The 115,343-nt window shown below is 38.3% G+C and carries 99 protein-coding genes and 1 other annotated feature (1 of these 100 running past the window's edge); of the genes, 80 read left to right on the forward strand and 19 right to left on the reverse strand.

Annotation, left to right across the window (positions count from 1 at the left end):
- The 14 genes from dnaA (at window position 1) to IGK03_RS00070 (ending at window position 17,272) form a co-directional block, all read left to right on the forward strand.
- Complete coding sequence (gene dnaA, locus IGK03_RS00005) at window positions 1–1,344, forward strand: chromosomal replication initiator protein DnaA (RefSeq protein ID WP_010707915.1); 1,344 nt, start codon at window positions 1–3, stop codon at window positions 1,342–1,344.
- A gap of 201 nt (window positions 1,345–1,545) precedes the next feature.
- Complete coding sequence (dnaN, locus tag IGK03_RS00010) at window positions 1,546–2,676, forward strand: DNA polymerase III subunit beta (protein WP_002356014.1); 1,131 nt, start codon at window positions 1,546–1,548, stop codon at window positions 2,674–2,676.
- A gap of 578 nt (window positions 2,677–3,254) precedes the next feature.
- Complete coding sequence (yaaA, locus tag IGK03_RS00015; protein WP_002356015.1) at window positions 3,255–3,500, forward strand: S4 domain-containing protein YaaA; 246 nt, start codon at window positions 3,255–3,257, stop codon at window positions 3,498–3,500.
- On the forward strand, window positions 3,487–4,614 hold the full coding sequence (gene recF, locus IGK03_RS00020; protein ID WP_002356016.1) for a DNA replication/repair protein RecF: 1,128 nt from the start codon (window positions 3,487–3,489) through the stop codon (window positions 4,612–4,614). The genes yaaA and recF overlap by 14 nt, the downstream gene beginning before the upstream one ends.
- The gene (gyrB, locus tag IGK03_RS00025; protein WP_002359210.1) at window positions 4,611–6,560 is read left to right on the forward strand and encodes a DNA topoisomerase (ATP-hydrolyzing) subunit B; all 1,950 of its coding nucleotides are present in this window, start codon (window positions 4,611–4,613) and stop codon (window positions 6,558–6,560) included. Before recF ends, gyrB begins: the two co-directional genes overlap by 4 nt.
- A gap of 55 nt (window positions 6,561–6,615) precedes the next feature.
- Window positions 6,616–9,117, forward strand: coding sequence for a DNA gyrase subunit A (gyrA, locus tag IGK03_RS00030; protein ID WP_202334724.1), 2,502 nt, complete (start codon window positions 6,616–6,618; stop codon window positions 9,115–9,117).
- Between the two features lie 174 nt (window positions 9,118–9,291).
- Window positions 9,292–9,594 (forward strand): 30S ribosomal protein S6, encoded by a 303-nt coding sequence (rpsF, locus tag IGK03_RS00035; RefSeq protein ID WP_002356019.1) that lies wholly within the window; start codon window positions 9,292–9,294, stop codon window positions 9,592–9,594.
- A 44-nt stretch (window positions 9,595–9,638) separates the two neighbouring features.
- Window positions 9,639–10,205: a single-stranded DNA-binding protein gene (ssb, locus tag IGK03_RS00040; RefSeq protein ID WP_002364599.1), complete on the forward strand. Its 567-nt coding sequence runs from the start codon at window positions 9,639–9,641 to the stop codon at window positions 10,203–10,205.
- A gap of 25 nt (window positions 10,206–10,230) precedes the next feature.
- On the forward strand, window positions 10,231–10,470 hold the full coding sequence (rpsR, locus tag IGK03_RS00045; RefSeq protein WP_002356021.1) for a 30S ribosomal protein S18: 240 nt from the start codon (window positions 10,231–10,233) through the stop codon (window positions 10,468–10,470).
- Window positions 10,471–10,626: 156 nt separating this feature from the next.
- Window positions 10,627–12,651: a DHH family phosphoesterase gene (locus IGK03_RS00050; RefSeq protein WP_002363542.1), complete on the forward strand. Its 2,025-nt coding sequence runs from the start codon at window positions 10,627–10,629 to the stop codon at window positions 12,649–12,651.
- Between the two features lie 5 nt (window positions 12,652–12,656).
- Complete coding sequence (gene rplI, locus IGK03_RS00055) at window positions 12,657–13,109, forward strand: 50S ribosomal protein L9 (protein WP_002356023.1); 453 nt, start codon at window positions 12,657–12,659, stop codon at window positions 13,107–13,109.
- A gap of 272 nt (window positions 13,110–13,381) precedes the next feature.
- Window positions 13,382–14,749: a replicative DNA helicase gene (gene dnaB, locus IGK03_RS00060; RefSeq protein WP_002381331.1), complete on the forward strand. Its 1,368-nt coding sequence runs from the start codon at window positions 13,382–13,384 to the stop codon at window positions 14,747–14,749.
- Window positions 14,750–14,985: 236 nt separating this feature from the next.
- Window positions 14,986–16,278, forward strand: coding sequence for an adenylosuccinate synthase (locus IGK03_RS00065; protein WP_002359213.1), 1,293 nt, complete (start codon window positions 14,986–14,988; stop codon window positions 16,276–16,278).
- Window positions 16,279–16,402: 124 nt separating this feature from the next.
- A complete protein-coding gene (locus tag IGK03_RS00070) occupies window positions 16,403–17,272 on the forward strand; it encodes a DegV family protein (RefSeq protein WP_002359214.1) in 870 nt (289 codons plus the stop codon).
- Window positions 17,273–17,311: 39 nt separating this feature from the next.
- On the opposite strand, the gene IGK03_RS00075 is transcribed toward IGK03_RS00070, so the two are convergent.
- On the reverse strand, window positions 17,312–18,943 hold the full coding sequence (locus IGK03_RS00075) for an ABC-F family ATP-binding cassette domain-containing protein (protein WP_002359215.1): 1,632 nt from the start codon (window positions 18,941–18,943) through the stop codon (window positions 17,312–17,314).
- A 252-nt stretch (window positions 18,944–19,195) separates the two neighbouring features.
- On the opposite strand from IGK03_RS00075, the gene IGK03_RS00080 reads away from it, so the two are divergent.
- From IGK03_RS00080 to IGK03_RS00110, 7 genes are all read left to right on the forward strand, one after another.
- Window positions 19,196–22,081 carry a sigma 54-interacting transcriptional regulator gene (locus tag IGK03_RS00080; protein WP_010713659.1) on the forward strand — a complete coding sequence of 962 codons (2,886 nt, stop codon included), beginning with the start codon at window positions 19,196–19,198 and terminating at the stop codon, window positions 22,079–22,081.
- Between the two features lie 202 nt (window positions 22,082–22,283).
- Window positions 22,284–22,796 (forward strand): mannose/fructose/sorbose PTS transporter subunit IIB, encoded by a 513-nt coding sequence (locus tag IGK03_RS00085; protein WP_002385473.1) that lies wholly within the window; start codon window positions 22,284–22,286, stop codon window positions 22,794–22,796.
- 234 nt (window positions 22,797–23,030) lie between these two features.
- On the forward strand, window positions 23,031–24,023 hold the full coding sequence (locus IGK03_RS00090) for a mannose/fructose/sorbose PTS transporter subunit IIA (protein WP_002356030.1): 993 nt from the start codon (window positions 23,031–23,033) through the stop codon (window positions 24,021–24,023).
- A 34-nt stretch (window positions 24,024–24,057) separates the two neighbouring features.
- Entirely contained in the window at window positions 24,058–24,861 is an 804-nt protein-coding gene (locus IGK03_RS00095) for a PTS mannose/fructose/sorbose transporter subunit IIC (RefSeq protein WP_002356031.1), read from the forward strand.
- 22 nt (window positions 24,862–24,883) lie between these two features.
- Entirely contained in the window at window positions 24,884–25,795 is a 912-nt protein-coding gene (locus tag IGK03_RS00100) for a PTS system mannose/fructose/sorbose family transporter subunit IID (RefSeq protein ID WP_002356032.1), read from the forward strand.
- 161 nt (window positions 25,796–25,956) lie between these two features.
- Entirely contained in the window at window positions 25,957–26,334 is a 378-nt protein-coding gene (locus tag IGK03_RS00105) for a DUF956 family protein (protein WP_002356033.1), read from the forward strand.
- A gap of 247 nt (window positions 26,335–26,581) precedes the next feature.
- The gene (locus IGK03_RS00110) at window positions 26,582–27,109 is read left to right on the forward strand and encodes an HdeD family acid-resistance protein (RefSeq protein ID WP_002356034.1); all 528 of its coding nucleotides are present in this window, start codon (window positions 26,582–26,584) and stop codon (window positions 27,107–27,109) included.
- A 46-nt stretch (window positions 27,110–27,155) separates the two neighbouring features.
- Here the strand turns inward: IGK03_RS00110 and IGK03_RS00115 are convergent, their stop codons facing one another.
- On the reverse strand, window positions 27,156–27,359 hold the full coding sequence (locus tag IGK03_RS00115) for a hypothetical protein (protein ID WP_002381332.1): 204 nt from the start codon (window positions 27,357–27,359) through the stop codon (window positions 27,156–27,158).
- Window positions 27,360–27,556: 197 nt separating this feature from the next.
- On the opposite strand from IGK03_RS00115, the gene IGK03_RS00120 reads away from it, so the two are divergent.
- The 5 genes from IGK03_RS00120 (at window position 27,557) to mprF (ending at window position 34,537) form a co-directional block, all read left to right on the forward strand.
- Window positions 27,557–28,327 (forward strand): MurR/RpiR family transcriptional regulator, encoded by a 771-nt coding sequence (locus tag IGK03_RS00120; RefSeq protein WP_430602393.1) that lies wholly within the window; start codon window positions 27,557–27,559, stop codon window positions 28,325–28,327.
- Window positions 28,328–28,475: 148 nt separating this feature from the next.
- On the forward strand, window positions 28,476–30,044 hold the full coding sequence (malX, locus tag IGK03_RS00125) for a maltose/glucose-specific PTS transporter subunit IIBC (protein WP_002378674.1): 1,569 nt from the start codon (window positions 28,476–28,478) through the stop codon (window positions 30,042–30,044).
- 14 nt (window positions 30,045–30,058) lie between these two features.
- Complete coding sequence (locus IGK03_RS00130) at window positions 30,059–31,273, forward strand: MalY/PatB family protein (RefSeq protein ID WP_033625233.1); 1,215 nt, start codon at window positions 30,059–30,061, stop codon at window positions 31,271–31,273.
- Between the two features lie 99 nt (window positions 31,274–31,372).
- Complete coding sequence (locus tag IGK03_RS00135) at window positions 31,373–31,753, forward strand: RidA family protein (protein WP_002356039.1); 381 nt, start codon at window positions 31,373–31,375, stop codon at window positions 31,751–31,753.
- Between the two features lie 192 nt (window positions 31,754–31,945).
- The gene (gene mprF / locus IGK03_RS00140; RefSeq protein WP_002370602.1) at window positions 31,946–34,537 is read left to right on the forward strand and encodes a bifunctional lysylphosphatidylglycerol flippase/synthetase MprF; all 2,592 of its coding nucleotides are present in this window, start codon (window positions 31,946–31,948) and stop codon (window positions 34,535–34,537) included.
- A gap of 36 nt (window positions 34,538–34,573) precedes the next feature.
- Here mprF and IGK03_RS00145 read toward each other — a convergent pair whose 3' ends face one another.
- The 3 genes from IGK03_RS00145 to IGK03_RS00155 all read right to left on the reverse strand — a co-directional run bounded on the left by IGK03_RS00145 (window position 34,574) and on the right by IGK03_RS00155 (window position 38,717).
- Window positions 34,574–37,189, reverse strand: a complete 2,616-nt coding sequence (locus IGK03_RS00145) for a YfhO family protein (RefSeq protein ID WP_002370603.1) — start codon at window positions 37,187–37,189, stop codon at window positions 34,574–34,576.
- Window positions 37,190–37,732: 543 nt separating this feature from the next.
- On the reverse strand, window positions 37,733–38,242 hold the full coding sequence (locus IGK03_RS00150; RefSeq protein WP_002408152.1) for a ClbS/DfsB family four-helix bundle protein: 510 nt from the start codon (window positions 38,240–38,242) through the stop codon (window positions 37,733–37,735).
- A gap of 7 nt (window positions 38,243–38,249) precedes the next feature.
- On the reverse strand, window positions 38,250–38,717 hold the full coding sequence (locus tag IGK03_RS00155; RefSeq protein ID WP_002364587.1) for a VOC family protein: 468 nt from the start codon (window positions 38,715–38,717) through the stop codon (window positions 38,250–38,252).
- Between the two features lie 64 nt (window positions 38,718–38,781).
- Between IGK03_RS00155 and IGK03_RS00160 the strand changes: the two genes are divergently transcribed.
- A complete protein-coding gene (locus IGK03_RS00160; RefSeq protein ID WP_002419440.1) occupies window positions 38,782–39,729 on the forward strand; it encodes a helix-turn-helix transcriptional regulator in 948 nt (315 codons plus the stop codon).
- A gap of 91 nt (window positions 39,730–39,820) precedes the next feature.
- Here the strand turns inward: IGK03_RS00160 and IGK03_RS00165 are convergent, their stop codons facing one another.
- Together IGK03_RS00165 and proB are read right to left on the reverse strand one after the other, a co-directional pair.
- Entirely contained in the window at window positions 39,821–41,074 is a 1,254-nt protein-coding gene (locus IGK03_RS00165; protein WP_430602396.1) for a glutamate-5-semialdehyde dehydrogenase, read from the reverse strand.
- The gene (gene proB / locus IGK03_RS00170) at window positions 41,061–41,876 is read right to left on the reverse strand and encodes a glutamate 5-kinase (RefSeq protein WP_002389550.1); all 816 of its coding nucleotides are present in this window, start codon (window positions 41,874–41,876) and stop codon (window positions 41,061–41,063) included. Before proB ends, IGK03_RS00165 begins: the two co-directional genes overlap by 14 nt.
- A 319-nt stretch (window positions 41,877–42,195) precedes the next feature.
- On the opposite strand from proB, the gene IGK03_RS00175 reads away from it, so the two are divergent.
- The 20 genes from IGK03_RS00175 to IGK03_RS00270 all read left to right on the forward strand — a co-directional run bounded on the left by IGK03_RS00175 (window position 42,196) and on the right by IGK03_RS00270 (window position 65,032).
- Entirely contained in the window at window positions 42,196–42,681 is a 486-nt protein-coding gene (locus tag IGK03_RS00175) for a dUTP diphosphatase (protein WP_002361472.1), read from the forward strand.
- Between the two features lie 78 nt (window positions 42,682–42,759).
- Entirely contained in the window at window positions 42,760–44,130 is a 1,371-nt protein-coding gene (radA, locus tag IGK03_RS00180; protein ID WP_002356050.1) for a DNA repair protein RadA, read from the forward strand.
- A gap of 100 nt (window positions 44,131–44,230) precedes the next feature.
- Window positions 44,231–45,376, forward strand: a complete 1,146-nt coding sequence (locus IGK03_RS00185) for a PIN/TRAM domain-containing protein (RefSeq protein ID WP_002368622.1) — start codon at window positions 44,231–44,233, stop codon at window positions 45,374–45,376.
- Window positions 45,377–45,394: 18 nt separating this feature from the next.
- Entirely contained in the window at window positions 45,395–45,868 is a 474-nt protein-coding gene (gene ispF, locus IGK03_RS00190) for a 2-C-methyl-D-erythritol 2,4-cyclodiphosphate synthase (protein WP_049096116.1), read from the forward strand.
- A 52-nt stretch (window positions 45,869–45,920) separates the two neighbouring features.
- Complete coding sequence (gene gltX / locus IGK03_RS00195) at window positions 45,921–47,378, forward strand: glutamate--tRNA ligase (RefSeq protein WP_010706819.1); 1,458 nt, start codon at window positions 45,921–45,923, stop codon at window positions 47,376–47,378.
- Window positions 47,377–47,583: a binding site (T-box leader), on the forward strand. (Overlaps the previous gene by 2 nt.)
- 64 nt (window positions 47,584–47,647) lie before the next feature.
- Window positions 47,648–48,187, forward strand: a complete 540-nt coding sequence (gene epsC, locus IGK03_RS00200) for a serine O-acetyltransferase EpsC (protein WP_002356054.1) — start codon at window positions 47,648–47,650, stop codon at window positions 48,185–48,187.
- On the forward strand, window positions 48,180–49,592 hold the full coding sequence (cysS, locus tag IGK03_RS00205) for a cysteine--tRNA ligase (RefSeq protein ID WP_010816231.1): 1,413 nt from the start codon (window positions 48,180–48,182) through the stop codon (window positions 49,590–49,592). The genes epsC and cysS overlap by 8 nt, the downstream gene beginning before the upstream one ends.
- Window positions 49,589–49,987, forward strand: coding sequence for a Mini-ribonuclease 3 (locus IGK03_RS00210; RefSeq protein WP_002356056.1), 399 nt, complete (start codon window positions 49,589–49,591; stop codon window positions 49,985–49,987). The genes cysS and IGK03_RS00210 overlap by 4 nt, the downstream gene beginning before the upstream one ends.
- Window positions 49,977–50,834 carry a 23S rRNA (guanosine(2251)-2'-O)-methyltransferase RlmB gene (gene rlmB / locus IGK03_RS00215; RefSeq protein ID WP_002378685.1) on the forward strand — a complete coding sequence of 286 codons (858 nt, stop codon included), beginning with the start codon at window positions 49,977–49,979 and terminating at the stop codon, window positions 50,832–50,834. Before IGK03_RS00210 ends, rlmB begins: the two co-directional genes overlap by 11 nt.
- Window positions 50,835–50,848: 14 nt before the next feature.
- Window positions 50,849–51,379, forward strand: a complete 531-nt coding sequence (locus tag IGK03_RS00220) for an NYN domain-containing protein (protein ID WP_002383499.1) — start codon at window positions 50,849–50,851, stop codon at window positions 51,377–51,379.
- Between the two features lie 85 nt (window positions 51,380–51,464).
- The gene (locus tag IGK03_RS00225) at window positions 51,465–52,031 is read left to right on the forward strand and encodes a sigma-70 family RNA polymerase sigma factor (RefSeq protein WP_002383498.1); all 567 of its coding nucleotides are present in this window, start codon (window positions 51,465–51,467) and stop codon (window positions 52,029–52,031) included.
- Between the two features lie 57 nt (window positions 52,032–52,088).
- A complete protein-coding gene (locus IGK03_RS00230; RefSeq protein WP_002383497.1) occupies window positions 52,089–52,391 on the forward strand; it encodes a Veg family protein in 303 nt (100 codons plus the stop codon).
- 180 nt (window positions 52,392–52,571) lie between these two features.
- On the forward strand, window positions 52,572–53,423 hold the full coding sequence (ispE, locus tag IGK03_RS00235) for a 4-(cytidine 5'-diphospho)-2-C-methyl-D-erythritol kinase (RefSeq protein ID WP_002356061.1): 852 nt from the start codon (window positions 52,572–52,574) through the stop codon (window positions 53,421–53,423).
- A gap of 163 nt (window positions 53,424–53,586) precedes the next feature.
- The gene (locus tag IGK03_RS00240) at window positions 53,587–54,540 is read left to right on the forward strand and encodes a metal ABC transporter substrate-binding protein (RefSeq protein ID WP_002367576.1); all 954 of its coding nucleotides are present in this window, start codon (window positions 53,587–53,589) and stop codon (window positions 54,538–54,540) included.
- A gap of 25 nt (window positions 54,541–54,565) precedes the next feature.
- Window positions 54,566–55,258, forward strand: coding sequence for a metal ABC transporter ATP-binding protein (locus tag IGK03_RS00245; RefSeq protein ID WP_002356064.1), 693 nt, complete (start codon window positions 54,566–54,568; stop codon window positions 55,256–55,258).
- Between the two features lie 161 nt (window positions 55,259–55,419).
- A complete protein-coding gene (locus IGK03_RS00250; RefSeq protein WP_104845334.1) occupies window positions 55,420–56,259 on the forward strand; it encodes a metal ABC transporter permease in 840 nt (279 codons plus the stop codon).
- A gap of 143 nt (window positions 56,260–56,402) precedes the next feature.
- Window positions 56,403–57,224 (forward strand): pur operon repressor, encoded by an 822-nt coding sequence (gene purR / locus IGK03_RS00255; RefSeq protein ID WP_002381336.1) that lies wholly within the window; start codon window positions 56,403–56,405, stop codon window positions 57,222–57,224.
- Window positions 57,225–57,425: 201 nt separating this feature from the next.
- The gene (glmU, locus tag IGK03_RS00260) at window positions 57,426–58,811 is read left to right on the forward strand and encodes a bifunctional UDP-N-acetylglucosamine diphosphorylase/glucosamine-1-phosphate N-acetyltransferase GlmU (protein WP_002356067.1); all 1,386 of its coding nucleotides are present in this window, start codon (window positions 57,426–57,428) and stop codon (window positions 58,809–58,811) included.
- 440 nt (window positions 58,812–59,251) lie between these two features.
- Entirely contained in the window at window positions 59,252–63,217 is a 3,966-nt protein-coding gene (locus IGK03_RS00265) for a 5'-nucleotidase C-terminal domain-containing protein (RefSeq protein ID WP_202334725.1), read from the forward strand.
- 135 nt (window positions 63,218–63,352) lie between these two features.
- Entirely contained in the window at window positions 63,353–65,032 is a 1,680-nt protein-coding gene (locus tag IGK03_RS00270) for a peptide ABC transporter substrate-binding protein (protein ID WP_002361487.1), read from the forward strand.
- 46 nt (window positions 65,033–65,078) lie between these two features.
- Here the strand turns inward: IGK03_RS00270 and IGK03_RS00275 are convergent, their stop codons facing one another.
- Window positions 65,079–65,303, reverse strand: a complete 225-nt coding sequence (locus IGK03_RS00275) for a DUF896 domain-containing protein (protein ID WP_002373729.1) — start codon at window positions 65,301–65,303, stop codon at window positions 65,079–65,081.
- Window positions 65,304–65,317: 14 nt separating this feature from the next.
- Window positions 65,318–66,304, reverse strand: a complete 987-nt coding sequence (locus tag IGK03_RS00280) for an LLM class flavin-dependent oxidoreductase (protein WP_002356071.1) — start codon at window positions 66,302–66,304, stop codon at window positions 65,318–65,320.
- A gap of 399 nt (window positions 66,305–66,703) precedes the next feature.
- Between IGK03_RS00280 and IGK03_RS00285 the strand changes: the two genes are divergently transcribed.
- From IGK03_RS00285 to IGK03_RS00310, 6 genes are all read left to right on the forward strand, one after another.
- A complete protein-coding gene (locus IGK03_RS00285) occupies window positions 66,704–67,678 on the forward strand; it encodes an Abi family protein (RefSeq protein ID WP_002407578.1) in 975 nt (324 codons plus the stop codon).
- Between the two features lie 246 nt (window positions 67,679–67,924).
- Entirely contained in the window at window positions 67,925–68,539 is a 615-nt protein-coding gene (ruvA, locus tag IGK03_RS00290) for a Holliday junction branch migration protein RuvA (protein WP_002359241.1), read from the forward strand.
- 12 nt (window positions 68,540–68,551) lie between these two features.
- Window positions 68,552–69,568 (forward strand): Holliday junction branch migration DNA helicase RuvB, encoded by a 1,017-nt coding sequence (gene ruvB, locus IGK03_RS00295; RefSeq protein WP_002383488.1) that lies wholly within the window; start codon window positions 68,552–68,554, stop codon window positions 69,566–69,568.
- A gap of 141 nt (window positions 69,569–69,709) precedes the next feature.
- Window positions 69,710–70,408 (forward strand): N-acetylmannosamine-6-phosphate 2-epimerase, encoded by a 699-nt coding sequence (locus IGK03_RS00300; RefSeq protein WP_002370615.1) that lies wholly within the window; start codon window positions 69,710–69,712, stop codon window positions 70,406–70,408.
- A gap of 177 nt (window positions 70,409–70,585) precedes the next feature.
- On the forward strand, window positions 70,586–72,925 hold the full coding sequence (gene ygjK, locus IGK03_RS00305; protein WP_430602399.1) for an alpha-glucosidase: 2,340 nt from the start codon (window positions 70,586–70,588) through the stop codon (window positions 72,923–72,925).
- Between the two features lie 546 nt (window positions 72,926–73,471).
- The gene (locus IGK03_RS00310; RefSeq protein WP_010713649.1) at window positions 73,472–74,389 is read left to right on the forward strand and encodes a helix-turn-helix domain-containing protein; all 918 of its coding nucleotides are present in this window, start codon (window positions 73,472–73,474) and stop codon (window positions 74,387–74,389) included.
- 45 nt (window positions 74,390–74,434) lie between these two features.
- Here IGK03_RS00310 and IGK03_RS00315 read toward each other — a convergent pair whose 3' ends face one another.
- The 3 genes from IGK03_RS00315 to IGK03_RS00325 form a co-directional block, all read right to left on the reverse strand.
- The gene (locus IGK03_RS00315) at window positions 74,435–74,872 is read right to left on the reverse strand and encodes a type II toxin-antitoxin system HicB family antitoxin (RefSeq protein ID WP_010707936.1); all 438 of its coding nucleotides are present in this window, start codon (window positions 74,870–74,872) and stop codon (window positions 74,435–74,437) included.
- 33 nt (window positions 74,873–74,905) lie between these two features.
- The gene (locus IGK03_RS00320; protein ID WP_002367585.1) at window positions 74,906–75,088 is read right to left on the reverse strand and encodes a type II toxin-antitoxin system HicA family toxin; all 183 of its coding nucleotides are present in this window, start codon (window positions 75,086–75,088) and stop codon (window positions 74,906–74,908) included.
- A 104-nt stretch (window positions 75,089–75,192) separates the two neighbouring features.
- Window positions 75,193–75,846, reverse strand: coding sequence for a Crp/Fnr family transcriptional regulator (locus IGK03_RS00325; RefSeq protein ID WP_002356081.1), 654 nt, complete (start codon window positions 75,844–75,846; stop codon window positions 75,193–75,195).
- A 273-nt stretch (window positions 75,847–76,119) separates the two neighbouring features.
- Between IGK03_RS00325 and IGK03_RS00330 the strand changes: the two genes are divergently transcribed.
- From IGK03_RS00330 to IGK03_RS00365, 8 genes are all read left to right on the forward strand, one after another.
- Window positions 76,120–77,013 (forward strand): SDR family oxidoreductase, encoded by an 894-nt coding sequence (locus IGK03_RS00330; protein WP_010775474.1) that lies wholly within the window; start codon window positions 76,120–76,122, stop codon window positions 77,011–77,013.
- Window positions 77,014–77,025: 12 nt separating this feature from the next.
- Window positions 77,026–77,598, forward strand: coding sequence for an alkaline shock response membrane anchor protein AmaP (amaP, locus tag IGK03_RS00335; protein ID WP_002381343.1), 573 nt, complete (start codon window positions 77,026–77,028; stop codon window positions 77,596–77,598).
- 12 nt (window positions 77,599–77,610) lie between these two features.
- The gene (locus tag IGK03_RS00340; RefSeq protein ID WP_002356087.1) at window positions 77,611–77,802 is read left to right on the forward strand and encodes a DUF2273 domain-containing protein; all 192 of its coding nucleotides are present in this window, start codon (window positions 77,611–77,613) and stop codon (window positions 77,800–77,802) included.
- Between the two features lie 12 nt (window positions 77,803–77,814).
- Window positions 77,815–78,327, forward strand: a complete 513-nt coding sequence (locus IGK03_RS00345) for an Asp23/Gls24 family envelope stress response protein (RefSeq protein ID WP_002383483.1) — start codon at window positions 77,815–77,817, stop codon at window positions 78,325–78,327.
- Window positions 78,328–78,385: 58 nt separating this feature from the next.
- On the forward strand, window positions 78,386–78,946 hold the full coding sequence (locus IGK03_RS00350) for an Asp23/Gls24 family envelope stress response protein (RefSeq protein WP_002356090.1): 561 nt from the start codon (window positions 78,386–78,388) through the stop codon (window positions 78,944–78,946).
- A 23-nt stretch (window positions 78,947–78,969) separates the two neighbouring features.
- Window positions 78,970–79,212 (forward strand): GlsB/YeaQ/YmgE family stress response membrane protein, encoded by a 243-nt coding sequence (locus IGK03_RS00355; protein WP_002356092.1) that lies wholly within the window; start codon window positions 78,970–78,972, stop codon window positions 79,210–79,212.
- Window positions 79,213–79,578: 366 nt separating this feature from the next.
- Window positions 79,579–80,814 carry an MFS transporter gene (locus IGK03_RS00360; RefSeq protein ID WP_002356101.1) on the forward strand — a complete coding sequence of 412 codons (1,236 nt, stop codon included), beginning with the start codon at window positions 79,579–79,581 and terminating at the stop codon, window positions 80,812–80,814.
- A 20-nt stretch (window positions 80,815–80,834) separates the two neighbouring features.
- Window positions 80,835–81,014 carry a hypothetical protein gene (locus IGK03_RS00365; protein ID WP_002381345.1) on the forward strand — a complete coding sequence of 60 codons (180 nt, stop codon included), beginning with the start codon at window positions 80,835–80,837 and terminating at the stop codon, window positions 81,012–81,014.
- 155 nt (window positions 81,015–81,169) lie between these two features.
- Here IGK03_RS00365 and IGK03_RS00370 read toward each other — a convergent pair whose 3' ends face one another.
- Both IGK03_RS00370 and IGK03_RS00375 read right to left on the reverse strand, forming a co-directional pair.
- Window positions 81,170–82,654 carry a helix-turn-helix domain-containing protein gene (locus IGK03_RS00370; RefSeq protein WP_002373754.1) on the reverse strand — a complete coding sequence of 495 codons (1,485 nt, stop codon included), beginning with the start codon at window positions 82,652–82,654 and terminating at the stop codon, window positions 81,170–81,172.
- Entirely contained in the window at window positions 82,648–84,135 is a 1,488-nt protein-coding gene (locus tag IGK03_RS00375; RefSeq protein ID WP_033921965.1) for a helix-turn-helix domain-containing protein, read from the reverse strand. The genes IGK03_RS00370 and IGK03_RS00375 overlap by 7 nt, the downstream gene beginning before the upstream one ends.
- A 710-nt stretch (window positions 84,136–84,845) precedes the next feature.
- Between IGK03_RS00375 and fss1 the strand changes: the two genes are divergently transcribed.
- From fss1 to IGK03_RS00410, 7 genes are all read left to right on the forward strand, one after another.
- Complete coding sequence (fss1, locus tag IGK03_RS00380) at window positions 84,846–90,944, forward strand: fibrinogen-binding MSCRAMM adhesin Fss1 (RefSeq protein WP_152681320.1); 6,099 nt, start codon at window positions 84,846–84,848, stop codon at window positions 90,942–90,944.
- Window positions 90,945–91,217: 273 nt separating this feature from the next.
- Window positions 91,218–92,132: a diacylglycerol/lipid kinase family protein gene (locus IGK03_RS00385; RefSeq protein WP_010707947.1), complete on the forward strand. Its 915-nt coding sequence runs from the start codon at window positions 91,218–91,220 to the stop codon at window positions 92,130–92,132.
- Between the two features lie 81 nt (window positions 92,133–92,213).
- The gene (locus tag IGK03_RS00390; RefSeq protein ID WP_010707948.1) at window positions 92,214–93,719 is read left to right on the forward strand and encodes a helix-turn-helix domain-containing protein; all 1,506 of its coding nucleotides are present in this window, start codon (window positions 92,214–92,216) and stop codon (window positions 93,717–93,719) included.
- A gap of 344 nt (window positions 93,720–94,063) precedes the next feature.
- Entirely contained in the window at window positions 94,064–94,303 is a 240-nt protein-coding gene (locus IGK03_RS00395) for a hypothetical protein (RefSeq protein ID WP_002356115.1), read from the forward strand.
- Window positions 94,300–97,215, forward strand: a complete 2,916-nt coding sequence (locus tag IGK03_RS00400) for a glycosyl hydrolase family 28-related protein (RefSeq protein WP_179141071.1) — start codon at window positions 94,300–94,302, stop codon at window positions 97,213–97,215. The genes IGK03_RS00395 and IGK03_RS00400 overlap by 4 nt, the downstream gene beginning before the upstream one ends.
- A 176-nt stretch (window positions 97,216–97,391) precedes the next feature.
- On the forward strand, window positions 97,392–98,153 hold the full coding sequence (locus IGK03_RS00405) for a formate/nitrite transporter family protein (RefSeq protein ID WP_002389593.1): 762 nt from the start codon (window positions 97,392–97,394) through the stop codon (window positions 98,151–98,153).
- 155 nt (window positions 98,154–98,308) lie between these two features.
- Window positions 98,309–99,094 (forward strand): lipoprotein, encoded by a 786-nt coding sequence (locus IGK03_RS00410; RefSeq protein ID WP_010713639.1) that lies wholly within the window; start codon window positions 98,309–98,311, stop codon window positions 99,092–99,094.
- Between the two features lie 58 nt (window positions 99,095–99,152).
- On the opposite strand, the gene IGK03_RS00415 is transcribed toward IGK03_RS00410, so the two are convergent.
- Window positions 99,153–99,773: a helix-turn-helix transcriptional regulator gene (locus tag IGK03_RS00415; RefSeq protein WP_002383467.1), complete on the reverse strand. Its 621-nt coding sequence runs from the start codon at window positions 99,771–99,773 to the stop codon at window positions 99,153–99,155.
- Window positions 99,774–100,089: 316 nt separating this feature from the next.
- Here IGK03_RS00415 and IGK03_RS00420 point away from each other — a divergent pair, with 316 nt between their 5' ends.
- Genes IGK03_RS00420 through serS form a run of 4 tightly spaced genes read left to right on the forward strand, consistent with a single transcriptional unit; the run spans window position 100,090 to window position 104,084 of the window.
- Complete coding sequence (locus IGK03_RS00420; RefSeq protein WP_002383466.1) at window positions 100,090–101,196, forward strand: PTS sugar transporter subunit IIC; 1,107 nt, start codon at window positions 100,090–100,092, stop codon at window positions 101,194–101,196.
- Complete coding sequence (sdaAB, locus tag IGK03_RS00425) at window positions 101,183–101,878, forward strand: L-serine ammonia-lyase, iron-sulfur-dependent subunit beta (protein WP_002392236.1); 696 nt, start codon at window positions 101,183–101,185, stop codon at window positions 101,876–101,878. Before IGK03_RS00420 ends, sdaAB begins: the two co-directional genes overlap by 14 nt.
- 14 nt (window positions 101,879–101,892) lie before the next feature.
- The gene (gene sdaAA / locus IGK03_RS00430; protein WP_002356122.1) at window positions 101,893–102,786 is read left to right on the forward strand and encodes an L-serine ammonia-lyase, iron-sulfur-dependent, subunit alpha; all 894 of its coding nucleotides are present in this window, start codon (window positions 101,893–101,895) and stop codon (window positions 102,784–102,786) included.
- Between the two features lie 26 nt (window positions 102,787–102,812).
- Window positions 102,813–104,084: a serine--tRNA ligase gene (serS, locus tag IGK03_RS00435; RefSeq protein WP_202334728.1), complete on the forward strand. Its 1,272-nt coding sequence runs from the start codon at window positions 102,813–102,815 to the stop codon at window positions 104,082–104,084.
- A 36-nt stretch (window positions 104,085–104,120) separates the two neighbouring features.
- Here serS and IGK03_RS00440 read toward each other — a convergent pair whose 3' ends face one another.
- Both IGK03_RS00440 and IGK03_RS00445 read right to left on the reverse strand, forming a co-directional pair.
- Window positions 104,121–105,071, reverse strand: a complete 951-nt coding sequence (locus IGK03_RS00440; protein ID WP_016614437.1) for an alpha/beta hydrolase — start codon at window positions 105,069–105,071, stop codon at window positions 104,121–104,123.
- Window positions 105,072–105,201: 130 nt separating this feature from the next.
- Window positions 105,202–105,681: an arginine repressor gene (locus tag IGK03_RS00445; protein WP_002356125.1), complete on the reverse strand. Its 480-nt coding sequence runs from the start codon at window positions 105,679–105,681 to the stop codon at window positions 105,202–105,204.
- Between the two features lie 218 nt (window positions 105,682–105,899).
- Here IGK03_RS00445 and IGK03_RS00450 point away from each other — a divergent pair, with 218 nt between their 5' ends.
- The 6 genes from IGK03_RS00450 to IGK03_RS00475 all read left to right on the forward strand — a co-directional run bounded on the left by IGK03_RS00450 (window position 105,900) and on the right by IGK03_RS00475 (window position 112,237).
- Entirely contained in the window at window positions 105,900–106,412 is a 513-nt protein-coding gene (locus tag IGK03_RS00450) for an arginine repressor (RefSeq protein WP_002383454.1), read from the forward strand.
- A gap of 296 nt (window positions 106,413–106,708) precedes the next feature.
- Window positions 106,709–107,935 (forward strand): arginine deiminase, encoded by a 1,227-nt coding sequence (gene arcA, locus IGK03_RS00455; RefSeq protein ID WP_002356129.1) that lies wholly within the window; start codon window positions 106,709–106,711, stop codon window positions 107,933–107,935.
- A gap of 25 nt (window positions 107,936–107,960) precedes the next feature.
- Entirely contained in the window at window positions 107,961–108,983 is a 1,023-nt protein-coding gene (gene argF, locus IGK03_RS00460; protein ID WP_160747730.1) for an ornithine carbamoyltransferase, read from the forward strand.
- Window positions 108,984–109,088: 105 nt separating this feature from the next.
- Window positions 109,089–110,021 (forward strand): carbamate kinase, encoded by a 933-nt coding sequence (gene arcC, locus IGK03_RS00465; protein ID WP_002356132.1) that lies wholly within the window; start codon window positions 109,089–109,091, stop codon window positions 110,019–110,021.
- Between the two features lie 24 nt (window positions 110,022–110,045).
- Window positions 110,046–110,738 carry a Crp/Fnr family transcriptional regulator gene (locus IGK03_RS00470; RefSeq protein WP_002363490.1) on the forward strand — a complete coding sequence of 231 codons (693 nt, stop codon included), beginning with the start codon at window positions 110,046–110,048 and terminating at the stop codon, window positions 110,736–110,738.
- A gap of 47 nt (window positions 110,739–110,785) precedes the next feature.
- The gene (locus IGK03_RS00475) at window positions 110,786–112,237 is read left to right on the forward strand and encodes a YfcC family protein (RefSeq protein ID WP_002356134.1); all 1,452 of its coding nucleotides are present in this window, start codon (window positions 110,786–110,788) and stop codon (window positions 112,235–112,237) included.
- A 90-nt stretch (window positions 112,238–112,327) separates the two neighbouring features.
- On the opposite strand, the gene IGK03_RS00480 is transcribed toward IGK03_RS00475, so the two are convergent.
- Both IGK03_RS00480 and IGK03_RS00485 read right to left on the reverse strand, forming a co-directional pair.
- Window positions 112,328–113,008 (reverse strand): type 1 glutamine amidotransferase domain-containing protein, encoded by a 681-nt coding sequence (locus IGK03_RS00480; RefSeq protein WP_010707958.1) that lies wholly within the window; start codon window positions 113,006–113,008, stop codon window positions 112,328–112,330.
- A complete protein-coding gene (locus tag IGK03_RS00485; protein ID WP_002359261.1) occupies window positions 113,005–113,340 on the reverse strand; it encodes an ArsR/SmtB family transcription factor in 336 nt (111 codons plus the stop codon). Before IGK03_RS00485 ends, IGK03_RS00480 begins: the two co-directional genes overlap by 4 nt.
- Before the next feature lie 180 nt (window positions 113,341–113,520).
- Here IGK03_RS00485 and IGK03_RS00490 point away from each other — a divergent pair, with 180 nt between their 5' ends.
- Entirely contained in the window at window positions 113,521–114,537 is a 1,017-nt protein-coding gene (locus IGK03_RS00490) for an NADP-dependent oxidoreductase (protein ID WP_430602402.1), read from the forward strand.
- A 209-nt stretch (window positions 114,538–114,746) separates the two neighbouring features.
- Window positions 114,747–115,343, forward strand: partial view of an EndoS/ChiA family endoglycosidase gene (locus IGK03_RS00495; RefSeq protein WP_010823365.1) — the 5' portion only. The gene runs 1,911 nt beyond the window's last position; only the first 597 of its 2,508 coding nucleotides appear in the window; its start codon is at window positions 114,747–114,749; the stop codon falls past the right edge of the window.

Genomic DNA, 115,343 nt, shown 5'->3' on the forward strand with positions numbered 1-115,343 from the left:
ATGCCCGACGTGGAAAGTTTTTGGCATAGCCTTGAAGAAGCCTATCAAGCGATTTTGTCGGCGCCAAGTTTTGATGCTTGGATTAAAACCACACGCCCTTTGAAATTAGACAACAATCAATTGTGGCTAGAAGTCCCTTCTGCAGTTCATCGTGATTACTGGGAAAAAAATCTTTCGGCAAAAATTGTCGAAACTGGATTTAAATTGACCGGTGCAGAAGTGATGCCCCATTTTGTTGTTGCCGATGAAAAAGACGCAGCATTGGCACAAGAACTCGAAGAACCTGCCGAAGAAGAAATTGTTTTTAGTGAACAAAGTAAAAAAGCGATGCTTAATCCTAAGTACACTTTCGACACCTTCGTTATTGGTAAAGGAAACCAAATGGCTCACGCTGCAGCGCTTGTTGTTGCGGAGGATCCGGGTTCGATTTACAATCCCCTTTTCTTCTATGGTGGTGTAGGGTTAGGGAAAACCCATTTGATGCATGCCATTGGTCATCAAATGTTAGTGAATCAACCAGATGCCAAAGTCAAATATGTTAGTAGCGAAACGTTTACGAATGAATTTATCAACTCAATTCAAACAAAGACATCCGAACAATTTCGGAAAGAATATCGCAATGTTGACTTATTATTAGTCGATGATATTCAATTTTTGGCGGAAAAAGAAGCAACATTGGAAGAATTTTTCCATACCTTCAACGATCTTTACAATGAAAATAAACAAATTGTTTTAACAAGTGATCGCCCGCCGAATGATATTCCAAAATTACCTGAACGATTAGTTTCTCGCTTTGCTTGGGGTTTGTCTGTTGATATCACCCCGCCTGATTTAGAAACACGGATTGCAATTTTGCGCAAAAAAGCAGATGCCGAGCGTTTAGAAATTCCGGATGATACACTAAGTTATATCGCTGGTCAAATTGATTCCAACATCCGTGAATTAGAGGGTGCTTTGGTCCGCGTTCAAGCCTTTGCAACTATTAATGGAGAAGATATTACCACTAGTTTAGCGGCGGACGCCTTGAAATCTCTAAAATCAGTTGGTAGTAAAAATCAATTGTCCATCTTACAAATTCAAGAAGAAGTATCCAAATATTATCATGTGCCTCTTAAAGATTTAAAAGGGAAAAAACGGGTGAAAACAATTGTAGTTCCTCGTCAAATCTCAATGTATCTTGCTAGAGAAATGACCGACAATTCCTTGCCAAAAATTGGTGCCGAATTTGGCGGCAAAGATCATACAACGGTAATTCATGCGCACGAAAAGATTCAGCAATTATTGGAAAAAGATCCAGCGATTCAAAAAGAAGTCAGTGAAATTAAAAATTTATTGAACTCTTAGGATGTGGAAAACTAAACAAAAAAGAATAAAGTTATCCACAACTTATACACAAGTGGATAACTTAGTAAAATCAATGCTCTTTTGACTTTTCCACAGAATCAACATGCCCTATTACTTTTATTATTTATTTATATATAATATACAAAACAGTGGCGTACAAAATTAGAACGTATTGAAAATACTTAAAAAGGAGTTTACATTATGAAATTAACGGTCAAACGAAGTGTCTTTTTACAAGAATTACAAACTGTTCAACGAGCAATTTCTTCTAAAACAACGATTCCAATCTTAACGGGTGTTAAAATTGTGTTATCAGAAGATGGCTTATCACTTACTGGGAGTAACGCGGATATTTCAATTGAAAGTTTTTTAAGTAAAGATGATGAAAAAGCTCAAATGACGATTGAACGCACAGGTAGCATCGTTTTACAATCTCGTTTCTTTGGCGAAATTATTCGTAAATTACCAGAAGATATGTTCACAATGGAAGTTCTAGATAACAATCAAGTTGCAATTACTTCAGGAAAAGCTGATTTTACGGTCAATGGATTAGATGCTGACAATTATCCGCACTTACCAGTAATTGATACTCAAAACCAAATGAAATTACCTGTTCATTTATTGACAAAAATTATTAGTGAAACAGGTTTTGCTGTATCGATGCACGAAAGTCGTCCAATTTTAACTGGGGTTCACTTTATTTTAGAAAATCAAAAATTACTTGCCGTTGCGACAGATTCACATCGTTTAAGTCAACGTGTGATCCCGACAGAACAAGCAGTAGAAGACTTTAACATTGTAATTCCAGGAAAAAGTTTAACTGAACTTTCTCGTTCATTAACCAATGAAGAAGAAATGGTTGAAATCAGCATTATGGAAAATCAAGTGCTATTTAAAACAGAAACAATGTACTTCTATTCTCGTTTGTTAGAAGGAAATTATCCTGATACCAACCGTTTAATTCCAACTAGCCATAACACGCAAATTGAATTTTATGTACCAGAACTGCTTTCAGCAATCGAACGTGCCTCTTTACTTTCTCATGAAGGACGTAACAATATTGTTCGCCTTTCAATTTCACCAGATTCTGTTGTTTTATATGGAAATTCACCTGAAATTGGAAAAGTCGAAGAAGCGTTAAACTATGAAAATGTTTCTGGTGAAGCGTTGGATATTTCTTTCAACCCAGATTATATGAAAGATGCGTTGCGAGCGTTTGGCGATATGAATATTACCGTGAAATTCCTTTCTCCAATTCGTCCGTTTACATTGGAGCCAACCGAAACAGAACTAGATTTCATTCAACTAATTACACCGGTTCGTACAAATTAATCATGTTTAAAAAAGACCTTCGGAAAATCACTATGATCGCCGAAGGTTCTTTTTTGTCGTCTGTTTAAAGCCGATAAACGCTGCTAGATAAGCTTTTTAAAACTAGAATAGCTTTTACGCTAATATGATTGTGAATGTTTGAACTATCGTTTGACGAATAAATTCTGCCTTTTTTTCGTGGATAAAGAAAAAAGCCCTTTAATTTTTCGTTTAAGAGCTGTTCATTTTTTTATGAACATTTCCTAGTGAAAGAAGTTTACGTTGCTTAAAACGACGCTCAGACCTCTACAAGCTACTTTTCTTCATTGCGCGCCCTCTTCGTTTGTCTTTGAGTTACCCCTAATTGTTTTTTAGTTAAACGCTACTCGTCATTTCTGCCAAATCAGGCCCCTTTTTTCTCAAGAAAATATCAATTTCCGTTTTAAAATGCTTTTTAAGAGTTTTTTTATCCTAATAATATTTTCGGTCATTTAGAATTAAAATTGCTTAGAATGAAAATTAGACAGATAAATTTGTTTTCTCTTATGAAAAAGGGTATAATATATATGAGAACGTATTAGAAAAAAGAGGGATGCACATTGAAAAAAACGTTTGTTTTAGCAACTGAGTATATAACGCTTGGTCAGTTTCTTAAAGAAATCAACGTCATTGGTAGTGGCGGCCAAGCCAAATGGTATTTGGCAGACAATAGCGTGTTTGTTGATGGCGAGTTGGAAAATCGTCGCGGACGGAAACTTTATGCGGGCATGATGATTGAGATACCTGAAGAAGGTACTTTTTTTATGGTGAAAAACGGAAACGAGTCCGACGATGCGGCTGAATGAGCTGACACTTCAGCATTATCGTAATTATGAAACAGTCAGTTTAGATTTTCCAAAAACGTTAAATCTTTTTTTAGGCGAAAACGCCCAAGGAAAAACCAACTTGTTAGAAAGCATTTATGTTCTAGCAATGACACGAAGTCATCGAACCAGCAATGAAAAAGAATTAATTGGCTGGGAACAAGCAGCAGCTAAAATTAGCGGTGTGGTTGAAAAAAAGACAGGCACCGTGCCGTTGGAAATTTTAATTTCCAACAAAGGACGTAAAACCAAGGTTAATCACATTGAGCAAAAAAGGCTCAGTGCGTACATTGGGCAACTGAATGTTATTTTATTTGCCCCAGAAGATTTATCTTTGGTGAAAGGCTCACCTCAAGTCCGCCGGAAATTTATTGACATGGAACTCGGACAAGTGAGTCCTATTTATCTTTATGATCTTGTCCAATATCAGTCTGTTTTAAAGCAACGGAACCAATACCTAAAACAACTAGCTGAAAAGAAACAAACAGATACTGTTTATCTGGATATTTTGACAGAGCAGCTAGCTGAATTTGGCGGGAAAGTTCTATACGCTCGGTTAGGTTTTCTTAAAAAATTAGAACACTGGGCAAACTTACTCCATCAAAAAATTAGTCATGGACGCGAAACGCTCACCATTGACTACGCATCAAGCATCCCAATTGACAACACGGATCTTTCCTTAGAAGCACTTCAAAATCAATTGCTCCAACAATTAATGAACAATCGTAAGCGTGAATTGTTTAAAGCGAATACTTTTTTAGGCCCTCATCGTGACGATTTGCTATTTATTGTCAATGGTCAAAATGTTCAAACGTATGGCTCACAAGGCCAACAGCGGACGACAGCTTTAAGTATTAAATTGGCAGAGATTGATTTGATGCATTCAGAAACAGGAGAATATCCTGTGTTATTACTAGATGATGTCATGAGTGAATTAGATAATGAACGTCAAATTCACTTGTTAGAAACGATTGAAGGCAAAGTTCAAACGTTCTTAACGACAACTAGTTTAGATCACATAAAAGACAAGCTAACAGTTGAACCAGATATTTTTTATGTTCAACAAGGCAAGATAGAAAGGAATTCAGCGACATGACAGAAGAAGAAAAAAACATGAGAGAACGTGCGCAAGAATATGACGCTAGTCAGATTCAAGTTTTGGAGGGCTTAGAAGCTGTCCGGAAACGTCCTGGTATGTACATAGGTTCTACTAGTGGCGAAGGGTTACACCACTTAGTATGGGAAATCGTTGACAACTCTATCGACGAAGCCTTAGCAGGATTTGCTAAATCAATTCAAGTAATTATCGAACCAGACGATAGTATTACTGTTATCGATGATGGTCGTGGAATTCCAGTCGGGATTCAAGCCAAAACTGGTCGCCCAGCTGTGGAAACAGTGTTTACAGTGCTACATGCCGGCGGGAAATTTGGCGGTGGCGGCTATAAAGTATCAGGTGGCTTGCACGGTGTTGGTTCCTCTGTTGTTAATGCTTTATCGACCAGTTTAGATGTTCGTGTTTATAAAGATGGCAAAGTGTATTACCAAGAATATCGTCGTGGTGCGGTTGTTGATGACCTAAAAGTTATCGAAGAAACGGATCGTCACGGAACCACTGTTCACTTTATTCCAGATCCTGAAATTTTTACAGAAACAACCGTTTATGATTTTGATAAATTAGCAACACGGGTTCGTGAATTAGCCTTTTTAAATCGAGGCTTACACATTTCAATTGAAGACCGTCGTGAAGGACAAGAAGATAAAAAAGAGTATCACTATGAAGGCGGGATTAAGAGTTATGTTGAGCATTTAAATGCCAATAAAGACGTTATTTTCCCAGAGCCAATCTTCATTGAAGGAGAGCAACAAGATATTACAGTGGAAGTGTCAATGCAGTATACAGATGGCTACCACTCAAATATTTTAAGTTTTGCCAACAATATTCATACTTATGAAGGCGGAACGCATGAATCTGGTTTTAAAACTTCTTTAACACGTGTGATTAATGACTATGCACGTAAACAAAAATTGATGAAAGAAAACGATGAAAAATTAACTGGGGAAGATGTTCGTGAAGGTTTAACCGCAGTGGTTTCCATCAAACATCCCGATCCTCAATTTGAAGGACAAACGAAAACGAAATTAGGGAACTCAGAAGTACGGACCGTTACGGATCGTTTATTCTCAGAATACTTTACAAAATTCTTGATGGAAAATCCAACAGTCGGTAAACAAATTGTCGAAAAAGGTATGTTGGCCTCAAAAGCTCGTTTAGCCGCTAAAAGAGCCCGTGAAGTCACCCGTCGTAAAGGCGCGTTAGAAATTAGCAACTTGCCAGGGAAGCTGGCTGATTGCTCAAGTAAAGATCCGGAAAAATGCGAATTATTTATCGTCGAAGGAGACTCGGCCGGCGGTTCAGCAAAACAAGGACGTAGCCGTGAATTCCAAGCCATTTTACCAATTCGTGGGAAAATCTTGAATGTTGAGAAAGCCAGCATGGATAAAATTTTAGCCAATGAAGAAATTCGGTCATTATTTACAGCTATGGGAACAGGCTTCGGCGAAGATTTCGATGTTTCTAAAGCACGTTATCACAAACTAGTGATTATGACCGATGCCGATGTCGATGGTGCGCATATTCGAACGTTGTTATTAACCTTGTTCTATCGCTTCATGCGGCCAATTGTTGAAGCTGGTTATGTGTATATTGCCCAACCACCACTATATGGTGTGAAACAAGGGAAAAACATCACCTACGTTCAACCGGGCAAACATGCTGAAGAGGAACTAGCAAAAGTGTTAGAAGAATTACCTGCTTCACCAAAACCAAGTGTTCAACGTTACAAAGGGTTGGGTGAAATGGATGATCACCAACTTTGGGAAACAACAATGGACCCAGAAAAACGATTAATGGCGCGAGTGAGTGTCGATGATGCCATTGAAGCTGACCAAATTTTTGAAATGCTAATGGGCGATCGTGTGGAACCACGTCGTGCGTTTATCGAAGAAAATGCCCATTACGTGAAAAACTTGGATATTTAATGTGTCGCAACGTTGTAAGAGACGCTAGAACATATATTTAGAGGGGAAAAAATTCATGAGTGAAGAAATTAAAGAAAACATTCAAGACGTCAATCTGACCAGCGAAATGAAAGAATCTTTCATTGACTACGCAATGAGTGTTATCGTAGCCCGCGCGTTACCTGACGTTCGTGACGGTTTAAAACCTGTTCATCGCCGAATCTTATATGGAATGAACGAATTAGGGGTAACCCCTGATAAACCACACAAAAAATCAGCCCGGATTGTTGGGGATGTTATGGGTAAATATCACCCCCATGGGGACAGTGCGATTTACGAATCAATGGTGCGGATGGCACAACCTTTTAGTTATCGGGCTATGTTAGTTGACGGCCACGGAAACTTCGGTTCCGTCGATGGTGACGGCGCTGCCGCTATGCGTTATACCGAAGCACGTATGAGTAAAATTGCTTTAGAAATGCTACGAGATATTAACAAAAATACAGTCGATTTCCAAGGAAACTATGATGATTCAGAACAAGAACCAGTAGTTTTACCTGCTCGTTTTCCAAACTTACTAGTTAACGGAACAACGGGGATTGCGGTGGGGATGGCAACAAATATTCCACCACACAATTTAAGTGAAGTGATTGATGCAACAAGTTTATTGATGGACAATCCTGATGTAACGACGAATGAATTGATGGAAGTGTTACCTGGACCAGATTTTCCAACAGGCGGTTTAGTGATGGGGAAATCAGGGATTCGCCGAGCATATGAAACGGGGAAAGGTTCGATTACAGTTCGTGCAAAAGTTGAATTGACTGAAATGCCGAATGGAAAAGAACGTATTTTAGTAACTGAATTGCCTTATATGGTGAATAAAGCCAAATTAATCGAACGAATTTCTGAATTACACAGAGATAAACGAATTGAAGGAATTACTGATTTGCGGGATGAATCTTCTCGTGAAGGCATGCGGATCGTCATCGATGTTCGTCGAGATGTGAGTGCCTCTGTTGTATTAAACAACTTATACAAAATGACTGCCTTACAAACATCTTTTGGTTTTAACATGTTAGCCATCGAAAAAGGCGTACCGAAAATTTTAAGCTTGAAACGTATTTTAGAAAATTACGTCGAGCATCAAAAAGAAGTCATTACTCGCCGGACGATTTTTGACAAAAACAAAGCAGAAGCACGGGCGCATATTTTAGAAGGTCTACGAATTGCCTTAGATCATATCGATGAAATCATTGCCATTATCCGTGGATCACAATCAGATGACGAAGCAAAAGCAACGTTAATTGAACGCTTTGAATTTTCAGATCGTCAAGCGCAAGCGATTTTAGATATGCGTTTACGCCGTTTAACAGGCTTAGAACGCGACAAAATTGAAAATGAATATCAAGAGCTATTGAAATTCATTGCGGACTTAGAGGACATTTTAGCCCGCCCAGAACGCGTCATTGAAATCATTAAAACAGAGTTAAATGACGTTCGCACAAAATTTGGTGATGCACGACGCACAGAATTATTAGTAGGTGAAGTCTTAAGTCTTGAAGATGAAGATTTAATCGAAGAAGAAGAAGTCGTGATTACATTAACCAATAACGGCTACATTAAGCGGATGGCAAACTCTGAATTCCGGGCGCAACGCCGTGGCGGACGTGGTGTCCAAGGCATGGGCGTTCATGATGATGATTTCGTGAAAAACCTAGTTTCTTGTTCAACACACGACACATTATTATTCTTTACGAACACTGGGAAAGTTTACCGAGCAAAAGGTTACGAAATCCCTGAATACGGTAGAACAGCAAAAGGAATTCCAGTGATTAACTTACTGGGAATTGATTCTGCAGAAAAAATTCAAGCGATTATTTCTGTTGGGGGCAAAGCGGAAGCCGGTAAATACTTGTTCTTCACAACCTTAAAAGGAACCGTCAAACGGACAGCCGTAACAGCCTTTTCTAATATCCGTAGTAATGGATTAATCGCCATTAGCTTAAAAGAAGATGATGAGTTAGTTAACGTAGTAACGACTAATGGCAATCAGAAGATGATTATCGGAACACATGCAGGATACTCTGTCACATTTGATGAAAATACTGTACGTGATATGGGCCGGACAGCATCAGGTGTTCGGGGAATCCGTCTCCGCGAAAATGATTATGTGGTCGGTGCAGCGATTCTGGATGAAAATAAAGAAGTCCTAGTCATTACTGAAAATGGTTATGGTAAGCGTACAAAAGCTTCTGAATATCCAGTTAAAGGACGTGGCGGTAAAGGGATTAAGACAGCAAATATCACTGAGAAAAATGGTCCATTAGCTGGTTTAACCACGGTCAATGGGGATGAAGATATCTTGTTGATTACGAACAAAGGCGTCATTATCCGCTTTAACGTAGATTCTGTTTCTCAAACAGGACGCGCAACATTAGGGGTTCGTTTAATGAGAATGGAAGATGGTGCCAAAGTGGTAACAATGGCTGTTGTAGAACCAGAAGAAGTGGAAGAAGAAATCGTTGAAGTTGTAGAAACAACAGAAAACGAAACAACATCAGAAACAGAAGAATAACATAAAAAAGTTTCGCCAGTTGGCGAAACTTTTTTATTGGGGCTTTTCAAAACTATTTCTTGCTTTTGTCCATCAATTAGCATATAATTAGAGATTGTGAACTACCTTTTTAGGTATGTTCTCCTTGCTCTTAGCCAACTAAGAGCCTTGAAGTCCATAGGGAGGTGAAAATCAATGAGTCAAGATACGAAGTACGAAATCATGTACATTATTCGTCCGAACATTGATGAAGAAGCAAAAACTGCTTTAGTAGAACGTTTCGACACAATCTTAAAAGATAACGGAGCAGAAGTTATCGAATCTAAAGATTGGGAAAAACGCCGCTTAGCATATGAAATGAACGGATTCCGTGAAGGCATCTATCATATCGTTAATGTTACTTCTCCATCAACAGCTGGCGCAATCAACGAGTTTGATCGTTTAGCAAAAATCAATGACGATATTATCCGTCATATGATCGTGAAGGTAGAAGCATAATTTGTTTCACATGAAACATTTATTGACGAAAGGAGATGTTTTGAATGATTAATAACGTTGTATTAGTCGGAAGATTGACAAAAGATCCTGACTTACGTTACACCGCTAGTGGTTCAGCTGTTGCGACCTTTACACTTGCTGTAAACCGTAACTTTACGAATCAAAATGGTGACCGTGAAGCAGACTTTATCAACTGTGTGATTTGGCGTAAACCCGCAGAAACAATGGCTAATTATGCCCGTAAAGGTACATTATTAGGTGTTGTCGGAAGAATTCAAACTCGTAACTACGAGAACCAACAAGGTCAACGTGTCTACGTAACTGAAGTGGTTTGTGAAAACTTCCAATTGTTAGAATCTCGTTCTGCTTCAGAACAAAGAGGAACTGGCGGCGGTAGCTTTAATAACAACGAAAATGGTTATCAATCACAAAATCGTAGCTTTGGTAATAACAATGCCGGTTCTGGATTTAATAACAACAACAATAGTTTCAATCCATCATCTTCTCAGTCGCAAAACAATAACGGTATGCCTGATTTCGATAAAGATTCTGATCCATTTGGTGGCTCAGGTTCATCTATCGACATTTCAGATGATGATTTACCATTCTAAACGAATTTGATAGGAGGGAACAAGAATGGCACAACAAAGAAGAGGCGGACGTAAACGTCGTAAAGTCGACTACATCGCAGCAAACCACATCGAATACATCGATTATAAAGATACTGAATTGTTAAAACGATTCATTTCAGAACGTGGCAAAATTTTACCACGTCGTGTTACAGGTACTGGCGCTAAAAACCAACGTAAATTAACGATTGCTATTAAACGCGCACGTATCATGGGATTATTACCATTCGTTAGTGACGAACAATAATTTTATGACAATTTCCAGAACCAAAGAGCTTGCTCTTTGGTTCTTTTTTATCTTGACTAGTGTTTCACGTGAAACATAACAAGGTTCGCAGAATGAAGTGTTTTGTGATAAAATAAAGGATGAAATAACTAGTGAATCACCAGAGCAATATGCTCGTTGGAACAAGTCGCCTCAAAGGTCTGCAGAAAGATTGGAGGCAAAAAAATGCAAAAGAAGAGAATTCAAAAAAACGGTTTCTTAATTGTTGTGGGTCTTCTCTTAGTAGAATTTCTCCTCTATTTCTTACTAACAAATAAATGGCTGCTATTGGCGGTAATTATCGCATTAGATATCTTTCTCTTAGTGGTTATTCGGCTGTTGATTAGAGATGTAGAAATTACAAACGTAGAAAAGATTCAAGAAGCAAGTTCCATTGCTGAACAATCGTTGGATTATGTTGTAAATGAAGTACCTGTGGGAATTATTACGTATAACGGGGAAACACGCGCGGTAGAATGGCTTAATCCTTATGCTGCTTCTATTTTTAATAAAGATAATCAGCTAACGTTAACCGCTAGCCAAGTTACGTCTTATTTAGAATTAGCAGAACGAAACCAAGATATTTTTACGATTGACGAAAATACCTATCGCTTTAGCGTCAATAAAGAACAACATACAATTACTTTTGAAGATATCACTAAAGAAAGTAATTTGTATCAAGAAAAAGTCGAAATGCAAACGGCTATTGGCATTGTGTCTGTTGATAATTATGATGATGTCACCGATACAATGGATGAGAAAGAAATTTCTTATTTGAATAGTTTCATTACGACGATGGTTTCTGATTGGATGGACCAATACAAAGTTTTTTATAAGCGAATCAACGCAGAACGTTATTTTTTCATTGCCCAATGGGAAGATATTCAAAAAATGATGGACGAAAAATTTTCTATTTTGGATACGATCCGTAAGGAATCAGCTAACCATGAAGTAGCCATTACGTTAAGTATGGGGATTGCTTATGGGGGGCCAACCTTAGATCAAACCGGGACCACGGCTCAAACGAACCTAGATACAGCTTTAGTTCGTGGTGGTGATCAAGTGGTTGTAAAAGAAGCCAAAGATGAAGCGAAGCCGTTATTTTTTGGTGGAAAAACGGCAGTAACGACGAAACGTTCCCAAGTACGTTCTCGTGCAATGAGCATGGCAATTAAGGGAATTATTGCGGAATCTGCTGACATCTATATTATGGGCCATCGTTATCCAGATATGGATGCGTTAGGTTCAGCATTTGGTGTTGCTCGTTTAGCTTCGTTTAATAATCGAAAAGCGTGGATTGTTTTAGATGAAAATGAAATCATTCCCGATGTCAAAAGAGTGTTAGAGGCGATTAAAGAGTACCCAGAATTAGAAGAGCGCATTATTAGTCCTAAAGAGGCAATGAAGCGCAAGAAAGAAAGTAGCTTATTAGTTATGGTAGATTACCATAAACCGTCTCTATCGATCTCACAAGAGCTCTATGAGCGTTTTGATAAAGTGGTAATCATTGATCACCATCGACGAGGAGACGAATTTCCAGCAAAACCCTTGCTTTCTTATATTGAATCTTCTGCCTCTTCTGCTTCAGAATTAGTCACAGAATTGATCGAATACCAAAGTAATAGCGCAAATAAACTGCAGGCCTTTGAAGCAACCATGATGTTGGCGGGAATTGTGGTTGATACGAAAAGTTTCAATACACGAACGACAGCGCGAACATTTGATGTGGCTAGTTATTTACGAACTTGTGGAGCAGACTCATCTTTAGTACAATATCTATTAAGTTCTGATCTTACAAGCTATCTGGAAATGAACAACTTAATCTCTAAAAGCGAATATGTCACAAAAGATACCGTCGTTGTTGCCGGGAGTGAAGACAAAGAATATGATAGTGTCACAGCTGCCAAAACAGCGGACACATTACTTTCTATGGCAGGGATTAATGCAGCATTTGTCATTACCAAGCGGACGGATCAACAGATTGGCATTAGTGCTCGGAGTAATGGTTCAATTAATGTCCAAATTATTATGGAAAATTTAGGTGGTGGCGGTCACTTTACTAATGCGGCAGTACAATTATCAAACGTAACAGTAGCAGAAGTAAAAGAGCAACTACTTGATGTAATTCGTCAAAATATTAATGAAATGTATGAACAGGAGTGAAGGAAATGAAAGTCATTTTTTTACAAGACGTTAAAGGAAAAGGAAAAAAAGGGGACGTAAAAGAAGTGCCAACTGGTTACGCCCAAAACTTTTTAATTAAAAATGGTTATGCGAAAGAAGCCAATAAAGGGAGCATGAGTGCGTTAGCGGGTCAAAAGAAAGCCCAAGAAAAACATGAAGCAGAAGTTTTAGCACAAGCAAAAGAAATGCAAGCCTTTTTAGAAGATGAAAAGACTGTTGTAGAGATTAAGGCAAAAGCTGGAGAAGACAGCCGTTTATTTGGCTCAATTCCTTCAAAACAAATTGCAGAAGCCTTAAACAAACAATACAATGTAAAATTGGATAAACGCAAAATCGAATTAGCCAACCCAATTCGTTCTCTAGGTTACACTAACGTACCAGTCAAACTACATCATGAAGTTACAGCGAAAATTAAGGTTCATGTCGTAGCGGAATAATACAATCGATAAAAAAGAAGCCGATTTCTCCGGCTTCTTTTTTATGCAAAATAAATTACTCAAATTATTTTTATAATATTTAAAAATCAAATACACAACAATTTAAATTAACGAAAGTATTATATTTTTATTAATTGTATATTTTTAAAAATTGGAAAGTGAACTAAAAATAGAGAAATCAGCAGAGAAAAAATGTACTTTTTTTAATGAAATTGTGTTAAAATGGATAGACTAAATGAACCAGAAAGTAAGACATCGTGGGAGAGAACAAAATGAATGAATTATTGCAAGATAGGGTACCGCCACAAAATATTGAAGCGGAACAAGCCGTTTTAGGTTCTATTTTCTTAGATGCAGATGTGCTAATAGAAGCGATGGAATATGTGGAACCTAAAGATTTCTATCGTCGTAGTCATCAGTTGATTTTCCAAACGATGATGACCTTAAGCGACCGAAATGAAGCGATTGATGTGGTAACAATCAAAGATCGCCTAGAACAAGAGAATTTGTTAGAAGATGTTGGCGGACTAAGTTATCTGTCAGATTTAGCTTTAGCTGTACCGACAGCTGCCAATGTCATTTATTATGCAAAAATTGTTGAACAAAAATCGTTGCTGCGCAACTTAATCCAAACCGCTACAGAGATTGTAACTAAAGGCTTTGAGCAAGGTGAAGATGTTGAATCTATTTTGGATGATGCAGAACGAAGCATTTTAGAAGTCTCTGAAAAGCGGAATCGCAGTGGCTTTTTATCAATTTCAGATGTTCTAAATACAACTATTGCGAATATTGACCAATTATACCAAAATGATGAAGAGATTACTGGTTTACCTACAGGCTATCAAGCATTGGATAAAATGACTGCTGGCTTGCAAGCGGAAGAGCTAATCATTCTAGCGGCCCGTCCAGCGGTAGGGAAAACCGCTTTTGCATTAAATATTGCCCAAAATGTCGGCACCAAAACAGATAAAGCTGTCGCTATTTTTAGTTTAGAAATGGGGGCAGAGTCATTAGTGAACCGGATGCTTTGTGCAGAAGGATCCATTGAGGCCAGCCATTTAAGAACAGGGCAATTATCTGAAGAAGAATGGCAAAACTTAATTATTGCGATGGGTAGTTTGTCCCGTGCGAATATCTATATTGATGACACACCAGGGATTAAAATTACCGAAATTCGTGCGAAATGTCGTAAATTAGCACAAGAAAAAGGCAACTTAGGTCTAATTTTGATCGACTACCTACAATTGATTGAAGGAACTGGAAAAGAGAACCGCCAACAGGAGGTTTCTGATATTTCACGTCAATTAAAAAAATTAGCGAAAGAATTAAAAGTCCCGGTTATCGCTTTGTCACAGCTTTCTCGTGGCGTGGAACAACGTCAAGATAAACGTCCTGTGTTAAGTGATATTCGTGAATCAGGTTCCATTGAGCAAGATGCCGATATCGTTGCCTTTCTTTATCGTGATGATTACTACGATCGTGGTGAAGGAGAAGACGGCGATCATGAGCCACCAGAAGTTGACAATGTTGTAGAAGTCATCATTGAGAAAAACCGTAGTGGTGCGCGTGGAACGGTCGAATTACTTTTCATTAAAGAATATAATAAATTTTCTTCGCTTTCGCCGAGGACAGAATTTTAAAAAACGAACTCATTTTTTGAGTTCGTTTTTTTGCTTATTAAGGGATTAAAATCAGAGAGTAAAACACGAACAATATTCGTATATTTTATTATTTTACAAAAACATAACTAAAAATGTTCGTATTTTTGACAGAAACGCTTTTGATTGTGAAAGAATATTCGATTTTTACCCTTGAAAGGGACTGGTTTTACTGGTACAATGATTCAGGACAAAAAAATTATGAACGAGGTGTTCGAATGTCATCAGTAGTAGTTGTTGGAACGCAATGGGGCGACGAAGGTAAAGGAAAAATTACAGACTTTCTAAGTGAAAACGCAGAAGTGATCGCTCGTTACCAAGGCGGAGATAACGCCGGACATACCATTAAATTCGACGGCGTAACGTATAAATTACATTTAATTCCTTCAGGGATTTTCTATAAAGAAAAAATTAGTGTAATTGGTAACGGCGTAGTTGTGAATCCAAAATCTTTAGTAAAAGAATTAGCTTATTTAAAAGAAAATAATGTTGCCACTGATAATTTACGTATTTCAGATCGTGCCCATGTCATCTTGCCGTATCATATTAAATTGGATCAATTGCAAGAAGATGCGAAAGGTGAAAACAAGATTGGGACAACGATTAAAGGAATTGGCCCAGCCTACATGGATAAAGCAGCACGGGTGGGAATCCGTATCGCTGATTTATTGGATAAAGAAATTTTTGCGGAACGTTTGCAAATTAACTTAGAAGAAAAAAATCGTCAATTCGTTAAAATGTTTGATAGCGAAGCCATTGAATTTGATGATATTTTTGAAGAATACTATGAATACGGACAACAAATTAAACAATATGTTACAGATACTTCGGTTATTTTAAACGATGCATTAGATGCTGGAAAACGGGTTTTATTTGAAGGGGCACAAGGTGTCATGTTGGATATCGATCAAGGAACCTATCCATTTGTTACTTCCTCTAATCCAGTAGCTGGTGGCGTAACTATCGGTAGTGGCGTTGGTCCATCAAAAATTAATAAAGTGGTTGGTGTCTGCAAAGCGTACACTTCACGTGTCGGTGACGGCCCATTCCCAACAGAATTATTTGATGAAACAGGAGAAACCATTCGTCGTGTCGGTAAAGAATACGGAACAACAACAGGACGTCCGCGTCGTGTCGGTTGGTTTGATTCAGTAGTTATGCGTCATTCAAAACGTGTATCAGGGATTACAAACTTGTCATTAAACTCGATTGACGTGTTAAGTGGTTTAGAAACGGTGAAAATTTGTACAGCTTATGAACTTGATGGTGAATTAATTTATCATTATCCAGCAAGCTTGAAAGAATTAAGCCGCTGTAAACCAGTTTATGAAGAATTACCAGGTTGGTCTGAAGATATCACTGGTTGCAAAACTTTAGCCGATTTACCAGCTAATGCTCGTAACTACGTGCATCGGATTTCAGAATTAGTTGGTGTGCGCATTTCAACATTCTCTGTAGGTCCAGACCGTAACCAAACGAACGTTTTAGAAAGCGTTTGGGCACAAATTTAAGCAGATTTTTAAGGGAACGTAAAGGATGGCTTATGCCAGTTCAGCCTTTACGTTCTTTTTTAATTTTATATAAAAATGAAAAACTATGGTAAAATAAAAGAAAACATGAAGGGGGCAATTGTCCGTGAATTATCAATTAGTGACAGATTCTTGTTGTGACTTGCCGTATACATACTTAAAAGAAAACCAAGTACCTTTTATTAGCATGAATATTCAAATTGACGGGAAAGAATATCGCGATGATTTAGGTGAAACGTTTGATTATCAGAACTTCTTAACGGCTATTAAAAATGGAAGTATGCCCACTACCTCTCAAGTTAATGTAGGACGCTACAATGAATTTTTCCGTCCTTTTGTGGAGCAAGGGTTACCGGTGATTTATTTAGCTTTTTCATCTGGGTTAAGTGGCTCTTATCAAAGTGCGTTGCAATCAGTAGAGATGTTAAAAGAAGAATATGATAATGTAGAAATTCATATTATTGACACAAAAGCAGCTAGCTTAGGTCAAGGGATGTTAGTCCGAGAAGCCATTCGATTACAAACAGATGGTCATTCATTAGGAGAAGTTGTTGCCTATCTTGAAGAGCAAAAAATGAAACTTCACTCGTGGGTAACGGTAGATGATTTAAAACATTTAGAACGTGGCGGACGGATTTCTAAAACAGCGGCTGCACTTGGTGGCTTAATGAACATTAAACCAATTATTCGCGTGGATGCGGCAGGCAAACTAGCATCCGTTGGTAAAACTCGTGGACGAAACAAGTCCTTGCAAAAGATTGCGCAAGAAACGATTCAAGGCATTGTAGAGCCAATGAAACAAACACTATTGATTGCATATGCAGGAACGAAAGATGACGCGGAAAAAGTCAAAGAATTAATTGAAAAAGAAATAGAAGTTAATGAGATACTGATTTATCCTCTAGGACCCACCATTACTAGTCATACCGGAATAGGTTGTATTGCTGTGTTTTCTTTTGGTGAAAAAAGAAAATAAAAAATAGAGAAGTCATTTTTTAATGACTTCTCTATTTTTTTAATAATCTGAACTGAATAAAACGTCCATTTGTTTTTGAATTTCTGGGTTTTCCAAGAATTCATCATAGGTTGTTTCTGCCCGATCAATAACCCCTTTATCAGAAACAGCAATAATTCGGTTCGCTAATGTTTGGATAAATTGGTGGTCATGTGAAGCAAAAAGAATTGAACCAGTGAAAGCCATCAACCCATCATTTAACGCAGTAATTGATTCTAAGTCTAAGTGGTTCGTTGGATCATCTAAAACTAAGACATTGGCTTTGGAAAGCATTAATTTTGAAAGCATGACACGCACTTTTTCGCCTCCGGAAAGAACATTGACTGGTTTTAGTACCTCTTCACCAGAGAATAACATCCGACCTAAGAAACTACGTAAGAACGTATTGTCATCTTCTTCTTTACCAGCAAATTGACGTAACCAATCTAAAATGGTTAATGGCTCTTCAAAGTCTTTGCTGTTGTCTTTTGGTAAATAAGCTTGGCTAGTTGTAACGCCCCAACGAACAGAACCTGTATCGGGAGTAATTTCGCCCATAATCACTTTGAATAACGTAGTCGTTGTAATATCTGAGTCAGCGATGAATGCCACTTTATCATCTTTTGTTAAGTTGAACGAGATATTATCTAAGATTTTTTTGCCATCAATCGTTACAGAGACATTTTCAACTTGTAATAAGTCATTGCCGATTTCACGTTCTGGTGTAAAACCAACGAATGGATAACGACGAGAGGAAGGTTGAATGTCATCTAAGGTAATTTTATCTAACATTTTTTTACGAGACGTTGCTTGTTTTGATTTTGAGGCATTGGCGCTAAAACGAGCGATAAAGTCTTGTAATTCTTTGATTTGTTCTTCTTTTTTGGCATTAGATTGTGCTTGCAATTTTGTCGCTAGTTGGCTTGATTCCAACCAGAAATCATAGTTACCCACGTAAAGTTTGATTTTACTAAAGTCTAAATCTGCCATGTGAGTGCAGACTTTGTTTAGGAAATGACGGTCATGGGAAACCACGATAACGGTATTTTCAAAGTTGATTAAAAATTCTTCTAACCAATTGATTGAGCGGGTATCTAAACCATTTGTCGGCTCGTCTAATAGTAAGACATCTGGTTTACCAAAAAGAGATTGAGCTAATAATACTTTGACTTTTTGACCAGCTGTTAATTCGCTCATTTTTTGATCATGTAATTCTTCTGGAATGTTTAGCCCTTGGAGTAAAACAGCTGCTTCAGGTTCTGCTTCCCAACCGTCAAGTTCAGCAAATTCGCCTTCTAGTTCTGCGGCACGAATCCCATCTTCATCTGAAAAATCTTCTTTCATATAGATAGCATCTTTTTCTTTCATTACTTCGTAAAGACGTTTATGTCCCATAATTACAGTTTCTAAAACAGTGTAGTCTTCGTAGTCAAAGTGATTTTGTTTCAGCGTTGCTAGTCGCTCATTAGGACCCATTGAAACCACGCCAGTTGTCGGTTGAATCTCACCTGATAAAATTTTAAGAAACGTTGATTTTCCTGCACCGTTTGCGCCGATTAAGCCGTAACAGTTGCCAGGAGTAAATTTAATATTCACTTCTTCAAAAAGTTTACGATCTGGAAATTGTAAACTTACATCATTAACAGTAATCAATTGTTTTCCTCGCTTTTAATATATTCTTGAACCTCTCTGCATTATATCGGCTACAGAACCTTTTTTCAAGGAGTTTCAATCTTTTTACAGAAACGAATAAAAAGGTGGGTTTTTTATAGAAAAAAGGCGCTTTTTTAAAATGTTTCATGTGAAACAGAAATTTTTTTCATGAAAGGGTTTTTAGTGTATTTTTTTAATGATACACTGTATCATGTAATTTAATTAGTGTATCGATTAAAGGAGCCATCAAAAATGAAGCGGATTGAAAAAATCTATCAATATGTTAAAGAGCAAACGAAGAATTTAACGCCAATGACCTTAACAAGTGATGCGGGAGTCACGACACAAGAAATTTCAGAACGTTTAAACATTCAGCGGACCAATGCTAGTAAAGATTTGAATCAACTGGTTCGTGAAGGGCGTTTGAAAAAATTATCTGGTCGACCAGTAAAATATGTCGCGCAGGTGGCGTTTCAGCATCGACCATTAACCAAGCCAGTTAAAAGTTATCGGGAAAAATCAATGGATCACTCCACAAAAACTTTTATCGAACCATTGGTTGAACCAGTAGTCACGACAAGTAAAACCCCAGAAGTTGAAGATATTTTCAAAAAAATTATCGGTTCAGCTGGAAGCATGAAAACGCCGGTTGAACAAGCCAAAGCAGCGATTTTATATCCGCCAAAAGGCTTGAATTGTTTAATTACTGGACCAACAGGTTCTGGGAAAACTTATTTTGCTCATGCCATGTTTCAATTTGCGAAGCTGAACCAAATTGTGGCCAAAGAAAAAGAGTTTGTGGTGTTTAACTGTGCAGACTATGCGCATAATCCAGAACTTTTGATGTCGCATTTATTTGGGTATGTAGAAGGGGCCTTCACAGGCGCTACGAAAGCAAAAGAAGGGATTATTGATGAAGCAGATGGCAGCATTCTGTTTTTAGATGAAGTACATCGGTTACCACCCGAAGGACAAGAAATGATTTTTTATTTTATGGATCACGGCGTGTACGCGCGTTTAGGTGAAACAGTGAAATCACATCATGCGGATGTTCGGATTATTTGTGCTACGACGGAGAATCCTACTTCTTCTTTATTGAATACTTTTGTGCGACGCATTCCGATTATCATTCAATTACCGAACTTTAGTGACCGTCCTGCGAAAGAAAAAATTGACCTCCTAAAAGTGATGGTTTCAATGGAAGCAGCGCGGATTCAACGGCGAATCTCTTTGTCAGAAGATGTGGTCAAAGCGTTAATTGGAAGTGTTTCTTATGGAAATGTCGGTCAGCTAAAATCGAATGTGCAACTTGTGACTGCGCGAGGGTTCCTTAATCAGATGGAACAAGAGGAATTAATGATTACGATGGACGAATTAACGGACAATATTAAAGAAGGCATTATGCAACTTGCCAGTAATCGAGAAGTATTGTCGGAGTTATCGAAATATCTGGAACCGCAATTAGTGGTATCACCAAATGAATCTTTAGTAGCTATTCAGTCAGATGCCTATGAATTGCCTTACAATCTATATGAGATTATTGGAGATAAAGCGGCTCTCTTAAAAGCAGACGGCTTGGACCAAGAACTAATTAATAATTTTATTACAACGGATATCAATGTTCATTTAAAATCTTTCTACAAAGATTATGGGTTCACCTTTGATACAGAAAATAAATTGGCTGAAATTGTTGACCAACGAATTATTGATGTCACTAAGAAAATTTATAATTTTGCAGCGAAGCGGTTATCGTATTCGTTTCAACCCAATTTTATTTATGCAATGAGTTTACACATTAGTTCTTTCTTGAAACGCATCCAATTAGGCAAAGATCCTAAGCATCCTTTAAATGAAAGTATTCGAAATATGGTTTTAGATTATCCAACAGAGTTTGAAACAGCGAAAGAAATTAAAAATATTATTGAAAGTAGTTATCAGATGGAGATTCCTGAATCTGAAAGTTACTATTTAGCTGTTTTGCTCATTTCTTTAAGAGAAAATCCTGAGGCTGGCCGGATTGGCATTGTCGTGGCTGCGCACGGAAATAGCACCGCTAGCAGTATGGTACAAGTGGTTTCTCAATTGTTAAATGTTGATAATTTGAAGGCTGTGGATATGCCGTTAGATATGCCACCGAAAGAAGCTTTGCGTAAAATCGTTGAAGCAGTTGGTGAAGTGAATGAAGAAAATGGCGTACTATTATTAGTGGACATGGGTTCATTAAGTACGTTTTCAGAAGAAATTGTACGCCAGACAGGCATTGATGTGCGGACAGTAGACATGGTGACCACGCCAATTGTTCTTGAAGCGGCCCGCAAAACCGCATTAATTGATACGCAATTGGAAACACTTCACGAGTCTTTAAAAAACTTTCATGGCTATGCCGATATTCGCCAAAGTGAAACGAAACAAATCATTGAAAATTGGAAAACAAGAGCAATTATTGCTATCTGCGCTTCTGGAGAAGGAACTGCGCGCCGAATGAAAGAGCTTATTGAGGAAGCTGTCTTGCCACAAATAGACTGGCATTTAGAAGTGATTCCTTTGTCCATTGTAAATATGAAAGAAGTCTTGCCTAAAATTCAAGAAGACTATGAAATTATTGCGACAACTGGGATTACCAATCCCAAAATTGGAGTTCCTTATATTTCCATGGAAAATTTCTTTTCCGGTGAAGCAGAAAAAATTATTCAGCAATTACTAGCAGAGCGGAAAGAAGAAGTAATGAATAAGCCGTTGGACGAAGCGGCAGCAAAAGAAATTTGTCTCAAATATATGGAGCAAAGTTTCACTTTCATTAATGGAAAAAAAATCATTGAGCTGTTGTGGTCATTCGCTAAAAATATCCAAACCCAATTAGCGATGCCAGAAGAGTACACATTTTACATCAATTTGATTATGCACACATCGGGCATGTTGGAGCGTATTTTACGGAATGATACACTGACGGTTTCAGAAAAGGAACTTGGTCGATTGGTTCAAGAACCAATTTATCCAGTGATTGTGGCCTCAATTGAGACTATGGAAGAAGCTCTTAATATGGATATTCCAGCAGAAGAAGTTTATTTTATCGCACAGTTAGTCAAAAATGCCCAGTGTATCGAAGATAAAATCACCGAAATTGATACACTAGATTAATACAGAAAAATAGATACACTATTTATTAGTGTATCTATTTTTTAATTTTCTTAAAAAAACCTATAATTTTCTAGGTTTCGAACCGATACACTAAAGTTGGCACGAAACTTGCTTATAATAAGGTGTCCCTTTTTACCTAAAATTTTTAAGTAAAAAGACAAAGGTCCTAACCTTTAAAAATGAATTTAAAGGAGCATTCCCGATGGTAATGGATATTCGTTTAGCTCGAATTGATGATCGATTAATTCATGGCCAAGTAGCAACTGTTTGGGCAAAATTGACGAACATTAATCGCATTTTAGTGGTTAGTGATTCCGTTGCTCATGACAATTTGAGAAAAGCCTTGTTGGTTCAAGCTGCTCCACCTGGTGTCAAAGTAAATGTCATCACTGTTCAAAAAATGATTGATGTTTACCCTGATCCTCGTTTTGATTCGTTTCGAGCCATGTTGTTATTCACTAATCCTTTGGACGTGAAACGAGTGGTCGAAGGCGGTGTACAACTAACTTCTGTGAATATTGGCGGAATGAGTTTCAGCACAGGCAAGCGAATGATTACGAATGCAGTCGCAGTGGATGCCAACGATTTAAAAGCATTTCTGTTTTTAAATGAACAAGGTATTGAATTGGAAATTCGAAAAGTCGCAGCAGACAGCCAAGTGAATTTGATGGATTTACTGAAAAAAGAGCGTAGCAAAGAAAATAACGCCAGCTGACGTTCATTTTTACAGACGAAAGACATTGAAAGGATGTGGTGGCCTAGGACCAACATCATTGCTTCATGAACTGTATTGATAAAGGCAAGTGCTGATGTTGAAAAAAATCAAGAACTATTGAAATTTTTTCATTTATTTTTGTCAGAATCTGATTTATCTGATTTTTTTCAAAAAGTGAAAGCGTTTAGCAGTACAACCATGAAAAAAAACATCAATTATACAGGAGGTATAAAAATGGTAGGAATTATCCTAGCAAGTCACGGTGAATTTGCTGAAGGGATCTTGCAATCTGGTGCAATGATCTTTGGCGAACAAGAAAATGTAAAAGCAGTTACGTTAATGCCTAGCGAAGGTCCCGATGATGTAAAAGCAAAAATGCAAGAAGCCATTGCATCGTTTGACAATCAAGACGAAGTACTATTTTTAGTTGACCTATGGGGAGGAACACCATTTAACCAAGCGAACTCATTGTTAGAAGATCATAAAGACAAATGGGCAATCGTTGCAGGTATGAACTTACCAATGGTTATTGAAGCATATGCTTCTCGTTTCTCTATGGAATCAGCACAAGAAATTGCGACACACATTCTTGAAACAGCAAAAGATGGTGTCAAAGTTAAACCAGAAGAGTTACAACCAGCAGAAGCACCAAAAGCTGCTGCGACAGAAGATGCACAGCCAAAAGGTTCGTTACCACCAGGTACAGTTGTTGGCGATGGCAAAATTAAATTCGTGCTAGCACGTATTGATTCACGTTTATTACATGGTCAAGTAGCAACAGCTTGGACAAAAGCAACACAACCAAACAGAATTATTGTTGTTTCTGATGCCGTTGCAAAAGATGACTTACGTAAGAAATTAATCGAACAAGCAGCTCCTCCAGGAGTAAAAGCCAATGTTATTCCAATCAGTAAAATGATTGAAGTAGCGAAAGATCCACGTTTTGGTAATACAAAAGCATTATTATTATTTGAAAATCCTGAAGACGTCTTAAAAGTGGTTGAAGGCGGCGTAGAAATCCCAGAAGTAAACGTTGGTTCAATGGCTCACTCTGTTGGAAAAGTCGTTGTAAGCAAAGTATTATCAATGGGTCAAGAAGACGTTGATACGTTTGATGAATTAAAAGCCAAAGGCATCAAATTTGATGTGCGTAAAGTGCCAAATGATTCAAAAGCGAATATGGACGAAATTTTGAAAAAAGCAAAAAATGAGTTAGCAAACGCGTAACTCGCCAAATACAAATCAAAATAGGAGGCTTATCATGTCTGTTATATCAATTATTTTAGTTTTACTCGTTGCCTTTCTAGCTGGTATGGAAGGGATTTTGGATGAGTTCCAATTCCACCAACCGTTAGTAGCATGTACATTAATCGGATTAGTTACTGGTAATTTAGAAGCCGGAATTGTTTTAGGTGGTACTTTACAAATGATCGCGTTAGGTTGGGCGAACATCGGGGCTGCCGTTGCACCGGATGCCGCTTTAGCATCTGTTGCCTCAGCAATTATTTTAGTTTTAGGTGGCCAAGGTGTTAAAGGTGTTCCTTCAGCGATTGCTATCGCAGTTCCTTTAGCGGTTGCAGGTTTGTTCTTAACAATGATCGTTCGGACAGTTGCGGTGCCAATCGTTCACATGATGGACGCGGCTGCTGAAAAAGGCAACATTAAACAAGTTGAAATGTTACACATTTTCGCTGTATGTTTACAAGGTATTCGTATTGCGATTCCAGCAGGTGCGTTACTATTCATTCCTGCTGACACTGTTCGTAATTTCTTAGAATCAATGCCAGCTTGGTTAACTGATGGTATGGCTATCGGTGGTGGTATGGTCGTTGCCGTAGGTTATGCATTAGTAATCAACATGATGGCAACAAAAGAAGTATGGCCATTCTTCATTATCGGTTTCGTAGTCGCAGCGATTTCTCAATTAACATTAATCGCATTAGGTGCTTTAGGTGTCGCTTTAGCTCTTATTTACTTGAACTTATCTAAAATGGGCGGTTCTTCTAACTCAAATGGCGGAGGCAACTCTGGCGACCCATTAGGCGATATTTTAAACGACTACTAATTCTGAAGGAGGAGCAAAGAAAATGGCAGAAAAAATTCAATTAACTAAAAAAGATCGTTTAGCTGTAGCTTGGCGTTCAACATTTATCCAAGGTTCTTGGAACTATGAACGTATGCAAAACGGCGGCTGGGCATTCTCAATGATTCCAGCAATCAAAAAATTATATAAAACGAAAGAAGAACGTTCAGCGGCGTTAAAACGTCACTTAGAATTCTTTAATACACACCCATACATTGCCTCACCAATTCTTGGTGTAACATTAGCTTTGGAAGAAGAACGTGCCAATGGCGCACCAGTTGATGACGTAGCGATTCAAGGGGTTAAAGTTGGGATGATGGGTCCTTTAGCCGGTGTCGGTGACCCAGTTTTCTGGTTTACTGTTCGTCCAATGTTAGGAGCTTTAGGTGCTTCCTTAGCAATGGGTGGTAACATCTTAGGCCCAATCTTATTCTTCGTTGCTTGGAACTTAATTCGTTGGTCATTCATGTGGTATACACAAGAGTTTGGTTACAAAGCAGGTTCTAAAATTACTGATGACCTTTCAGGTGGTTTACTACAAGATATTACAAAAGGTGCTTCTATTTTAGGGATGTTCGTACTGGCCGCATTAGTTCAACGTTGGGTATCGATTAAGTTCTTACCAATTGTCTCACAAGTTAAGTTAGACAAAGGTGCTTATATCGAGTGGGATAAACTTCCTGCTGGCGGTGAAGGAATGCATAAAGCCTTTGAACAAGTGAACCAAGGCTTGGCGCTTTCACCAACGAAAGTTACTACTTTACAAGATAACTTAGATCAATTGATTCCAGGTCTAGCACCATTACTACTTACATTCTTATGTATGTGGTTATTGAAGAAAAAAGTTAGCCCAATCGTTATCATTCTTGGTTTATTCGTAGTCGGCGTAGTCGGCCACTTAATCGGCTTATTATAAGAATGACGAGGTAAGTTTATTACTTCTAATCAAAAAAAGCGGAAGAGAAGTCGAGAAACTTTTCTTCCGCTTTTTTAAACAAAGATGTAATTTTGTTTGTTTCGATCAGGAAAGAAACGTATAATAAAGAGGAATTAGTCGAATGAAATGGAGCAGATAACATGGTACAATCATTAAACACAAAAGTTGATTTAGTTATAGATGCGACGGCATTTACAGGATTAACAGATTATGGACAAATTATGATAGGTGACCGCGGGTTTGAATTTTACCATGCCAAAGATCCACGTAAGTTTATCCAAATTCCGTGGGAAGAAGTCGATTACGTGTTGGCTTCAGTAATGTTCAAAGGAAAATGGATTCCTCGTTATGCGATTCAAACCAAGAAAAATGGGACGTATACGTTTGCTTCAAAAGAGCCGAAGCGAGTGTTACGAGCTATTCGTGAATATGTTGACCCAGATCATATGGTCCAATCTTTGAGTTTCTTTGATGTCATAAAAAGAGGGATTCTCTCGATTGGGAAAAAGAAAAAATAATTTATAACTGTTACTTTTTTATAAACTAGATGAAAAAGTAGCGGTTTTTTTGTGGGAACACGAGGGACTTATTTATACAAAAAAGACACAATTGTGCACCAAAAAAGAGACAATCAAGTGATACGTTGTTTTTAATGGAGTTATCATTGAAATGGTTTTCAGAAAGCACGATGAAAATATTTGACACCTTGTAAAATAGTAGTAACATAATAAGTGTAATAAATTATTTTATAGAGGAGTGAGTGTCATGGAACAACGACAACATCATGGAATGGACTGGGGTTCATTAGTATTAGGAATTCTATTTGTTCTGACTGCATTAATTTCTTTCCAAAATCCTGCCGGTAATTTAATTGCCATTGTGATGGTTTTTGCGATTTTTGCTATTATTAAAGGGATTTTCGAAATTTTTGTACGTAATCGTATGAAAGAATTGCTAGGCTACAAAGCTTATGCACCAATCATCTTAGGGATTATTGATATCCTAATTGGTGTTTACTTATTGTTTAACTTAAATATTGGTGTCGCTGTGTTACCATTTGTTTTTGCAATTTGGTTTTTATTCGACTCAATTTTCGGCTTATTTACTTTAGATTTTGCTAAACGAGTAAGCACAGGTTACTTCTGGTTCACATTAATTGTTGACGTTTTAGGGATTATCTTAGGTGTAATGTTATTATTTAATCCATTGTCTTCAGCATTAACTCTAAGCTTCTTAGTTGGCTTCTACTTTATGATGTTTGGTATTAGCAATATTGTATATGCTTTTAGATAAAAGAAGTAAAAAAACAGGTTTTCCGAAAAGGAAAACCTGGTTTTTTTTAATAACGACGGCGGCAGTTGCCATTATTTCCCGAAATTGTTCGAACAAGCCACACGATAATCGCTACGGGAACTAAAATTTTTACTGCTAGCCACAATAAGCTTCCCACGATACCGACAACGGCACTAAAGAGTGAACCGACAACTAAAAATAAAAGGACCACTAAAAGAATATTTATAAACATTGGTCGTTGATTATTCATACGTACTACCTCCAAATTTTTCCTGTTTTCTATATAAAGAGTATAGCAAGAACACGCAACAAGTACCTCCATCGGAAGGCTGATTTTTTTCTCTGGCGAATGATGGAGCCGCTGTTGGTTATTTTGGACTTTCTTATTGAAATAATCAGAATATTCTGGTGTATAATTATAAAAAAGGATTTAAAGTGAGGGATTGGATGTCGACTGAGGGATTAATCGCTTTGTTAGAAAAGAAACGAAATGATTTAAGTAAAATTGAAAATCAAGTACTGGATTATATTTTGACGCATATGACGGAAATTAGTTCACAAACCATTTATGAGGTGGCGCAGGCGTTGTTTGTTTCAACAGCCACTATTTCTCGGACAGCCAAATACTTAGGTTATCGAGGCTTCCAAGAATTAAAATATGCGATCGTCCAATCGGTGCAGAGCGAGAGCACAGAAAGCGATAGTCGTAGTTTTCAAGCCATTACGCAACAATTGATCGCCAACGTGCAAGATAGTTTTCAACAGATGGATGAAGCCAAAGTCGCGGAAATGCTAAAAATGATTGAGTGCGCGAATACGATTGAAGTGTTCGGTGTTGGTGGCAGTTTTCCTATTTGTACTGATTTTGCACGAAAGCTAACATTTTTAGGAAAAAAAGCCTATGCACGATCTGATTGGGATGAACAAGCGGCAGCAGTTAAGAATCTGGATGGACGGGATTTAGCCATTTTTGTCAGTTATACAGGAGAAACTAAGGGGATTTTAGCGTATGCACGTGTAGCGCAGGAACAGCAAGTGCCGATGATTAGTTTGATTTCGACTAAAGGAAGCACCTTGGAAAAATTGTCGACGACGACGTTATTTGCCAAAGGGACGACACGTTATCATCAGCGCGTGGATTTAAGTTCAAGAATTGCTGTCATTTGTTTGTTCGATACGGTTTTATTAATGTACGCAGAGGCAAAGCAGCCGCGGTAATTTTATGCAACACCATACTAAATGATGTAAGGGGATACAGAAAAAGTGTAGCCTCTTTTTTCTTTGTTTTGGGCTAGTTATAATGAGGGCAATGAATGTAAACGCAATCATTTTTAGTTTTGTAAAGAATGAATGGAGGAGTTAAGAAATGGCAGTAAAGAAAAAGAAAGCGACTTTCTGGGAGTTTTTCCAAGGATTAGGCAAAACGTTTATGTTGCCAGTGGCTTTATTAGCTTTTATGGGGATTTTGTTGGGATTAGGAAGTTCTTTTTCCAGTGAATCTATGATTGAAACAATCCCGTTTTTAGGAAAGCCCGCAGTAAAAATTATTTTCCAATTTATGTCGACAATTGGTGGTTTTGCGTTTGCCTATTTACCTGTCATGTTTGCAATGGCCATTCCGTTGGGGTTAGTTCGGAAAGAAAAAGGAATTGCTGCGTTTTCAGGTTTCGTAGGCTATACGGTGATGAATTTAGCGATTAATTTCTATTTAGTGCAGACGAATCGCCTCGTGGATCCTGAACAGTTGCGGGAAGCTGGCCAAGGAATGGTTTTTGGGATTCAAACGATTGAAATGGGCGTTCTCGGTGGAATTATCGCGGGGCTTATTGTCTATAAGTTGCATAATCGATTTTATACGGTGCAACTACCAGATAGTTTTGCCTTCTTTTCTGGCGCACGGTTTGTGCCAATTATTACTTCATTAGTGATGGCCTTCGTGGGCTTAGTCATTCCGTTAGTTTGGCCACTTTTCGCGCTAATGATTATGGCGATTGGCCAACTTATCCAACGTTCTGGTATTTTTGGGCCTTTTCTGTTTGGGTCAGGGGAACGTCTACTGTTACCGTTTGGGTTGCATCATATTTTGGTTTCCATGATTCGTTTTACTGAAGCAGGGGGTTCAGCGGTGGTGGCTGGCAAAGAAGTGTTTGGTGCGTTAAATATTTTCTATGCAGAATTGCAAAATAATTTACCGATTTCACCAAGCGCAACAGCTTTCTTGTCACAAGGGAAAATGCCGACCTTTATTTTTGGCTTACCAGCGGCGGCACTTGCGATGTATCATACTGCAGCTCCGGCGAATCGACATAAGATTAAAGGCTTACTCCTTTCGGGTGTAATTGCTACGGCTATCACTGGCATTACAGAACCAATTGAATTTTTATTCTTATTTATTAGTCCATTATTATGGCTGTTTCATGTCATTATGACTGGTCTAGGTTTCATGGTAATGGCTTTATTGGGTGTTGTGATTGGAAACACTGATGGCGGGCTACTGGACTTTGTTATTTTTGGCTTGTTACAAGGAACTTATACAAAATGGTGGTGGGTTCTCATTGTCGGCGCTATCTGGTTTGTTGTTTATTATTTCGTCTTTAAAACAGTCATTGTAACCTTTGATTTAAAAACACCTGGACGAGACAAGGTCTTAGATGAGACTGAATATACCGATCAAGAAGTTCAATATAAGAAAACGGGTGGCTATGATGCGCCTGGGATTTTAGCGGCTTTGGGTGGGCAAGAGAATATTCAAGCTATTGATAATTGCATTACGCGTTTACGTTTAGTGTTAGCAGATGCTAATAAAGTAGATGATGACAAATTAAAGCAATTAGGGGCTTTAGGCGTCGTGCATTTAGATGCGCAGAATGTGCAAGTGATTATCGGAACCAAAGTGACAACGGTCCGTAATCAATTAGAGATGATTTTAGGTTAGAAAAAAGACAGAAGGTGAAGAGTGTGTCGTTTGATAAAGCAATTGATCGACGAGGAACGTATTGTACACAGTGGGATTTTGTAGAAGATCGATTTGGGGAAGCGGACTTGCTTCCCTTCACTATTTCCGATACGGATTTTGCTGTGCCAGAGGCAGTTCTGGCAACATTACAGGAGCGTTTGAAACATCCCGTATTTGGCTATACGAGGTGGAACCATCCACAATTAAAAGAAGCAATTCAAACGTGGTACCAGACAAGATTCCAGACGAAGATTGAAGAACACTGGATTATGTATACCCCGACCGTTATCTATGGGATTTCTGCGTTGATCCAATTATTAACTAATGAAGGGGAGGGCATTATTTTACAAACACCTGCGTATGATGCATTTTTTAAAGTTATTCAGGAAAATAAGCGGCAAGTAGTGGCAAATGAACTGCTTTATCAAGAGAAGCGCTACAGCATTGATTTTATTGATTTAGAAAAAAAACTAGCGCAACCAGAAAATCGCTGTTTGCTTTTATGTTCCCCGCATAATCCAACAGGACGTGTTTGGGAGCAATGGGAATTAGAGCGAATGGTTTCATTGTGCCAACAGTATGATGTGTTTTTACTTTCTGATGAAATTCATATGGATATCGTTAATAAAGGCCAAGTTCATCGACCAATTACGCAATTTGGTTATAAAAAATCTGCCATTATTACCAGTGGCACGAAAACCTTTAATTTTCCAGGGCTGATTTTTGCTTACGCCCTAATTCCAGATAACGAATTACGTGACGCTTTTCAGCTCAAATTAAAAAATGCCGATGGTCTATCATCAACAAGTATTTTGGGAATGCTAGCAACCATGACGGCCTATCAAAAATGTGGTACTTGGGTTGACGAGTTGAATGATTATTTAGCGGAGAACCAACGTTACGTGAAAGATTTTTTACAGACATATTTGCCAAAAATTAAAGTGACGGAGCTGGAAGCCACTTACTTAATGTGGTTGGACGTATCAGCGGCAGTTCCAGATGTGGCCCGCTTACAAGAGGCTTTAGTTTCTGTGGGGAAAGTCGCCATTATGGACGGCTCGATTTATGGCGGTAATGGACAACGATTTTTACGGTTAAATATTGGCTGTTCGCAAGCAAAACTACACGAGGGACTTGAAAGGATGCGCCAAGGTTTTGAAGCTGTTTTACAAAAGGATGGCACATCATCAGCGCTTGGGAATAATTGAGAAAAGATAGCATTCCGAAAATGGTTGCAGTACAATGGAAAAATAGAAACAAATAAAATAACAAAAAGTAACAACTTGTCATTTACTGGGGGAAAAGAAATGAAAACAATTAAAACAAAGCAAGCACCACAAGCAATTGGACCATATTCACAAGCAAAAATTGTGAATGGTTTATTGATTACTTCTGGTCAGATTCCACTGGATCCTGAAACAGGCAAGGTGGTTGGGACAACGATTAAAGAACAAACCAATCAAGTACTGAAAAATATTCAAGGGATTTTAACAGAAGCTGGTAGTGATTTTGCTCATGTAGTCAAAACGACATGCTATTTACAAAATATGGCGGATTTCACGGCATTCAATGAAGTCTATGCTGAGTATTTTAGTGCGGAATATCCTGCACGCACAACGATTGAAATCTCTAAATTACCGATGGATGTGTTGGTGGAGATTGAGATTATCGCAGAAGTAGTGGCGTAAAAAATACAGTTAAAAGAGTGAGAAAAAAATCGTCTTAGATTTTTTTCTCACTCTTTTTTTTCAATAAAACAATACGATTCAGCCAAAATGTCTAGCCGTGCTGGAAAATTTTCAGCAAATAGGCTACCATGGAAGAAAATCGATAAAACGAAAGTTAAATGAATAGAAAAGAGATATGAAAGAGGCTATAAGATGAAAAAAAATATTAGCCAACTAACGCAGTGGTTGAAAGAACACAGTTTATTATTGAAACTAATTTTTCTTGGTTCTGTATTAGTTTTCGTGGCTAACCAAGTGACACATATCGCTCAAGGCATGACCTGGGCGGATATTTTTTCCACGATGGAACAACAAAGTACGGGGCGTTTAATTGGTATGGTCTTGGCAGGACTATTAGGGGTTATTCCGATGCTCCTTTATGACTATGTAGTCGTTAAATTATTGGAAAAAGAAGGTAAGCCACCAATGAAACGAATGGATTGGTTAACTTCGGCTTGGGTCACCAATACCATTAATAACTTAGCGGGTTTTGGCGGCGTGGTTGGTGCAACGCTACGGATTAATTTTTACGGAAAAGATGTACCACGGGGCAAGGTTGTAGCAACGGTCTCAAAAGTTGCTCTGTTCTTGATTTCAGGGTTATCTATTTTATCTTTTGTGGCGTTTGTTGATTTATTTTTTATTCGAACCCAAAATGTTTTTCGTGAATATTGGGTTTGGTTATTATTGGGCAGCCTGATTGCGCCAGCGCTCTGGTTTTTCACGTATTTAAAACGGCGAACATTGTTTAAAACATTTTTTCCAAAAGCGGTGCTCCTATTATTCGGCGCTTCATTAGGTCAATGGCTAGGTGGGATGTTTGCTTTCTTAATGATAGGTCGTTTGATGCAGGTACCAGTTTCGATGGTTTCTGTTTATCCAATGTTTGTTATCGCTACGTTAATCGGGATGTTAACCATGGTTCCTGGTGGTATGGGAACGTTTGATGTCTTAATGATTTTGGGCTTGTCACAATTAGGGATTGATCGATCACAAGCGGTCGTCTGGTTGTTGTATTATCGTTTGTTTTATTATGTGACGCCTTTTATGACAGGAGTTATTTTGTTCTTGCAACAAGCAGGCATGAAAGTTAATCAATTTTTTGATAATTTACCTCGGTTATTTTCACAAAAAGTGGCGCATTTTATTTTGGTGGCGGCGTTATATTTTGCAGGGATTATGATGGTTCTATTGTCGACTGTGACGAATTTGTCGAATGTCAGTCGTTTATTCCAAGTGTTACTTCCCTTTTCTTTTAATTTTTTAGATCAAACATTGAATTTATTTGTAGGATTCTTGTTATTAGGTTTAGCTCGAGGCATTTCTATGAAAGTGAAAAAAGCTTATTGGCCTACAATTATTTTACTAGGATTTTGTATTGTAAATACGGTGGCACGAACGACTTCGTGGCAGTTAATTGCTGTTTATGCTGTTATTTTATTGGCGGTTATTTTGGCTCGTAAAGAATTTTATCGTGAAAAGTTTGTTTATTCATGGGGCGCTTTAACGGTAGATAGTATTTTGTTTGGCTGCTTGTTTATCGGTTATGCGGTTGCTGGCTATTACGCCGCACGACCAGCTGGTGGCAATCAAGTTATCAATCACTTTTTGTTGTTTCCGTCAGATGATGTTTGGTTTAACGGATTGATTGGTTTAAGTATTTCCTTGATTGGTTTATTCTTTTTGTATCAATATTTAGCCGAAACAACTGTTACTTTAGGTGAGGGGTTTGAGGAAGCGCGGTTGACACGCTTTTTGGAAAAATTTGGTGGCAACGAAGGCAGTCAATTTTTGTATTTAAAGGATTATGGTCATTTTTATTACCAAGAAGAAGGCGAAGATCAAGTACTTTTTGGGTTTCAAATGAAGTTTAATAAATGCTTTGTCTTGGCGGATCCAATTGGGCAACGAGAGAAATGGACAGCGGCGACACTGGCGTTTATGGATCAAGCTGATTTGTTAGGCTATCAATTAGTTTTTTATCGTATTTCGGAAGAATATGTTATGAATCTTCACGATTGCGGCTTTGAATTTATGAAAGTTGGGGAAGAAGGCTTGATTCAATTTGATGAGCCGTCAACAGTGAATCAAACAGCTTGGACGGAAACAGTGACTGAAAAAATAGCAGCAGAAGCAGCGGATTTTCAGTTTGAATTTTATCCCGAAACGATTAGTGATGCCTTATATCAAGAGTTAGAACGAGTTTCTGCGGACTGGTCACGGAATCAAAAAGAGCGCTACTTTATTGGTGGACGGTTGGATCCCGAGTACTTGAAATGCAGTAGCGTGGGCTTGGTGAGACAGAAACAAACGGTCATCGGTTTCATTACTGGAAAAGAAATGGAAAAAGGCAAAAGTATTTCGTATGATTTGTTACGTATTCGTTCAGACGCACCTGCTTTTACTAGAGAATATTTGTTCACTCATTTTATTGAAACCTATCAACAGCAGGGCTATCAATTAATTGATATTGGGATGGCGCCGTTGGCTAACGTAGGGGAGAGCAAGTACTCTTTCTTAAAAGAACGCTTTGTTAATATTTTTTACAAGTATAGTTATCAAATTTATGCGTTTCAAGATACACGCAAGCGCAAAGAACAATATGTCACTAGTTGGCAACCACGTTATTTTGCTTATCCTAAGCGGACCAGTGTACTCTTTGCTTTTGTGCAACTTTCCTTGTTGATTACGAAAGGAAGACATCAAAGTGTTTCGCTTGTGGAAGAAGCAATGACTGAAATTTAAAAAAATCACGCGATGACTTAGCCATCGCGTGATTTTTTATTTGTCTTCTTTTTTACGGTTTCGTCTAGCTGGAATCAAGGTTACGTAGGCAACGAAACCACCAGTACATAGAACGAATAACACGATGCCAGGAATCAATCCTTCTGGTAAATAAGAGAACTGAATAGTATGGGTTCCAGCGCTGACAGGAACGCTTAGAAAGGCATCTTTAAAGGCTTTTGGGGTAACTTTTTTGCCATCAATTTTGACACGCCAACCTTTGTCATAAGGAATTGTAGTGACGAGTACTTGATCTTTGTCGGCGGTAAAGGTACCTGAAGCAGAGCGTTTGCCAGTGGTTAAATCAACGCCTTTTTCTTGCACGGCGGAAATGGCTTTTTCAAATGCATTGGTATTTAAGCCAACTACTTGCGGCTGAACAAAACTTACTGCTTTGGTTCCATAAAAACTTACTTTGAAGTTAACGGTTGTATCTTTGGGATAGTAACCTAAGTTATAATATTGGCCAGTAATGCCAATTTGTGATTGCTGACTCGAGCCGTTCACGGTGACCGTCGCAGTGGAACTTTCCAATTGAGCAAAATCTGTTGGGAATAAACTCAAATAAGCTTGCGTATTGGCGGGCACATTGACTGTATAAGAAATCTCTTTGGCTACGTTATGTTGTTTCTCCGTAAAAGTTACGCCAGCTGTATTTTGCGTAATTGTCACGTTATTTTGAAGCGTCATCGTTGGTTGATAAAAGGTAAAATACCGTTCATTAGTATTGGCTAAAGCATTTAGTAAATTTGTTTGACTACCTAAATTATCATTGAGAGGTTGCCGAACATTGTAAATCTCTTTGTCTGCTAAAAATCCTAACGGCAAAGCATTTTCGTTACGATAAAGCTGATATTTACCAGCAGCTGCTTGTCGCTCAAAGCCGAATTTCATTGGATTGTTTTCAGCAATATTGTATTTAATGCCCATCAAAGCATCCATTAACAAGGTATTATTTTGGTAACGAATATTTAAATTCGTGCCTCGCGAGCGGAAACCTAAGGCGTTTAGGTATGTTGAAGAATGTCGGTTCCGTACGGAAGAAAACATGCTAATGCCACTGTAGCCATAGTTAATGCCGTCATTGGCCGAAACACCATTTAAATTTTCCAAGCGGTAAAAGGTATCATTTTCTTTTTTTGTTTGATCGACTAGATTTTTTAAGTCAGGATAAGGCTCAGAATACAAGCTGCGTGATGCGTAGTTCCAATCATCTAAAATACCAGTGACCATCGCCCGTGTATTAATGATTGCTTCACCAGAAACGAGCAGCAATAACAAAATCACTAAGTATTGCATAGGCGCTTTTTTCAATTGATAAAAAGCAATTCCGAAAAAGTATAATAGTAAAAAAGTTGCCGTTAATACGAAAGAGGTTAAAGTCACATACGTATAACTAGTAGCACCTTTTGTGCCCATTGCAAGAGCAAAAATTGCTAAAAGAATCAAAATCAAGCCGCTTAAGACGCCGAGATCATCCTTTTCAAATTTTTCCCAACCATAACCAGCAAGCAAAATAACTAGGAATGAAAAGAGGAAACTATAGCGGAAAAGAAACATGTTCGGCGCATGCATACCGTGCCAGAATAAATTTAAGGGCGTGATGTAAAAGCTAGCAATCAATAGGACAAACAAACTGCCAAAAAGTAGTTTGTTTTTCAATGGAATTTCTTTCGTAACGAAATAGAAGAGACAAAAAATCAAAGGCAACAACCCAATGTAAATAAAAGGAATGGACCCATATTTGGTTGTATCGTAAACGCCAATCATATTTTTCATAATAATATCTAAAAAGGCAGTCGCTTCTGTTTTAAAGGTTGTAATTTCAGAAAGAGTTTCACCATTGGTTCGTAAATCTAAGACAGCAGGTAAGACCATAATCATAGATGCTCCACCAGCTAAAAGAGAAGTAGTAAAATACGCAACGATTCGAGATTTATATCGTTGCCAGTCTGTAAACGTTCGTGCAAAATAGTACAGGAAGGAAAACAACCCAATCATAAAGCCAAAATAATAATTTGTAATGAAAAGCAAGAAATAACTGACAAACAATAATGTCGGTTTTCGTTGGTCCATTAAACGATGAATTCCTAAAATTACGAGTGGCAGATAAATAAAGGCATCCAGCCACATAATTAATTCTGAATGGGCCACAATGAAGGACATTAGCGCATAAGACACACTTAAAGTCACATGGGACCATTTAGGAATCTTAAAGGTTTGTTTTGCCAAGAACCAAAAACTCAAGCCAGCACTCCCAATTTTCAACAACGTTAGGAAATAGAGCGCATCAGGCATGTTTTGATTGTTAAAGAAAAAGACGAGCGGCGTAAATAAGCCACCAAGATAATAGGAAATTAAGGACAAGTAGTTTAGTCCCAAAGAAGCATTCCACGTATAGAAAAGACTTTGTTTTCCATGAAGAACATTGTTAAAGCTTGCGTGAAAATTTGAAAATTGAGAAAAGGCATCGCTGGCTAAAACACTGCGACTACTTCCTGGATAAATCCCAATACTCAAATAGATAATTGCCATAATTAAAAATGGAATGAAGAAACTGGCTAACATATAAGGCCAGTTGTTTTTTAAAAACTGCCTACTTTTATTTTTCATAAATAACCTCACCTGATTTTTCGAAAGTACCTATAGTTTATCATACTCTTTATTTGATGTACCAATAGAAGAAAAACTTTAAAATTTTATTAGGATCCTAAGGGTGGAGTGAAGAAGAATTAGTAGTAAGGGATTGACATTCAAATGCTAAATCACTAGATTAAACAACGGATATTCTCCGAAAAATTGCTGAAAACACCCTGTGGATAACTTTGTGCATAACTCTGTTGAAAACCACAAAAAAGCTTTTTATCTCGGTTTATCCACAAGGATAAGTTTTCGAGTTGCTAAAAAAAATAGACGCAAGTTCAGAAGTCCTGCTTGCTAAAACTAAAGGAATCCCTAAAGTTGAAAGAAGATGAAAACGTTATTAAAACAACGTTTTCATCTTCTTTTTTCTAGAATTTACAAAGATTTAATGTCGAACAAATAAGCACTGTGGAAAAGTTTTTTGGAAAAAACAAGAAATTTCATCCACAAAGTTTTCTGTGGAGAATTTAAAAATGCTTGTCAAGCTTTTTTTGAAAAAATGTGGATAACTTTTTAAAGACACACTTTTTTCCATTTGCGAATTTGCGTTCGGAAACTAGTAAAAGGGGCAACGCTATTAATGTGAATCCATTTCCAAAGAGGCCATTGTGCTTTGGTGGTCGCCCAAGCCCGTTGTTGAGGTAAAAATAATTCGTCTTCGGAAAGCGAGTCAATCCAATGAAGTAATTTTTCTAAGATGTCTTGCAACGCAATCAGCTGACTTTCTAAACTCATTTGTCCATAGGTTTGATAAAATGATTGATAGAGAGCGCCCAGTTGATTCCATTTATAACCTTCAGCTGGCGTTTGAACGGTCAGACCACGTTGTTCTTGTTCTTCCCAAGAAAGCAGCAAGTTGAGCCAGCCTAATTGATAGGCTAAGTTCTCTGAAGGTGTTTTAGCTACTGTTTCAATTCGGTGATCTTTAAGTGTTTCAGGAATTTCTGCAAATTCAGCTAAATATTTTTGTGAAGCTATTTGAATGGCCTCAATCAAGGCTTCTTTTGATTCATAGGTTCGCATTCTTCGGCTAACGTCCTTTCTTGGTAGGATCTGCTTGTTTTTCTTGAGTAATTTGAGTGACTAAACCAAAAGGATCTTTCACAATCGCATAAAATGTTGCAAATTCATTTTCAATTGGTTCTTGGATAATACAGGATTCGGGATGGCGCGTGAGTTTTTCAAAAATTGTTTTGGCAGAGTGACGGCTATTGACGGTTAAGCTGAGGGTCAATTGTTCTGTGGGCGTGGTATTCATTCCTGCAAACAAAGGATTATCAGCTAGTTGTAATTGAAAAGTGTCCATTTGTAAAATCGAGTGAGAAAGCCAGTGTTCTTCGCCAGCGGGAATGGTCAAAGAAGGATTTAAGCGCTCTTTAAATTCTTGATTAGTAATTTTAAAAAGAATATCACCAGCAAAGGCTTCTTGGTAAAACGTCAAGGCTTCCGTTGCTCGTCCATTTAAGACCATAAAAAGGGCAAATTGTGTGTTTTTCATTGTTTGAACCTCCTAAGATTGATAAGATAAGCATAACAATAAAAGGTGTCAAAAAGTGACACCGATGGAGGGAAAAATGAAAAAATCAGAACGTTTAAATCAGGAACTTTTTTTCTTGAGAACCCATCCTCAGTTTAATTTAAATCAGTTAATGAAAACTTTTGGGATTTCTAAAAGCACAGCTTTGCGGGATATTGAAGCTTTGGAAAATTTAGGCGTGCCGCTATATGTGGAGAATGGTCGTTATGGTGGCTATCGAGTTTTAAACAAACCGTTGTTGCCGCCGATTTATTTTAATGAAAACGAAGTGTTAGCGATCTTTTTTTCGTTACAATTACTGAAATTAGTCGCAGAGTCACCGTTTGGTCATTCCTATCAGCAGATTAAGCAAAAATTATTGCATTCTTTAGATGAACCAACCCAATTTAAAATCAGTCAAATGAGTAAGGTCGTCTATTACGAAGGAATTGAACAAGTAGAAGCACCAGGCAATTTAGAGCAGCTGTTTCATTGTATTTTGGCGCAACAAGTAATTCAGTTTAACTATACCAGATATGAAGCAACAACGAAAAAAATCTTACCAACCCGGTTAACTATTTTAGAAGGGTATTGGTATTGTTCAGGCTATGATGTGACTAAAAAGGCTTGGCGTACTTACCGCTGTGATTTTATGGAGGCTATTCAGCAGTTAAACCAAGCACTGGATTTTACGAATGAAGAATTGAAAGAATCGTATCGCCATCAACAAACGACGGCACGTACGATTCCATTTAAAGCAATCATTACAGAAAAAGGCAAAGAATTTTTTTATAAACATCGCTTTGACAATATTCAGTTGGAAGAAACGCCCACGGAGTGTTTTTTAGTTGGACAGATTCATCCAACAGAAACACAATTTTTAGCCAACTATTTTATGGGCTTTGGTGAAGAAGTGACAATTTTAGAGCCAGTCCAAGTGAAACAAGCATATGTAGAAAGTATAATGAGGATTCAAAAAAAATATCAAGAATAGATTGTGGAACTGTGAACAATTCCATGTGTAAAGATGCACATTGGAGAGGAGAAAGAAAAACCCTTGATTTTTAAATCAAGGGTTTTTCTTTCTAAGAACGTGCTTGCCCATTTCCATAAATAACATATTTTGTCGAAGTAAGCTCTGCTAAGCCCATAGGTCCACGGGCATGTAATTTTTGCGTACTAATGCCGATTTCGGCGCCAAATCCAAATTCAAAACCGTCCGTGAAACGAGTTGAAGCATTCGCATAAACAGCGGCTGCATCCACTTGTTGTAAAAATTGTTGTGTGGCAAAGTAATTATCACTAATAATACTTTCAGAATGTTTTGTATTGTAGCGATTAATATGCTGGATGGCTTCGTCCAAAGAATCAACGACTTTCACTGCTAAGATAAAGTCGAGAAATTCCGTTTCCCAATCTTGTTCAATCGCTGGAATGGCTTCTTCAAAAATTGCTAACGCACGTTCATCTGCCCGAAGTTCCACGTGAAACTCCTTCAAGGCTTTTTCAATTGTTGGTAAAAAGGCTTCAGCCACCTCTTGATGAATTAATAACGTTTCGGCGGCGTTACAGACAGAAGGACGTTGACATTTAGCATTGACAATAATTTCAGTTGCCATTGTTAACTGGGCGTCTTTATCCACGTAAATATGACAATTGCCTGTGCCCGTTTCAATAACAGGAACAGTGGCTGTTGTCAAAACAGTTTTGATTAAGTTGGCGCCGCCACGTGGAATGAGGACGTCCAAGTAGTCATTTAAGCGCATAAGTTGTTGGGCTGTTTCTCTAGAAGTATCATCAACAAATTGAATGAGATGGGGAGAAACGGCTTCTTGGATTAGTGCTTCTTGTAAAATTGTCACCAATATCTGATTGGAGTGAAACGCTTCTTTTCCGCCTCGAAGAATAACAGCATTTCCTGATTTGAAACAAAGGCTAGCGGCATCTGTTGTCACGTTCGGCCGCGATTCATAAATGATTCCAATAACACCTAAAGGCACGCGTTGTTGCCCAATTAACAGCCCCGCTTCATTGCGCCACATTTTATCTACTTCCCCAATTGGATCGGGTAAAGTAGCGACTTGGCGTATGCCCTCAGCCATCGCTGTGATCCGTTCTTCTGTTAAACGTAAGCGGTCTTGCATTGTTTCAGAAATTCCGTGGGTAGCGGCTTGCTCTAAATCTAATGCGTTTGCTTGTAAAATGCGGGGTGCATTGGCTTCAATGGCTGCGGCCATTTTGTTTAACAAAGTATTTTTTTGACGAGTATCCATCAAGCCTAGCGTATAAGAGGCTTCTTTAGCTTGTTGCCCTAGTTGCTTTAAATCAGTCACTTTCATGCCCTCCTTTAATAAATAACGTACCGATATCTTTTCCTTCTAAAATTTCAAAAATGATTTTTGGCTGCTTTCCGTTTGCTAAAATCATCGCCTGTTGATTAGCTAACACACGTTCAGCAGCTTTTAATTTACTAGACATCCCACCAGTGCCAAAGCGGCTCCCCTTACCACCGGCTAATTGGAACAAGTCTTCATTAATTTCATTGATTTCAGAAAATAACGTGGCTTCTTTGTTGACAGTAGGGTTGTCTGAAAAGAAACCATCAATATCTGATAACATAACTAACAAGTCAGCTTGAACAATTTGGCAGACAATGGCAGACAATTGATCGTTATCCCCGAACTTGGTTAAGTGATCCAATTCTTCAATTGCGACAGTATCATTTTCATTGACGATAGGAATAATATTCATTTTTAACAGTTGTTCAAAAGTATTGGTAACATTATTGCGACTTTCAGGATATTCAATAACATCACGAGTTAATAAAACTTGTGCCATTTGTTGGCTATAGGTTGAAAACCGCTGATTATAAATGTTCATTAATTCTGCTTGGCCGACTGCAGCGACTGCCTGTTGTTCGGGAATTGTCGTTGGGCGTACAGATAGATTTAATTTATTCAGTCCGACACCAATTGCGCCAGAAGAAACTAAAATAATTTCTTTGCCTTGGTTGCTTAAATCACTCAAAGTAAAGGCTAATTGATCAATTGCTTTTAAGTTAATATTGCCATTGGGATAAATCAGAGAACTGGTTCCGACTTTGATCACAATTCGTTTGGCCTGTTGGAGTTTGTTTCTCATAAGTGCCTCGTTTCTTTTTACAGTAAAATTTGACACTCATTATAACAAAATCAGCGGCTACTAGAAAGTGCTAAATAATGAATAGTAAAGAAAGTTTAATGAAAGTGTGAACTTTTTGAGGGAATCTTGGGACTTTTTGGGATTTGGTCTGTTTATTTTAAGAGAAGATGATAGACTAAAAGAAGGAAATTAAACAAAAATTCTCCTCTTTTTTGCGTAGTCTAGATTAACTGGGCTTTTAGAAATGAGAAACTTACTAAAAACAACCAGAGTATCAGAGATTATGGTAAAATAGGAGTAGTTTAGACAGTAGGGGAGAATGAATATGAAACAACGTGGTTTTGAGATTATTTCTAAGTATCAAGAAGAGGGCTTGAGTGTCCCACAACGAGCAACAAAAGGTGCCGCGGGGTATGATTTTCAAGCAGCTGAAACGGTCGTTGTACCAAGTCTTTGGAAGTTACAACAAGCTGGAGAAAATCCCAAACCAATTTTAGTTAAAACAGGGATTAAGGCGTATATGCCTGATTCTGAATATTTAGAATTGGTGAGTCGTTCTTCGAACCCGCTAAAACGGTTCCTACTTTTAGCGAATGGTGTCGGAGTCATTGACAGTGATTATTATAATAACGAGAATAACGAAGGACATATCATGTTCCAATTTTTAAACTTTGGATATGAAGATGTTGTCATTGAAAAAGGTGAACGAATTGGCCAAGGGATTTTTAAGCCGTTTTTATTAGCGGATGATGACCAAGTCGAGGCAGAAAGAACGGGCGGTTTTGGTTCGTCTGGACAAAAATAAAGCCCATTTTTTCAGTAGGCAACGTTATTCAAACCATTTAATAAATGTTAAAATAAACAACAGATAAGGAGATTCTACATGGCAAAAAAAGCAAAAGTTCAATTTGAATGTCAAAGCTGTGGGTATGTGTCTCCAAAATATCTCGGCCGCTGTCCTAATTGTGGACAATGGAATTCGATGGTGGAAGAGGTTATTCAAGATACTTCTGATCGTCGTGCTAGAGTAAGTTTGACTGGTAAAAAGACACAACCACAACGGCTATCTGAAGTCGTACCTAAAAAAGAGCCGCGTGTAAAAACTGAATTAGTGGAGCTGAATCGGGTTTTAGGTGGTGGCGTTGTTCCAGGTTCGTTAGTTTTAATCGGTGGCGATCCCGGAATAGGTAAGTCAACATTGCTCTTACAAGTATCGCAACAATTAGCAGCCACAGGTGGCACGGTTTTATATGTTTCTGGTGAAGAAAGTGCTGAGCAAATTAAATTACGAGCGGAGCGTCTAGGCACCGTCAACGAGACATTTTACTTATACGCAGAAACAGATATGCACGAAATATCACGAGCCATTGAAAAATTAGAACCAGACTATGTCATTATTGACTCGATTCAAACAATGACGCAGCCAGATGTTACCAGCGTTGCTGGTAGTGTCAGTCAAGTCCGAGAAACAACTGCCGAATTATTGAAACTGGCAAAAACGAATGGGATTGCCATTTTTATTGTCGGACACGTAACGAAGGAAGGGTCTATCGCAGGGCCACGGATGTTGGAACATATGGTAGACACGGTTCTTTATTTTGAAGGAGATAAGCATCACACCTTTAGAATCTTACGGGCTGTCAAAAATCGGTTTGGCTCAACGAATGAGATTGGTATTTTTGAAATGCAGACACATGGATTGGTTGAAGTTATGAATCCTTCTCAGGTCTTTTTAGAAGAACGTTTAGAAGGAGCCACCGGATCTTCAATTGTGGTAGCAATGGAAGGTTCACGCCCCATTTTGGTGGAAATCCAAGCGTTAGTTACCCCAACGATGTTTGGCAATGCCAAGCGAACGACCACCGGGTTGGACTTTAATCGCGTTTCTTTAATCATGGCGGTTTTAGAAAAACGGGCAGGCCTTTTATTACAAAACCAGGATGCGTATCTAAAAGCGGCTGGTGGAGTCAAAATTAATGAACCAGCTATTGATTTAGCATTAGCAATCAGTATTGCTTCTAGCTATAAAGAAAAAGGAACCTCATCTTCGGAATGTTTCATTGGTGAGATTGGTTTAACTGGTGAAATCCGCCGCGTGAATAGTATTGAACAACGAGTGCGTGAAGCGCAAAAACTAGGCTTTACAAAAGTCTATGTCCCTAAAAATAACCTTGGTGGCTGGGAAGCGCCTGAAGGTATTGAAATTATTGGCGTTTCAACAATTGGTGAAACGTTAAGAAAAGTTTTTAAATAATGAAAGTAGAAATAATCCGTTTAGGTTGTTGGTGGCGTATGATTTTTATACGCCCCACAACACTAGACGTCTTTATTAAATAAACGAGGAGGATGGCTATATGCAAAAACGAATCATCACGTTGCTGATGATCATTGCTGGTGCAAGTTTAGGAATTTCTCTTTTCCCAATGGCTTGGGAAATGGCTAAGCAAGGCAATAACAGTTGGTTAAACAATAACTTTACGAACGGATTAATTGGTGCAATTATTTTCTTTATTTTATCTTTAGGGTTAGCAAAGTATATTGTTTCCGCTGTCAAAAAAATCGAAGCAGCTTTAAATGAAATGAGTTTAACCTATTTATTATTTGGAAGTATTGGTGCCATCATTGGTTTAACAATTGGTGTCATTATTTCCATTCCAATGTACAACTTACAAATTCCTGTCGTGAATAGTTTACTGCCAATTCTAGTTATGATTATTCTGGGTTACTTAGGTTTCCGAATGGGAACAACACGGATTGAGGAGTGGAAAAAAGTTTTTACACCTCGCCAAAAGAAAGCAAATACGGAAGACACCGAAGGACAAATGTTGGAACGTAAAGTGGAAGACAACTTCCATAAATACAAAATTTTAGACACCAGTGTCATCATTGATGGCAGAATCTACGATATCGCTAAAACAGGCTTTTTAGAAGGTGTTTTGCTCATCCCTAACTTTGTTTTATATGAATTACAATACATTGCTGATTCTGGAGACAGTTTAAAACGGGTGAGAGGTCGTCGTGGCTTAGATATTTTAAATGCTTTACAAAAAGAAGAAGGTATCTCTGTTGAGATGTATGACGGAGATTTCGAGGATATCTCTGAAGTAGACAGTAAATTAATCAAATTAGCAAAATTATTAGATGGCGTGGTTGTGACCAATGACTACAACTTAAATAAAGTCTCTGAATTTCAAAATGTGCCTGTTTTAAACATTAATGCTTTAGCTAATGCTGTGAAACCAGTGGTGATTCCAGGTGAAACGATGAATGTGATGGTTGTAAAAGCCGGAACAGAGCGTCAACAAGGGGTCGCTTACTTAGATGATGGCACAATGGTTGTGGTTGAAGATGGCCAGCATTACATGAATGAGCAAATCGAAGTGGTCGTTACAAGTGCTTTACAAACCGCAGCTGGGCGTATGATTTTTGCCAAACCGGCGCACGCGGGTCGCGGGATTAATGATCGCAAGGATAACCATCCTAAAAACGATAAAAATTAAGCAAAGTGAGGACTTAGTATGATTCGAATCGGTCAAGGTTTTGATGTTCATCAATTAGTTCCGCAACGACCTTTAATTATTGGTGGGGTTACTCTTCCTTATGAAAAAGGTCTGTTAGGTCACTCAGATGCTGATGTTTTAACACATGCAATTATTGATGCAATCCTTGGTGCCGCTGGTCTGGGTGATATTGGACAACTGTTCCCCGAAAACGATCCGCAGTTCAAAAATGCGAATTCTGTAAACTTATTAAAAAAAGTAAATGAAAAAGTTGGGCGGTCGGGCTTTACTATTGGCAATATTGATTGTACAATTTTAGCGGAAGAGCCAAAGATGAGCCCATACTTGGCAGAGATGAAAAAGAATCTAGCCGCGAGTTGCCACTTAGCGGTCACACAAGTGAACATTAAGGCAACGACCATGGAAGCGATGGGCTTTGTTGGTAAAAAAGAAGGAATCGGCGCAATTGCCGTTGCTTTATTGGAAAAATAACTGAAAACGACGTTAAACCGTCTGTTTTTAAAAAATGGAAAGAGGAATGAACATGACGAAAGTTCGTGTGCGTTATGCACCAAGTCCAACTGGACACTTGCACATTGGGAATGCAAGAACAGCATTATTTAACTACTTATTTGCCCGCCACAATGACGGAGAATTTATCATTCGTATCGAGGATACCGACCAAAAACGGAACATCGAAGACGGCGAGAAAAGTCAGTTGGAAAACTTAGCATGGTTAGGGATGGAATGGGATGAATCACCTGCTCATCCGGGAGAATATGGTCCATATCGTCAATCAGAACGTAAAGAAATTTACCAACCATTGATTGATCAATTATTAAGTAGCAATCGTGCGTATAAGTGTTATTGTACGCCAGAAGAATTAGAAGCAGAACGTGAAGCACAACAAGCTCGTGGGGAAATGCCTCACTACGCAGGCACTTGTGCGAATTTAACACCTTCTGAACAAGCAGCCAAAGAAGCGGCTGGTCTAGAACCAGTGATTCGTTTCCGTGTGCCGCGTAACACAGAATACAAATTTGATGACATCGTGAAAGGTGAAATTACTTTTGAGTCAGATAACATTGGTGGCGATTTTGTCATCCAAAAACGCGATGGGATGCCAACGTATAACTTTGCCGTTGCAGTAGATGATCACTTAATGAAAATTTCTCACGTTTTACGTGGCGATGATCACATTGCGAACACACCAAAACAATTAATGATTTACGAAGCGTTTGAATGGACACCACCTGTCTTTGGCCATATGACCTTAATCATTAATTCAGAAACTGGCAAAAAATTGAGCAAACGTGATGAAACAATTTTACAATTTATTGAACAATACCGTGAATTAGGTTACTTACCAGAAGCCATGTTCAACTTTATTGCTTTACTAGGATGGTCTCCTGTTGGCGAAGAAGAAATCTTCTCACAAGAAGACTTGATTAAATTGTTTGATGAACAACGCTTAAGCAAGTCACCAGCGGCCTTTGATGCGAAAAAATTAGAATGGATTAACAATCAATACATGAAACAAATGGACTTAAGTGAACTAACAGATATGTGTATTCCTTATTTAGTCGCTGACGGTCGTGTTGAAGAAAATCCATCTCCTGAAAAAATCGAATGGTTAAAACAATTAGTTAGCTTGTATCAACCACAAATGAGTTATGCAGCTGAAATTGTGGAACTATCAAACTTGTTCTTTAATGAACATCCAGTTTTAGATGATGCTGCGAAAGAATTCTTGCAAGGAGAAACAGTGCCAACTGTGTTACATGCGTTTAAAGAACAATTAGAAGCCTTGGACGTTTTCGATGTGCCAAGTATTAAAGCAGCGATTAAAGCCGTCCAAAAAGAAACCGGCGTTAAAGGCAAAAACTTGTTTATGCCAATTCGAATTGCTGTTTCTGGACAAATGCATGGTCCTGAATTAGGCGAAACTATCGAATTATTAGGCAAAGAAAAAGCATTAGATCATTTAAATAAAGTGTTATAAAAACACAAAGAATAGAAGAAGTAGACAATCAGATGGATTTCAGAGACGCTGTGGGTGGTGAGAACAGCGAGCATCTTTTGTCGAAATGCATCTATGAGTGGCTTCGGTGAAAAAAGTAACCGAAGACGTCGGCAGGCGTTAACTGTATCGAGGCAAGAGCTAGTTCTTGTGAAGAAAAGTGGAACCACGCATGGGCGTCTTTTAAGCAACGTTTTTTTGTTGCTTAAAAGACGTTTTTTATTTTTGTATAATAGAAAGGAGTTCACCCTATGAGTTGGTTGAAACGTAGCGTCGCAGCTGTTAAAAGAAACGATCCTGCAGCGCGGACCACACTAGAAGTTCTTTTAACGTATCCTGGCTTGCACGCCCTGTTTTGGCATCGCTTGTCTCATTTCTTATATAGGCATCAGTTGTTTTTGTTGGCGAAGATTCATGCACAATTTTGGCGTTTCATAACGGGCGTAGAAATTCATCCCGGAGCCACAATTGGTGCGGGAGTTTTTATCGATCACGGCATGGGCATTGTGATTGGGGAAACCGCGGAAATAGAAGAAGATGTTGTTTTGTTTCACGGAGTGACGTTAGGTGGGACCGGTCGTGATACGGGTAAACGCCATCCAACAGTGAAAAAAGGAGCGATGATTTCGGCACGAGCTCAAATTTTAGGGCCAGTTGTGATTGGTGAACGTTCAAAAATTGGTGCGGGTGCTGTTGTTATTTCAGACATCCCAGCAGATGCCACAGCTGTGGGTGTTCCTGCGAAAGTCGTTCGTCTAAATGGAAGAAAGGTGGAAAAAGGGCATGATTAAAATTTATAATACATTGACCAGAGAAAAAGAAGTATTTACGCCAATTGAGGCGCATAAAGTTCGGATGTATGTCTGCGGACCAACCGTGTATAACTATATCCATATCGGTAATGCGCGCAGTGCGATCGCCTTTGATACGATTCGTCGTTATTTTGAATATCGTGGGTATGAAGTGAATTATGTCTCGAACTTTACAGATGTCGATGATAAAATTATCAAGGCAGCCAAAGAATTGAAAATTACTGCGCCGGAAGTGGCGGAGCGTTTTATCAAAGCCTTTGAAGAAGACACGCAAGCATTGAATGTCCAACCAGCAACGTTACATCCTCGGGTGATGGACCACATGCCTGATATCTTAGCTTTTATCGACGTTTTAATTGAAAAAGGTTTTGCTTATGAGGTCGCAGGTGATGTGTATTATCGCACCCGTAAATTCCCTAATTATGGTAAATTAAGCCATCAATCGATTGATGAATTAGAAGTGGGGGCAAGTCAACGAACTGGCGTTGAACAACAATTAAAAGAAGACCCATTGGATTTTGCTCTTTGGAAAAGTGCCAAAGAAGATGAAATTTTTTGGGATTCTCCTTGGGGTAAAGGACGTCCCGGCTGGCATATTGAATGCTCTGTCATGGCGACAAAACACTTGGGAGAGACGATTGATATTCATGGCGGTGGACAAGATTTAGAATTTCCACATCATGAGAATGAAATTGCACAGAGCGAAGCCAAAACAGGCCATACCTTTGCCAATTACTGGATGCATAACGGCTATGTCACAATTGGTGAAGACGATGAAAAAATGAGTAAATCCCTAGGTAACTTCATTACTGTTCATGAAATGATTCAAAAAGTGGATCCGCAAATTTTACGTTTCTTTATGTCCACCACCCAGTACCGTCGCCCGATTCGTTATAGCGAAAGCACTCTAAAAGAGGCAGCAGCCAATTATCAAAAATTGAAAAATGCGTTTGAAAATTTACGTTTTAGACAAGCAGATGCGGTCGCAAGTTTGCCAGAGGATGAACACTATTTAGCGCAATTAAACGAATTAGAGCAACGTTTTATTACGGAAATGGATGATGATTTCAATGCAGCTAACGGGATTACGGTCGTTTATGAATTAGCGAAGATGATGAATCAGTACAGTGAACAAGCGACAGTTTCGGAACCAGTTCTAGTGGCGATGGATAAGCTTTTCAGTGGCTGGTTAGCTATTTTTGGTTTATTCTTTAAAAACGAAGAATTAGTGGATGCACAAGTCGATGCGTTAATTGAAGAACGGAACCAAGCACGGAAAGACCGTGATTTTGCCCGAAGTGATGAAATCCGCGATTTATTAAAAGAACAAGGCATTGTTTTAGAAGATACTCCGCAAGGAACGAGATGGAGAAGAAGTGAATGAGAGATTACAAACAATTAAACGGTTTAGCTTTGGCCTATGTTGGCGATGCGATTTATGAAATTTACATTCGTGATTATTTAGTTTCCTTGGGACAAACGAAACCGAATGTTTTGCATCGCATGGCGACACACTACGTGTCAGCAAAAGCCCAAGCAAGCTTAATGCAAGCGATGTTAGCGGGAGAAATGCTAACGGAGGAAGAAGAAGTGATGTACAAACGCGGTCGGAATGCTAAAAGTCACACCTTTGCCAAAAATGCTGATGTGACGACCTATCGGGTAGCGACCGGTTTCGAATCCTTGATGGGTTATTTACATTTGACACAACAAAAAGAACGTTTAGAAGAATTAATTAACTGGTGTATCAAGAAAGTAGGTGAAACCAATGAAAAATGAAAAATCTCGTCCTTTTAAAAAAGGTAAGAAACGTCCAGAACGTTCAGACAAGCGTTCAAAAGAACGGAACCCACGACCAGCGACAGCAGGTGCTGATGGAACCTCAGAAGAGCTAGCAGATAACTTTGTCTTTGGTTTCCATGCCACTGTTGAGGCGTTGCAGCAAGGACGCGGGAATAAATTGTTTTTACAAGAAGATGCTCGTGGCGAGAAAATTGAGCAATTAAAACAAGCAGCGAAAGAACAGGCGGTTCCAGTCAAATGGGTGCCTAAAGCAAAATTAGATACGATGAGTGATCACGGCGTGCATCAAGGCATGGTTTTAGCAATCACAGCGTATCAATATTTAACTTTAGAAGAATTATTGGAACAAACAAAAGAAAAGACAGCAACACCATTTTTTCTAATTTTAGACAGTCTAGAGGACCCACATAACTTTGGCTCAATTTTGCGAACAGCTGATGCGACAGGCGTGGACGGTATTATCATTCCGAAACATCGCGCAGTGGGAATTACACCAACCGTAACCAAAGCGTCAACAGGGGCCGTGGAACATATTCCAGTGGCTCGTGTAACGAATCTAGCGCAAAGTATTGCAACGCTAAAAGAGAATCAATTTTGGATTTTTGGTACAGATATGTCTGGAACGGATTATCGTCGCTGGAATACACAAGGCGCAATTGCCTTAATCATCGGAAATGAAGGTCGTGGCATGAGTCAAGGTCTTCATAAAGAAGTGGATGAATTATTAACGATTCCAATGACTGGACACGTTCAAAGCTTAAACGCTGGTGTGGCTGCAGGCTTGCTAATGTATGAAGTCTATCGTGGCCGCAACCCATTATAGAAGAAGGCGATTGTATGAAAAAACAATTGTTAATCGTTGATGGCTATAACATGATTGGTGCTTGGCCAGAATTGGTCCAGTTGAAAAAGCAAGAGCGTTTAGAGGATGCGCGTGAACTGCTTCTTAGTCGTCTGTCCAATTATGCCAAATATGAAGGGGTGGAAATCATTGTGGTCTTTGATGCCCAATTAGTCCCAGGTATTCAGCAAACGTACAAAAAGTACCTTTTGACCGTGGTTTTCACCAAAGAAGATGAAACAGCAGATAGTTATATTGAACGTCTAGCTGGTGAAAAAAATGATCGTTTAACGCAAGTAACAGTCGCAACGAGTGATTTGGCTGAACAATGGGTGGTCTTTTCACAAGGTGCATTGCGGACTTCGGCCAATGAACTTTACAAAGCTGTCCAGAAAACAGAAAAGACGATTGCCATTCATGCAACGGATATCCATTTTCAGCAATTTCGTCGAAATTCTCCATGGAACGTGGAGCAGTTATCAAAACTTTCTGAGAAGCTAGAAGAATTGTCTCAAAAAAAAGATTAAACAAATGTTCGCTTAAGTCATAAATTTCTAACATGCTATGCTCTCCTAAATCATTCGATACGTTTATCGAAAAGGAGGGCTTTTTATGTTAGAACAGATTCAGCAAGCATTAGCAGGAGACCAAGAACAATTTCAAGCTTTATATGGGCAATATCAGCCAGTGATTTATAAGTGCATGAAAAAATACTATTTAAAAGATTATGATACTGAGGACTGGCTTCAAGAAGGGCGAATTGTCTTCTTTCGGACGTTAGAACGATTTGATTCAGAAAAACAAGCATCATTAGGAAAGTTTTTTAAACGAAATTTTGAAAATCACGTACATAGCTTAATTCGCCATCAATGCGCCTATAAGCGGCGAACAGATACCTTGTCTATTTCTCTGGAACAACGCTTAGAAAGCGCTGGTGAAGAGTTAGTGGACTATTTAGGGACAACGGCCACCGACCCATTAGGTCAATTAATGATTCAAGAAAAATTGGCAGCTTTTCCGACACGTCTTTCCTCGTTGGAACAACAAATTTTAAACGCATACTTAAAAGGCTACACGTTAGAAGAAATCGCTAAAGTACGTGGGGGAACTTTTTCAGCTGTCCGAAGTGCCTATGATCGTGCCAAAGCAAAAATGAAATATACATTAGAAAATGAATAAAAATTCGACAAAACAGTCGGTTTGTCGAGCAAAAGTAGTTGCAAACAGACTTCTAGTATGATAAACTTGAAATTTTTTAAAAAAAGTGATATAATGTTTCTCGAGGTGAATGCAATGCCAACAACGTTATCGTCAATTAAGAAAGATTTGGAAGGCCGTATCGGCAGTGAAATTATGTTAGTTGCTCAGACTGGAAGAAAGCGCCAAACAGAACGTAAAGGAATCTTAACGGAGACTTATCCATCTGTTTTTGTTGTTGACTTGGATCCAGACGAGAACTCATTTGAACGTGTATCTTATAGCTATTCAGATGTTTTAACACGCACCGTTGAAATCGAATTCATCGGTCAAGCCGTATAATTTAGAAAGTCCGCTTAGGAGTGAAGGAAGAGCCCTTCGTTCCTAAGCTCTTTTTAATTTCAACCATCTGTCGTCAGAGAAAGAGCAATCTTCGGTGTACTTCTTCATGGACATATGATAGAATCTAAAAGATTAAAATGTTGGTAGACAAAAGATTAAGGAAGGTGAATCAGGGAACCGATGGAAATAATCGAACGAGCTCCTGCGAAAATTAATCTTGGGTTAGATGTTCTGCATAAACGTGTGGATGGCTATCATGAAGTTGAATCTATTTTTGCAAGTGTAGATTTAGCCGATCATTTAACTTTTGAAAATCTAGAAGAAGACATCATTCGTATTGAAACGGACAGCTCTTTTTTACCCGTGGATCGACGGAATCATGTCTATCAAGCAGTTGACTTATTAAAGCGTACCTATAATATTCATAAAGGAATTAAAATATATATTGAAAAACGTATCCCCGTGGCAGCTGGTTTAGCAGGGGGGAGCAGTGACTGTGCCGCAGCATTACGAGGCTTGAACAAACTGTGGAATCTGGGGTTGACGATGGACGAACTCTGTGAAATTGGCAGCCAAATTGGTATGGATGTTCCTTATTGTTTAAGGGGCGGAACAGCCTTTGCAAACGGACGTGGGGAGAAAATTGAAGCATTACCGACCATGCCTCAATGTTGGATTGTGTTAGTTAAACCGAGAATTAGTGTATCCACTAGTACCGTTTTTAATGATTTAGCGGTAGATGAATTGCACCATCCAGATATTGCTGGACTAAGAATAGCCATCGAAAATGGTGATTATACTGGGATGACCCAAACGGTTGGCAATGCGTTGGAAAGTGTCACGATTGCCAGACATCCGATCGTGCAACAAATCAAGGATCGCATGCTGAAGTACGGCGCTGATGCAGCGTTGATGAGCGGCAGTGGACCGACAGTCTTTGCTTTATGTGAAAAGAAAACACGAGCACAACGGATTTATAATGGACTTAAAGGCTTTTGCGAAGAAGTTTATTTGGTTCGGACATTGAAATAAAAAACAACAGAGCGTGGAGCAAAAAACCAAAGTGATTTTTGTCCCACGCTCTGTTGTTTTTTTTAATTTATTCCTTGACGTCCCGTGATCCATTTGGTACATTATTCCTGGCAAATCGTAAATATTACGGTTTATAATAGGTAAATCGAAAAGAGGACAGAACATGACGAAAATCTACCGCCGTTTGATAATCGGCGTTACTTTAGCAATCAGTGCTTTTCTTTTAGCTAGCTGTGGGCAAACCACACAATCGCCAAAAGAGAAGAAAGAGCTCACGGTAATGACTACTTTTTATCCGATGTACGACTTCGCAAAACAAGTCGTTGGTGATGAGGGAGAGGTTGAGCTGTTGATTCCAGCTGGAACGGAACCACACGATTATGAACCAAGCGCAAAAGACTTAGCGAAAATTACTGATGCGGATGTCTTTGTTTATAATAGTAAAGAGCTAGAAACTTGGGTTCCGAATGTTATTGAAAACTTGGACACGAAAAAAGTTTCAATCGTGGAAGCCAGTCAATCCATTCAATTGATGCAAGGAACAGAAGAGGAAGAATCTGGCGAAGAAGGTCATGAAGGCCATAACCATTCCCACGAATTGGATCCGCATGTCTGGTTAGATCCCGTGTTAGCGCAAAAAGAAGTGACAGCGATTCGGGATGCGCTTATCAAAAAATATCCTGAGAAAAAAGCCGTATTTGAAAAAAATACCGCTGCTTATTTGGAAAAATTGACTGCGCTAGATAAGGAATACCAAGCTGCATTTGCAGGCGCTAAAAATCGGACCTTTGTGACGCAACATGCTGCATTTGGCTATTTGGCAAAACAATATGGTTTGACCCAAGAACCGATTGCTGGGATTTCTCCAGACCAAGAACCTTCGCCAAGTCGTTTAGCCGAATTAAAAAAATATATTAAAACAAACAATGTTTCTGTGATCTATTTTGAAGCATCGGCTTCTACAAAAGTAGCCAAAACATTGGCAGACGAGACAGGCGTCGAATTAGCCGTATTGAATCCTTTAGAGAGTTTAACTCAAAAAGAACAAGAAGCAGGCGAGAACTACGTGTCTGTCATGAAAGAAAACCTCGCTGCTTTACAAAAAAGCATTCATTAATCTGGCAACAGAAAGGAGCCAACTTATGCATTATATTGAAGTCGAAAATTTAACCTTCTATTATGATGATGAACCTGTTTTAGAAGATGTTTCTTATTATGTTGATCCAGGGGAATTCGTTATTTTAACAGGAGAAAATGGCGCTGCCAAGTCAACGCTGATCAAAAGTACCTTAGGGTTATTAAAACCAACAAGTGGCAAAATTACGGTCGCTAAAAAAAATAGTGCTGGTGAAAAAATCAGCATTGGCTACATTCCACAACAAGTCGCTTCTTTCAATGCGGGCTTTCCTAGCACCGTCATTGAATTAGTACGTTCAGGTCGTTTTCCCAGAAATCGTTGGTTCAAACCGTTGACGAAAAAAGATCATCTTCATGTGGAAAAAGCTTTGAAATCAGTGGACATGTGGGAAATGCGCCACAAACGAATTGGCGAGCTTTCTGGAGGGCAAAAGCAACGAATTAGTTTAGCACGAGTGTTTGCGACCGATCCAGATTTATTTATTTTGGATGAGCCAACAACAGGTATGGATGAACAATCGCGAAACGAATTTTATCAATTGTTGCAACACAGTGCGCATGAACATGGAAAAGCTATTTTGATGATTACGCATGATCATGAAGATATCAAAACCTATGTAGATCGTCAAATTCGTCTTGTCCGCAAAGAAGATTCGAAATGGCGTTGCTTCCATATGAGTGAAGAATCGTATACGTAAATTTTCCAATAAAACGTTATCTGGCTCGATAATAACGAAAGCCAAGGAACGGCTTAAAGAAATGTTGGAAAAATTTAAAAAATAAGCAGGAATTAAAAAATTAATTCGCTTAAACGTCGCTACAATGGTAGTGTTCATTTTAGCGGTAAGGAGTGAATCGTATGGCAGAAATGCTTTCTTATGCATTTATGCAAAAGGCCTTTTTAGCAGCACTGTTTATCTCAGTGATTGCCCCAATGCTCGGCGTCTTTCTAGTTATTCGCCGACAATCTTTAATGGCAGATACCCTTTCACATGTGTCATTAGCCGGTGTGGCACTAGGCTTCTTTTTTAATTGGAATCCTAATTTAATGACCTTAATTGTCGTGATTGTGGCTGCAATCATTCTAGAATATTTACGAATGATTTATAGCACCTATTCAGAAATTTCGATTGCTATTTTAATGTCAGGCGGTTTGGCTTTGGCGTTAGTTTTGATGAATTTAACAGGAGGCAATTCAGCTGCTAGTATTCAATCGTATTTATTTGGTTCCATCGTCACGATTACATGGGATCAAGTGGTTATGTTGGCAATTTTATTCGTAGTTTTAGTTCTATTGTTTATGTTATTTAAACGCCCAATGTATGTTTTAACATTTGATGAAGATACTGCTCATGTTGATGGGCTACCTATTCATTGGATGTCGATGCTTTTTAATGTAATTACTGGTGTGGCGATTGCTGTGATGATTCCGATTGCGGGAGCCTTGTTAATTTCAGCAATTATGGTCTTACCAGCTGCAATAGGTATGCGAATTGGTAAAGGCTTTAACACGGTGATCATCATCAGTGTGTTTATGGGCTTGATTGGCATGCTATCAGGGTTGACTAGCTCGTATTATTTGGAAACACCACCGAGTGCAAGCATTACCCTAATTTTTATTGGTTTATTCTTATTAGTCAATATTTATCGCCGAGTGGTTGTCATGGTCCAACGAAAACAAAAAATGCAAAGAAACTAAGGAGAAAAACGAAAGTTTTTCTCCTTTATTTCTTTTTTTTAAAAGAAATGGCGAACTATTTTCAGTTATTTGAAAAAAATCCTCGAATTTTTCGGTTAAACCCCTTATAATAAGGAACGATAGAATGAAAAGGAGTGACGAATTTGAAAATTCGGAGAAGTGAACGATTAATCGATATGACCCAATATCTTTTAGATCATCCCCATACATTGGTTTCTTTGACATATTTTGCTGACCGATACCAATCTGCCAAGTCTTCCATTAGTGAAGATTTAGCAATTGTTAAAAAAACATTTAAAGAACGTGGAACAGGTATTTTAGAAACGATTCCAGGCGCTGCAGGCGGTGTCCGCTTTATCCCTGAAATTCCTTATGAGGAAGCGGAGCAGTTGATTATGGATTTATGTGATCGTTTGTCAGAACAAGATCGCTTATTACCTGGGGGCTATGTTTATCTTTCAGATTTACTTGGGGAACCGAATTTATTAAGACAAGTGGGCCGGATTATTGCTTCTAAATATTTAGGCAAACAAATTGATGCGGTAATGACCGTTGCGACCAAAGGAGTGCCAATTGCGCAAGCTGTGTCTTATTACTTAAATGTTCCGTTTGTGATTGTTCGTCGCGATTCTAAGATTACTGAAGGTTCAACGGTGAGCGTGAACTATGTATCAGGGTCTTCAGAACGTATCGAAAAAATGGAACTTTCAAAACGCAGCTTAAAACGCGGCTCAAAAGTTTTAGTCGTGGATGACTTCATGAAAGGCGGCGGCACCGTCAATGGTATGAAGAGTATGATTGAAGAATTTGAAGCAGAACTTGTGGGCATTACCGTTTTTGCTGAGTCAAAATTCAATGGCCGTCGTGCAATCGATGACTACACTTCGCTATTGTACGTGGAAGATGTGGATACACAAACAAAAACGATTAGCGTAGTCCCAGGAAACTATTTCACAGAGAAATAATTTGAAAAAGAACCTGAAAATGGTCCATTCCATTTTCAGGTTCTTTTTTTCTGTTTTATTCCTTTAAAAAAAGATGAGAAAATAAATTGGTCTACCTTTTAAATGCCTTATTTTGTTGAAAAAGACAAAAGAGTAAGATAAACTAGAAAAGGTATAATGAGGACGATTTAGAAGAAAATCAAACAATTTAGTTAATTTGAGGTGGCAAACGTGGAAAATAGATACGCAATTATTTTAGCAGCTGGTAAAGGAACACGCATGAAATCTAAACTTTATAAAGTATTGCATCCAGTTGCTGGTAAACCAATGGTCGAACATATTTTAGATCAGGTAGAACAAACAGAACCAACAGAAATCGTGACGATCGTTGGACACGGGGCGGAAATGATTAAAAGCCATTTAGGCGAACGTAGTCAATATGCCTTACAAGCTGAACAATTGGGAACTGGGCATGCGGTCATGCAAGCACAAGAGTTATTAGGTGGTAAACAAGGAACAACATTAGTTATTACAGGGGATACGCCGTTATTAACTGCGGAAACCTTGAAAAATTTATTCGATTACCATCAAGGTAAGAATGCAAGTGCGACTATTTTAACAGCGCATGCGGAAGACCCAACAGGCTATGGTCGAATTATTCGTGACCATGTGGGCATTGTTGAACGAATCGTGGAACAAAAAGATGCCAGTGAAGAAGAAGCACGTGTTCAAGAAATTAATACAGGAACCTTCTGTTTTGATAATGAATCATTGTTTGAAGCGTTAGCGAAAACAGATACAAACAATACACAAGGGGAATACTATTTAACAGATATCATTGAAATTTTGAAAAAAGAAGGCAAAGCTGTCGCTGCTTACCAAATGGCAGACTTTGACGAAGCAATGGGTGTAAATGATCGCGTCGCTTTATCCACTGCTAATAAAATTATGCATCGTCGTTTAAATGAAATGCATATGCGAAATGGTGTTACATTTATTGATCCAGATACAACATATATTGATGAAGGCGTGGTAATTGGTTCAGACACAGTCATTGAAGCGGGAGTCACTATCAAAGGGAAAACAGTGATTGGCGAAGATTGCTTGATTGGCGCACATTCAGAAATCGTTGATAGTCATATCGGCAATCAAGTGGTTGTTAAACAGTCTGTGATTGAAGAAAGTGTGGTTCGCGAGGGGGCCGATGTGGGTCCGTATGCACATTTACGTCCTAAAGCAGATGTGGGGGCAAACGTACACATTGGTAACTTCGTGGAAGTAAAAAATGCAACAATCGATGAAGGCACAAAAGTGGGCCATTTAACATACGTTGGTGATGCAACATTAGGCAAAGATATTAATGTCGGTTGCGGCGTTGTTTTTGTTAATTATGATGGCAAAAATAAACACCAAACAGTCGTGGGTGATCACGCGTTTATTGGCTCTGCAACGAACATTGTTGCGCCAGTCACGATTGGTGATCATGCGGTGACTGCTGCTGGTTCAACCATCACAGAAGATGTCCCTTCAGAAGATTTGGCGATTGCCCGGGCACGTCAAGTGAATAAAGAAGGCTATGCTAAAAAGTTACCTTATATGAAGGATTAATCTCAAATAAAAAAGAACGCTCTTTTGCTTAAGCAAAAGAGCGTTCTTTTTCCTCCTTAAAGACTAGACCAATTGCTGCTAGTATTTGTTTAGAGACATTCAAGGACTAGACCAATGCTGTTTATTCGGTATTTTTAGTTATTTTTTTCAAAAAAATAGTTTTTGTTCCGCTTTTCCAATATAAAAAGACTTTCTTTTTTATAAAGTTCGTGTTTTGGTCAAAATTACTATTTTTTTCACAAACAAATCCGCTATATTGTCCAAAAATAAAAACAATTTACAGGAAAAACATCTTATTTTAACGGAATTTACTGTTTTTTATTTAACGGATATATTATGATAGGAAAAGAAGAGCAGCGTGATGGGGGAAGGCTCTTTTTGTTGTTTGTTACTTTGACAATTGTTTGTTGCAAATGGGTTGAAACACAAGGAGGAAATTTGTGAAAAAGTTGAGCTTTAAAAAAGTGAAGTGGGGCATGCATTTTTTAATGGCTGTTGCGTTGATAGCGCCAAGCGTTACTAGTACGGCATATGCAGTAGAAACAACGAGTCAACAAAGTTCAGAAGCAGTAACAAGTACCACCGATTCAAGTAGAAAACAAGAACCAGTCATCACACAGGAAACAACAGACATCAAACAAGAAGCACCAAATCAGGCTACGAGTGACAGTGTCAAGCAGTCACAAGAAACCACGGCACCAGCAGAAACGACGAATTTAGAAACGTCAACCGCTGAAAAAGAAGAAACGAGCACACCACAAAAAATAACAATTTTAGGTACGTCAGATGTTCATGGTCAATTATGGAATTGGTCTTATGAAGATGATAAAGAATTACCAGTTGGTTTGTCCCAAGTAAGTACAGTCGTCAACCAAGTCCGGGCGCAAAACCCAGCAGGCACCGTTTTAATTGATAATGGCGACAATATTCAAGGCACTATTTTAACAGATGACTTGTATAATAAAGCGCCTTTAGTGAATGAAAAGACCCATCCAATGATCACCGCCATGAATGTCATGAAGTATGATGCAATGGTTTTGGGAAATCATGAGTTTAATTTTGGTTTACCGTTAATCCAAAAAATTCAAAAAGAAGCCGCTTTTCCAATTTTGTCTGCGAATACCTACAATAAGGAAGATGGTCGTCGTTTTGTTAAAGGGACTACCACGAAGGAACTTGATTTTAATCAAGATGGGCAGCCAGATTTAAAAGTTGGGATTATCGGCTTAACAATCCCGCACATTTCTTTGTGGGATGGCCCTCGTGTTACTTCGCTTAATTTTTTACCTTTGAAAGAAGAAGCAGAAAAAGCAGTTACTGAGTTGAAAGCTAACGATCAGGCTGACATTATTGTTGCCTCGATTCATGCGGGACAACAAAATAGTGATCCGGCTGCCAGCGCCGACCAAGTAATTGAAAATGTCGCGGGGATTGATGCGTATATTCTAGGTCATGACCACCTTTCTTTTACCAAGCAAGGAGCAGCGCCGAATGGAAAAACTGTACCGGTAGGGGGACCGAAAGATACGGGGACAGAAGTTGTCAAAATTGATCTTTCAGTTGCTAAAAATGCCGATAAGTGGGAAGTGCAAGAAGGTACAGCAACGATTGTACCAACAACGAATGTTCCAGCAGATGAAGCAGTTAAGGCAGCGACAAAAGAATACCATGAGCAAACGCGAGCGTTTATTCAGGAGGAGATCGGCACAGCAACAGCTGATTTTTTACCAAAACAAGAAATTAAAGGAATTCCCGAAGCACAATTACAACCAACAGCGATGATTTCTTTAATTAATAACGTTCAAAAAGAAGTAACAGGTGCACAATTAAGTGCGGCAGCGCTGTTTAAATACGACAGTAAATTACCTGCGGGGAAGATTTCCTATGCCACGATTTTTGATATCTACAAATACCCGAATACCTTAGTGAGTGTTCCCATTAACGGTGAAAACTTACTGAAGTATTTAGAAAAACAAGGGGCGTACTATAACCAAACACAGCCAGATGATTTGACCATTAGTTTTAATCCAAACATTCGTGTATATAACTATGACATGATTTCTGGAGTGGACTACAAGATTGACATTTCAAAACCAGTGGGTGAACGAATTGTAGATGCGAAAATTGACGGCCAACCGCTGGATCCTGCCAAAGAATATACGATTGCTATGAATAATTATCGTTACGGCGGTTTAGCTAGCCAAGGGATTCAAGTAGGGGAACCTATTAAAAATTCTGATCCAGAAACCTTACGAGGAATGATTGTTGATTATATTAAGAAAAAAGGAACGCTTGATCCAGAACAAGAAATCGAACGAAATTGGTCAATTATTGGGACAAATTTTGATGAAAAATGGCGTACCAAAGCAATCGAATTAGTGAATGACGGCACTCTTCAAATTCCGACTTCTCCTGATGGACGTACACCAAACGCCGCCGCTATTACGAAACAAGATGTCCGTAATGCGGGCTTTGATTTAGATAATGCATATACCATTATGCACACAAATGACGTTCATGGCCGACTAGAAGCAGGGAAAGGCGAATTAGGTATGGCGCGTCTAAAAACCTTTAAAGACCAAGAAAACCCAACCTTGATGGTGGATGCAGGAGATGTTTTCCAAGGATTACCAATCTCCAATTTCTCCAAAGGCGCGGATATGGCCAAAGCAATGAATGAAGTTGGTTATGATGCCATGGCGGTGGGAAATCACGAGTTTGATTTTGGTTTAGAGATTGCACTAGGTTATAAAGACCAACTGAATTTTCCGATTTTATCTAGTAATACGTATTACAAAGATGGCAGTGGACGGGTTTTTGATCCGTATACAATCGTAGAAAAAGCTGGGAAAAAGTTTGCCATTGTAGGTGTGACGACCCCAGAAACAGCAACGAAAACACACCCGAAAAACGTGGAGAAGGTAACATTTAAAGACCCGATTCCAGAAGTAGAAGCAGTGATTAATGAAATTAAAGAGAAGTACGCGGATATTCAAGCTTTCGTGGTTACTGGGCATTTAGGCGTAGATGAAACGACGCCGCATATCTGGCGTGGTGATACGCTAGCAGAAACCCTTAGTCAAACATATCCTGAGTTAGATATCACTGTGATTGATGGACATTCGCATACAGCCGTCGAAAGCGGCAAACGTTATGGCAAAGTGATCTATGCTCAAACAGGTAATTATTTAAATAATGTTGGGATCGTCACAGCACCAGAGAGTGAACCAACTAAGAAAACAGCAAAATTGATTTCAGCAGCAGAGTTGCTAGAATTGTCAGAAAACCCGGCAGTTAAAGCCATCGTTGATGAAGCACGTACGAATTTTAACGCTGAAAATGAAAAAGTAATTGTCAATTATATTCCATTCACATTGGATGGACAACGAGAAAATGTGCGCACACGAGAGACCAACTTAGGGAATTTGATTGGTGATGCGATTATGTCATATGGGCAAGACGCGTTTAGTCAACCTGCTGATTTTGCAGTAACCAATGGTGGCGGCATTCGCGCTGATATTAAACAAGGGCCAATTAAAGTTGGGGATGTCATTGCTGTGTTACCTTTTGGCAATAGCATTGCGCAAATTCAAGTAACCGGCGCTCAAGTTAAAGAAATGTTTGAAATGTCTGTTCGTTCGATTCCACAAAAAGATGAGAATGGCACAATTTTACTAGATGATGCTGGCCAACCAAAACTTGGCGCAAATGGTGGTTTCCTACATGTTTCAAGCTCCATTCGTATCCACTATGATTCCACAAAACCAGGTACTCGCTTGGCTAGTGACGAAGGCAATGAAACAGGACAAACGATTGTTGGTAGTCGCGTATTAGGAATAGAAATTAAAAATCGGCAAACGCAAAAGTTTGAACCATTGGATGAGAAGAAACAATACCGGATGGCTACCAATGATTTCTTAGCTGCTGGTGGTGATGGTTACGATATGCTAGGTGGTGAACGAGAAGAAGGGATTTCACTAGATGCTGTCTTAATTGAATACTTGAAAAGTGCAACCAGCTTGCGGTTGTATCGTGCAGCAACGACGATTGATTTAGCACAATATAAAGAACCATTCCCAGGCGAACGAATTGTTTCTATTTCGGAAGAAGCTTACAAAGAGTTAATCGGTGGAGGAGAGACGCCAAAACCAGATCCAAAACCAGATCCAAAACCAGATCCAAAACCAGATCCAAAACCAACACCAGAAACACCAGTAGCAACTAATAAACAAAACCAAGCGGGAGCAAGACAGAGCAATCCATCCGTAACAGAGAAGAAAAAGTATGGCGGCTTTTTACCTAAAACGGGTACAGAAACAGAAACGCTTGCATTATATGGTTTACTGTTCGTTGGACTTTCTTCTTCTGGCTGGTATATTTATAAACGACGTAACAAAGCTAGTTAGTCATTTTTTAAGAACCGTCCTTCGGGATTGGTTCTTTTTTTATTTTAATGCTTGCCATTTGTTTTTAATTTTAGTATTATAAGAATATTCTAAAAATTAAAAAATGAAGAGTTTTTTCTGTGAAGGGAGAAAGGCATGAAAAGTAAACGTATAAAAGGACTTATCGGGTTAAGTTTAACAACGCTGTTAGTTTTAGCTGCTTGTGGTGGTGATGGGGGAGCTGGCGCCGAAAAAGCAAAGGGCGGATCAGAGAAAACTGCCGCTAAACAAGAATTTAAAGTAGTAGTTCAACAAGAAATGCCTTCTGCAGATTTATCTTTAGGAACAGATACAATTAGTTTTACGGCACTGAATAATGCGTATGAAGGAATTTATCGTTTAGATGATAAAAGCAAGCCGCAACCAGCAGGGGCTAAAGAAAAAGTGCAAGTCAGTGATGATGGTCTGACGTACACAGTGAAACTAAGAGAAGAAGCAAAATGGTCCAATGGTGATCCTGTCACAGCTGCCGATTATGTTTTTAGTTGGCAACGTACAGCAGATCCTCAGACTGGCGCTGAGTATGCTTATTTTCTAGAAATGATTGAAAACGGTGCAGACATTGTAGCTGGTAAGAAACCAGTTTCTGAATTAGGCATTAAAGCAAACGGAGATTACGAGCTAGAAATTAAACTGGCAAAACCAACACCATATTTTGATTATTTACTGGCCTTTCCACTATTTTTCCCGCAACATCAAGCAACCGTAGAGAAATATGGCAAAGATTACGCTGCTTCCAGTGAAAAAGCAGTCTATAATGGTCCGTTTGTCTTAGCTAACTTTGAAGGGGCTGGCTCAGATACCAATTGGACTTTGGAAAAAAATGAAAACTATTGGGATAAAGACAATGTCAAATTAGATAAAATCAATTTTGATGTTGTCAAGGAGGCGCCAACTGCCTTGAACTTATTCCAAGATGGCCAGGCAGACGATGTTATTTTAAGCGGCGAATTGGCCCAGCAAATGGCGAAGGATCCAGAATTGGTTATCGAAAAAGAAGCACGAACCAGCTATTTGGAATTTAATCAGCGAGATAAAAATTCACCGTATAATAATGTGAATTTACGCAAAGCAATTTCAGCAGCGATTGATCGCAACGCATTAGTAGATAAAATTTTAGGCGACGGCTCAGTAGTCGCTACCGGCTTAATTCCAGAAGGGATGTCTTATTCGCCAACAGATGACAAAGATTTTGCTGATGAAAATAAAAAAATTGTTGAATATAGCCCAGAAAAAGCAAAAGAATATTGGGCAAAAGCGAAGAAAGAATTGGGTATAACAACACTCAAAATGGATATTGTTGCCGATGATGTCGATTCTACGAAAAAGTTAGCGGAATATATTCAAGGTACGTTAAAGGATACTTTAGAGGGCATTGATGTAACAGTGAGCCCAGTGCCGTTTTCAGTTCGAATTGATCGAGGTAGTCGCGGCGATTTTGAGACAATCTTAGGTGGTTGGGCTGCGGATTACGCAGATCCAAGTAGTTTCTTAGACCTTTTTGTCACTGGCAATAACTATAATCGCGGGCGTTTTTCAAGTAAAGCCTACGATGAGTTGATCGAGGCTTCAGCCACAAGAGATGCTTCAGATCCTGAAAAACGTTGGGAAGACATGGTTAAGGCTGAGAAGTTATTGATTGGTGAAGAGACCGCTTTAGCACCACTTTATCAAAAGGCGACTGCCCATCTACGCAGTAAAGAAGTGAAAGGCGTCGTTGCCCATGGTGCTGGCGCACAATATGATTATAAGTGGACATATGTGACAGAAGAGTAGTTAAAAAGAGACACAGAATAGTCAAATCGACTGTTCTGTGTCTCTTTTAATCAAAATATTTCTGCTGTTCTTCTTTTAATCTTTCTGGGGTCACATCTTCACCAGTAGGATCATAAATAGTGACGCCCATTAATGTTTTATTGAATTGTTCACGAATGGTCCGCAAATATTCTTGTCGCAAATCGACACGAAGAGCTTGTTCTTCAGATGTTAAGCCTTGTTCACGCTCTTTTTGTGCAAGCGTATTAATTCTTTTTAAAACCTCTAACATTTCTCATTTCCTTTCTATAATAATTCTTTTGCTAGGCGTTCAAATGATTGAAAGCGCGTTTGTTTGTCATAACCTGGAGTGATTAGCATCGCTTCTGTCAACCCTAGTTCTTCTTGTTGGTGGAAAAACTCCGCAACTTCTTGGCTACTGCCAATGACAAAGCGTTGTTTATTTTGTTCTAAAACCAGTTTGTCCATTTCACTGTAAGGGAAAGCTAGTGCTTCTTCTGGCGATAAAAATTTATTTGGAAGCCCATGTTCGGTGGCAAAGATATAATGCTCAAAACTAGCCGCATGGTATTCTGCTTCTTCTTTCGTGTCGGCGGCAAAAGTGAAATACGCAGCGCTCACTTGCGGCTCTTGTTGTTCAGTTACTGGTCGGAAATGCTTGTAATATGCGGACAATACTTCTTTGGGCAAATGTCCATGAATAAATTGCGCAAAGGAAAAATTAATGCCATATTCACCAGCTGAACGTGCGCTTTCTTTACTAGCACCTAGTAACCAGGGTTGTGGTAATAGAACTTCCCGCGGAACAGCTGAAATTTTAGAATATAAATGATCTTCAGGAAATTCCTCTCTTAAAAAGAGTAAAATTTCAGGTAATTTATCAAATTGGTCTAGCTGAGGTGGCTGACCATTATTTAACGCCAACGTAGTTAAAGGGCTGCCACCAGGCGAGCGGCCCATGCCTAAATCGATTCGATCAGGATATAAAGCTGCTAACGTTTTAAACGTTTCTGCGACTTTAAATGGCGCATAATGCATGGTCATGATGCCACCCGCGCCAACACGAATTTTTTCGGTGGCACTAGCAATATGTGCAACTAAAATTTCTGGCGTTGCACTGGCAAAGGCGTCTGAGCCGTGATGTTCGGCATACCAAATTCTTGTGTAGCCAAGTTTTTCCGCTAATTGAGCGAGCTCTTTGGCTTCTTGTAATGTGTCGCTTGCTGATTGATTTTTAGGAACCGTTAATTGATCTAAGATACTTAATTTCATGTATGTAGTCTCCTTTTTGGTTATTTTTTTGAAGCTACCGCTATTATTACGCAAGCATGTTAAAAAAAACAGTACGCACTTTTTAATTCCCTAGTGAGCGAAAAGTAACAAATAGATGTAGCCAAGGTCGATGATAAAAAATTCTCCGCTATGGCTGTGTGCATTTTGATTTTTTGGACAATGTATAGAAATATACTTAATATTTTTTCTGTTTTTATACAACGTATTGTATTTTTTAGTATAAAAAGCATTTTCTTTAGAAAATTGGGCTATTGACTAGCTACAAAACAAATGATAGCATAGAGATAACCTTAAAGAAGAGCTGCTGTGCGGCTAACCAAGAACGTCTATTAGTTTTTCTAATAGACGTTCTTGTGCTAATTAATAGGAGAACAGTATATGAAGCCTTTTAAAACGTTAGATGAACAATTAGCTATTTTGGAAGCTCGAGGATTGGTTTTCTCGGATAAGGAAAATGCAAAAAAGAAATTATCTTTTTATGGCTATTATGAGATTATCAATGGCTATAAAGACTTCCTTTTGGAAAAAAAGCAAAAAATAACTGACCATCAAGAAGAATGTTTTATAGAAAACAGTACATTTGATCATATTTTTTCTTTATTTATGATGGACAAAACAATAACTTCATCTGTAATTGATGCGACATGTGATGTTGAGATGTATGTAAGAGCAGCTATTTCTTACGTTGTCAGTAAAAATATAGGTGAACAACAAATAGACTATTTGAATAGACGTCATTATCAAAGTGGAAAGAAAAACAAAAACGGACAAGGATATAAAGTTGATCAGCTAATTACAAAGTTTAAAAAGATTATCTACGATGATATAGAACCCATGAAACACTATCGTGGTTATCATGGAAACGTTCCACCTTGGATTATGTTAAAAGGAACAACATTTGGAAACCTGGCTAATTTTTATAAATTACAAAAAAGTGAAAATAAAAAAGAAGTTATAGCGATGATTCTAGGAATACCTAAAGAAATCGTGGATGAAGGGATTACCAATATGTTTACTGACATTATCTTTTTATGTCATAGTTATAGGAATAGAGCTGCACATGGTGGACGAATGTATAACTATCGGTCGGCTAAAGCAGTTATTAGATATAGTGAAAATTTTCATCCCCGAGCAAATATTACTCAGGCAGAGTATAGAAAAGGCAAAGGAATATCCTGTTTAGGTACCCTATTTCATGCATTGACATGGATGGATAATAAAGTAGCTTTAGCAAGGTTACAAGCAGGGGTATCTGTTGCGTTAGATCAGCACTTAAAAGTTTACCCAGAAGATTATGATTTAGTTTTGTCTGAAAGTAATATCAATCCTAAATTTTTACAGCTTTCTAGATAGAATTATTAGACTGAGTTGTACATAAAATTATTGTCTCTACTAGGGAGAGCGTGTTAATCTGTCTTCTGTTAGTTATTAATTATTGTTTGCTTCATCAATAGAAAGCTGTTTTATAAAGAGTGTTTTCAGGCTATTAGTATAGATTGCTCATAGGAATATTTGCAAACGATGAAGATATCGCTTAAAATAAATGAATCAAGTAAAATGGAACATATGTACGCAATCAGCAATTGGAAAGGTGACAACATGTACGAATATATTATTGGAAAAGTAACGTTTGTTAGCCCATACTATATTGTCGTTGAAACAAATGGCATTGGCTATCAGATTTCAGTCGATAACCCGTATCGCTATTCAGGAAAAATGGATACGGATATTAAACTATATCTTCACCAAGTCGTGCGGGAAGATGCACAACTTTTATTTGGTTTTGGCAGTTTAGAAGAAAAACAATTGTTCTTAAAATTAATCAGTGTCTCTGGAATTGGCCCTAAAAGTGGTTTAGCTATCATGGCTTCTGTGGCCGATCATGGTGGTTTAATCAATGCAATTGAAGGGGAAGATGTTACATATTTAACGAAGTTCCCAGGTGTTGGCAAGAAAACAGCCCAACAAATGATTTTAGATTTAAAAGGAAAACTAGGCGAATTAGAGTCTTCCGAAGCAGCGGTGGCTGCCATGACCGCAACCGAAGCGGTGACAACAAGCAATCAAGCATTGGCAGAAGCGTTAGAAGCATTAAGTGCCCTAGGCTACAGTGACCGAGAGATTAAGCGTATCACTAAGCAATTGGAAGCGTTAGGTGAGACAACGACAGATGTTTATTTAAGCAATGCGTTAAAATTCATGATGAAACGCTAAGGAGGAATAACGATGACAGAAGAAGAACGGTTGCTTTCAGCTGCAAGTCAAGAAGCAGAAGCTTCAATTGAAAAATCGTTACGTCCACAATTTTTAGCACAATATATTGGTCAAGACAAAGTAAAACAAGAACTAACGATTTATATTGAAGCGGCGAAAAATCGGAATGAAGCGTTGGATCATACCCTTCTTTATGGTCCACCAGGTTTAGGGAAAACGACAATGGCGATGGTCATCGCCAATGAAATGAATGTGAACATTCGTACCACAAGTGGACCAGCCATCGAACGGGCGGGAGATTTAGTCGCTATTTTGAACGAATTAGAGCCTGGTGATGTGTTATTTATCGATGAAATTCATCGTTTGCCGCGAGTTGTGGAAGAAATGCTGTATTCCGCAATGGAAGATTTTTACATTGATATCATGGTCGGTCAAGGAACCACGGCACATCCCGTTCATTTTCCATTACCGCCTTTTACTTTAGTGGGCGCTACCACACGGGCAGGGATGCTTTCAGCGCCATTACGAGATCGTTTTGGGATTATTTCTCACATGGAGTATTATCAAGAGCAGGATTTAAAAGAAATCGTTCTTCGTTCCGCGGATATTTTTCAAACGGAGATTTTTGAGGAAGGTGCCTTTGAAATTGCGCGCCGCTCAAGAGGAACCCCCCGAATTGCTAACCGTTTGTTAAAACGTGTCCGTGATTTTGCCCAAGTCCAATCAGATGGCAAAATCGACCGAGCGATTGCAGACAAAGCGTTAACCTTGCTGCAAGTGGACCATCAAGGCTTGGATTATGTCGATCAAAAATTGTTGAAAACAATGATTGATTTATACGGCGGCGGTCCAGTTGGTTTAAGTACCTTGTCTGTAAATATCGGTGAAGAAACCGAAACGGTGGAAGATATGTATGAACCCTATCTTATTCAAAAAGGTTTCATTAAACGAACACCACGAGGACGAATTGCAACGCCATTTGCGTATGCACATTTTGGGTATGATTATTTAGAGGGTCATAAAAATTAAAAATAAGTCAAAAGAAAGCAAGCCTTAACCGCTTGCTTTCTTTTGTTTCACGTGAAACGTTTGTTCTTATTTGGGAGAGTGGCATATTTCAGCTGTTGTAGGTATACTGTGTTTGTAATCGCTTTTAAATTGGAGGGATCAATGTTGAATAAAGAAATCAAAGGGGCATTAATTGTTTCTTGCCAAGCGTTGGCAGACGAACCGTTGCATAGTTCTTTTATCATGTCCAAGATGGCTTTGGCCGCTAAACAAGGAGGGGCTAAAGGCATTCGAGCAAATTCTGTGGTAGACATTCGAGCAATCCGGAAAGAGGTAGATTTACCAATCATTGGGATTATTAAACGAGATTATCCTGACGCAGAAGTATATATTACCGCAACTATGCGTGAGGTAGATGAATTAATGGCTGTTCAGCCAGAAATTATCGCTCTCGATGCAACCCATTCGAAACGACCAAATGGCGAAACGTTAGCCACATTTTTCAAAAGAATAAAAGAAAAGTATCCTAACCAAGAATGGATGGCAGATTGTTCCACGCTGGAAGAGATGATTGAAGCGGCGGAGTTAGGCTTTGATTATATTGGCACAACGTTAGTCGGCTATACGCCGCAAAGTGAAAATCAGCGGATTGAACAAAATGATTTTGAACTGTTAAGAGAAGCAAAGAAGCATTTTACTACACCAATCATTGCAGAAGGAATGATTGATACGCCAGCAAAAGTCCAACGTGTTCTGGAGCTAGGTGCTTATAGCGTGGTGGTGGGATCTGTTATTACACGACCGCAAAAAATTACTGAAAAATTTGTGGAAGCTACGAAAATAAAACAGAATCAAGCATAAACTAAATACACTATCGATACACTCGTTATTTTTTGATCAATACACTTCGATACGGTCGCTTTTTTTCTAGAGAAAGTTGAATCTTTCAATAATAAAAAGGGATACACTCCATTTGGCATAGTCCTTGCTGATAATAAATCAGTGTATAAAGCGCTATCATTTTATAGGAGGGGTTTTATGAAGGGTTTATCAAAAAAGAAATGGGTGTCTACTTGGTTAGCGTTAGGAATCACCGTAGTCAGCTGTTTTGCGTTAAGCGGGGAAGTGCAAGCAAGTGTTGAAAGAACAAAAGTTGATGAATTTGCAAATGTTTTAGATGTGAGTGCATCACCAACTGAACGGACGAATGGCGTATACGATACCAATTATTTTAATAATTTTTCTGATTTAGGTGCATGGCATGGCTACTATTTACCTGAAAAAAGCAATAAAGAGCTACTGGGTGGTTTTGCGGGGCCATTGATTATTGCGGAAGAATATCCGGTAAACTTGGCGGCAAGTTTAAACAAATTAACGGTCAAAAATAAAAAAACGGGAGAAACCTATGATTTAAGCCAAAGCAACCGCATGGACCTGTCTTATTATCCTGGGCGCCTAGAGCAAACCTATGAATTAGACGATGTAACGATTCATTTAGCTTTAATTTTTGTCAGCAATCGAACGGCGCTTATCCAAACGACACTTGAAAACACTGGTGAAGATCCCTTGTCACTTGAAGCAAGCTGGACAGGTGCGGTCTTTGACAAAATTCAAGAGGGAACGGAAACCTTAGATATTGGTACTCGTTTAACTGCTAAAGACAATGACATTCAAGTGAATTTTGGTGAAGTCAGAGAAACGTGGAATTATTTTGCTACGAAAGACACAAAATATACGATTCATCATGCGGATAAAGTTTCAACAAAAATTGATAATCGGAATTATACAGCGACCGCTGAACCAATTGAATTGAAGCCTAAACAAACGTACAACACCTATACGACAGAAAGCTATACTTTTACAAAAGAGGAAGAGGCAAAGGAACAACAACAAGCACCCGAATATACCAAAAATGCGGCGCGCTATTTCAAAGAGAACAAGCAAAGATGGCAAGGATATCTAGATAAAACGTTTGATCAAAAGAAAACAGCAGAATTTCCTGAATATCAAAATGCGCTAGTCAAATCGATTGAAACGATTAATACCAATTGGCGAAGTGCGGCAGGTGCCTTTAAGCATGACGGGATTGTTCCGTCCATGTCTTATAAATGGTTTATTGGTATGTGGGCTTGGGATTCGTGGAAAGCGGATGTAGCAACGGCTGATTTTAATCCTGAGTTAGCTAAAAATAATATGCGGGCCTTGTTTGATTATCAAATTCAAAAAGATGATACCGTACGTCCACAAGATGCAGGAGCGATCATTGATGCTGTCTTTTACAATCAAGACAGTGCGCGTGGTGGTGAAGGTGGCAACTGGAATGAACGAAATTCTAAACCACCATTGGCTGCATGGGCAGTTTGGCATATTTATCAAGAAACCAAAGATAAGGAATTTTTAAAAGAAATGTATCCCAAACTTGTGGCTTATCATAATTGGTGGTATACCAACAGAGACCACAATAAAAATGGGATAGCAGAATATGGAAGCATGGTCAGTGATGCTCACTGGCAAAAAGACGACAAGGATCAAATCATTAAAGATAAAAATGGCCAACCTAAAGTGGATGATGATGCTGTTATTGAAGCAGCCGCGTGGGAAAGTGGCATGGATAACGCTACACGGTTTGACAAAGAAGGTGTGGGCAAAGGCGACGTTGGAGTTAAAGTTTTTGAAAATAAAAATAAAGGAAAAGTAGTGGGGTATTCGATTAATCAAGAATCAGTGGATTTGAATGCGTATCTCTACGCTGAAAAGGGCTATTTAGCTTCGATAGCAGAAGAACTAGGCAAAAAAGAGGACTATAAGAACTATCAAAAAGAAGCGAAGAAACTAAAAAAATATATTCAAGAAAATATGTTTGATGAAAAAACAGGCTTCTTCTATGACTTACAAATAAATGAAGACGGCTCGAAAACAAAATTGTTAGTCAATCGTGGCAAAGGAACAGAAGGCTGGTTGCCGCTTTGGGCAAAAGTAGCGACCAAAGAACAGGCGGCGGCAGTTAAGAAAAACATGATGAATCAAGAAATGTTCAATACCTTTATGCCATTCCCAACAGCATCCAAAGACAATGAAAAATTTGCTGCAACGAAATATTGGCGGGGACCAGTTTGGCTTGATCAAGCCTTGTTTGGTGTAGAAGCTCTTCAAAACTATGACTATACAAAAGAAGCGAAAGAAATGACACAAAAACTCTTCTTACATGCCGAAGGATTGATGGGAGAAGGACCTATTCATGAAAATTATGATCCACTAACAGGGAAGGGCCTAAGTACGAAAAACTTTAGTTGGTCAGCGGCAGCGTACTATTTACTGTATAAAAACACCTTATTAAGTAATAACCCCACAACGCAAACCGCTTTTGAAATAAAATAGAAAAACAGCTCTTGAGAAAATATCACTCAAGAGCTGTTTTTTTCTTCACTTGCTACAATCTGTTTCCTTCTGATTTAATTGAATGTAATTTATTTGTTTTAATAAATATATTTCATTTAATTAAAGAAAATATCCGAAAATAAAAATATATGTACTTTTATTAAAAATGTTATTTAATAAAAATGAAATAGATATTCAAGGAAATTGATTGTACAATGGTTAGTGAAGAGTGGGTTTAACGGAACCGAGTAATAAGAAATAAACTAATATTGAAACCAAACATTGCGACACCTCCTGCTCTGAGTTATATTGAATTTCATTATAAGACAGATATCTTAGTTTCTTCAAGAACGAATTAGAAAAGTTTTTTTAAAATTTGTTGACGTCTAACAATTATAATGTGCGAAAAAATAATTCAAACAAATATATTATTCGATTATTTGATAATATTAAAGTTCATAGAAATAATTTTTTTAGAAAATAGTATATTTTAGTTAATAAAAAAATAATACTTAATATTAACTTATTAATAGAAAGGAGCATATTATGGATGTGTTAGAGGCATTAAAGTATTTTAGAAAAAAGAAAAAAATTGCTCAGAAAGATGTTTTACCAAAAAAAGGGAAACAAACCTATCGAAGAATCGAAATTGGTGAAGCCAAGCTAAGTTACGAGGATTTAATGACAGCATTACAGTCACTTGGGATTACCTTTAATGAATTTTTTCATATGGTCTCTGAAACAAGAAGTACGGCTTCATCTAAAATTATGCATCAAATTGAATGTTGTCAAATGGGGTTGAACAATACAAGTGAAAAAAAGAACCTGATTCATTACTTTTATCAATTAGAGCGCAATCCCCAAAAAAACGCAGTAGAGATGTCTATTTATACAGATATTAAGCTAACTTTCAGTAATGATTGGGAGGAAATTCCAGAATTTGATGAAACTGATCGAATGGCAATTCTCGCACTTATCTCTAGCAAAAGCTACTATACATATTACGATTATCAAATGGTGACTAATACAGGGGCGTTATTTTCTGAAAACGAAGTCCTTCAGATTCTTGAGCAGATGTTTCCTGTCAAAGATGCTGAATTACGTGATACCCAAACATTAAATGTCGCCTATGGTTTTTACCTAAATATCATTACAGCGCAACTTTATAAGAAAAATTATGCGAAAGCCCGGGAATATTTAGCGCTAATGAGTGTTACCACGATTCCTGCCGAAATCTACTATATTCATTTTAACTTACGTTATTTAAAAAATCTTACGTATTATCTGTACACTGGCAAAATGAGATATTATAAAGAAGTAATCACCGTTATTGATATGATTGAAAGTTTTGGGGATGCACGTTTGGCGGAAGGCATGAAAAAAGAAATGCTTCAGCTGACGGCTGGTCGGACATTTAATTTAGATTATGGACAATTTCCTGTGAATATTGTCACTGAAAAATAAAAAACACCCCCGCAAGGTCAAGCGTGCGGGGGTGCTTTCTCAAGGCTACTTTAAAACATGTAGCGACTTTTCAACGATGGCATCGGTCAAGGTTTTAGAAAAATTCAATTTATTTTTTTTCCCGAGTTCATCAGACCACTTGGGAATGGTGACGGTTTTTTTGACTAACGTATTTGTTCCTAAATAATCATTTAGTTCTACATTTACCATAGAAACAAACGAGTCTGCAAGGTTAAAATTAAAGTCATCGTCATCTCTAAAGGGATTATTATCTTCTAATGACAACGTATTGATAGGAGATGGCTGGTGGATTGTTCTTTGATGTTCAATATCATCAGATAACATCATACCTAAATAATCGGAAGCCATCGCAATTGCATCAGGAATTGTATCTCCTTGCGTACCAGAACCACCTATATCTGGGAAATAAACATAGTAACCATTCTCGACACTGTAGAAACATGCAGGATAACTAATTAGCATGAATGATGCCTCCTTATCAATCATTGAGGAAGGCTATTTCAGCCCTGCCTCTTTTAAAATCCCTATTTCGGTTCCTTTTTTCAATTCTCCGTGTGGGATAATGATGGGTCTTTTGCCAGACATCTCCATTTTTATATGGGAGCCTTTTCCACCATCGGTTGGTAACCAACCGTGCTTTTTTAGCAATTTGACCATTTGTTTTTGTGTCATTGGCATGTGCACAATACCTCCTGACAGGATATATTTTAATACGTGTAATACGTGTTGTCAAGTGGATGAAAAAGTACCCCCGCAAGGTCAAACTTGCGGGGGTACTGATGTTAAACAATAATGTTATCTCTAATCATATCTAAATCTTTAATCAAAATTTTGCGGTTACGTAGTTCAATTGCCCCTAACTCTTTTAGTTGCTGCATCATCCGGTTAACGCTACTAGCAGAAGTTATCCCGCAAAAATGCGCAATTTCTTCATTGGTCACCACGAAATCAATTAAAATACCTTCCTCTGTTTCTACACCAAATGAATCGTACATTTCATAGATTTGTGTACAAACGGCCCCAAATTTGCCATTCATCAACATTTGCTGCATCTTTTTCATGGAATGCATTAAACGGTCCCGATAGTATTCTTTGACATACATTTGCAAGTCTTTACTATTATTGATATCCCGCCAAAATTGAACACGGTCGATTTGGTAAAGTTCTGCTTGTGGAGATTCGATGCGAATATTAAAAGGTGCATCAATAAATTCTGAATATTCATCACGTAGCAATGAAACAATTTCCAAATTGTTGATATAACGTAAATTAAATTCACGACCGTCTTTGGAAATAACGCTAGTTTTGATGATGCCACTTTTTAAAATATAGGCATAACGATCTTGCAGTCCTTCATAAGTTAAATAATTTTTCTTCTTTTTTACAACGACTCGAAAGGAATGTTCATCTAAGTAGTCTTGTAAAACATTTCTCATTGGCGGTAACTCCTCAATTATCTCTAAATATTTTTGTTTTTGCCTGTTGGGCTTCTTTCTTATTTAAGCGAATTGGACATCATATGTCAATAACAAATGTTGATAAAAAAGGTCAATTAAACGCTATTTTGAAAAATAAAATCAGCTTTTAGATAATTTTGCCAAAAATTTCGCTTAATGAGTATTAAAAATATTTTTTTTATTTTATGTGCTCAAATATTTTTCAAAAAGAAAAAATTGTATTAAGGTAATAGTAGAAAGGGAGGAGATTTAATGACAGAACCAAACTTAAAAGACCCAAGAAAGTTATTTTATAGTGATGGATTTCCGCAACAAGATCAAGAAACTCCCGCATTACAGGACAAAATGGTCCCTAAACCAGATTGTGGGGAAGACAGCTATGTCGGAAATCACAAATTAGAAAATCGTCGGGTATTAATTACAGGCGGTGATTCTGGGATTGGACGAGCTGCGGCGATTGCTTTTGCTCGCGAAGGCGCAGATATCGCCTTACATTTTTTCCCAGGTGAAGAAAAAGACGCCGAAGAAGTGGCGCACTATATACGAGAAGCTGGCCGAAAAGTCATTCTTTTGCCAGCAGATTTAAGAGATAAACAGGCACCTGAAGAATTGGTTGCACAAGCTCGTGAAGCATTAGGCGGCTTGGATACCCTTGTTTTAAATGCTGCCCAACAAATTTCCTGTGCCGCTATTGAAGAATTACCAATGGAACAAGTGATAGACACTTTCCATGTCAATATTATTGCGATGTTTGGCATTGTCAAAGCAGCAGTGCCTCACTTGCCTGCCGGAAGTAGTATTGTGACAACGACTTCCGTCCAAGCCTTTAATCCCAGTGAGCATTTGTTGGATTATGCAGCAACGAAGGCATCAATTGCCAACTTTACCGTTGGTTTAGCAAAACAACTGGCACCAAAAGGCATTCGGGTAAATGGCGTGGCTCCAGGACCAATCTGGACACCGTTACAGTTAGATCATGGACAACCAATTGAAGAGTTGCCAGAATTTGGGCAACATTCTTTACTGGAACGTGCAGGTCAGCCTGCTGAATTAGCCCCTGTTTATGTTTTCTTGGCGTCCAATGATGCAAGTTATGTTACGGCTCAAGTTTATGGCGTAACTGGTGGAGAAGCAATTAATCTTTAGGAGGGATGTTCCGTGAATAAAGTTGTTAAAATACTTTTGCTTCTAGGTTCACTGATTTTAATGGCATTATTTGGCGCGGTGGCCATCACCACTTGGTCAGCCGATACAGCTTGGCAACCACCAGATAATGTCCAATGGTTCTTGCAAGACAACGAGTACGCACGTCAAGCAATTTTTTGGGTAGCGCTGGTTTTACTAGGAATTATGCTCTTTCTATTTTTATTCATTCTTTTATTCCCAAGAAGAAAAGGCACGTTTGAATTAAAAGAAGAGCAAGGAAAGTTAGTGTTACACCGTAAAGCCATCGAAGGATTTGTACGCTCTAGCTTGCAAGACAGTGACTTTCTGGAAGCACCAACCATTCGTGTAAAGGCGACAAAACGGCGCATTAAGGTCAATGTCAAAGGCACACTGAAACGAACGGCGGATTTAATTGGACAAACAGAAGCTTGGTCAAAAACAATGGAAGAACGGCTTGCTCGTTTGGTGGGAACTGGTCACAAGATTACGATTGATGTTCATTTTGAAGATATTCAATCAATGAAACGACCACAACAACAGCAAACACAAGCACGTGTGGAGTAGGAGGGATGTACAATGGTTGAATGGATAAAACAATATGCCGTTCCGTTAATTGGTGGCCTAGTCGGTTTGGTTTTTGCAATCTTGTTTCTGTCAATCGGCTTCTTTAAAACATTGTTAGTGGTACTCCTGACAGGACTAGGTATTTGGCTAGGTTTGTATTTGGAACAGACAGGCATTGTCAAAAATTATTTTCATCATAAATAGGAGGTTTTGGCTATGGAAAATGCAAATGTATCGATTGTTAAAGGTGAGTTGACGTTTGAGGATAAAGTAATCCAAAAAATTATTGGCATTGCTTTGGAAGAAGTCGACGGTTTGTTAACTGTGGACGGTGGTTTTTTCTCGAATTTACGAGATAAAATGATTAACAGTGAAGATGTTACAACAGGCATTCACACCGAGGTCGGCAAAAAACAAGTCGCAGTGGATATGGACATTGTAGCCGAATATGGGAAAGATATCGAGACCATTTATGATCAAATGAAAGAGGTTATTACTCGTGAAGTCCAACAAATGACTCACTTGGAAGTAATCGAAGTCAATGTCAACGTAGTAGATATCAAAACACAAGCAGAGTACCAAGAAGAAAGTGAAACAGTCCAAGATAAACTTGGCAACGCCGCTGAAGCGACAGGTAGTTTTATGTCAAAACAAACCAATAAAGCCAAACATGCGGTAACTAAAGGCAAGACAAAAGTCAAAGAAAACACGGCACCTCGTGTTCAATAATTGGTTATTATTTTATTAAAAATAAAGCAATAATAGAAGAAACTAGGAGGAATGAACCATGAGTAACGAAAAATTCAATAATGTACCAAAACCAGCAGGAAACGGACCACACACACCAGAAGATCATGCAATCAAAGGTGAATTAACATTTGAAGATAAAGTCGTTCAAAAAATTATCGGTTTAGCCTTAGAAAATGTCGATGGTCTATTAACAGTCGATGGCGGCTTTTTCTCAAATATTGCTGAAAAATTAGTAAACACAGATAACGTCACAGCTGGTATTGATACCGAAGTTGGTAAAAAACAAGTCGCTGTTGATATGGATATCGTGGTAGAATACGGCAAAGATATTCAAGACATTTACGAAAAAATGAAAGAATTAATCAGCCGTGAAGTGAAAAAAATGACCCACTTAGATGTGATTGAAGTGAATGTTAACGTAGTTGATATCAAATCAAAAGAAGAATACGAAGAAGATAGCGAAACGGTTCAAGATAAAGTCACAGGCGCTGCCAAAAGTACCGGTGAATTTGCTTCTGAACAAACAGAAAAAGCAAAAAAAGCTGTGAATAAAGGAACAGAACAAGTCAAAGAAAATATGGAACCACGTGTAGAATAAACGGTTAAAGGGAGGAAACAATCATGGGCTTTATTTGGGCATTAATTGTCGGTGGGGTCATTGGGGCAATCGCTGGAGCAATTACTAAAAAAGGATCATCGATGGGCATTATTGCCAATATCATTGCAGGGTTAGTTGGTTCAACAATTGGTCAAGCCATTTTAGGCACATGGGGACCAAGCTTAGCTGGGATGGCTATTGTGCCATCGATTATCGGGGCAGTGATTTTAGTTGCCATCGTTTCATGGATTTTAGGACGAAAATAGAGAAAGTTTAAAAAAATAGGGCATAAGTCGTTTCGGCTTATGTCCTATTTTTCTTTTTCTATGTATGAGGAAGTTTCGTATGAAAAGTAAATTTTGAGCAATTAGCCAAGAGCTTATTTTAATTAAAATTATTAGTCATTTTGGCTTTTCAACAAAAATCAACAACATTTGTTGAAGTTATTTGTAGATAACGTTTATCATTCACAAATTTACATTTTTTTGTAACGGATATCTCGTATAGTAATAACTGCAAATGAATTTCAGAAAATTTTTTGATAAGTCATCAAAGTGAGGGGATAGCGGTCTTTTATTGAAAAATAGCAACACAAAATAAACAGAACAAAAGAGAGAGGAATTCAAAGAATTATGACAGAACAAACACCAACAAAGCTTTTGAATAAAGGCTTTATCAGTATTACAGTGATTAATTTCATTGTCTATCTTGTTTATTATTTATTAATGGTTATTATTGCGGTGATTGCGCAAGATAGCTTACACGCTACTTTAGGTCAAGCGGGTTTGGCCTCAGGAATTTACATCATCGGGACATTGCTTGCACGACTTTTCATGGGGAAACTCCTTGAACTGATTGGGCGCAAACAAGTCTTACGTTATGGGGCTTTGTTTTATCTTTTAACGACTGTTGCGTATATGTATATGCCAAGTATGGGCATTCTTTATCTGGTCCGTTTTTTAAATGGGTTTGGTTACGGAACCGTTTCGACAGCGACCAACGCAATTGTTACCGCCTATATCCCTAAAAATAAAAAAGGGGAAGGGATCAATTATTATGGTTTGAGTACTAGTTTAGCAGCCGGCATCGGGCCATTTATTGGGATGTTATTGTTAAATGTTTCCAACTTCCATGTCATTATTAACTTTTCAATTATTTTAATTTTGTTAACAACCATTGCTTGCTTCATTTTCCCAGTGAAAAATATTGAGTTAACACCTGAACATCGTGAAGCTTTATCTAAATGGAATTTTGATAGTTTTGTTGAAAAGAAAGTTTTATTTATTACATTTATCGCCTTTTTAATGGGGCTTGCTTATTCAAGTGTCTTATCTTTCTTATCTTCTTATGTCAAAGTAATCGATTTAGTTGACGTCAGCACCTTCTTCTTTATCGTCTATGCAGTCGTGATTACCTTAACACGTCCATCGACAGGTCGGATTTTCGATGTCAAAGGGGAACGCTACGTCATGTATCCGAGCTACATTTTCTTAACACTAGGCCTGTTCTTATTAAGTATGACTACGTCGGGTTGGATGTTATTAGTTTCAGGTGGGTTAATTGGCTTAGGTTATGGGACTTTCATGTCAAATGGCCAAGCGGTTTGTCTTCAAGAAAGCCCAAGTCCTCACCGTATCGGGATTGCTTTATCGACTTATTTCATTGGTTTAGACCTTGGATTAGGGGTTGGTCCGTACGTTTTAGGTGAATTACGTAACTTTATGTCATTCCAACAAATGTACTTCTTAGCAGGCTGTATCCCAATCGTTTGTACCATTTTATATATGGTCTTCCACAAAGCTAAAAATGATGCCAAAGATTTGTCTCTTGAAACGATTGAAGAGATTGAACACGGCTCAGAACTATAAATGGACAAGGAGTGATTTCAATGCCTAACGATGAACGGATTTTAAACGTTTTACAACAAACACTAACGGAAATTCAACGCATGAACACGCGTTTAGCTAAAATTGAAACAGAGTTAGCCGATGTCGATCAACATCATGCGACTTTGGATCATTACTTGCAAGAGCTAGAATTGGTGACAGAAAATAACAACGTCATGTAAAATGAGTAGTTAGTAAATGAATGTTCTACGTTTCGGTATCACTAGAGTGGAACATTGAAAATTTTCGTAAAAAACGCCAAAAGGTAGCAGTTTTTCTGCTACCTTTTGGCGTTTTTTGTAATTTTTATCACTTAAAATGTTTCACGTGAAAACTTTTAAAAGTGGCGTGGACTTTGTTTGGTGACAATTTGTGTATTTAAGTTTTCTAAGCTCTGCGCTAGTTCACCAATGCTAGCGGAAAAATCAACATAATAAGTAGGAATCGTTGATTTGACACTAATTTCTGAAAAGATATTTGTAATAATTACATCGAAAGGCTTTTCTGGTGAAGCGACAAAAATTAATTTTTTATCCACGGCTTTACTTAGCTTTTCATAAAGGGTATCTAAAATTAAGTTACTTTGGTTGGTCCGTACTAAGACACGAATCGGTGGTAAAGATTTCGTTTTCAGTGTACAGAAAAGAATGAACAAGCAGTCAACTAACAATTTTTCATTGCCCATCAATGTTGGAAGCATTTCAATTGTAAGTCGCTTCACATCTTTGTAGAGACTCGGATTTTTTTGAAGTGCTTCTTTTAAAAAGCTTTCTTGCACAAATGGATTGGCAATCGTAACAAAGGTCTTAAAAAAGACACTTAAATTTTGGATAGAAGTATATAGATAAAGGTACTCGTGAAATGTCAATTTAATTTGATAAAAAGACGTCAGTTGATAAATGATCTCTTTAATGGGTGAGCCTAATAGCTGGACCATATGCATCCGTGCTGCTGGAATTTCCAAGACATCTTGTGTGGCGTAGCTGACACTAATCGTTAATAAGAAAAAGGCAAAAAGCCCTTCTTTTTGTATAAATTTTGTTGGAACTTGGTGTAAGGCTTCTTCTTTAAAAAACAATTCAAATTCACTCAGATTAACAAAGGGATTAACAATCGCTTCTTCCTCTACGAAAGTTTCTTTGATAAAAAAGCCCTCTTTCCAACGCGCTAAAATCACCGCAGAAAAAATCAAGTCTTTTGTAAAATCTTGTGTTGTATTGAAGGAAACAGAATGTTTTAAACGTCGAAAGAGACTATGGACTTCTTTTTTAGTGATCGTGTGCAACGGCCAGTCTCCTTCAGAATAATTGTTCCAAAAAAGCATCATAAAGAAAATCCGGATATCTTTTTCTTTGCCCACCAACACATTGGTACGTTTTAAATTGATTTCAATCTGATATTTTTGGAGCCATTGGTTTAATTGACCAATTTTTCGTGTAAAGGTTGACGAAGAAATTTCTAGGACTTTTTCAAAATGTTTGCTATCAATTGCATTATGATTAAAGGCATAGGTCAGTACTTGATACGCGAAACTTTTTTTGACAAAGTAGGGCATCAAAAACGACAGTTGGAAATAGGGTGCAAACCAAAATGTGATCTCTTTGGCATTTGCTGATAAAGAAAATAAGTTCTCCCAGCCGTTTTTTTCAATTTCTGTTTGGAGCAAAGCTACAGATTGTAGAATGGTATTTTGTTGCATTTTTAATTGAGTGGCTAAAGTAGAAATCGCCAATGTTTGCTCTTCTGCTTCACGACGTTCGAGTAATTCTTCTAAAAGAGCAAAACTTTTACGATAAGGTACATCAAGTAATCCTGTTAACATCCGATTCCCTCCAAACTGTTTTCCCCACGTAATTTGGCAAAATAAATTTTGCGGACGACTTGTTTTAAGTTATGGTATTCGTCTAAATAAGGAACGGGATGCCAATAAAAGGTTTTACTGGCGTGAAAAAGCGGATTATTTTTGTCAGTAATGACTAAGTCAGGCACTTCTTGAATATGATTAACAAATTTCAAAGGAACATCGCAATAATTATTGATTTCCTTCGCTAACCAATTTTCTTGTATCTGATTAATAGATGAATGAAGTAAAATTTTAACAGGAATTTGTTTATTTAATAAAACGCTCCGAATAATTAAAAAAATGGTTTCTTTAAATAACGCATCTAGTGGGTGCTTTTTGTCAAAAGGCAAACGTTTTAAGAAATAGTTGGTTGTTCGTGAAACGTTTGGGTATTGTTTTTCATACAAAGAGACATTAGCAACCTCATAGCTCAATTCCTCTTCCACAGGGAAATGAATCAGTCGTTCACTGGCATTGGATAAATTAACCAACAAAAAGACTACTTCTATTGCGCTTAAATCCAACTGTAATTGCGTACATTTTTCAAAAATCCAGGTGACATGGGGACTTTCATCCATGCCCATAATCGCTAAGTTGGCAAAGTTGACCGTTTCTATTTGTTCAAGTGAATACATCGTTAATGTGCTGAAAAAATCATAGTAGAAACGAATTTCAGCCCGCCATGTGTCGGGTTCTTTTTGTTCATTAATAAAACAATCATTCACTAATAATTGAAATTCTGAATAAGGAAAGGCTAAATTGATCGTAGCAATTTCAGGATAATCGCTGATTGTAAAATCAGATTGGTAACGGAGTAAACCTATGGACATAATTAATTTTAATTTGCGTAAATCGGTATATGTAAAGTAAGGATAACGGTTTTTGATGATTTCAATAAAATTCTGCAATTGCGCTTGATTGGTTTTAGATAAAAAAGGAACGAGAGAAGTTCCTGAAATGAAAAATAAGGAGTAAAAGAAACTACGAAAATCTTTCTCTTTGCCACAAATTTTTTCTCGCCTTTTTAAATTTAAATAACAATTAAATCTAGCTAGATAATTGTTTAAACGGTCACTGACTTGTTTGAAAATAGAAAAGTTAATGAAATGCTCTTCACAAAAATCTTTGGCTGAAGTATAGCGTTTTAAAAGTAAATCTAAGGCTAACATATAAGTTAATGACCCGCGAACTACGGCTTCTTTCATTAACTCAATCGGGATATTTTCATCGGCGACTAATTCTATGGACTGTTGATTATTAATAATGCGAATATGTACATTTTCATGTGTATTGACTCGAGAAATTAATAAAGTTAATTGATTCAATAAATTGTTGATATTGTAATGGGAAAATTCATATTTTCGCCGGAGTACTTGCATGGGGACTTTTTCTTTACTGTCATACAAGTATTCAATTAGGGAAAGTAACTGAATTTCCTGTTTGGTTAATAAGTTATGCATAATAACCACCTTTCTAATTGGTTACGCTTGTTTGATTTTTCAGATAATACAGATAAAACATTCTTTTCTAAGCGACATTGACAATTGCCAGTGAAAGAACTAGTTGTTCTTATGCTACTGTATCTATTCTTAAAAATCAAGAAGAACTAAATGTGTTAAATAGAAGAAAATGCGGATAAAAAATGATAGAGCAAAAAATTATTAAGAAAAACAAATGGTTTATATAAAACATTTAAATAACAAAAATGATAATTTGAGTCTATTGATTTTTTAGCTTAAATAGCTTATACAAATAGGCTTTTTTGTCTGGTTAGTTCTTATGAAAAAAAATTAAAAAAACGGTATAGTGGAAGAAGGACTAGTACAAATAAAAAAGGATTAAAGGAGTGTTTTCATAAAGATGAAAAGGGTTTCTGGGATTTCATCAACTTTTTCTATTTGGAGGAGAAGTTGTTGATAATTTTTGCTGAAAAATCTCGTTATACTCTTCTTATTCTTATAGAAGAGTCTATAGGAAAAAGCAGAAAATGAATCCGCATTCGAAGTAAGAGTGCGTTTTGAGGAGATAAAAAGAAAAGGTGTGTTGGCTGTCTGTTTTAGCAAGGAAGAAAGACAACAGAAGAGCACTCACTTATTTGGTTTAAAATAAAAAATTGGTACGAAGTGAACGTTCTCTTCTATGTGTCGTTAGTAGAGGAAGGATGAAAGAAATGAGAAAGAATGGTCCAATGGTAAACCGTTGGCTCTACGGGTTGATGTGTTTGTTACTTGTTCTAAATTATGGCACACCACTCATGGCTTTGGCGGAAGATGTTAACAGCGATGGTCAGTTAACGTTAGGAGAAGCGAAGCAAACCAGCCAGCAAGAAATGACCTTAGCGCTTCAAGGAAAAGCACAACCAGTAACACAAGAGGTTGTAGTGCATTATAGTGCCAATGTGTCAATCAAAGCTGCACATTGGGCAGCGCCCAATAATACGCGCAAGATTCAAGTGGATGACCAGAAGAAACAGATTCAAATTGAATTGAATCAGCAAGCGTTAGCAGATACGTTAGTCTTAACGTTGAACCCTACAGCTACAGAAGATGTGACGTTTTCTTATGGACAACAGCAACGAGCGTTGACGTTAAATACTGGTACTGATCCGACAGAATCAACGGCAATCACGAGTTCGCCAGCCGCATCAGCGAATGAAGGTTCAACAGAAGAAGCATCTATAAACTCCTCTGTTCCTCGTTCGTCCGAAGAAACTGTCGCCAGCACGACAAAAGCGATAGAAAGTAAAACAACCGAGTCTACGACTGTCAAACCGCGCGTAGCAGGACCAACAGATATCAGTGACTATTTTACAGGTGATGAAACAACGATTATCGATAATTTTGAAGATTCGATTTATTTAAATCCTGATGGCACACCAGCAACACCGCCGTATAAAGAAGATGTGACCATTCATTGGAACTTTAACTGGTCGATTCCAGAAGATGTACGAGAACAAATGAAAGCAGGCGATTACTTCGAGTTTCAATTACCTGGCAATTTGAAACCTAATAAACCAGGTTCAGGTGATTTAGTTGATGCAGAAGGCAATGTCTATGGAACCTACACAATTAGTGAAGATGGTACGGTTCGTTTTACCTTTAATGAGCGAATCACGTCTGAAAGTGACATTCACGGGGACTTTTCTTTAGATACTCATTTGAATGATTCAGATGGGCGGGGTCCAGGAGATTGGGTGATTGATATTCCTACACAAGAAGATTTGCCGCCTGTAGTGATTCCAATTGTCCCAGATACCGAACAACAAATTGATAAACAAGGCCATTTTGATCGAACGCCCAATCCTAGTGCGATTACTTGGACGGTAGATATCAATCAAGCGATGAAAGATCAAACAAATCCAACTGTGACGGAAACATGGCCAACAGGGAATACCTTTAAGTCCGTGAAAGTCTATGAGTTAGTGATGAATCTTGATGGAACAATTAAAGAAGTGGGGCGCGAACTTAGCCCAGATGAATATACGTATGATGCAAATGGCAATGTGACGATTAAAGGTGACACGAATAAAGCGTATCGTCTTGAGTACCAAACGACGATTGACGAGGCGGTTATTCCAGATGGCGGCGGCGACGTGCCTTTTAAAAATCACGCGACGTTAACAAGTGATAATAATCCAAATGGGTTAGATGCTGAAGCAACTGTTACCGCCACATATGGCAAAATGTTAGACAAGCGCAATATAGATTACGACGAAGCCAATCAAGAATTCACTTGGGAAATTAACTACAACTATGGTGAACAAACCATTCCAAAAGACCAAGCAGTCATTACAGACACAATGGGGGATAATTTAACGTTTGAACCAGATTCTTTACATTTATATTCAGTGACATTTGATGACAAAGGAAATGAAGTCGTTGGAGCAGAACTTGTGGAAGGAAAAGATTACAAAGTGGTAATCAACGGAGACGGTTCCTTTGCAATTGACTTTTTACATGACGTGAATGGCGCAGTCAAGATTGATTATAAAACCAAAGTTGATGGAATTGTCGAAGGCGATGTTGCCGTGAATAATCGTGTGGATGTCGGCACTGGTCAGCATTCAGAAGGTGATGGCACAGCCAGTCAACAAAATATTATTAAAAACACTGGTGCAGTTGATTATCAAAATTCAACGATTGGTTGGACGTTAGCTGTGAATCAAAATAATTATTTGATGGAAAATGCCGTGATTACGGATACGTACGAACCAGTTCCTGGCTTAACTATGGTACCCAATTCGTTGGTTGTCAAAGATACAACCACTGGTGCTCAGTTGACGTTAGGCAAGGATTTCATGGTAGAAATAACTCGTAATGCAGATGGTGAAACAGGCTTTAAGGTAAGTTTTATAGGGGCGTATGCCAAAACAAGTGATGCCTTCCACATAACTTATACTACCTTTTTCGATGTTACCGAGTTAGACGCTAACAATCCTGCGTTGGACCATTATCGAAATACCGCTGCCATTGATTGGACGGATGAAGCAGGAAACAATCATCATTCAGAAGATAGTAAACCGTTTAAACCTTTACCTGCTTTTGATTTAAATGCGCAAAAAAGCGGTGTTTACAATGCCGTCACCAAAGAAATCACTTGGACGCTTGCGGTGAATTTAAGTAATAATCGTTTAGTCGACGCCTTTTTGACGGATCCAATTTTAGCCAATCAAACCTATTTGGCTGGGAGCTTGAAAGTCTATGAAGGCAATACAAAGCCAGATGGTTCGGTTGAAAAAGTGAAACCAACGCAACCGTTGACGGATATCACAATGGAAGAACCAAGCGAGAAAAACCAAAATACTTGGCGTGTTGATTTTCCTAATGATAGTCGTACGTATGTGATTGAATTTAAGACGTCTGTTGATGAAAAAGTTATCGAAGGTTCGGCTAGTTATGACAATACCGCATCTTATACAAACCAAGGTTCTTCACGTGATGTGACAGGAAAAGTTTCTATTCAACATGGTGGCGAATCAGTGAAAAAAGGTGGCGAATACCACAAAGATGATCCAGATCATGTGTACTGGCATGTAATGATCAATGGCGCCCAATCGGTTTTAGACGATGTGGTTATTACTGATACACCCTCACCAAACCAAGTGTTAGATCCCGAGTCATTGGTGATTTACGGTACCAACGTAACAGAAGACGGAACTATTACGCCAGATAAATCTGTTATTTTAGAAGAAGGAAAAGATTACACACTGGAAGTTACCACCGATAATGAAACAGGACAACAAAAAATTGTCGTTAAAATGGCCCATATTGAAGCACCTTATTATATGGAATATCGTAGTTTAGTGACTTCTTCAGCGGCGGGGAGTACAGACACGGTATCCAACCAAGTGTCAATTACTGGAAATGGTTCAGAAGTCGTTCATGGGGATGACAATGGCGATGTGGTCGTTGACATTGATCACAGTGGCGGGCATGCTACAGGGACCAAAGGCAAAATTCAGCTGAAGAAAACAGCCATGGATGGGACGACTATTTTAGCAGGCGCCCATTTCCAAATTTGGGACCAAGCTAAAACACAAGTCCTACGTGAAGGTACAGTAGACGCCACTGGGGTTATCACATTTGGTGGGTTGCCGCAAGGGCAATACATTTTGGTGGAGACAAAAGCACCAGAAGGCTATACAGTTTCGGACGAATTAGCTAAAGGCCGAGTCATTACTATTGATGAAGAAACTTCAGCCGAAGGAGCACAACCAACCATTATTAAAAACGATGTCAATAAAGTATTTTTAGAAAAAATGGATGAGAAGGGCAAAAAATTAGTCAATGCACGCTTTAAATTAGAGCATGCCGTAACCACGCCGTTTACTCATTGGGAAGAAGTTCCCCTTGCGCCGGATCGAACCAACGCGAATGGCCAGTTAGAGGTGGATAGTTTAAAACCAGGGCTTTATCAGTTCACAGAAATCGAAGCACCGACAGGCTATCTTTTAGATACTAGGCCAAAACGATTCATTGTGACACAAAGTATGAGTGGGCAAATTCGTGACGTTCACGTTAAAATGCTGAATTACCAAGGTTCTGCTGAGCTAATAAAAAAAGATCAAGCAGGTAATCTATTGGCAGATGCTGAATTTTCGGTCCTTGATGCCACAGGACAAGTGGTTCGAGAACACTTAGTTTCGGATGCAAACGGAAAAGTCACAGTGACGGATTTAGCCCCAGGAAAATATCAATTTGTGGAAACTAAAGCGCCAGCAGGGTACCTTTTAAACACTGAACCAAGTGCTTTCACGATTGCAGCAAGCGATCGGGGCAAACCAGCAACAGTTATAGCAACGGCTAACTTTGTTAACTATCAAGGCGCAGCTAAATTAATCAAAAAAGATGTGAATGGACACTTATTAAGTGGTGCGACATTTAAAGTGCTTGATGCGAAGGGACAAACGATTCAAACAGGCTTGACGACAAATAATCAAGGGGAAATTATTGCAGAGCACTTAGCCCCAGGTAAATATCGCTTTGTAGAAACCAAAGCACCAACAGGCTATTTATTAAATACCACGCCAGTCCCATTTGAAATTGCTGAGAAAAATGCTGGTAAACCAGCGGTCGTTGTTGCTAGTGACAACTTTGTGAATTACAAAGGGGCTTTCCAAATCGTGAAAACGAATAGCGCAGACCAACCATTAGCAGGTGCTGTTTTTGAATTATATGATCACAATAAACAATCATTAGGGATTACAGCAACGAGTGGCAAAGATGGCAAAATTATCTTTAGAGACTTGGCGCCAGGTACCTATTATTACAAAGAAATCAAAGCACCAAAATTACCAGATGGCGCAGATTATATTATTTATCCTGAATTAGTAAAAGTAGAAATTCGTGGTGATTTCAAAGGCGATCCGGAGATCTTCCAATTAGGGGCCTTCGCCAATTTCAAAGGACGCGCCGTCTTTAAGAAAATTGATACCAATGCGAACCCACTTCCAGGAACAATTTTTAAATTGTATCGAATCGAAAACGGGGAAAAAATCTTTGAAAGAGAAGTAACTGCTGAAAAAGATGGCTCATTGGCTATGGAGGATTTAGGCGCTGGTAGCTATGAATTAGATGAACTGGATGCAACGGATGGCTATATCGTCAATAAACAACCCATTTATTTTGTAGTGAAGAAGAATTCAAATGATAAACAACCACTAGATGAGTTAGAATTTGTGAATTATCAAGCGGAAGTAACGGGACGTAAAGTCAATGAGCAAGGTCAAACCTTAGCGGGTGCAGTTTTTGCAATTTACAATGCCGATGAGCAGAATCAGCCCCAAGGTTCACCGATAACATTCTTGAATCGTGCAGGAGAAAAAGTTTCTGAAATAACAACGGATAAGACTGGCGAAATTTACGCTAAAGGGCTAAATGAAGGGCATTACGTTTTAGTGGAAACGAAAGCACCAACAGGCTATCTGTTAGACACAACGCCACATCCATTTGATGTAACCGCCCAATTAGGAAAAGAGCAGCCAATTGCTTTAGGCGATCTTATCAATTATCAAGGAACTGCTCAATTAACCAAAGAAAACGAAACAGGTGAAGCATTGGCAGGTGCGGTGTTTAAGGTCATTGATGAAACAGGGCAAACCGTGGCTGGACAAACTAATCTGATGTCTGACAAGCAAGGCAAAGTCATTGCGAAAAATTTAGCACCGGGAACGTATCGTTTTGTGGAGACACAAGCGCCAACTGGCTATCTTCTTAATGAAACGCCAAGCGCAAGCTTTACGATTGCCAAAGACAACCAGGGCAAACCAGCCACTGTGGTACTTAAAGCACCTTTTATTAATTACCAAGGTGCTGCCAAGCTGGTGAAAATTGATCAGCAAAAGAATGCCTTAGCAGGTGCTGAATTTAAAGTGACAGATGCAGAGACAGGGCAAACTGTCGCTCGTTCATTACGTTCTGACAACCAAGGGTTAGTTCAAGTGAACCACTTACAACCAGGAAAATATACCTTTGTGGAAACAAAAGCACCGGATGGTTACCAACTGTCTAAGCAAGCAGTCGCATTCACTATTGCGGCAACAGCGAAAGACAAACCTGAACTCGTGGATGCGGGCACGTTTGTTAACGAGAAACAACCTGTATCCAAAAAAACAAAACCAAATCAGCCAACAACGAAACAAGCAGCTAGAGAGACAGGTTGGCTTGGTTTACCGAAAACCAACACACAAGTCAATTACTTCTTTGTCTTTATCGGCCTCCTGTTGGTCAGTTTGGCAAGTTGGCTCTTCTATAAAAAGAGCAAGAAATAAGCAAAAGCTATAAAAAAACAGGCCATCCGTCCTTTCGACGGATGGCCTGTTTTTTCATCTTAAGCTAATCAACTGAACAAAAGTAGCTCCTTCTTATTGACATTCTCAGGTAAGCCTTCATCGCAGTTTAGCCTTTGAACAGAACTTACTGAGTTCTTGGAGCAAATCGCTTGTGCCTCAGCCTTTGTTTTTCGATGCTATCTTTAGGTATTTTGGCTAAAATATTGTACACTTTACATGTGCAAGAAATTTAGTTAGAGATATGAGGATAGAATGATGAAAAAGATGATGGTTTTATACAACGAAACTTCAGGAAGTAGTGAAAGTAAAGAGATTGCAGAACGCTTTAAAAAAGCTGCAGAAGCGAAAGGGGAAGCGGTTATTTTGCAACCTTCCAATCCAGACATTGATCCTGAAGAAATGCGGAAAAATGCCAAAGAAAATCAAGTGGGTGTCTTGGTCGTCATTGGTGGTGACGGGACCATTCATCATGCCGTTCAAAATTTTAAAGACACCATTCGTGACTATCAAATAGGGATTATTCCAGGTGGAACAGTCAATAATTTTGCGCGTGTGTTAAGTATTCCTTTGAAAGAAGAAGACGCCTTTGAGACCATTTTGGCAGGACAGACCACGCCAGTTGACTTTGGAATGGTAAATCAAGATGTGATGATTTCGACCTTAACGATTGGACTATTAGCGGACACAGCAGCAAATGTGACCCAACAGGAGAAACAAAAATATGGTCCTTTAGCCTTTACAAAGCAATTTTTCCGCTTATTAATGAAAAAGAAAAAGTACAAACTAAAAATTGATGGCGATGAAAGACGTTGGCATGGCAAAGCCCAATTATTAACGATGACCATGACGAATTCTGCTGGCGGCTTTACCAATTTCGATGCCAATGCCACGCCAGATGACGGCGAAGTGCACATTATCATTTTGCCTAAGTTAGTTTTTTACAAGTTTGTCTATTATTTACCTAAAATTATCAGAGGACAATTAAATGAAATTCCTGGTGTCGTGTATTTCTCTGGGAGTCAATTTAAAATTAGGGGCGAAAAAGACAAGAAAGTCCAAACACGAACAGATGGCGATCCTACCGATGATTTACCGATTAAAGTAACGGTGGAAGCTGGGGGACTCAACGTGTTTGTTCCTGAAACGTCCACATCTACGAAAGAATAAAAGAAACAACTGTTATTTTTTCGTGGAATAGATTTCTCATTTTGTGTACAATAGAACAGAAGAGAGGCAGTTGAGTGAACAGTGAAATGGGATGAATATGTTGATATATTCGATACAGATGTCGTTTCTAAAATTATTATTTTAAGAAACTTGCCAATTAATGAAGGCTGGATTGACATCAATGAGTTAGCAGAAGAATTACAATTAAACAAAAAATCAGTCAAAAAATACGTAGAACTCCTAAAAGATGACATTACGTATTATGCTGTGGATAATGATGCTTCTTTGGCTTTTGAAAAGGGGCATGGCTATCGCTTGAACTTGGCGTCTAGCCAAGCGTTCCAGAAACTTTATACAGCAATTTTTCGGGATAGTTTAACTTATCAAGTAATGGAAGATTTATTCTGGGGTCGATTTAATGGGATTGTGCCAGCGACAGCAAAATATCATACCAGTGATGCCACGATTCGGCGCTTGCTCAAAGGGTTTACAGAAATTTTAGCACCATTGGGGTTAGTGATTAATAAAAGCACATGGAAAATTGAAGGCAATGAAGCGTATTTGCGCCATTTTGCTTACACTATTTTTATGGACTTAATCCGTGATACGTGGCCTTTTGACTATATACAAGAAACGGAAGTCGCACAAACTGTCCAAAAAATGATGGCTTTTTTCAACGTAGAAGTTGCGGAAACGGTGATACGCCGAGTTAAATATATGGTCGCTATCTCAAAAGTCCGTAGTGCGCAAGGCGCCGAATATCGACCTTCAGCCGAGCAAGAAACTTATTTAGAAGGTAATAAACATTACCAAGCCTTTATAGAAGAGATGACAGCTACAACCCTTTTCCTTAACAAAAACGATTTAACTTTTGTGTACTTTTTCTTGTTAGCCAATGACCAATTTTATCAAGATGAAGCCACTGCACAAGCAATTTTAGCGCATTTTGATGAGTCTGAAGCGCCTGTTTATATGTTGACTCATTTAGTCCAGCATTTCTTATTAGAAGAAATACAAATGACGCCGCAATTGGAAAAAATTCGTCCGCAAATTTTTTATTATTTGTTTGCTACACATTTATTTGCCGAACTTTACTATGTCCAAAATGTGAAAATGTATAATGTCTTTTGGAATAAAGTCAAAGAAAAATATCCGGTTCTTTTAGAAGAATTAAGCCAAGGCTTAAATCAACTTTACGAACAAACAGGCAATGAATTATTTACAAATAAAGAATTTTTGGCTTTGCGTTATTCTAGTGTTTTGGCGCTTTCTAATGATTTAATTCATCGTGAACAAAAAATTGTTTTAGGGTTAAAATCAGGCTTGCCAGTACTGGAAGAAGAACGGGTGAAACTTTCGATTGAAAATAATTTTCGTCGGTTTTATGCATTGGAAGTTTTACGATACAGTGAAGCAAGCAAAGAAGAATGGCAAAATATTGATTTACTATTAGTGACTTCTTTGGCAGATGTAGAAACGGGCCATCCAGAGATCTTTTTACTTTCAAGTGAGTTAACGTTTGAGCAATATAATCGTTTGAACCAAAAAATAGTAAAAATTAACGAGAAAAGAACCACGTCACTTTAATAAAAAATCAAAAAAATGGGCTTTTTTGATGCATATGTCCGATAAATTGTAAAAAAATTTTTCTAAAAAGTAAAAAAAGACAAGAAGAAAACGTCAATAAGTAGGTGTTGATTACCTACTTATTGACGTTTTCTCGTTGTTTTTTAATAAATACTGCGTCAATTCTTCTGAAAATTATGTCAAAAAGGTACTTTTTTTGCTTTTTTTATCGTAAATAATAGATGGTTAGCTATTGATAGCAAAGGAACTACTACTTTTTTTAACAGTCAGTTAAAAAATATTGAGGGTTCTCACAAGAATTTTTCTATATAATAGAAAGAGCAAGGGAAGGAAGGCGGGATGAGATGAAAAAACGGATGGAACAAATTGAAGAAATTTTAAGTTGTGAAGAAAATAGTGCCGGTGTTCGCTTAAAGGAATTGGTTGAGGCTTTAGAATTAGAAGTCACAAATCAAAACTTGTTAAAGGTAACAAGTATCTTACATATGAATCCAAAATTTAAAAAAATTTATGCATACGAAGACAGTCGTGTTATTACGCTGTATCAACTTTTACAAAATAAGCCGTTGGAAGTAACGGAATGAAAAGTGGGAAACACATGAAGAAAACAATGCTCATTCTTCTATTTGGTTTATTGACAGTGGTGGGTCTACCAATGGTGACTGAAGCGGTTGAACCAGTTAACGCAACAGATACAACGATTTTTGGTGCGCAAGCGATGGTGCCTAATAGCACAGAGGATCAAACAGAGAAGTTACAGACGTTGCTGAGTCAGACAGCAAGGGAAGGACGGGCATTATTTTTACCACAGGGAAGTTATGCTCTGTCAAAAGATATTGTGATTTCTTCAAATTATCAATTAATTGGCGATACAACAGGAGCCACTATTTTACATAATGCTACAGGTGCACCGATTCAGCTAACAGACACAACGTACGGGACGAAAACCAATGTACGACTTCAAAATATTGCTTTTGACGGCATCAATGTGACCTTAAAATTGACGAATCAATTAACGCTAGCAAACAATATCTTTTATAATCCATTAAAAGGATTCGTGGTCAATTTAAATGCAGATATTGGCGTTAAAATTTCAGGTAATATTTTCATGCGAGACACGGCACATATGCAATCGGGAGGTGATTTTAACCGAGCGATTTACATTGGTGGTTATTCAACGCCAAGTCGCTTCCAGTATATGTCAGATGTAGACATCGTGGACAATCTATTTGGTTTAAAAGTGACAGAATTAGATGCGATTAAAAGTACCAGTCGTTCAGACTTAGCAGCGACTATTACACGTTTGCAAACAGCCATTGAAGCCGGTGCTATTTCAGTACCTAATGAACAAAATTATCTATCCACCGGGGTTAATTCTTTTAATATGTTGAAGGATGTAACTGTCCAACATAATTTTTTCTATTCACCCTATGATAATGAAAACTTGAATGGTCTAGTGGGAGATCATGCAATTTATTTCCGTGGCGCCCAAAACATCACGGTGGTGGGGAATCATTTACGTGGACTACAAAATGGTCCAGCTGGCGGATTTAAGTTTAAATCAGGTCGTAATATTACGATTATGAATAATTATTTGCGAAATACAGGCCTCATTATGTATGGAACACCAGAGATTGGTTTGGCAGAAACGCAAGCAGAGGGAGCTATTTCAGAATTATCCAACTGGCTAGTGGCTAATAACATTTTTGATTGGAAGTATTGGGACAATCAATATGCAATTGGGATGGAATACAATCGACATACAGGAAATAACAATGTGTTCAATGGCGTATTTATCAACAATCAGTTTGTTAACTACCATAATATTCCGCAAAATCGACGTCGGGAATTGTTAATCGCTAGTGGCGGTGGTTTCCGACCAGAAACGAGTTTTGTGAAAGACAATACTCGAGATGATGGCCTTAAAAACGGCCAATTATTGGTAGAAAATTGGACAGAGGAGGACTATCGCTTAATGCCAGCAACATGGGAATCGTTGGTTTCACCAACACTTTACGAGCAATATAAAAATACGCCAATTCCGGTTAGAAATACTTTAGCAACCCCTGTGGCTACAACGATTGTGCAAGGACAATCAATCGATCCGCAGCAACTGGTTGCTAATACAAATGACGCGGATGAAGCAGTCCCAGCCGCTAAAATCGTCAATCCAGAGGTCTTAAATGAAATCGGCCAACAAAAAGTGACTGTTCAATTAACTTATGAAACAGGTTCATTGGTAACAGTGAACGTACCGGTGACGGTAGAGGCTCCGGCAAAAAAGCTTGATTTGTCCCAGCTACAAACCGTTTATGCTTCGATTGGTGAAGCAAACCAATATACAGTTTACTCTTGGCAGCTATTCACTGCCATTGGGCCTAAAACAATTGTTCCTTCCTATTATCAGCAGGCGACACAATTGTTAGCAGAAGGTCAGGAGAGTCAGGACAAAACCCAAGAGCAAGTGGATCAGTTAACAAGTAATTTGCAATCTGCAATGAAAGTATTAGTCAAAAAAGCCGATATCACGCTAGAGCGTACAGAAGCAGAAAATGAACTTGCAAGCGTTCATAAATTAGACGAATCTGTATATACCAAAGACTCTTGGCAAGCCATGCAAGAAGCCTTAATAGATACAACAACTGGCGAAGGAAGCTATAAGCAGTTACAACAACTGCTTGCTTGGTCAGATGAAGAATTATTAGAGCCAACACTTGGTGGCTTTAAAACGCCTGCAGATGCACAAAAGCGTATTAACCAATTAACACAAACCATAAAAACGGCGTTACTTCTGTTAGTTGAAAAATCAACAGAGACAACTAGTAACACAAGCGAAAGCAGCACTTCAAGCACAACCAGTGAAACCAGTAATACCAGCGAAAGCAGCACCTCAAGCACGACAAGTGAAACCAGTAATACCAGCGAAAGCAGCACTTCAAGCACAACCAGTGAAACCAGTAATACCAGCGAAAGCAGCACCTCAAGCACGACAAGTGAAACCAGTAATACCAGCGAAAGCAGCACGCCAAGCACGACAAGTGAGAGCAGTAGTACGAGTGAAAGCAACACGCCAAGCACAACCAGCGAAACCAGTAGTACCAGCGAAAGTAGTGCTTCAAGTACGACCAGCGCAACCAACAGTACAAGTGAGAGTAGCACCCCAAGAACTGTAAACGAAAACAGTCAAAGCAAAGGCCAGAATTCTGTCATTTACGCGGTAGAGTCTAATCAAGATCCTAATGACGCTCAAAGTAATTCAAAGCCCTCTGCCAAGGCTAGTCAAACAAAGGAATCAGTAGCAGAAAACCAAGCAACTAAACAGATACAGACAAATAAAGAATCGTCAGGAACAGTCAAAAAAGCGGATAATACGACCAAAATTGCCAAGAAAAAATTCCCCAAAACAGGGGAACAATCTTCAGCAGTTGGGAGCTTCCTAGGCCTGAGCTTTTTATCGTTAGCCATAGCAACCTATTGTTTTAAAGTGAAAAGATAACTCTTTAAAAACGGATAAGTAAACATCCTGAAACAAGAAATAGGACTTGTTTCAGGATGTTTTCATATAAAATTAAAAGAACTACAGTTTTTAGTGAAAAAATACACAAAAGTACTTGAATTTCTGTGATATAAGGGTAAAGTAAAGGAGGACAAAAAACAAAGGAAGTGAAATGTTTGTATACACCAGATGAAATTTTAAGTATCAGTATTGAAAATGGTCAGAAAAAAATTCAAAAGCCTTTGGTAGCAAAACTCATTTTAGGATTTATCGGCGGGGCTATGATTTCCCTCGGCTATTTGGCTTATGTGCGTGTTTCCGCCTCTATTCCAGCAGATTTAGCCAGTGTTCAAGCTTTAGTGGGAGCTGCGGTTTTCCCAATTGGTCTAATTGTTATTTTAATGGCTGGTGGTGAGTTAATCACAGGAAATATGATGGCGGTGAGTACGGCTTGGTTTGCTAAAAAGGTCTCTTTCAGAGAATTACTCGTGAACTGGGTCACAATTACATTGGCAAATATGGTTGGCGCCCTATTTGTTGCCTATTTTTTTGGCCATTATTTAGGTTTAACCAGTAGCGGCGCCTATTTAAATCAGGTTCTTTCTCTTGCAGAACATAAAGTTGCAGCAACTTGGCTTCAAGCAATTATTTCAGGTATTGGCTGTAACTGGTTCGTAGGTCTGGCCTTATGGCTTTGTTATGGTGCGAAAGATGCAGCGGGGAAACTATTAGGCATCTGGTTTCCAGTAATGATTTTTGTTGCAATTGGCTTTCAGCATAGTGTGGCGAATGCATTCATCATTCCAGCCGCAATTTTTGAAGGCGGCGTTCAGTGGGGGGATTTTTTCCGTAATTTTATTTTTGTTTATTTAGGTAATATCATTGGTGGTGCCATTTTTGTTTCTGGCTTTTACTATTTAAGCTATCGCAAACATTAAATCCATTTAGCAGATAAAAACCTACACAAAGGCTAAATGCCTTTGTGCAGGTTTTTTCTTTTTAAACAAAAAGGAAAACGGTTGAAAAATTATTGCTAGATTTTTAAAACAATGTTACATTAATGTTACAAAAAGATTTCTGGAGGTAACGAAAAATGAAAAAAATTGCTTTGTTCAGTATGTTAACGTTCAGTGTATTGTCTTTAAGTCTAGCAGGATGTGGAAACAAAAAAACAGCAAGCACAAATGATTCTAAGCCAAAGCAAGAAACAAAGAAAGCCACGCAGAAATCCTCTAGTCAACAAGAAATGAAAAGTAGTCATTCGTCTGTCACGGGTCAAAATTCTAATGTGACAGGGGAAAATCCGTCAGAAAATGCCACGCAGCCTTCTGCAGGAACTGATGGAACGAATGAAGTCCCTCAAAACCAAGCACCTGATACAAACATTACAATTACCAATGTTGTTTTCAATCCTGAAAGAAATGAAATTAATGGTACTACATTACCTAATGCAACCATTACAGCAACGGTAGTCGGTGATGCTTCTGCACAAGCAGGTGTTTTTTATGCGGATGCCAATGGCAATTTTACAGTAATTAGTCCCAGAGCGGGAGCGACTACTCAATTAATCGCAACCGTTGATCAACGGAATAGTGCACCTGTCCAAATTGACATTCCAAGTTCAGGACAAGAAGCAGCGCTTTCTTTTAGCAATATTACGATTGATCCGAAACAAGGAACAATTTCTGGTAAAACAGCACCGAATGCAACTATTTTAGTGTCACGTGCAGATGATGCGCGGGTGATTTTAGCAAGTTTTACTGCGGATGCCCAAGGGAATTTCACAGCCAGTAATTTAGTTCCCGGCACAAAAAATCGCTTAGATGTTACGTTAAATGGAGAAATAGGGACACCTTACTTGTTTGATTTACCAAATTAAAATAGAAGAGAAGTGATCAAAGCCACCAACGCTAGTTAGCGTTGGTGGCTTTGATGTTTTAAGCTTCTTCTTTTTTATGATTGCGGATATGTAAATAGATGGTATTTTTTGAAATACCTAATCGATCGGCAATCTTTATGACAGAATCTTTGAGATTAAAAATTCCTTGATCATATAAACGAATAACAATTTCTTTATTTTGATTCAAATGTGATACATTTGGATCGCTTTCTACTGCTTGTTTTACTTTTGTCAGTGAAGTAGTGATTAATTCGTCAATATTGTCAGAAAAATGTTCAGAATTTTTAAGCTCTTGGGACATATCATTTTGTTGTCCTGAAGGTAATAAGTCTTGCAAGTAATCAATTAATGGCATTTCTAAATGCATATTGATACAGATCAATCCAATAATACGATCATTTTCACCGATAACTGGAATGGTGGAAGATTTTAAAATAACCCCTTTTTGATTTTTATTGTAGTAGGGTTTCACAGCGTAATCATGTTCCGACTCTACTTGACTTAACATTTTTAACGCCATATCAGTAATGGGGGCACCTTCCTTGCGGTTACTGAAATGGCCATTGATGACTTTGATAGCTGAACTTTCCAAATTTTCTAAACTATGAAGAATGACTTCATGGGTACTACCAAAGAAGTTCCCTAATCCATCAAGCATTAAGGCATGTGAATGTAAGATTTGTTTATCTACTTCACTTAAACGTAAATATGACTCCAAGTGATATCCTCCCCTACACTGAAATTAATTTTAGTGTAATACTTTTTTAATGGAAAAGCAATAAGATTCTTTACGTTAAAAAAATACATTGACTAAACTTTTGTTTAGTCGTATACTCTGAATGTGGAATGAAATTTTTGTTACTCATTGTACTTTAGTTCATCGGAATGTTCGCTCATTCTTTCACTTGTTGAGCAATAAAAATTTTATTCAGGAGTACCATCCGTTATAAAAAAATATAGTTGGAGGCAAAGAAATGAAAACGTTATCAGGAATCTTGATGTTAGTCTTAGTTTTATGTGGCATGTCCCTATTCTCTTTTAAAGCACCGCGAGGGAAAAAATCTTTAAGTGCTTTGTCTGGTGCAGCTTGTGCCACCTTTCTACCAGAGGCATTTTTGCGGTATGCAGTAGGCGGCGTTTTTCATTTAGATTATGTGTCGCAAATTGGTGAAACTATGGGTAGTCTAGGTGGTTTAGCAGCTGGAGCTCTTGTGCCGCTGGCTTTCGGGATTAGTCCAGTTTTTTCAATTATTTTAGGTCTGTCATTGATTAAAGTCAGCTTGTTACCAGCTTTTATTACCGCGTATCTTTTATCTTTTGTTGTTGAGCAGATGCAAAAACGTATTCCAGAAGGGATTGACTTATTAGTCGTTATTTTAGTCATTCCAGTCGCTGCTTCGTTAGTTGCTGGTTTTATTCAACCCGTTGTATTAGGTGTCCTAGAAGTTATTGGGGGCACGATTTTAAGTGCAGTAGATGGCAATCCATATGTGATGGGCGCAATTTTAGGTGCTATTATCCCGATTGTTGGTATGACACCGTTAAGTTCAATGGTTTTAACTGCCTTGATTGGTTTGACTGGTGTACCAATGGCTGTCGGTGCGTTGACTTGTTACGGCAGTTCCATTGTCAATGCGGCGCTATTTAAAAAGTTAAAACTAGGCACAGCTTCAACTCCGTTAGCTGTGGCAATTGAGCCATTAACACAAGTCGATATCATCAGCTCCAATCCAATACCTATTTACGCAACGAATTTATTTTCAGGAATGGTTAGTGGTATTGTAGTGACTTTCTTTGGCTTAAAAGTACCTGTGACAGGAATGGCAACACCGTGGGCTGGTTTACTTGTGACATTAGGTAACAATGCCATTCAAACGACTTTACTAGCAGTAGCGATTATCACAGTGGTCAGTCTGATGTTTGGATTTTTAGGTGCGCTGGTCTTTAAACGTTACAGAATTGAAGCGGTGGATAATACACCAGAATTTGAAGGAACGACGGAAGTAACCAGTGAAAAAGAAAAAGAAGCAGTAAAAACCAAAGGAGGAGTTACGTATGAACACAGCTATGGCCATCAATAAACCTAAAAAAGTGAACAAAGTAATGAACTACAAAAGTTGTTTTGACATTATCGGTCCTATTATGATTGGTCCTTCTAGTTCGCATACAGCTGGGGCCTTAGCAATTGGCTTAGCGGCAAGAAAGTTATTCGGCGGAACGCCAGAAAAAATTGTGATTAAATACTATGAATCTTTTGCAGACACGCATAAAGGACATGGGACTGATTTTGCAATTATTGGCGGAATTCTTGGACTAGCAGCAGATGATGCCAACGTAACACAATCCATTGAACTTGCGGAAGAACAAGGAATTGAGATTCAATTTTTAGAAATGAGTGAAGAAAGTCCAGTGAAGCATGCTAATACAGCATGTGTGACACTCAGTGATGCAACGCACGAAATCCATTTAACAGGAATTTCTGTAGGTGGCGGCACTATCGAGGTGAAATACATTGAATTAGACGGTTTCAATGTCCAACTACATGGTCCTTTACCTATTTTGTTAGTCATTAATCAAGAAGAGCAGGCGATGCAAGCTTTTAAAGATACGTTACAAAAAAATAATATTCAAGTGAATGCGGTGTCTCGTTATGTGGAAGGGGATCAAATTTTATTCATCTTTGACTTAGATTCGGCACCAATTTCCTCGGTGAAAGAACAACTGTTTTCACTAGATGACACATCGAAAATAATCTTATTATGATAGGAGTTTGACATATGTACCTTTCGATTGAAGAATTTATCGATAAAGCTGAAAAAACAGGAAAAAAAATCTCTGATTTGATGATTGAGCAAGAAATGGAGCGTAGCCAAAAAAGCTATGAAGAAATTTGGACACAGATGGGTCAAAATTTGGATGTTATGGATGCTGCTGTCAAACGCTCGCAAGAAGGAGCAGGCGTTTTTTCTCCTACTGGGTTAACGGGCGGTGATGCGGCACGTTTAAAAAAATACCGCGCAGCTGGCAAAACGTTATCAGGTGATTTAATGATGTCTGCAGTTCAAGCCGCACTAGGTACTAATGAAGTCAATGCAGCAATGGGCGTTGTTTGCGCAACGCCAACCGCTGGTGCAAGTGGCACCTTACCAGGGGTTTTAACAGCGATTAAAAATACCTTGAATTTAACGCGTGATCAACAAATTCGTTTCTTATTTACCAGTTCTTTATTTGGAATGGTCACAGCCAACAATGCGATGATTGCTGGTGCTGTTGGTGGATGTCAAGCCGAAGTAGGCAGTGCTTCAGCGATGGCCGCCGCTGCAGCTGTTGAAGCGGCTGGCGGAACACCACGCCAATCTTCTGAAGCTTTTGCTATGGCTTTAGGGAATTTATTAGGTTTAGTTTGTGACCCAGTGGCTGGGTTAGTCGAAATTCCTTGTGTCAAACGAAATACAGTAGGTGCAGGCAATGCGTTAATCGCTGCAGATATGGCTTTAGCTGGAATTGTAAATAAAATACCAGCAGATGAAGTGGTGGAAGCCATGAATAAAGTCGGCCGTCAATTACCACGAGAATTGAGAGAAACGGGTTTAGGTGGCTTAGCTGGCACAGCGACTGGCCAACGAATGAAGAATGAAATTTTTGAAAAAGTAAAATTCACCATTGTTTAAAATTTAATCATGAAGAGGGAAATAAGATGCTGGATATGAAAAAAATTCGCCAAAATGTAGAAGTGGTACAGAAAAAGTTAAAAACACGTGGTGTGGACGAGGAAGTTTTATTACGCTTTTTGGCTTTAGATGAAGAACGGAGAGCGTTACTTGTTAAAGTTGAAGAATTGAAAAAACACCGTAATCAGGTATCAGGAGAAATTGCACAATTAAAGCGTGCACAAAAAGATGCTTCACAACAGTTGCTAAATATGCAAGAAGTTAGCGAGCAAATTAAAGTTTTAGACCAAGAAGTTGTTCATTTGCAAGAACAATGCACAGCAATTGCAGAACGTCTGCCTAACTTACCTCATGAGAGTGTGCCTGTTGGCGCAGACGAAGCCGCCAACGTAGAAGTTCGGCGGTGGAGTACGCCGAAAACTTTTTCATTTGAACCGAAACCACATTGGGAAATCGGTGAAGCCTTAGGAATTTTAGATTTTGAAAGAGGCGCGAAAGTATCTGGTAGCCGTTTTCTTTATTACAAAGGCTTAGGGGCTCGTTTAGAACGAGCGGTCTATAATTTTATGTTAGATCAACATGTTAATGAACATGGTTATACCGAGGTGATTCCTCCTTATTTGGTCAATAGTAAAGCAATGTTTGGCACTGGTCAGTTTCCTAAGTTCAAAGAAGATGTCTTCCTAGTTGCAGAAAGTGATTTGACGCTGATCCCCACAGCGGAAGTCCCGTTAACTAACTACTATAATAATGAAATTTTAGATGCGCAAGAGTTACCGATTTATTTTACTGCTTTAAGTCCTTCTTTTCGCTCGGAAGCGGGTAGTGCAGGTCGTGATACCCGAGGATTAATTCGTTTACACCAGTTCCATAAAGTAGAAATGGTTAAATTTAGTGATGCAGAACACTCCTATGAAGAATTAGAAAAAATGACCAACAATGCTGGAGACATTTTAGAAAAATTGGGCCTCCCTTATCGAGTGATTACTCTTTCGACAGGTGACATGGGCTTCTCGGCAGCGAAAACCTATGATTTAGAAGTTTGGATTCCGGCACAGAAAACGTATCGAGAAATTAGTTCTTGTTCAAACTGTGAAGACTTCCAAGCACGTCGGGCGTTGATTCGTTATCGTGATAAAACAGGTCATGTTCAATATGCCCATACTCTTAATGGGTCAGGACTTGCTGTTGGTCGAACAGTGGCTGCCATTTTGGAAAATTATCAAAATGAAGATGGCACCGTAACGATTCCAGAAGTTCTACGTCCTTATATGGGCGGTTTAACGAAAATAGATTAAAAAAGAAGGTTGATGTCACAACATCAACCTTCTTTTTTAATTCGTTAAATCCGTTAACCAATGCCCAATTTCTTGAAAAACTGTAGCTTTTTCCGTTTCTAATAAAATTTCATGACGCAATGTGGGAAATAGTCGTAACGTCACATGCTGAAAACCTGCATGCTTTAATTGCTTTTGAATTTTCGCTGGCCCCTTGCTGAAATCACCAACTGGGTCTTCAGCGCCACTAATGATTAAAATAGGCAATTCTTTTGGGATCGCTTGGTACCAATTCCTTTGATTGGCTCGTTTAACAAGCGAAAAAAGGGTAGCAAAACCATTATTGGTAAATACGAAGCCCATTAATGGGTCATTTTCATAGTCAGCGACATTGGCTTGATTTTTAGAAAGCCAATTAAAGGAACTTGCTTCAGGAAATTTTTTGCTAAAAGAACCAAATGCCAGCTTATCAATGAACGGAGCTGGTTTTTTCGGCTGTTTCTCGGCCATTTTTTTAATAAAAGGCAATGCTGCGGTTAAAGGTAACGGACTTGTTCCAGTGCCCATGAAAATGACTCCTTGCATAGTCACAGGATAGTCTTGCAGATAGTTGCGCAAGGCGAAAGACCCCATGCTGTGACCCATCATAAAATAGGGCAATTGTGGATAGTGATTCATAGCCCATTGTTTCACTTGATGAATATCTGTAACGACATTTTCAGGCCCTTGTTCTCCAAAAAAACCATAGATCGGTGCGCTTGGTTGTACAGATTCGCCATGACCTAGATGATCATGCCCAATTACGGCAAACCCTAATTGATTTAAAAAACGAGCAAATTCATCATAACGTTGGATATGCTCTGCCATGCCGTGAATCAATTGAACTACGGCTTTGGGTGAAGGGCAGGGCCAATGACGTACATTGAGCTGAGTTTGTTGATCGTTTGAAGTGAGTATGAATTGTTCAGTCATAAGAAACCCTTTCTTTGCTTTTTGATTATTATACAAAAAAAAGACGGTGTTCAAAAGAAAAACTCATGAGAAAACGCCTCAGCTTTCACTGAGACGCCTTTTTTTATTTATCTTTAATAAAAATAGCAATGATGTCAAAAAATAGTCGATTTTACTAAGTGATGAATTATGGGTGGTACAAATACTGCTGGAAATAGTTGTTAACTTCAAGGGCATCTTCTTTATTTTTTGAAAGAATTAAGATGGTATCATCCCCAGCGATGCAGCCCAAGATATGAGGGTTGTGGATACGTATGCGATCAATTAAAACCCCAATGGCTTGCCCGTTGCCAGGTAAGACGGTTAAAAGATTTGTGAACTCTATTTGTGTTAAAGAAACACCAGTTTCAATAATAATGTCAACAAGACGTTCTTCATCTGTTTTATATTTTGGACGAAGGGCAGAATTATTCAAGATACGATAATAGGCTTCTCCTTGACCATTGTCTACTTTGTTTAAATTCAGCTCACGAATGTCACGAGAAATAGTTGCTTGTGTGGTGTGAATATTTTCTTTTTCCAATAATGCTAGTAATTCACTTTGTGTATGGATTTCATTTTCTGTGACCAATCGCTTAATCATCGTTTGGCGTTTTAATCGGTTCATTACTTTCCTCCAGTTCAGTTAATCATGCAAAAAAACATCATTGCTGTTATTTAAAACGGTGCCAGTAATTCCCTAAAATCACTGTACAACGTTTTACTAAATTGTGCAAGTCTCACTTTTTTGAATGCGAAATATCCGACAAAATCAATGAGAACCTTTTAGCTAAACGACCCTTTTTCTATTCTAATTAGAGAGATTCTGCTAGTATTGCTTTGTAAATGTCTGGAGGAAGGGTGTTATTTGTGAATAAGCAAACACGCCAAAGTTTGATTAAAAAAATCATTCAAACAACTGTAATTCATAGTCAAAATGAGTTGTTAAGAGAATTAAAAAAGCGCGAGATAAATGTCGCACAAGCAACGATTTCACGGGATTTATGGGAATTAAAAGTCGTCAAAGCATTGGATGAGTCTGGCGAGATGCGGTTAACGATTTTTGAACAATTCACTTCTTTAGAAGAACGAAAAAAAGAACAGTTGATACAAGCAATTCGTGAGGTAGTGACCAAAGTTGAACGTGTCGCCTTTTTACTAGTGGTTCATACATTACCAGACAACGCAACATTGTTTTCAGCTGTACTTGATGAAGTGTCTTTGTGTGAAAAGAAATGTTCTGTCGCTGGCTTCGACACTGTTATTATTGTTTCATCATCCGAGGAAAAAGCACAAGAACTAGAGCAGTATTTTCAACAATTTATTCAGCCAACACCTTTGTCAAAAAGTAACGCATAAAAGGAAGGGAGCCAGAAGTCGTTTTGACTTCTGGCTCCCTTCCTTTTACCTCTATAAGATTATAACTTTATTATGTGTATGGAGAAATAATTTTTTTTGAATAAATGCATTTTTTTTTATTTAATTATGCATTATTTTTTTAGAATATCTATGAAAGCGCATTCTTTTAGGTTGAAAATATGCATAAGAAAGAATACCGTTGTATATTTGGTATTTTGTTTGGCAAATGGCTCACGTCCTAGGTTAATCAGGTCTGTTATTCTGTGTTTGTAATTAAGTTGAGGAGGTTATTTCACATGAGTCATCCAATTAATGTATTTTCTGAAATCGGGAAATTGAAAACAGTGATGTTACATCGTCCAGGTAAGGAATTAGAAAATTTAATGCCAGATTATCTGGAGAGATTGTTGTTTGATGATATTCCGTTTTTAGAAAAAGCACAAGCAGAACATGATGCATTTGCAGAGTTGTTACGATCAAAAGATATCGAAGTGGTCTATTTAGAGGACTTAGCTGCTGAAGCGTTGATTAATGAAGAGGTCCGCCGACAATTTATTGACCAATTCTTAGAAGAAGCCAATATTCGCAGTGAATCAGCAAAAGAAAAAGTTAGAGAGTTAATGTTAGAAATTGACGACAACGAAGAACTGATTCAAAAAGCGATTGCTGGCATTCAAAAACAAGAATTACCTAAATATGAGCAAGAATTTTTAACAGATATGGTTGAAGCGGATTATCCATTCATTATTGATCCAATGCCTAACTTATACTTCACGCGTGATAACTTTGCGACAATGGGGCACGGGATTTCTTTAAATCATATGTATTCAGTAACTCGACAACGGGAAACCATTTTTGGGCAATACATTTTTGATTATCATCCTCGTTTTGCTGGAAAAGAGGTTCCTAGAGTCTATGATCGTTCAGAATCAACCAGAATTGAAGGTGGCGATGAATTAATTCTTTCAAAAGAAGTGGTGGCCATTGGGATTTCTCAAAGAACGGATGCCGCGTCAATTGAAAAAATTGCGAGAAATATTTTTGAACAAAAATTAGGATTCAAAAATATCTTGGCTTTTGATATCGGTGAACATCGTAAATTCATGCATTTAGATACCGTTTTTACCATGATTGACTATGATAAATTTACGATTCATCCAGAAATCGAAGGTGGTTTGGTTGTTTACTCGATCACTGAAAAAGCAGATGGAGACATCCAAATTACAAAAGAAAAAGATACATTAGATAACATTTTATGCAAATACTTGCATTTAGACAATGTTCAATTAATCCGTTGCGGTGCTGGAAATTTAACCGCAGCAGCCCGTGAACAATGGAACGACGGTTCAAATACATTAGCAATTGCCCCTGGGGAAGTTGTTGTTTATGATCGGAATACGATTACGAATAAAGCGCTAGAAGAAGCAGGCGTGAAATTGAATTACATTCCAGGAAGTGAACTAGTACGTGGCCGTGGTGGCCCTCGTTGTATGAGTATGCCACTTTACCGTGAAGATCTTTAAAAAACACCCAAAAATAGGAGGAATCATCATGAATTCAGTATTTCAAGGACGTAGTTTATTAGCAGAAAAAGATTTTACAAGAGCAGAATTAGAGTATTTGGTAGACTTCAGTATTCACTTAAAAGAATTGAAGAAAAAAGGGATTCCACATCACTATTTAGAAGGAAAAAATATCGCTCTTTTATTTGAAAAAACTTCGACACGGACACGCTCTGCGTTTACGACAGCAGCGATTGATTTAGGGGCACATCCTGAGTATTTAGGCGCCAACGATATTCAATTAGGTAAAAAAGAATCTGTTGAAGATACAGCGATTGTTTTAGGTAGTATGTTTGACGGGATTGAGTTCCGTGGGTTTAGTCAAGAAGTAGTGGAAGATTTAGCGAAATATTCTGGTGTTCCTGTTTGGAATGGTTTAACGGATCAATGGCATCCAACACAAATGATTGCGGACTTTATGACAGTGAAAGAAAACTTTGGTCGTTTAGAAGGAATCACTTTAGTATATGTCGGCGATGGCCGTAACAACATGGCAAACAGCTTGTTAGTGACAGGTGCTATTTTAGGCGTAAATGTTCGCATTTGTGCACCAAAAGAATTGTTCCCTTCTGATGAAGTCGTTAATTATGCAAAAGAATTTGCGAAAGAATCTGGTGCAGAATTAATGATTACAGACGACGTTGCTAAAGGTGTTAAAGGAGCCAACGTGTTATATACAGACGTTTGGGTGTCCATGGGTGAAGAAGATAAATTTGAAGAACGTGTCAATCTGTTGAAACCTTATCAAATTAATATGGCTATGTTAGAAAAAACCGAAAACATGGATGGCGATTTAATTGTATTACACTGTTTGCCAGCCTTTCATGATACGAAAACACAATACGGTGAAATGGTTGCTGAAAAATTTGGCATTACTGAAATGGAAATTACGGATGAAGTCTTCCGCAGTAAATATGGTCGTCAATTTGAAGAAGCAGAAAACAGAATGCATTCTATTAAAGCGATCATGGCAGCTACTTTAGGCAACTTATTCATTCCTCGTGTGTAGGAAGCAACTGAAAAAACATTGAAAAAAGAATAGTCGTTTCGCCCTTTAAGAGATTCTTTTGAAGGGCGGCCTATTCTTTATTATGATAGGAAAGAAGGATTTGTAATGGGGAAAAAAATGGTCGTTGCACTAGGCGGAAATGCCATCCTTTCAAATGATGCTAGCGCACATGCACAACAGCAAGCATTAGTTCAAACATCTGCCTATTTAGTTCATTTAATTAAACAAGGGCATCGGTTGATTGTTTCACATGGCAATGGTCCACAAGTCGGAAATCTATTATTGCAACAACAAGCAGCTGATTCTGAAAAAAATCCAGCGATGCCGCTAGATACGTGTGTTGCTATGACACAAGGAAGTATCGGCTACTGGTTGTCCAATGCGCTTAATCAAGAATTAAACAAAGCAGGAATCAAGAAACAAGTGGCTACTGTTTTAACACAGGTGGTCGTAGATCCAGCAGATGAGGCATTCAAAAATCCAACAAAACCGATTGGTCCATTTTTAACAGAAGCTGAAGCCAAAGAAGCAATGCAAGCAGGTGCTATTTTTAAAGAAGATGCAGGACGTGGCTGGCGCAAAGTCGTTCCAAGTCCTAAGCCAATTGACATCCACGAGGCTGAGACTATTAATACCTTAATAAAAAATGATATAATTACCATTTCATGTGGTGGTGGTGGCATCCCTGTCGTAGGACAAGAATTAAAAGGTGTCGAAGCAGTAATCGATAAAGATTTTGCTTCTGAAAAACTGGCAGAATTAGTGGATGCGGATGCACTAGTTATTTTAACTGGCGTGGATTATGTGTGTATTAATTATGGCAAACCAGATGAAAAACAATTAACCAATGTCACTGTAGCAGAGTTGGAAGAATACAAACAAGCGGGTCATTTTGCACCAGGTAGTATGTTACCGAAAATTGAAGCCGCCATTCAGTTTGTAGAAAGCCAACCCAATAAACAAGCAATTATCACTTCTTTGGAAAACTTAGGAAGTATGAGCGGCGATGAAATCGTAGGAACGGTTGTGACAAAATAAAGTATAGTATTTAGGAGAATTAAGATGATGATAGAGAAAATAATCACTAAAAATAATCAAGATTTTCAATACTTTTCTGAATCAGAACTAACAGAATTGCGCAACGAGAGTTTCGTTCGCTCCTATAAAAAAGGCCAAGTCCTTTTTTATCCAGGTGATCCGAGAAATCATTTGATTTTATTGGTTTCGGGTGTCATTAAAATTGAAAAAAATGATCGCAGTGGTAATTTTTCCTATCTGCATTTTATGAAAAAGCAGGCTCTTTTTCCGAGAATCGGACTGTTTCAAGATGAGGTTCATTACGACTCCGCGATTGCCTATACGGATATTGAGGTTGTGTTTGTGCCAGTTAAACTGTTTGAGCGTTTTCTCCAAAATAATCCCCAGCAATTGATTCATTGGATTCAAGAACAATCGGTCCTTTTAAAAGAAAGTATGATCAAAATCCAAAAAGGAACAACCAATGATGCATGTGAACGGATTGTGACATCACTGGCGATGTTATTAAATGATTTAGGAGAACGAATTGACAACAGGGAACGCGTTGCAATTGCTTGTCCAATTACCATTAATGACATTGCACGAATGAGTGGAACCACGCGGGAAACAGCAAGCAGTGTTATGAAAAAATTAGTCCAAATGAACCGTATTAGCTACAGTCATAAATTCTTAACTTTTCTAGATACGCCATTCTTTATTGATCGATTGAGTAATTAATCATAGAGAAGGGAGATACAGGAAAGTAGGTTCCTGTATAAAAGGATATGGCAGAAAAAAAGAAGAAAAACAAAAAACAGCTTTCGTCTTTTAGTATTTTATTTATTATTTTAATTGTTTTAGGTATCGTAACGGTCTTGCTAAATGGCCAGCCATTTACCCCAAGAGAAATTGATGGCAAAATGGTTGATCACGTGGTAGGGGCCAAATTATCGGATATTATCATGGCTCCATTCAATGGGTTTAAAGATGCCATTGAAATTAATATTTTTATTTTAGTACTTGGTGGCTTTTTAAATATTGTGACACAAACTGGGGCTCTTGAAGCAGGGATTCAATCAGTCGTTAAAAAGTTAAAAGGGAACGAATTGAAAATCATTCCGATTTTAATGATTTTATTTTCTATTGGTGGGTCGACTTATGGAATGGCAGAAGAAACAATTCCTTTTTATGGTTTATTGAGTGCCACCATGGTCGCCGCTGGTTTTGATACGTTTGTCGCAGTAGGCACTGTGCTATTGGGTGCAGGATCAGGTGTTATCGGTTCAACGGTTAACCCTTTCTCCACAGGGGTAGCGATGGATGCGTTACGAGGTATTGGCATTCAGCCGAATACAGGAATTATTTTAATTGTCGGTGCTATTTTGTGGGCGGCCTCTACCAGCTATTCTATTTTCATTGTGATGCGTTATGCGAAAAAAGTGAAGGCTGACAAAGGTTCAACAATTTTATCTTTACAAGAACAAGAGGATATGGAAAAAACGTATGGACAAGCAGCGTCGAAAGAAATGCCATTTACGAATCGTCATAAAAAAATCTTAATGGTATTCGCTTTCTGTTTTGTCATTATGATTGTTTCCTTAATTCCATGGAACGACTTTGGAGTGACGATTTTCAAAGGCTGGACGTCTGTTTTAACAGGCAACAGTTTCGGTGACTGGTACTTTGGCGACTTAGCGATGTGGTTCTTCCTTTTAGGGATCATTGCTGCCTTGATTGGTCGCTTTACTGAAAAAGAAACCATTGAAGCATTTATCGACGGTGCCAAAGATATGTTATCCGTTGTTTTAATTATCGTAGTTGCTCGCGGGGCATCTGTTTTGATGTCTAAAACGTATTTAGATTCATTTATCCTTGATAAAGCGGCAGGCTTATTACAAGGACTCTCCCCAGTCTTATTTGTCATCGGTGCCTTTGTTTTATACTTAGGTTTATCTTTCCTAATTCCTTCAACTTCTGGTTTAGCGTACGTTTCTATTCCTGTAATGGGTGCGTTAGCTAAAAACATTGGTTTAAGTCCAGAAGTGATGGTTATGATTTTTGCTTCAGGTTGTGGCTTGATTAATTTGATCACGCCAACATCTGGTGTCGTAATGGGTGGTTTGGAAATTTCCAAAGTTCAATATGCCACTTGGACAAAATTCATGGCCAAACCAATGATTGTCTTAGGCTTAATTAACCTAATTATCTTAATTGGCGCGATGTTACTCTTTAGCTAATCAAAAATTTTTTATGTTAGGGCTTCGGCTTTCGGAAAAAAGAAGAAGCAATGAAACAACAGCGACTACCTAAAAGTAGTCGCTGTTGTTTCATTTTGATAGTTGTTGAATTAACAATCTTGCGACAGCGCGGACAGAAAAAGGATTTTGCCCAGTGATTATACGGCCATCTTGATACGCAAATTCTTTATAGGGACGCTTTTTCGCAAAAGTAGCACCATGTTCTTTGGCAATTGTTTCGTTTAAGAAAGGAACAACTGCTTTTTTCATGGCTAAAATTTCTTCTGCAGTAGTGAAGCCAGTAATGGTTTTATCTGCAATCAAATAATTTCCTGACGCATCTTTGACATTTAAAAGACCAGCAATTCCGTGACAAACAGAAGTTAGGTACTTGCCCTGTTCGTAAAGGCTACGAGTGATTGCTTGCAACTGAGGATTATCAGGAAAGTCCCACATAACGCCATGGCCTCCTGTAAAGTAAATCGCTGCGTATTCATCTGGCTCAATTTCTTCAAGAGAGAGGGAATGCGCTAGCGCTCGTTCTTGAAAATCGGCACTTTCATAAACCGCCATAATGGATGAATCTACATATTTCATACTCCGGGGATCCAAAGGGACATAGCCTCCTTGGGGACTAATATAGTCAACTGAAAATCCTGCTTTGGTTACTTCTTCCACGAACTCCGTGGCTTCACCTAGCCAGAGGCCCGTTGGTTCTTCGGTGCCGTGATAACGGGAGACGTTTGTGAGGACCACGAGAATTTTTTTCATGCTTGCTTCCTCCCTGGCATAATCGACGTAATGTGGGTCAATAGTTGTTGGAGTTGCTCAATTTTGGTGGTATCGTGAGAAAGTGAGTAATAATTTTTAGTTCCTTCACTGCGACAATCAATTAATTTGGCTTGTTTCAAAATTTTTAAGTGGTGAGAAACAGCGGGGCGTGAGAGTTGTGTCGCCTCTGTTAACTCAGTGACACGACGGCCAACACAGGCCTGGTCTTCTAGCAGTGCAATAATAATTGCTTGGCGTTTTTCATCACCCAATGCGATTAAAAAATCACTAAGCGCAGTAAATTCTGTTTGAATTCCTTCTAATTCTTTCATAATCTTTCGCCTCTTTGGTTCGTATTTTTAAACGATTAAACCATTTTTCGTGTTTTTTGTCAATAAAATACGCTGAGGGCTGAAACTTGACGTGGATCCCATTTTTCGTTAAGATACTAATTGATTAAAGGTTTAAACTTTTAAACCGATAAAAAGGATAGTAAAGAGAGGAAAGATTCAATGATGAAAGCCGCTTTAATTCATAAATACGGACAAAAAGAATTAGCAATCGAGGAGGTGCCCTTACCCACCATTCATGACAACGATGTTTTGGTCAAAATTATCGCTGCCAGTATCAACCCGATTGATTTAAAAACAAAAGATGGCAAAGTAAAGATGCTTTTAAATTATCAAATGCCACTGATTTTAGGCAGTGATTTTGCTGGGATTGTTGTCTCTGTTGGAAAAAAAGTTCAAAATTTTAGGCTGGGCGATGCAGTTTACGGGCGAGTACCCAAAAATCGCGTGGGAACTTTTGCTGAATATATTGCAGTGGATCAAGCGGATGTAGCTATGAAGCCGAAAAATTTAATGTTTGAAGAAGCTGCGGCCATTCCGTTAGTCGGTTTGACAAGTTATCAAGCGCTACATGATATTATGAATGTGCAGCCAGGCCAGAAAGTCCTGATTCAAGCAGGTTCAGGAGGGATTGGAACCATTGCGATTCAATTAGCAAAACTAGCAGGCGCTTACGTTGCCACCACAACGAGTAGTAGAAATAAAGAATGGGTTCAAGCGTTGGGAGCAGATGAAGTGATTGACTATCGGACACAAAATTTTGAAGAAGTTTTATCCGACTACGATTATGTGTTTGATACAATGGGGGGGACAATCTTAGAAAAAGCTTTCTCAGTGGTTAAACCTCAGGGAAAAGTCGTTACATTGTCAGGCATTCCCAACGAACGTTTTGCTAAAGAGTATGGCTTGCCGCTTTGGAAACAATGGGCTTTTAAAATAGCTACTCGCAAGATTCATCGCTTGGAGCAAGCCACAGATGTTAGTTATCATTTTTTGTTTATGCGTCCCGATGGCGAGCAATTAGCTTTACTCACTGAGTTCATTGAACAGGGAAAATTACAGCCGATAATTGACCGAGTCGTTCCTTTTAGCCAAATTCAAGAAGCGGTGGATTATTCACTGACAGGACGAGCACAAGGGAAAATTGTTGTGAAAATCGCCGATGTTGATCACGACTAAGTAAAGGAGACATGCAAGAAAAATAGGCCTGTTTTTCTTGCATGTCTCAAAATTTACATTTAAACGCCGTCTAACAAAAGTGATTTTAGGCGGGAAAAGATTTTTATAGAAAATCCTCATTTTTCCAGTTTCTATTTTGCAAATTCGTTATTTTTTGTTATTCTATTGATGGTTGTGTATGCGCTTTCTTTTTAGGTGGATACACCAAAATGAACGGAGTGCAGAAAGGAATGGTGTTCAAAGTGGGGAACAATTTATCGACAAGAAGAGGAGAAAACAGAGAAACAATTGTCAGTTGGCTAGGTCTTTCGTTATTGGTTGGCTTGGCGTTTATCTTATTTAGTCTGTTTCATCAACCAATGGTCAGCCAAGCCAATGAACCGGACCAAGAGAAACATTTTATGGTTTACTATCGGGCTTGGCGTGACAAAACGATGCAAGGAGTTAATACAACATTGCCAGATGAAAATTGGCTAACGATGCACGATATTCCTTATGGTATTGACATTGTGAATGTCTTTAGTTATGTGCCAAAAGGACAAGAAGCACTTGCACAGCCATTTTATGATACGTTAAAAAATGAGTATGCGCCAGCATTACATGCACGAGGTGTTCGTTTAGTTCGTGGGATTGATTACAGCGAGCTATTAAAAGTTCCTTACGCAGGAACAACGCCTACAGAAGCAGAATTTGATGCTTATGCGAAAGAGCTGTTAACCAAATTTGTCGATGATTTAGGAATTGATGGGTTAGATATTGACATGGAAACTCGTCCAAGTGAAAAAGATATTGTGCTATCTAATGGT

This window comes from Enterococcus sp. DIV2453a (assembly GCF_050533535.1).
In the GTDB taxonomy this organism is placed as follows: Bacteria; Bacillota; Bacilli; order Lactobacillales; family Enterococcaceae; genus Enterococcus; species Enterococcus faecalis.

Coding starts and splice junctions, on each gene's coding strand:
- dnaA (WP_010707915.1), top strand. CDS start 1: ATGCCCGACGTGGAAAGTTTTTGGCATAGCCTTGAAGAAGCCTATCAA.
- dnaN (WP_002356014.1), top strand. CDS start 1,546: ATGAAATTAACGGTCAAACGAAGTGTCTTTTTACAAGAATTACAAACT.
- recF (WP_002356016.1), top strand. CDS start 3,487: ATGCGGCTGAATGAGCTGACACTTCAGCATTATCGTAATTATGAAACA.
- gyrB (WP_002359210.1), top strand. CDS start 4,611: ATGACAGAAGAAGAAAAAAACATGAGAGAACGTGCGCAAGAATATGAC.
- gyrA (WP_202334724.1), top strand. CDS start 6,616: ATGAGTGAAGAAATTAAAGAAAACATTCAAGACGTCAATCTGACCAGC.
- rpsF (WP_002356019.1), top strand. CDS start 9,292: ATGAGTCAAGATACGAAGTACGAAATCATGTACATTATTCGTCCGAAC.
- ssb (WP_002364599.1), top strand. CDS start 9,639: ATGATTAATAACGTTGTATTAGTCGGAAGATTGACAAAAGATCCTGAC.
- rpsR (WP_002356021.1), top strand. CDS start 10,231: ATGGCACAACAAAGAAGAGGCGGACGTAAACGTCGTAAAGTCGACTAC.
- rplI (WP_002356023.1), top strand. CDS start 12,657: ATGAAAGTCATTTTTTTACAAGACGTTAAAGGAAAAGGAAAAAAAGGG.
- dnaB (WP_002381331.1), top strand. CDS start 13,382: ATGAATGAATTATTGCAAGATAGGGTACCGCCACAAAATATTGAAGCG.
- IGK03_RS00065 (WP_002359213.1), top strand. CDS start 14,986: ATGTCATCAGTAGTAGTTGTTGGAACGCAATGGGGCGACGAAGGTAAA.
- IGK03_RS00080 (WP_010713659.1), top strand. CDS start 19,196: ATGAAGCGGATTGAAAAAATCTATCAATATGTTAAAGAGCAAACGAAG.
- IGK03_RS00085 (WP_002385473.1), top strand. CDS start 22,284: ATGGTAATGGATATTCGTTTAGCTCGAATTGATGATCGATTAATTCAT.
- IGK03_RS00090 (WP_002356030.1), top strand. CDS start 23,031: ATGGTAGGAATTATCCTAGCAAGTCACGGTGAATTTGCTGAAGGGATC.
- IGK03_RS00095 (WP_002356031.1), top strand. CDS start 24,058: ATGTCTGTTATATCAATTATTTTAGTTTTACTCGTTGCCTTTCTAGCT.
- IGK03_RS00100 (WP_002356032.1), top strand. CDS start 24,884: ATGGCAGAAAAAATTCAATTAACTAAAAAAGATCGTTTAGCTGTAGCT.
- IGK03_RS00105 (WP_002356033.1), top strand. CDS start 25,957: ATGGTACAATCATTAAACACAAAAGTTGATTTAGTTATAGATGCGACG.
- IGK03_RS00110 (WP_002356034.1), top strand. CDS start 26,582: ATGGAACAACGACAACATCATGGAATGGACTGGGGTTCATTAGTATTA.
- IGK03_RS00115 (WP_002381332.1), bottom strand. CDS start 27,359: ATGAATAATCAACGACCAATGTTTATAAATATTCTTTTAGTGGTCCTT.
- IGK03_RS00120 (WP_430602393.1), top strand. CDS start 27,557: ATGTCGACTGAGGGATTAATCGCTTTGTTAGAAAAGAAACGAAATGAT.
- malX (WP_002378674.1), top strand. CDS start 28,476: ATGGCAGTAAAGAAAAAGAAAGCGACTTTCTGGGAGTTTTTCCAAGGA.
- IGK03_RS00135 (WP_002356039.1), top strand. CDS start 31,373: ATGAAAACAATTAAAACAAAGCAAGCACCACAAGCAATTGGACCATAT.
- mprF (WP_002370602.1), top strand. CDS start 31,946: ATGAAAAAAAATATTAGCCAACTAACGCAGTGGTTGAAAGAACACAGT.
- IGK03_RS00145 (WP_002370603.1), bottom strand. CDS start 37,189: ATGAAAAATAAAAGTAGGCAGTTTTTAAAAAACAACTGGCCTTATATG.
- IGK03_RS00150 (WP_002408152.1), bottom strand. CDS start 38,242: ATGCGAACCTATGAATCAAAAGAAGCCTTGATTGAGGCCATTCAAATA.
- IGK03_RS00155 (WP_002364587.1), bottom strand. CDS start 38,717: ATGAAAAACACACAATTTGCCCTTTTTATGGTCTTAAATGGACGAGCA.
- IGK03_RS00160 (WP_002419440.1), top strand. CDS start 38,782: ATGGAGGGAAAAATGAAAAAATCAGAACGTTTAAATCAGGAACTTTTT.
- IGK03_RS00165 (WP_430602396.1), bottom strand. CDS start 41,074: ATGAAAGTGACTGATTTAAAGCAACTAGGGCAACAAGCTAAAGAAGCC.
- proB (WP_002389550.1), bottom strand. CDS start 41,876: ATGAGAAACAAACTCCAACAGGCCAAACGAATTGTGATCAAAGTCGGA.
- IGK03_RS00175 (WP_002361472.1), top strand. CDS start 42,196: ATGAATATGAAACAACGTGGTTTTGAGATTATTTCTAAGTATCAAGAA.
- radA (WP_002356050.1), top strand. CDS start 42,760: ATGGCAAAAAAAGCAAAAGTTCAATTTGAATGTCAAAGCTGTGGGTAT.
- IGK03_RS00185 (WP_002368622.1), top strand. CDS start 44,231: ATGCAAAAACGAATCATCACGTTGCTGATGATCATTGCTGGTGCAAGT.
- ispF (WP_049096116.1), top strand. CDS start 45,395: ATGATTCGAATCGGTCAAGGTTTTGATGTTCATCAATTAGTTCCGCAA.
- gltX (WP_010706819.1), top strand. CDS start 45,921: ATGACGAAAGTTCGTGTGCGTTATGCACCAAGTCCAACTGGACACTTG.
- epsC (WP_002356054.1), top strand. CDS start 47,648: ATGAGTTGGTTGAAACGTAGCGTCGCAGCTGTTAAAAGAAACGATCCT.
- cysS (WP_010816231.1), top strand. CDS start 48,180: ATGATTAAAATTTATAATACATTGACCAGAGAAAAAGAAGTATTTACG.
- IGK03_RS00210 (WP_002356056.1), top strand. CDS start 49,589: ATGAGAGATTACAAACAATTAAACGGTTTAGCTTTGGCCTATGTTGGC.
- rlmB (WP_002378685.1), top strand. CDS start 49,977: ATGAAAAATGAAAAATCTCGTCCTTTTAAAAAAGGTAAGAAACGTCCA.
- IGK03_RS00220 (WP_002383499.1), top strand. CDS start 50,849: ATGAAAAAACAATTGTTAATCGTTGATGGCTATAACATGATTGGTGCT.
- IGK03_RS00225 (WP_002383498.1), top strand. CDS start 51,465: ATGTTAGAACAGATTCAGCAAGCATTAGCAGGAGACCAAGAACAATTT.
- IGK03_RS00230 (WP_002383497.1), top strand. CDS start 52,089: ATGATAAACTTGAAATTTTTTAAAAAAAGTGATATAATGTTTCTCGAG.
- ispE (WP_002356061.1), top strand. CDS start 52,572: ATGGAAATAATCGAACGAGCTCCTGCGAAAATTAATCTTGGGTTAGAT.
- IGK03_RS00240 (WP_002367576.1), top strand. CDS start 53,587: ATGACGAAAATCTACCGCCGTTTGATAATCGGCGTTACTTTAGCAATC.
- IGK03_RS00245 (WP_002356064.1), top strand. CDS start 54,566: ATGCATTATATTGAAGTCGAAAATTTAACCTTCTATTATGATGATGAA.
- IGK03_RS00250 (WP_104845334.1), top strand. CDS start 55,420: ATGGCAGAAATGCTTTCTTATGCATTTATGCAAAAGGCCTTTTTAGCA.
- IGK03_RS00270 (WP_002361487.1), top strand. CDS start 63,353: ATGAAAAGTAAACGTATAAAAGGACTTATCGGGTTAAGTTTAACAACG.
- IGK03_RS00275 (WP_002373729.1), bottom strand. CDS start 65,303: ATGTTAGAGGTTTTAAAAAGAATTAATACGCTTGCACAAAAAGAGCGT.
- IGK03_RS00280 (WP_002356071.1), bottom strand. CDS start 66,304: ATGAAATTAAGTATCTTAGATCAATTAACGGTTCCTAAAAATCAATCA.
- IGK03_RS00285 (WP_002407578.1), top strand. CDS start 66,704: ATGAAGCCTTTTAAAACGTTAGATGAACAATTAGCTATTTTGGAAGCT.
- ruvA (WP_002359241.1), top strand. CDS start 67,925: ATGTACGAATATATTATTGGAAAAGTAACGTTTGTTAGCCCATACTAT.
- ruvB (WP_002383488.1), top strand. CDS start 68,552: ATGACAGAAGAAGAACGGTTGCTTTCAGCTGCAAGTCAAGAAGCAGAA.
- IGK03_RS00300 (WP_002370615.1), top strand. CDS start 69,710: ATGTTGAATAAAGAAATCAAAGGGGCATTAATTGTTTCTTGCCAAGCG.
- ygjK (WP_430602399.1), top strand. CDS start 70,586: ATGAAGGGTTTATCAAAAAAGAAATGGGTGTCTACTTGGTTAGCGTTA.
- IGK03_RS00310 (WP_010713649.1), top strand. CDS start 73,472: ATGGATGTGTTAGAGGCATTAAAGTATTTTAGAAAAAAGAAAAAAATT.
- IGK03_RS00315 (WP_010707936.1), bottom strand. CDS start 74,872: ATGCTAATTAGTTATCCTGCATGTTTCTACAGTGTCGAGAATGGTTAC.
- IGK03_RS00320 (WP_002367585.1), bottom strand. CDS start 75,088: ATGCCAATGACACAAAAACAAATGGTCAAATTGCTAAAAAAGCACGGT.
- IGK03_RS00325 (WP_002356081.1), bottom strand. CDS start 75,846: ATGAGAAATGTTTTACAAGACTACTTAGATGAACATTCCTTTCGAGTC.
- IGK03_RS00330 (WP_010775474.1), top strand. CDS start 76,120: ATGACAGAACCAAACTTAAAAGACCCAAGAAAGTTATTTTATAGTGAT.
- IGK03_RS00340 (WP_002356087.1), top strand. CDS start 77,611: ATGGTTGAATGGATAAAACAATATGCCGTTCCGTTAATTGGTGGCCTA.
- IGK03_RS00345 (WP_002383483.1), top strand. CDS start 77,815: ATGGAAAATGCAAATGTATCGATTGTTAAAGGTGAGTTGACGTTTGAG.
- IGK03_RS00350 (WP_002356090.1), top strand. CDS start 78,386: ATGAGTAACGAAAAATTCAATAATGTACCAAAACCAGCAGGAAACGGA.
- IGK03_RS00355 (WP_002356092.1), top strand. CDS start 78,970: ATGGGCTTTATTTGGGCATTAATTGTCGGTGGGGTCATTGGGGCAATC.
- IGK03_RS00360 (WP_002356101.1), top strand. CDS start 79,579: ATGACAGAACAAACACCAACAAAGCTTTTGAATAAAGGCTTTATCAGT.
- IGK03_RS00365 (WP_002381345.1), top strand. CDS start 80,835: ATGCCTAACGATGAACGGATTTTAAACGTTTTACAACAAACACTAACG.
- IGK03_RS00370 (WP_002373754.1), bottom strand. CDS start 82,654: ATGTTAACAGGATTACTTGATGTACCTTATCGTAAAAGTTTTGCTCTT.
- IGK03_RS00375 (WP_033921965.1), bottom strand. CDS start 84,135: ATGCATAACTTATTAACCAAACAGGAAATTCAGTTACTTTCCCTAATT.
- fss1 (WP_152681320.1), top strand. CDS start 84,846: ATGAGAAAGAATGGTCCAATGGTAAACCGTTGGCTCTACGGGTTGATG.
- IGK03_RS00385 (WP_010707947.1), top strand. CDS start 91,218: ATGATGAAAAAGATGATGGTTTTATACAACGAAACTTCAGGAAGTAGT.
- IGK03_RS00395 (WP_002356115.1), top strand. CDS start 94,064: ATGAAAAAACGGATGGAACAAATTGAAGAAATTTTAAGTTGTGAAGAA.
- IGK03_RS00400 (WP_179141071.1), top strand. CDS start 94,300: ATGAAAAGTGGGAAACACATGAAGAAAACAATGCTCATTCTTCTATTT.
- IGK03_RS00410 (WP_010713639.1), top strand. CDS start 98,309: ATGAAAAAAATTGCTTTGTTCAGTATGTTAACGTTCAGTGTATTGTCT.
- IGK03_RS00415 (WP_002383467.1), bottom strand. CDS start 99,773: ATGCTTGATGGATTAGGGAACTTCTTTGGTAGTACCCATGAAGTCATT.
- IGK03_RS00420 (WP_002383466.1), top strand. CDS start 100,090: ATGAAAACGTTATCAGGAATCTTGATGTTAGTCTTAGTTTTATGTGGC.
- sdaAB (WP_002392236.1), top strand. CDS start 101,183: ATGGCCATCAATAAACCTAAAAAAGTGAACAAAGTAATGAACTACAAA.
- sdaAA (WP_002356122.1), top strand. CDS start 101,893: ATGTACCTTTCGATTGAAGAATTTATCGATAAAGCTGAAAAAACAGGA.
- serS (WP_202334728.1), top strand. CDS start 102,813: ATGCTGGATATGAAAAAAATTCGCCAAAATGTAGAAGTGGTACAGAAA.
- IGK03_RS00445 (WP_002356125.1), bottom strand. CDS start 105,681: ATGAACCGATTAAAACGCCAAACGATGATTAAGCGATTGGTCACAGAA.
- IGK03_RS00450 (WP_002383454.1), top strand. CDS start 105,900: ATGTCTGGAGGAAGGGTGTTATTTGTGAATAAGCAAACACGCCAAAGT.
- arcA (WP_002356129.1), top strand. CDS start 106,709: ATGAGTCATCCAATTAATGTATTTTCTGAAATCGGGAAATTGAAAACA.
- arcC (WP_002356132.1), top strand. CDS start 109,089: ATGGGGAAAAAAATGGTCGTTGCACTAGGCGGAAATGCCATCCTTTCA.
- IGK03_RS00470 (WP_002363490.1), top strand. CDS start 110,046: ATGATGATAGAGAAAATAATCACTAAAAATAATCAAGATTTTCAATAC.
- IGK03_RS00475 (WP_002356134.1), top strand. CDS start 110,786: ATGGCAGAAAAAAAGAAGAAAAACAAAAAACAGCTTTCGTCTTTTAGT.
- IGK03_RS00480 (WP_010707958.1), bottom strand. CDS start 113,008: ATGAAAAAAATTCTCGTGGTCCTCACAAACGTCTCCCGTTATCACGGC.
- IGK03_RS00485 (WP_002359261.1), bottom strand. CDS start 113,340: ATGAAAGAATTAGAAGGAATTCAAACAGAATTTACTGCGCTTAGTGAT.
- IGK03_RS00490 (WP_430602402.1), top strand. CDS start 113,521: ATGATGAAAGCCGCTTTAATTCATAAATACGGACAAAAAGAATTAGCA.